This is a genomic window from Paenibacillus sp. Root52 (assembly GCF_001426865.1).
Classification (GTDB): Bacteria; Bacillota; Bacilli; order Paenibacillales; family Paenibacillaceae; genus Paenibacillus.
The window spans coordinates 57,672-173,014 of record NZ_LMFO01000023.1 but is presented as its reverse complement, the minus strand read 5'-3'; the positions used below and the strand labels follow the sequence as shown (position 1 = coordinate 173,014).

Sequence of the window (115,343 nt, the reverse complement as noted above, 5' to 3'; positions counted from 1 at the left end):
CTACCAGGATCATTTGTTTTCCGTACCGGTTCAGGTATGGCGATTAGTCAAGGTGAGATCTATCAGAATCATAAGAGTATCTTTACTTTGAAACCGTTTACCCGTATTACACGCAAGCATCCTCTGGTGTGCAGTCGCCGTGGGATATATACGATGCAGAGCATTACAATGACAGGTGGGGATCTTTTTGGAGTATGGCGTACCTCCAAGCTTATTCCCATGCATCTTTCCATGATTGTGTACCCCTCCTTGATTCGGCCTGAGGATCTACCGGCTATTTATCAAGTATGGCAGGGAGAGGTAGAGGTGTCCCGCTGGATTGTGGAGGATCCTTTTCTGATCCTAGGTGTACGTCCGTATGGTGCGGGTGACCCCATGAATCGAATACACTGGAAAGCTAGTGCACGTACAGGGGAATTGCAGGTGTATAAGCAGGGCTGGACAGCAGATCCGCAATCATGGATTGTAGTCAATATTCAGGAATCCGCAGACATGTGGAGTGTGGTGACTAAGCCCGAGACGATCGAGCAAGCTCTTCGTTATGCTGCAACCGCAGTTGTGGATGCCATTGGGCGTGGTCTACCTGCAGGTTTTGCCCATAATGGTTATCGAATAAGCGGCGGACATGAGCCATTAAGGATCGAACCAGACTATGGTAGCCCTCATTTGGAGTTATTGCTGGAAGCGATGGCTGAGATTGAATTGAAATGTATGGTACCCATGGAGCAGTTCTTGCGTGATGAGGTATTGTGGAATGAAGAAGCACAGCAGGTGAGAAGTTATCTATTGATTACAACGTATGTGTCTCCTGCCATGGAGAATGAAATTTCACGTTTGCATGAACAAGGACATCGTGTAACTATTCTTCCTGTAGAGCAAGTGACAACGAGTAACAAGGCGGTGAGTGCATGAATGATTCCGTCTCATCGAAGGGTAAGTTAGGGCTTTCGTGTGTTGCAACTCTGTTAATCGGTATCTATATCTATCCCATCTTGACACTCACCTCACTTTACGCGACGGGATCGTTACCTTATACGCTAATGTTCTACTATATTATTACTGCAGGATTAGCGGTACTCGTTCAGTATCGGCTTCCTCGCTTGGGGAGTCATGCATTCTCCCGTTTGGGTGTAGTTATTATACTAGGTGCACTTATATTTCTAATGACTAACCTTACGTTATCTCTTCCATGGCTTGAACTATACACAGTTGGCGTGTGGGGGATGATCTCTGCTTATATCGGACTTACCTCAGGTCCATATCTCCGTTCCACCGCGACGTTGAGGTTGCAGCTTGTAGGGGTGTCTAGTTCCATTCTGCTGAGCGTGGCTTCGAGTTGGGGTGAACCGTTTCATTTGTTGCAGCCGTATGTGACAAGTCTATATGTATCAGGCGTAATTTGCTTCGCCGGTTGGATGATAACCTTGTATAGTTCACAAATGGATCGAGCCATACTAAATGATAGCAAAAGAAGGATGGTTCTACGGGAATTTGCGAGAGCTAATCGCCAGCGTTTAATGTGGATTTTAATTACAATCGGGCTTATTGGAGCATTTCCCAGCCTTGCTGCTTGGTTAGGTCCTTTGCGTGATCGCTTACTTGCTTGGATAAGAGGTTTATTGAACACTTCTGGGCAGGAAATACCTATACCGCCAGCGGAACCCATGAATACACCCATGTTGCCTGAACAGACGACAGAAGGAAACTCAGAGCCCTCTATACTGTGGGATATTCTTGGCTGGGTGGTTCTCATTGCCGTGATCTTGGTCATTCTATGGTTTATGATGAGATGGGGGCAAGGTGCACTGCACAGACTTATGGAGCGTTTGAAGGGCATGATGAACTCCAAAGACAAGAAGATGACTCCACCAACGGAGTATATGGATATTAGTGAGACACTTGCAGCTCCGACTAGGGTTCGAAAGCCTTGGTTCCGCAAGAAAGAACCTCTCCCTACGCAGGACAGAGATCGAATTCGTTTTTACTACCGAAAATGGATTAACAGCGCTACGCGTAGTGGGGTTCATATTGAAGGTTCACAGACACCTTTAGAAACAGGTGAGATTGTTCAACGTGAGGGATCGAAACAAGAGGATAAAAGGTTATCTACGATATTGCCGGATGCGTATAATGCTGTGCGTTATGGAAAGAAAGCGCCCGATAATACTAAAATGAATGAATTGGATCAAATATGGAAGTCCTAGTTACAGAATAGCACGTTTATCCCTTTACTTTTCTTGTCACGTTCAAGTATCATGAGAGGAATACACAAGTTGGTCAGAAAAGGAGCAGACAAATGAAGACAAATCATTGCAAAATTGTAGATTGTACGATCCGGGATGGCGGGTTGGTTAATAACTGGGACTTTAGCGTGGACTTTGTTCAACAGCTCTATGCTGGATTGAATGAAGCAGGCGTTGATTATATGGAAATTGGATATAAAAACTCTCCTAAACTGCTGAAGGGTGCCGAAGATGCAGGCCCTTGGCGTTTTCTGAATGATGACTTCCTACGCAAGGTTATTCCGCAAAAAGGGAACACCAAACTGTCTGCACTCGTAGACGTTGGCCGTGTGGACGAAAATGACATTTTGCCACGCAGCGAAAGCATGCTGGATCTGATCCGTGTGGCTTGCTACAGCAAAGATGTGGACAAAGCGCTTGCGCTGGTTCAAACGTTCCATGATCGTGGTTACGAAACGACACTTAACATTATGGCTTTGTCTAATGTCATGGAGAATGAACTGCTGGAAGCATTCGAAATGATCAAAGACAGCTCTGTAGACGTTGTTTACATTGTAGATTCCTACGGAAGCTTGGATCATAATGACGTGAAGTACCTTGTAGAGAAATTCAAAACACATCTTCCAAACAAACGTCTTGGCGTGCACACTCACAATAACATGCAGCTTGCATTCTCCAATTCACTTGTAGCGGCAGAGCTTGGTGTGGAATTATTGGATGCTTCGGTGTACGGTATGGGTCGTGCTGCAGGGAACTGTCCAACGGAATTGTTGGTTGCTCACCTGAAGGGAACTAAATACAACTTGCGTCCTGTACTGGGTGTATTGGAGCAATTGATGGTGCCTCTTCGTGAGAAAGAAGAGTGGGGTTACATCCTGCCATACATGATTACAGGTACATTGGACGAGCATCCTCGCTCTGCAATGGCACTTCGGTCTTCCGAAGATAAAGATAAGGTTGTTGATTTCTATGACAAACTGACAACACCAGAAGTGAATTTTGATAAGTAAGCATAAACATGCATAAATGCATAAAAAACAGTCCAATGGACTGTTGCTAAACTCACAAAAACACGTTCTCTCTATGGAGAGCGTGTTTTTTTAGTTCTAAGTACCTTGTTTCTCGATGAGTCATGAATAATTATTCCTATATACGATTATTTTTTTGTTCACGTCTGCGGATATAAATGTTATTATGTACCAGACAGCATGTTGAAGCATGTAATTTGAACGTTGGTAAAATAAATAAATGTCGAATGATGTAACTTTTGAAAATTTCAGAAAGACCATCACAGATGAGGAAACGTTATTCAGGATAGGTGACCCCGGGAAGGAAAAGTATGCATGAAGGTTAAACTGCAAGATCAGAGAAAAGTAGTTATTTTGGCCCTGGTATGTGGCTTATTGCTTTACATTGTTAGTCAATGGTTTCGTTCCTCTACAAGCTCTGATCTGATCATATCAGGTTATCCGGTTTTAATGCTTTTGAGTGGTTTTGCTGCAGCGGCAGCATGTATTGGGATTTACAATCAAAGCCTCTTGTTCCAAACGCCCAAATTAACCCTACGCAGGGTTTTACTGACCACCTTATTTTTGTTAGTGGGTCTGTTTCAACTGGTTCATATCGTTCTATTTGCCGAAGAAATTCCGAATGGTGCGATGATTGAATCGGAGCTTTCGTTGAAAATGATGACACTCGGATCAGTAATCTGTGCGGTAGGATTATTGTTCATTTATACAGTGAGCGAAAAGGAAATTGCATTACCACGCAAATTCTTGCTGTTTAGTGGAACACTTGGCGGATTTGTTATTCTGTACACTTTGGGAATTCAAAATTGGAGCGGATTACCTAAACTGCTTGAAGAAGATATGCTCAGCTATACATTTACGCAGTTTCACTTTTTGGTAGGCGTCTTATATGGCGTATCCGCTATCGTTTTATTTTATAAGTGGAAGAAAAATAAAGATGGAGACCTTCCTTATATTCTGTATGGAACGCTGAGTTTTCTATTTGCCGAATGTTACTGGGTTTCTGCAACAATGGTTAATGATATCAACCTGTTAATGGGTTTGTTGAGTAATTGTATTGGGTACTATTTCATTCAAAAAGGGTTATACACCTCTGTGGTCGATACACCGTTCCTCAAACAGCAGGCTGCTGAAGCGCGGATGAATTACATTGCCCATCATGAAGATGTGACCGGACTTCCTAACCGCCGACGTCTCTCTCAGAGACTGAAAGCGATGATGGACGAAGCGGTAGTCCAGGAACAGCTTGTAGGGGTATTGGTGCTTAATATCAATCGCTTCAAAACCATTAATGATTCACTTGGTCAACAGGCAGCCAATCGAGTTCTACATCAGGTAGGACAACGTTTGAAGCACTCCTCTCTGCCTTGTGAAGAAGTATTTGGTCTGGGAAGAGACGAATTCGTCATTGCTATGACGGATTTCTATACAACGGATACGGCTTTGCGCCGTACAAGATCCATTTTGCAACTTTTCGAAAAACCGGTCATGGTTGATGGCAATGAATATCATCTTACATTAGGGATTGGTATGGCTATCTTCCCTCATGATGGTGAGTCACCTGAGGAGATCATTCAGAATGCAGACACGGCGCTGCATAATGCGAAGGAACAGGGGCTGGAGTTGAATCGTTACGCTCATGCCATGCAGATGAAGGCTCAAGAGCGTCTTCAACTGGAGAACGACCTGCGTAAAGCGCTAGATCGTGGACAGTTCTATCTAATGTACCAACCACAAGTAAACCTTGCGAGTGGACTTGTCGTAGGTATGGAGGCACTAGTACGCTGGCAGCATCCGCAGAGAGGGTCGATATCCCCTGCAGAATTTATTCCACTTGCGGAAGAGAGCGGCTTAATTGTTCCGTTGGGTGAATGGGTGCTACGTCAGGCATGTAAACAAAATAAAATCTGGCAAGAAGCGGGTTATCGTAAATTATGTGTATCCGTGAACCTGTCGATGAGACAGTTTAGACACTCCCATTTGCTGGACAATATTAGTGGAATACTTAATGAAACGGGTCTGGAGCCAGCGTGGCTTGAACTTGAAATTACAGAAAGTATGACATTTGATAAAGATCGTGCATTTGAGCAGTTACGCAAAATTAAAGAGATTGGTGTTCATATCAGTATTGATGACTTTGGCACAGGATATAGCTCTCTTCACTATCTGAAGGATTTGCCAATTGACCGACTCAAAATTGATCGTTCTTTCGTGAATGAAGTGATGGAGGATCGCAACAATGCAGCGATTGTATCCACAATTACATCGATGGCGCACCATCTACAGTTGAAGGTTACAGCTGAAGGGGTAGAGAATGAGGAACAGCTCGTATTTCTACGTGATCAGCATTGTCATGAAGCGCAGGGATACTTTTTCAGCAAACCAATCTTGCCATCGGATTTCGAGACGAAGTTTCTACGAGATGTTGATAAACCAGCAGGATAAAACACAGAGAGGACAGGAGCGTTCAGGCGCTTCTGTCTTTTTTTTGGATGTAAATGATTCGTTGAACGGAAATAAGAGTTGCACATCATTGTTGCTTCATGCTATATTATTATTGTAAAATTATTGTTAATTGCTTAACATATTTAAGGATATTTTCCTTAGATCGTTTATACGACTGATATATCATCAGAACATTGGTTTGAAACTGATCATGCGGGTGTAGTTCAATGGTAGAACTTTAGCCTTCCAAGCTAATAGCGTGGGTTCGATTCCCATCACCCGCTTAACCGAATGCTTAAAACCCTTGCTGTATAGCAAGGGTTTTTTTGCGGGTTCAGTTCCGATTAGGATCTGGAGAATGATCACGATGCTACCTTTGATTTTTTACCAACATCTGTTACAATAACAGAGAAATTGATACTACACATGAATGAGAGGTAACCATACGTCCCATGAAGTAAGACACATGAACTGAACCCAAGTTAACTGCAGACGTTTATTGATGACGCAGTCAGCCAGTCCGGCTGAGCAATGAGGGGATCCGTGTGTCCAAATTCAGCAATGGGATCAAGTGTAGTGCAAGTAGGCTAGATGGCCATACCCGATGTGTGGGTTTATTTGCTTATACTTGGGGATATCTTTTGCCTGTTTTGTGATGCTTTTTCCAATCCTGAATTGCCCAACCGCCGGCTGATGCCAGCGGTTTTTTTGTTAGGAAATAAGGTGATTGCATTTCCTACAATGACCGCACAACCTATTTTGGAAGCGGGAAGGATGAGGCCTCATGATGACATTGGTGCGCTTACATGAAGTATCTAAGGAATGGAACGGAATAGAATTGTTTACAGGATTGCAGCTGGAAATTAATGAAGGGGAGAGACTGGCGATCCTGGGACCTAACGGTTGTGGCAAAACGACTTTGCTGCGCATGATTATAGGGGAAGAAGAGGGCGGAGGAAGGATCGAGCGTGCTATACCAGAGCGGAACTGGGGATTTATGCGCCAACGCTCTCAGATCGAACCTGGGATGAAGGTGCTGGATGCAGTCCGTCAGGAGAGTGGGCAAATTTACGAGGTCAAGCGTAAGCTCGCGGAACTGGAAGGACGTTTAAGTTCGTGCGGTGCCGGAGAAGAACAGCAATGGATGGAAGCCTACACGGTAGCGATGGAAGAATACGAGCAATTGAACGGTTATATGTGGGAGACTGAGGTTGAGAAGGTCTTAACACGGCTTGGATTAACGTCTGAGCATTGGAGCAGACCCTATGGTTCTTTGAGTGGTGGACAAAAGACAAAAGCTAGGCTTGCTGGATTATTGGTCAGTAAACCGAAGTTTCTCATTCTGGATGAGCCAACGAACCACTTGGACGAAGAAAGCATGCGCTGGTTAGAGGGCTGGCTATCCGCTTATACAGGCACACTCTTGTTTGTGTCACATGACCGAACGTTTATTGATGAAGTGGCAACAGGGGTCATTGAGTTTAACTCAGACAAACTCGTCAAATACAAGGGTGGGTACACCGCATACAAAGGCCATAAAGAACGGGAATTACGGGAGCAGGAGGCTCTGTACCGTAAACAAGAATTAGAGAAGAAGGCATTAGAAGAGACAATTCGCAACTATCAACAGTGGTTTCATAAAGCGCATAATTCAGCAACCGACGTTGAGGTCAAAATCACCCAGAGCTTTTACAAAGCCAAGGCAAACAAGAACATCTCTCGTTACCATGCCAAGCAAAAGCAACTTGAACGGTTGGAGAACGAGCGCGTGGATAAACCGCGAGAGGCTACTCGGTTAAACATGGACCTGAATATGAATTCTCTCGGTGCACGCCAGCTCCTAAGATTGAATCAGGTTGAGTTTGCTTATCCTGTAGGGAATCCTCTATTTCATGGATTGAACGTTGCAGTGGAACGAGGAGATCGTCTGGCTGTACGTGGCCCCAACGGTACGGGGAAGACGACATTGCTTAAACTGATGATCGGACAGCTTGATCCGGTAAAAGGGGATGTGACAAGGAATCCCGGGCTGAAGATCGGTTACTTTTCGCAAGAACTCGAAGGACTTCCAGAAGAGCAGACATTGCTGGACAGCTTGCTTAGCCTGCCTTCCATGACACAGAGTGCGGCACGTACGATTTTGGGATGTTTCCTCTTTTCTAGAGAAGATGTATTCAAGCGAATTGGGGATTTGAGTATGGGAGAGAAGTGTAGAGTGGCTTTCTTGCGGCTGTATTTCGGAGGAGCTAACCTGCTTGTGCTAGACGAACCAACCAACTATCTCGACATTGATACCCAGGAAGTTATGGAAAGTGTATTAAAACAGGCTTCTGGTGCATTCGTTTTAGTCTCACATGATCGAATGTTAACCAAAGTGCTTGCCAATCGGTTACTTGACCTCAAATCAGATGGTACGGCGATTTACTTCGAAGGTGGGGTAGAAGACTGGGAACAATCCCATGTTCTAAGAGAATCGGCATTACAGAACAGAGATTCTGATGATGAACGATTGCGTCTGGAGATGCGACTGTCTGAGTTGTTATCTCCAATGAATAGTGCTACAAGAGATAGCGAGGATCAGACGAAGCAAGAACCGGAAGAGGAACGAGCGAAGGAAGCTGCGGAAATTCAGCGTATTAAGCAGCGGCTGGGGCAACTGTATCAATCGAATTGATCTGTACGTATGAAACGCCAAGATGTTATCTTTTGAAGTATTCCTGACTAAAGGGTGAAGAGTCTAGGTATAACAGCGACCTTTAAGCTTGTTCCGTTGTCAGAATGGTAAGCCCATATTGTCACATATTCGACTGATATCGAAGCATAACGGTTGCTATTTCATTCGATATTGAATATAATAATGAACGATCATCAACAGCTTGCCTCGAAGAGAGGCTGTACGTACTTGAAGGTTGTTGATATAGGTTTTTCTAACATGTAAACGCAATGATGGAGATAAGTAAGCAGTGCCTCTGTACAGGGAGGAAGCGCCGTAGATTGAGAGCGTTTCTGTAGAACAAGGCTGCCGAAATTCACTCCGAAGCGGTTCCCTGAACTTGATGATGCACGTTGTGCTGCGACAGTAGGGGTAAACGGTTAACGGTCGTTATTCCGTACAAAGTGAGACAGACGTATTGCAATCCAGTAGCTTCAAGCAATATCGCTGTCTAACAAGGGTGGTACCACGGTCTTTTCGTCCCTTTTGGGGAGAAAAGGCCTTTTTTTGTTGCAAATTACACCATAAAAAGGGGGCATTTACACATGAAAGAACGTTTAGAGGCATTGAAGATCGAAGCGTTGGAACAGTTGTCTGGCGTGAACGATCCACAGACGCTGGGTGATCTGCGTGTAAAGTATTTAGGGAAAAAGGGTGCATTGACTGAGATTTTGCGCGGTATGGGTGCATTAAGTGCAGAGGAACGTCCAGTCATTGGGCAGGTTGCGAATGATGTACGTAGTGCGATTGAGGAAGTCATCGACAGCAAGCAAATTCAGTTCCAAAAGGAAGAGACAGCGAAGCGTCTGCAATCAGAGAAAATTGACGTCACTCTTCCAGGACGTCGCGGACGTCAAGGTGGATTACACCCTCTGACTAAAGTGGTGCAGGAGATTGAAGATATTTTCATCGGAATGGGTTACCGTGTAGCAGAAGGACCCGAGGTAGAGATGGACTATTACAACTTCGAGGCTTTGAATCTGCCTAAGAATCACCCAGCACGTGATATGCAAGACTCCTTCTACGTTACAGAAGACTTGCTGATGCGTACTCATACATCGCCTGTTCAGGTGCGGACGATGCAGAGCATGAAGGGTGAGGTTCCTGTCAAAGTCATCTGCCCAGGTAAGGTGTACCGCCGAGATGATGATGATGCAACGCATTCCTTCCAATTCAATCAAGTCGAAGGTCTCGTAATTAGCGAGAACATTCGTATGAGCGATCTGAAGGGAACACTGCTGCAATTCGTACGTGAAATGTTCGGTGCTCACACCGAAATTCGTCTGCGCCCAAGCTTCTTCCCATTCACTGAGCCAAGTGCCGAGGTGGATGTAACGTGTGTACAATGCGGCGGCAGCGGCTGTCGTGTATGTAAACAAACAGGATGGCTTGAAATTCTTGGCGGTGGTATGGTTCACCCGAAAGTATTAGAAATGGGTGGTTACGATCCTGAGAAGTATAGCGGATTCGCGTTTGGTATGGGTGTTGAGCGTATTGCCATGCTGAAGTATGGCATCGACGATATCCGTCATTTCTATAACAGTGATATGGCATTCCTCAAGCAATTCGGACGGCTATAATCTTAAAAGTATATGCGGCATATGAAGAATTCAATGAAGATGGGCGTACCGAGCATTGAGCGCCAAACACTAATTTATAGATAAAGGAAGTGAACGTCCATGAGAGTATCGACAGATTGGCTGTCTGATTATATTTCCCTAGAAGGTGCGACGCCACAGGAATTGGCTGAGAAGATCACCCGGGCGGGTATTGAGATTGATGTAGTAGAGAACCGGAATCAGGGCGTAAATAAAGTTGTTGTAGGTTACGTAAAGAGCAAGGAAAAGCACCCGGATGCGGACAAATTAAACGTATGTATTATTGATGCAGGACAAGAAGAAGACCTACAGATCGTATGTGGCGCGAAAAATGTGGATGCAGGCCAAAAAGTAGCTGTAGCTCTTGTTGGCGCGAAGCTTCCTGGTGGGTTTGATATCAAAAAGGCGAAGCTGCGCGGTGTAGTTTCCCTTGGTATGATCTGCTCGGCAAAAGAGCTGGGCATGAACGACAAGTTGCTTCCTAAGGATCAGCAGGAAGGTATTCTCGTGTTACCAGAGCAAACGGAAATCGGAACACCAATCAGCCAGGTACTTGGATTGGATGATCATGTGCTTGAATTGGATCTGACCCCGAACCGTTCTGACTGTCTGAGTATGCGTGGTGCAGCTTATGAAGTAGGCGCGATTCTGGGACGTGAAGTAAACTTACCAGATCCGAAGCAACAGCTCGTTGAGATTGGCGATGCTGCTGCGAATCATATCTCCGTTGAAATTACAGCTACAGAGCAATGCGCTCATTACGCGGCTCGTTATATTACAGGCATTAAGCTGGGAGCTTCCCCGCTCTGGATGCAGAACCGACTGATGGCAGCGGGTGTTCGACCAATCAACAATATCGTTGATATCACGAACTACGTCATGCTGGAATATGGTCAACCGTTGCACGCCTTCGATGCGGATAAGCTGGAGAAGGGTCATATTGACGTGCAGATGGCGAAGGAAGGCGAAAGCATCGTAACGCTTGATGGTCAAGAGCGTAAGCTTGAGCCACATATGTTGATCATTACGGATGGTGTGAAACCAGTAGCCATTGCTGGGGTAATGGGTGGCGAGAATTCCGAAGTGTCGGAAGGAACGGTTAATCTGTTGCTGGAGTCCGCTAAGTTCGACGGCGGATCAGTTCGGAAAACGTCGCGCCAACTGGGGCTGCGTTCCGAAGCAAGCATGCGTTTTGAAAAAGAAGTTGATCCAGGTGCAGTAATTACAGCCCTAGACCGTGCTGCTGAGCTAATCCAGCGTTATGCTGAAGGTGAGGTTCATCAAGGTACGGTAGAAGCTGGTGCAGTTGCAGCAGAGAAACGGATCGTACAATTGTCTCTCGATAGACTTAATCGTTATCTGGGAACAGATCTGTCCTTGCTTGAGGTCAAAACGATCTTTGCTCGGTTGCATTTCGCTTGTGGCGACGCTGAACAGGGTTTACTTGATGTTGAGGTTCCGACGCGTAGAGGGGACATCACACTAGATGTTGATTTGTTCGAGGAAGTTGCTCGTCTGTACGGATATGACAATATTCCTACGACACTTATTGAAGGACCAACGACACCAGGTGCATACACTCGTTCCCAAGCAATGCGCCGCACCATTCGTGGCGTGCTTGCAGGTAGCGGCTGGCAGGAAATGATCAGTTATTCCTTCGTACACCCAGATAAAACGTCCCTATTCCCTGCACTTACAGGTGATAGTAAGTATGTGAAGCTGGCGATGCCGATGAGTGAAGACCGTAGCGTGCTTCGCACAAGCGTGTTGCCACAGATGCTGGATGCAACAGTATACAATATGAATCGGAAACAGGATTCACTTGCAGTATTTGAAGTTGGCAGTGTTTTCTTCACTGAGGAAGAGCAGTTGACTAAGCAGCCTCATGAAATTCCAGTTCTTAGCTTGCTGATTACTGGAAATCGTGCAACTACGCAGTGGAATGTAGGGGCAGAGAAAGTGGACTTCTTCGACCTGAAAGGTGCACTTGAGAACCTGTTTGCTTACCTCGGTCTAGAGCAACGTATTCGCTTGGTAGCGAACAGCCCTGAAGGATTCCACCCAGGCCGTTCTGCTTCAGTATACTTGGATGGGAAAAATGGAGAAGAAGGCAAGCTGATCGGTACGATGGGTCAATTGCATCCAGAACTGCAACAACAATATGATCTGAATGATGTATATATCGCTGAGATCGGACTTGAAGCTATCTACAGTGAAGCTGATGCGGATATCCGTTATCGTGAGCTTCCGCGTTTCCCGGCAGTGGAGCGTGACATTGCTGTCGTGGTAAACAAAGATATTGAAGCCGGTGACATGATAAAAGCCATTCGTGAATCAGCAGGTGAACTGCTACAGACGGTACAGGTATTCGATGTGTTCACAGGCAGCAAGCTGGGTGAAGATAAGAAGAGTGTAGCCATGGCACTGGTCTATCGCAATCGTGAGCGCACGCTTACTGATGAGGAAATTACCGAGGTGCATGCTCGCGTAGTTGCTCGTCTAGAGGAGCAATTCGCAGCTGAATTGCGTAAATAGAACAGAAGTCAATTTTTTGAACAAAGATTAGCAGGAATTGTTTGAAGTCACATCGAATCCTTAGCATATAGAGGATCGATGTGACTTTTTTGGTTATACAGCTTAGAATCAACATACAGACTTGAAGGAGGGCACAACTGTGACTACACCTGATCGTACACGCGTCACCGTAGATATCTACGGGACTTCCTATAAACTGGTTGGCAGCAGTGCCGACTATATGAAACAAGTAGCTAATTTGGTGGATGAGCGTATGAACGCTATCTCCAAACATCACTCTCGCTTAGATACACCGCGCATTGCGGTGTTAGCAGCAGTACATATGGCTGAGCAATCTCTTCAAACCCAGGAAATCCGGAATGAATTGAAAATGCTAACAGGTGAACGTACTGAACTTCGAAATGAAGTGAATCGTTTGAGCAAGATACAGAGCGAACATCAACAGGAGCTTGATCGCCGTGATCAAGCATTGGCTGAAGCGACCAAACTCAAAACTGAGGCTGAACAGGCCATGGCGAAGCTACGTGAGGAACAACAGGCTGAAATAGCCAAATTGAATTCCGCTCTGGAGAATGAGCGCGCACAAGCAGCGGCGAAAGAGCAGAAGCTCCAAGCTCAAACCTCAGCTCAATTGAAAGAGAAGGAAGAGAAGACGTTAGCTCGCCTGAAAGAAGCGGAAGACAAGGCAGCGAGTCAGCTTAAGGCTGTTCAGGCACAGGCTGCAACTCAACTGAAAGAGGCACAGGCAAGTGCCAGAACACAATTAGAGCAAGCCGAAGCTAAAGCAGCTGCCCAATATAAGGAGCTGCAAAATAAAGTGGCTGCTCAACTAAAAGAAGCAGAGAGCCGGGCTGTTGCTGAACGACAGCAGCTAGAAGTGCAGGCAGCGCAGCAAGTTCAGGCTGCTAAAGAACAAGCAGAGGCTGCGATCTTGTCAGAATTAGAGCAAGCGGAGACTCAGTTGAAACAAGCGAAGGACGAAGCTGAACTGAAGTACAACGCGTTGAAGTCTGAATTGGAACAGCGTATCCAGGAAGCAGAACAATCTGCTACAGATCAGGCGCTACAGCTTACTGAGAAGGCGAAGCAAGATCGGTTATTGTTGGAGCAACAGGCTGACGAGAAGCGTCTTGTAGAGATTGAGGAGCTGCAGGCTTCGTTCCGAGAGTCATCGGAACAGGCTGAATTGCAATGGATGGAGAAAGAGGCGGCTTACGAAGAGCAGCTGCAGCAAGAGAAGCAAGCTGCGACAGCTGAACTTGCGGAGGCTCGTGCAACTGCCGAGTCTAGATTACATGTAGAACAAGAGAAGCTACATCAGCAGTTGGAAGCTGAACGTGAACTCGCTGAATCTCGTCTGAAGGACGTGAGCACACAGCTTAGTAATGTGGCAGAGCAACTCCAACAAGCTCAAGAAGTCGTTGTGGATCAAGAACAACAACTTCACAGTGAGCGAGAGCAACTACGAACTTTACGTGAGGAACAAGAAGTGCGTAAACAGCAACAAGAAGCACACACACGGCGTATTACGGAGCTTGAGCATCAGCTTGAGCAATTGAAGAACGATCGTACCGAGCTTCAGGAACAGTTGCGTGAAACAGAATCGCTTCTGCAGCAAACTCTTGAAACCGAACAACAATGGAAAGAACAATACAACGAAACGATTGAGCGTGAATCTTCCCTTACAGCACAGCTTCGCAAAGTTCAGGAACAACAGGGCACGTTGGAACAGGAGATTCAGAAGCTTCGTGAATCCGAAGCGAAGTCGGAAGATGAGCAGCGCAGACTGCAAAAAGTGCTGGAGCAGGCTCATGCGGCTGTACGTACATTGCAGCATGAGATTAGCACATTGACGCAGAGTGAACAGTCATGGAAAGACCTTGCCGAGCAGCGTCGACTCGAAATGGAAGAGTTAGAAATGCAGGTCCTTGAAGCTGTTGAACAGAATGAGACGCTGGAAGCAGGTGTTCAGTCTCTACATGATGAGTTATCTGTAGTGAAGGATGAAGCAGAGCGTCATAAAGCAGCAGCAGAACGTTTCCAAAACCAAGTTGATGAATGGGAACAAGAGCGTCTTCAGCTTGATCGCGAGATGGGTGAACTTCGAGAGGAACTGAATAAGCTGCAAGAGAGTTATAAGCAGATCCGCCATGATTATGGAGATGCTCTCCAGCGCGAAGAGGACTACACTCGCAAGCTTGATGAGCTGGCTGTGGATAAGGATACACTTGAGAAGCAGCTGTCTACGACTCGCAATGAAGTACAGCAGTTATCTGCACGAATAGATGAGCAGGCAAGCTTGCTTGCGCAGACGGAGGAAGAAGCATTGGAATGGCAGATTAAGCACGAAGAACTAACTGCCAAACAAGCAGATTTGTCTTCACGTTTGCAGGCGCTAACCGATAGAGAAGAGCAACTTCAAGAGCAACTCCGTTCAAAAGCTGCAGAGTCGGAACAAAATGATCAAGTTTGGCAGCGACGTGCCGACGAGTGGGCAGCACAGGAGCAATCCTGGCAAGAGCGCTGGACTGCATTGGAGAATGAGATGAATGTCTGGCAGAAGGAAAGTGCTGCAAGTGCTGAGAAGGTTGAAGAGCTAGAACAAGAGCGCCAGCAATTAGATCAGCTACGTGCAGAGGCTACCTCTGAGAAACAAGCTCTGGAGCATGAACTGCTTGAGATCAGTGACCGCTATGAGCTTGCTGCGAATCAGCTTCGCTTGTTACAAGTGGAACGTGAAATGGAGCAAGAGAAGGCGGAGCAACTGAACACGGAGCATCGACAGTTGAAAGATGAATATACGAAGTTACAGACGGAGTATAACGAATGGATTGAATTGATTGAACAGGATCAGAATTAATCTCTGTGGATTTGGATATCATCCTGGCATTGAATTCTTATAGTGCATGCTCAAAAGCGGGCTTTTTGAACAACCTATTGTACAATTTGTTATAATGAAAGAAAGAGCTCCCAATGTTACGGGGGCTCCTTGTCTTGGTTATCTATTCTTCAACAATAATTTTGGAGATCATGCTACTGTGCCCGCTACCACAGAATACAGAACATGACATCTCAAATTCGCCGACTTGGTCAGGGACGATTACTTTTGAAGTATTTTGGATGTCTAGTTGCAGTTTAAGTTCAGGCACAAGCAAGCCGTGATTTCCATTTGAGTTTTCGTAAATAATGTTAACGGGAACCCCTTTTTTGAGGTGATACTCGGGTTTGTCGAACTCATAGTTGCTTGCCTTGATCACGAGTTCCTCACTTGCAGTAATTTCAGGATCAGCATCGCTGCCATTACTTGAGTTTCCTGATCCGCATGCTGCAAGAACCATGATCAACATACAAGCTACGAGCCAGGCTATACTTTTTTTCATCATGTGCCCCCTTATTGTAATAGATGAAATTTGAATGATTTCTTCAGTCATCATACCGCAAATTGAATACGCCTGTACATGTGGGCTATGTCGTTTTATTGAAAATTATTCAGATTATGATGTGGTGTAGGGGAAGACTTCATAAAAAATAAACCTCATCAGGCTGTGAAGCCATCAGAGGTCTACGGATGAGCTATGTTACTGATCTAACGTGTTTAGCCAGGGTATAGCCTTGATCTTACGAACGTTTGTTGGATTCACGCCCTGCTTCAAACGGTGTGGATACAGGGATGAACAAATCGATAATCCCGATAACCAGTGCGGCTAAAATGGCTCCAAGCAAGCTGACTTCAACGTGATCGACAACGTATTGACCTAACCAGATCACTAGTGCACTGACAATGAAGCCAACGATTCCACGGCCGAAGGGAGAGACCCTTTTACCAAAGACACCTTCAATGATCCAACCAAGAAGGGCAATGACCAGAGCTAGCATAAGGGCGCTCAAGAAACCACCAACGGCAAAACCAGGTACAATCCAACTGACGACCATTAGTACAATGGCTGCAATAATGAATCGTACAACATGTCCCAAGAAGTTCAACGTGTTTACCTCCTTATATTTCAGATCGGATTATGCATTGGGCATCCTGTTCGCTTGGGGACGTTGCAAAATCCTGACACCTGTAGTTTGTGGCTTAATGTCATAACTTATGTGTGGAAGGATTCGTTAAATAGCGTTAGAAAGTTTCTTTCGCTATAATACAGTTATAGTTTGGAAGGAGTTGTACACTTGGATACGAAAATTTTACACACATTGGAATACCGCAAAATTTTAAATACATTGCAAGGCTTTGCCCAAACGACAATGGGCAAGAAGAAAGCGGATACTCTGGAGCCGATTGGTGACCTAGAAGAAGTGAAAAGATTACTGCAGCAAACGGACGAAGCCTTTAAGTTTGATCGATTGAAGGGTTCGCCATCTTTCGGTGGCATTGTTGACATTACAGCCTCCATTAAACGTTCAGAAATTGGGGGCACCTTGAACCCACATGAACTTCTCGGGATTTCGAACACTACTCTTGCTTCACGCAGACTCAAAAGGCAAATTGCCACGCTTCATGAAGATGAAAAAGTGGAGTCGCTGTTCTTCATTAGTGATCAGTTATCGGAGCAAAAAGCACTAGAAGATGAAATTCGTAGCTGTATTGAAGATAATGCTGAAGTTTCTGATAGTGCGAGCGTCACGCTTGCACAGATTCGTCGCGAACTTCGGGGCGGCGAAGCTCGGATCAGGGAGAAGCTGGATTCCATGATCCGCTCATCAACGGTATCTAAAATGCTACAGGATCAGTTGATTACTATTCGTGGGGATCGCTTTGTAATCCCGGTAAAAGCAGAGTATCGTTCTTACTTCGGGGGGATTGTACACGATCAGTCGGGTTCAGGTGCGACTCTGTTTATTGAACCGGAATCAATTGTTGCAATGAATAACAAATTACGTGAGACTCGAATTCGGGAAGAGCGCGAAATTGAAGTTATTTTGCAGAAATTGACAGCCCTTGTCAGTGAGCAGGCAGAATGGCTGTTGGATGATGTCGATCTATTGGGGACGCTTGATTTCATCTTTGCGAAGTCACGTTTAGCGCGCGAACTGAAGGCAACCTTACCTCGGATGAATGATCGCGGCTTCATTAAGTTGAAGAAGGGGCGTCATCCGCTAATTGCCATTGAGAATGTTGTGCCTACGGATATTGAATTAGGCAATGATTATACATCGATTATTGTCACAGGGCCGAATACAGGTGGTAAAACAGTCACGTTAAAAACGATTGGTTTGCTCAGTCTAATGGCCATGTCTGGATTGTTTGTCCCTGCTGAAGATGGCAGTCAGCTCTGTGTATTTGATGCGATCTATGCCGATATTGGAGACGAACAGAGTATTGAACAGAACTTGAGTACGTTCTCCAGTCACATGACCAACATTATTCGAATTTTGAAAAACATGACCACGAAAAGCCTTGTTCTTCTCGATGAGCTTGGCGCGGGAACAGATCCGGCAGAAGGTTCCGCACTAGCGATTTCCATTCTGGAACATATGCATCAGACGGGTTGTCGTATGGTAGCTACAACGCATTATAGTGAGCTGAAGGCATACGCATATGAACGCAAAGGCGTTATCAATGCGAGTATGGAATTTGATGTGAATACATTAAGTCCAACCTATCGTTTGCTTGTTGGTGTTCCTGGTCGAAGTAATGCCTTTGCGATTGCGGAACGTCTTGGGCTTCCAACTAACATTCTGGATTATGCCCGTGGCGAGGTGAAGGAAGAGGATCAACGGGTGGAGAATATGATTGCTTCACTAGAAGAGAATCGACTGACTGCCGAGCAAGAGCGTGAGAAAGCGGAACATTTACGTGCAGACATGGAGAAGCTGCGTAGTCGACATCAATCCGAATTGGAGAAGCTGGAACAGCAGCGTGACCGCCGGATTGAGAAGGCAGAAGAAGATGCGCGCCTGATTGTGGACAAAGCTAGAGCAGAAGCAGAGAAAATTATTGCTGATCTGCGTCAGCTAGCTATGGAAGAAGGAGCATCGGTTAAGGAGCACAAGCTAATTGCTGCTCGTAAACAATTAGACGAAGCTGAACCGGAGAAACGGAAGAAGACCGTTAAACGCACGGCATCCGCTCCGAAGGCTCGTGCTATTGGCCCAGGCGATGAAGTATTAGTGTACAGCTTGAATCAGAAAGGTCATGTTGTTGAGATGTCTGGAAGCAAGGAAGCAGTGGTACAGCTTGGTATTATGAAGATGAAAGTATCACTGAATGATCTTGAGCTGAAGCAGTCTGCTTCAACGGTAGTGACACCCAAACAAAAACCTGTGACCGGAATGAAACGAACTCGTGATGATAATGTCAAGAGCGAGCTGGATCTGCGCGGTGCCAATCTGGAGGAGGCTCTGATGGAAACGGATCGTTTTATCGACGAAGCGTTCCTTGCGAATCTCGGTCAGGTATACATTATCCATGGTAAAGGAACAGGAATTTTACGTTCCGGTATTCAGGATTATCTGCGTAAGCATAGACATATTAAAAGTTATCGGCTGGGTAATTACGGGGAAGGCGGAAACGGTGTTACCGTAGCAGAACTGGAATAGCTAGCCCATGCCATGAATCATTGAATTTCCGCATTCTTGGTCAGCTTTGAATGCGGAAGCGGGAAGGGGAACCGTGCGTGAAAGGGACGATTGACCAATTGCTGTCCCATCCCTTGGGGATGGTGCTCGGTTTTTTTTCGGTAGCCATTATGGAGCTTCTCATTTTTCTCGCTTGCTTTGAACTGGTTACCAAGTACAAGTGCTGGGATGAGATTAAGAAGGGAAATATTGCGGTTGCTATGGCAACAGGTGGCAAAATTTTTGGCATATGTAACGTACTTCGTTTCTGTATTCAAGCCAAATCTTCAGTCTATGAAGCCATGACGTGGTCATTTCTAGGGTTTATTCTCCTGCTCGTTGCCTACTTTTTATTTGAATTTTTGACCCCGGTGTTTTCCATTGATAAAGAAATTGAAGCGGATAACCGGGCGGTTGGACTGATTTCCATGATTATCTCGGTCTCGCTATCCTTTGCTATTGGCGCGAGCATCATGTAGGAGGTCTTGCGGCATGAAACTGTTAATTCGAATTTTGTTTGCTGCATCCATTGTATTTTTCACTATTGGCGTCATTTATGTTATGAATACTTGATGGTTATACAGAAAGAGAAAGGTTGATTAGATATGGAAACAACAATTTGCCCTTGGTGTCACACGGAGATTGTATGGGATGAGGAGCTGGGACCTGAAGAAGAGTGCCCACACTGTCACAATGAACTAAACGGATATCGTACACTTAACATTAACATCGGAGACGAAGAGGAGATTGACAACGAAACGGACGTCTACGAGGAAGATGAGGTGCACGATAATCAAGGGACGGATATCTCTGATTTATGGGGCGACGAGGTAGAACTGAAACTACCTGAATTGCGCACACTAACTAAGTATGCGGATGAGGGGAATGATCTGATCCAATACGAAGAAGGTGTTGAGAAGCAACTCGATCATCAGGAAGAAGTCCCAGAATGCCCACACTGTCGTGAGTTCATGCTGTTAGCAGGTACTCAACAAGCAGACCAGGCGAACTTCACGTCTGTTCCGAATGGTGCTGCGGGAACGGGTGATTTGTTGTCACCTCCGTTCACAGTGCAGATGTATGTCTGCTCAGGATGTTTCCAAGTTCAATACAGTCTGTCAGAGGATGATCGTCTTCGTCTGATTCAGAATTTGAGTGCGAAGAAATAAATCATTTTATAAAGCTCGATCAAAATAAAATTTTATAGCCATGCCAAAGATTCATCATGTTTTCCTAGCGCTTGGGGTACGTTAAACCTGAGACCTACCTGTAAAGTGCTCACTTCAGGTGGACAAAGGAGGAGCAGATGAAGATTTCTTTGGGTCGACAATCCATTCTGCTTTTGGGCGTGAATGGATTGTTTGTGTTAGCAGGAGCTCTATCGGGAACGTTTCTGAATGTGTACTTGTGGAAGAGCCGGCCAGACTACGCTATGTTAGGTTGGTTCACTGTCAGTCAGCAACTTGCCATCGGGCTCACATTTTGGATTGCTGGTAAATGGGTTAAGGAACATAACAAAATGAGTGCGTTACGACTAGGAACAGCATTATCAGGGCTTTTTTATATGACAGTTCTCTGGGTTGGTTCTAGCGCTGTAGACTGGATTTGGCCTCTGGGCATACTGTTAGGGTGTGCATTAGGTCTGTTCTGGATTGCATTTAACGTCGTATATTTTGAAATAACGGATCGCGATAACCGGGATTTATTTAATGGCTGGGTTGGTCTGTTAGGATCGATGACAGGTATTATCGGGCCATGGTTCTCTGGTCTAGTCATTTCCCGCATGACGGATAATACGGGATATCGCCTTATTTTCACGGTGTCTCTAGTCATTTATGTGATTGCAGTTGTGTTCAGTTTCTTTCTCAAAAAAAGAAAGGTGAGCGGTACATACCGCTGGTCGGAGCCTTGGCTCCAGCTGTCTAAACCGCATAGTCCTTGGAGGCCGCTTGCTTTAGGTTTATTTGCTCAGGGGGTGCGTGAGGGTGTATTCGCATTCTTGATCGCTTTACTGGTCTATGTGGCTACTGCTCAGGAGTACAAACTAGGGCAGTTTTCTCTCATCACTTCTGCAGTAGCACTTGTAAGTTATTGGGCGGCAGGCAAATGGTTTAAGCCACAGTATAGGGCGAAGGGAATGCTCATTGGAGCCATATTGCTGCTGGTTGTGTTAATGCCGCTTCTCTGGAAAGTGACCTATGGTACGCTGTTGATCATGGGAATCGGGAGTGCCTTTGCGATGCCATTGTACATTCTGCCGATGATCTCAGCGGGGTTTGATATGATGGGCACGAGTGGTGAAAATGTCGAGAAAAGGGTAGAACTTGTCGTATTAAGAGAGCTTTCCCTGATGATTGGTCGGCTGTTTGGATTGGGGGTCTTTATTCTAACCGTCATGAATGAACCTTCGCTGCGAACGCTAACTTGGTTAATTATCATCTTAGGAGCCTTTCCGCTAATCGGTTGGGTCTTTATGCGTAAGATGTTAAGACACACTGAAGGAAAAGGTACAACATCGTCATAAATCTAAGACCATAGGTTGGCTTAGATTATGCCTCTTTCATAGTGTGGTGCTGACAGTATGCGAGTGCAAATGTTTACTATATGTATGGTAAAAATAAAAAGGTACATTCAAGGAGGTAACTCCTGTGAATGTACCTTTTTTGTGTATCCGTTTTAAATTAGCTGCTTCAACTGCTGTTATTGTCTAGACCTTATCTACATCACTATACTTATATGCTTACTCCGGTTAAACGGGAGAAGGTTTGCTAGTTCTTGTGAGGGAAAATAGATCCAAGTCGGGATTCTTTGTACCCGTAGCAATAAGCTCCGTAATTAGCCTTGCGCCAATCATGCTGTACACTGTCCCGTTGCCACCATACCCTTCTACAAAATATGAATGTGGGTAATCTGGATGGGGTCCAATTAGGGGCAGCCCATCATGCGTGCTACCAAAGACCGCTTCCCAAGCATAATCCACTTCAAGTTCGGATAAAGGGAAATATTCTGCAATCTGTTGAAGTAGAATGTCACCTTTATGAGCTGCTTTGATCGATCGTTGATCTTCACGTGGGCGTTCCTCATCAAGTCCACCTGCAATAATTCGTCCATCTGGTGTTGTACGCATGTACAGATACGGTCGGGCAGTTTCCCATATCATGCACTGTTCATACCAGCTGCTAAGATCCTTCAGTGGTTTGGTAGCAATGGCATAAGTGCTCTTTAGATATGCCCCACGATCATTCTTGATCTCTTGCGTTTCATATCCTGTAGAGAAAATAACATGCTTGGCACGAATTGTTCCTTGTGGCGTATAACAGACCACTCCATCCTCATTGTAGTCACAATGGGTCATGGCGGTATGAGCGAAGACTTTGGCTCCCTGATTTGAGGCCGAGTGGATGAGTGAGTGAACCAAGCGATACGGATTAACCTCCGCATCACCACTTGTATACAATGCAGCTCGCTTGCTGAAAGGGAACACGGAACAAATCTTGTCTTCATTCCAGAGCTCTACATCGAATCCGTAATGCTTCAGATTGCGATATTCCTCCTCAAGCATAACTATATCATCCTCATCAGTTGCGCAATATAGACTTGTGCGAGGCACAAACCAAGGATCAATTTCAAGCTTTTGTGCAATCTCGGCTAGCTGCTGCATTGCATCTCGACACAACTCATAAAATCGTACTCCTGTCTGTTCTCCAAATGTCTGGATACAGGAGGTCAACGTCTTATCATTCGTATATTGGAGTAAGCCCGTGTTCGCCATACTACTGCCATGCCCGATCTCTCTCTTGTCAATGAGGATGGTTTGAATTCCACGATCGGTTAGAAGCTTGGCAGACAATGCTCCAGCCATCCCACCGCCAACAATCAGGCAATCACAGGTAAGGTTCTCTTCTAAAACTGGATAATTGCGTGTCGGCTGGAACGTGGTTGGCCAGTACGTTCTTCCGTTAATGAGTTCCATAATAGACCACCTCTGTTCATTTGATGAAGTATACTTTTTCAGGACAAGGTAACAATAAATTCGCATAAACTTTAGGTTAAGGAGGTCAGACATACATGCAATATTCACAAATGCAAGCACTGAGCCCAAAGGAACTGAACTACATTGCGGATTCAATCTCCAATGAAGAAATGCTGATTAAACAGTGTGCTGCCACAGCATCCATCTCACACCAGCCACAGATTGGGCAGGCATTGAACCAATATGTTCGTGCCCATGAACAACATTTGAACACGCTGATCCAGGCTCTGCACCAACATCAATCTCTTGCACCTTCCCAGTCGCAATAAACCTCAAACCGTTAGCAAGTGATTTTAATGCATAGGAGGAAAATACGTGTACACACAATCTTTATCATCCAGTGGGAATTTTATGCAAGAACAGGACTTGTTGAAGTCGATTCTTGCAGATTTGAGACGAACTTCTCGGGAATATACGACAGCAACTACGGAAGCTTCCTGTCCTACAGTTCGTAAAATGTTCAATGATCTGACGAATGATACTTTGCGTTTACAGGGTGAATTGTTCAATCTGATGCAACAAAACAACATGTATTCTGCCTCGTCCAAAGCCATACGTTCAGATGTTGATAAGCAACTCCAGTCTGCACAGCAGACTCAGCAGAAATGTCAGCAATTCATTCAGGAGAAGAATACGCAAAGCAGTCCATACAGCCAGGCACCTAATGTGCCTCAGCATCAGCCTAGTTACGGTAATCCTTATTACATGTAACCTCTGGAAAAGGGGTTTGAAGCACAAGCCTGTATGAAGACCATACCACCGCTTGCCTGAATTCAAGGCAGGCGGTTTTTGTCTTTGCATCAACGTTAAATTCATGTAATATAAGTATTAATTCATTGAAGAGATAGCTCGAACACGTACGTTAAGGAACTTGGATGACGCTGGAGGTAAACACATGAAGGATTTGAACGACCTGCAATTGAAAGTTCTGAATTTGTTGAAGGAAGACGCGAGAAGGACTCCCGCGCTGCTGTCTACGCTGCTCGGAGAGTCGGAAGATAAGATTAAGAATGTCGTCGCACAGCTGGAGCAAGAGCATGTCATCGTCAAATACGCAACGGTCGTTAACTGGAGCAAAATTGATGACGAGAAAGTCACAGCACTGATCGAAGTTCAAATTACGCCAGAGCGTGGTCGGGGATTCGAAGGTATTGCTGAACGAATCTACTTGTATCCTCAAGTAAAATCGGTTTATCTCATGTCGGGAGCATATGATTTGCTCGTTGAAGTTGAAGGTGGCAACCTTCGTGAAGTTGCTAATTTTGTATCCGAGAAACTGTCTCCAATCGATTCAGTACTCTCCACCAAAACGAATTTTATTCTTAAAAAATATAAGCAGGACGGGATTATTTTTGAAGACCATCAGGAAGACAACCGTCTCATGATCTCGCCGTAAAGGAAGATGTGTCATGATAGTGAATGAACAGACAACAGGGAATAACAAGAAAATGACTTCGTATCTGGCACCTTTGGTTCAGCAGATACCGCCATCCGGAATTCGTAAGTTTTTTGATCTGGTTGGTGATAACAAAGACATCATTACACTTGGCGTCGGGGAACCGGACTTTGTTACGCCATGGCACGTGAGAGAAGCTTGTGTGTATTCATTGGAAAGAGGCATGACTAGTTATACGTCAAATGCCGGTATGCCGAAGCTGAGAGAAGCCATCAGCGATTATTTGCATACCCAATTCGATACAAAGTATGATCCGAAGGACGAAATTATCGTAACGGTTGGCGGCAGTGAAGCGATTGACCTCGCCTTACGGGCTTTGATCGTACCGGGAGACGAAATTCTAATTCCAGAACCGTCTTATGTAGCATATTCACCCATTGCTTCAATTGGTGGGGGTGTGCCTGTTGGTGTTGAGACCTATGCCAAAGATCAATTCAAAGTGACAGCGGAGGCACTCGAGGCAAGCATTACGCCCAAATCCAAAGTTGTGATTTTGTGTTATCCAAGCAATCCAACCGGAGCAATTATGACGTATGAAGAATGGCTTCCGATTGCTGAAGTGATCAAGAAGCATGATCTTATCGTCATTGCTGATGAGATATATGCTGAGTTGACGTATACGCAAAAACACGTTAGCTTCGCTTCAATTCCTGATATGAAGGAACGCACAATTCTAGTCAGTGGATTCTCCAAAGCATTTGCTATGACTGGTTGGCGGATCGGATACATGTGCGGACATCCAGAGCTTATTGCGGCAATGCTCAAAATCCATCAGTATACGGTTATGTGTGCTCCTGCGATGGGGCAAGTTGCTGCACTTGAAGCTTTAACGAACGGATTAGGTGAGAAGGACAGAATGGTGGAGTCCTATAATCAGCGCAGAAGGCTGATCGTACAGGGATTCCGTGATATTGGATTAGACTGTCATGAACCCCAGGGTGCATTTTACGCATTCCCAAGTATTCAAAAGACAGGCCTTACTTCTGATGTTTTTGCTGAACGATTGCTCACAGAAAATAAGGTTGCTGCTGTGCCTGGTAATGTGTTTGGCCCACAAGGTGAAGGTTTCCTTCGTTGTTCTTATGCAACTTCAGTGACTCAATTGAATGAAGCTCTGGAACGAATCGGAAATTTTGTTTACAAGATACAAAAAGAGGGTTAATAAGTAAAAAGATTCTTTTGTATGGTTAGAAAAGGATACCCGAATGATACAATTTGTTATATTAGAAAAAATGACTTTCTTTTACAAATTATTGTGATATAATTTCAATTTGAAATAACTTTTTCTAACATTTAACATTCGGAAGAACATTTTCCAAGGAGGGGTTAGCTTGTTTTGTGTTGAATATGAGTTACCGACTAATCGTGGACAATATCTGGCTGAAGGCGATCATGGCGACCGATGGTCGGTCAAACGAGATCACGCATCATTGCATGACATTTCCTTGGAAGATGAAATTCATCTGCTGCGTCTGAAGATGGAGCAGATCTTCCTTGAAGAAAAATCGTTCACTTCTGACATCGTTATTGAGATCAGTAGTCTGCTTGATCTGAAGATTAACGAGTACATGAAAGCTAATCCGATCAAAAGCAAATGATATCTTGCCAAGTATGTAATATAGATTGCTGTTGTTGCAGGCTATCGAAACGTTACGTATTTTGGCTGTAGAGAGACCCGGAGGGGTCTCTTTTTTTTGTGGTATGAGTCAAGTCATAGTCTTAGAAGGCGTGCTTATTTTTTTGCGTGGAACAATTGTGATATATTGGACATAGGAGACAAAAGGGGGAGCTGGAATGAAAAGAGTTTGGGGTCTAATGGCAATCATCTCCATAATTTTGGTGCTTACTGGTTGTGGAGGAAAGAGTGGATTCACGATTTTTATTATTGATAACCAGGGTGATCCGTCCGTTATTTCAGAACAACTACAGGCGAATTTGCAGCAAAAACTAGGTGAAGAGCCCAAAGTAGAGGTTGTCACTAGTGCGATGTATGATGTACAGAAAATCCTGGTAGAATATGCCGCAGGTGGGCATGATATTTTTATACTGCCTGAAGCAGACATGAAGCAATATGGAAACAATGGCTCAAACGTGTCTTTAGATGATACATTCGATCAAGAGAAATACGAGCGAGGAGTATTTGAAGGTGGAGTTTTTGTTGAAGATGGCACAGGAGATGATGGATCTGATATCAAAAAAGAAACACATCTCTATGGAATTCCGCTTGAAGATATGAAGATGTTCCAAGAAGTGCAGTATGCTGCGAAAAATTTATTTGCAACCATTCCAGTATCCGCTTCAAATATTGAAGAATCAAAGAAAGTACTGAAGGCATTAACAGAGTAATAGGTGTGAAGCCTAGCTATGGAAGGAGGGGAGCGGATTGTTGATTACGGTCACTGGGGGTATAGGTAGTGGTAAAACGAAGTTTGCCCTTAGTTATGCGGCGGAGATCAGCCGGGAAGGCATCTATTTATCAACTGGCGATCATGAAGCGATCATTCCGGAATTTCCATCCGCTCACTATCGTGTCATTGAAGCTGGGAATGGTCAACATCTGACGGAAGTTATTCATCAGATTAATCGAGAATCTAATTTATTTCTGGCAGATCGTCGGATTGTAATCGTGGATAGTTTAACCTCGTGGATGGTTGCTGGTTTTAGAGCGAATGACGATTTGGATGAACAACGTGTAGAAACGCAGCGATTGCTGGATGCCATGTTGTCTTACCAAGGGAAGATGCTTGTTATCACCAATGAAATGCATGGTTTACTGAACCCAACGGAAGAAGAGCGTATCTTCGCTGCAAGAATGGCATCTGTGAATCGCGCACTTCAGGCGCACTCTGAACAAGTCTACATGCTCGTATCTGGTTTAGCGATGGAGCTTAAGGCACGATCAGTACGTTATGAATAAGTCGTCTTATATCATATGAGTCATGGCAAAGGCTACATAATGGAGATTTAATAAAGAAAGACGTGCGGTCTATAGGAGACGGCACGTCTTTCTTTATAGGGGCACTAGTGAGAGTAACTGAGGAAAGATTTAGTTAGACGCATCCCTTACGTGAATTACATTAGGGAGTATCTTAAATTCATTTACGGCTCTCGGAGTTCCAAAACACAGCTTAATTCCGAGTTCTACTCCGTTTGACCCACCAAATTATCAATCCTACAATAAGGATTGCGAGAATGATGTAAATTACAAGGGAGTACACATCCATAAAGCTCAGAATACTTTCCCATGATGCTCCAAGTGCGGCTCCAACAGAGACCAGAATAATATTCCATACGAATGTACCGATTGTGGTAAAAAGCACGAATAATCCAAACTTCATATTGGACATACCGGCAGGGATGGAGATTAAGCTACGAACAAGAGGAATCATACGGCAGAACAAGACAGTCCACATTCCGTATTTATCGAACCATGCGTCTACACGATGAATGTCCTCTTTTTTGATACGTAGAATATGACCCCAGCGGTCTACTATTTTCTCTAATCGGTTCACATCAATTAACAGTCCAATGGCATATAAAATGATAGCTCCAAGTACAGATCCGATCGTTGCAGCAATAATAACGCCAGGCAGTGTGAGGCTAGTATACGTGGTCATAAATCCGCCGAATGGCAAAATAATCTCAGAAGGAATGGGCGGAAATACATTCTCAAGGGCAATTATCAGCGCAATTCCTATGTATCCATACTGTTCCATGAAATCGGTTATCCAGTTCTGCATCATCGTCTCCTTTTTTATGGGGGTTTATCAATTTCATGTATACTCAGCATTACAACTCAATTCAATATACGTGGCAAGCTTTCAAGCGGTTTCTGAAAAAAATGCATTTCCGTATCTTATGGTGGTCAAGTATACTGGTTAAGTTGAAGTTAAGGAATGTTCGCATTACTAATAACCCGAATATTCTACCGCGCGAATCAATAACAATTGGAGGGATTAGCATGGGCATATACACACGAACAGGTGACGAAGGTCAAACATCAGTGATTGGTGGACGGGTCATCAAGGATGATGATCGAGTAGAGGCATATGGAACAATTGATGAACTGAATTGTTTTGTGGGACAAGCAATCAGTTTAATTGATCATGCAACAGGGCAATTCGAGGATCTCCGAGAGCATTTGCTTGAAGTACAACAGGAGTTGTTTGACTGTGGATCAGATCTCGCTTTTGTAAGAATTAGTGAGACAAAATATAAAGTGCGTGATGAGATGGTTACTAGATTGGAACAATGGATTGACATGTATGATGCGGAGAATCCAAAGGTAGAACGTTTCATTTTGCCGGGGGGAAGTCTGCTATCATCTACACTGCATGTGTGTCGCACTGTGTGTCGTCGTGCGGAACGCCGTGCAGTTACTCTTGGCCAACATACCGATATTAATCCATCGGTAAGACGTTATTTAAACCGTTTATCGGATTATTTCTTCGTGGTTGCACGGACAGCCAATGCGAGACAACAGGTAGCTGATATTGAATATGTGCGGAGCAAAAAAGTTTTCCGCCGCAAAGAATGAGCCTGTATTATTCGCCGCTTGTCTATACGATTCCTGAGCAGGAGGATGGCTGGCTGCTGAAGACCGTGCTACAGCGGCGGCTGCAGGTATCCCGTAAACTTTTGTCGAGATTGAAGCTCACGGAACAAGGAATCATGTTGAACGGAGAGCGTGTGTATATCAGCGTGAAGGTATCCGCGGGGGATCGACTCGAAGTTCGAATGGAACAAGAAGAATCAGATGACATTTTGCCAGAAGAGCTACCTTTTAACATTTTATATGAAGATGAGCATCTGCTTATTGTAAACAAGGACTCCGGCATTATCGTACATCCCACGCATGGGCATTATACAGGTACGCTAGCCAATGGCGTTGTCCATTATTGGAAGTCCAAAGCAGAGCGCTTCCGCTTCCGCCCGATTCATCGTCTGGATCAGGAGACATCAGGTGTGCTCGCAATAGCCAAAAACCCTTATGTGCACCAGCATGTGTCGGAGCAGATGATTGCTGGAACGGTCGATAAAAAGTATATGGCTATTGTGCATGGTTGCCCCGCTGAGGTAGAAGGTGCGGTGGATGGTCCAATTGACCGTGACCCTGACGAGCCTCATCGTCGAATCGTAACACCTGATGGCTATGCCGCCAGAACCTTGTACAGAGTGGTAACTACGTGGGGAAATGGCAGTGCCAGTGTAGTGAATCTGAAACTGGAGAGTGGCCGAACCCATCAAATTCGTGTACATATGACTTCAATTGGTTGTCCGCTAATTGGTGATCGGATGTATAAGACCTTGCCAAGCGATAGAATCGATGCTGATACAGAGGCGATGCGAAACGAGCGAGATGGGTGGATTGATCGTCAAGCGTTACATGCATACGAGCTATCATTCGACCATCCTATTCTGAAGCAGCGGATGACATTCCAGGCACCACTGCCTCCAGATCTGGCAGCGTTGGAGAAACGACTTGATGCCGAAGCGCAACCCAGAGAGGAACGCATTTAAAAAGTGGATTGCTTAAGAAGTAAAACTGCAATGCGATGGTATTGTTTTCGAGCGACTTTTGGATTTGCGAAGTAAACCAAGGGAAGCGAGAAAACAACACCGGAGCCAAGGAGGAACAACACGATGAGTCAATTAAAAGTATATCAGTACGCCAAATGCGGAACATGCCGCAAAGCAGTGAATTGGCTCGAGGCACAAGAGCATCAGCTAGAGTTAATTCCTATTTTTGATAACCCGCCTACTGAAGCCGAGCTTACAGATTTGATCCAGAAGAGCGGACTTGAGGTTAAGAAATTTTTCAATACCAGCGGAGAGGTGTACAAAGAGCAGCAGCTGAAGGATAAGTTGCCTGGGATGTCGGTAGAAGAGCAGATTCGTTTACTGGCTTCGAATGGTCGTCTCATCAAACGTCCCATTGTAACGGATGGGGATAAGGTCACCGTGGGATTCAAGGAAGATACGTATGAGCAGGAGTGGAATAATCGCTAAGAACGACGGATAACTTGGATTCTACCGTATCTGAAAAGGTAGTGTAATCGGTGCCCTGAATATTAATAATTCAGGGCTTTTTTGGCTGTCCGATAAGTGGTAGAACTATGCTATAATGATAGAGTTATTTTGCAATGCAATTATATTTTATTGGTTACACACAAGATAGGAGAGAGTAAACACAAGTGAATCAACGTAATGAACCTACTTTGTTGCTAGTAGACGGTATGGCAGTGTTGTTCCGGGCATTTTACGCAACATCTGCAAGCGGATATATTAGACGTACAAAGGCAGGATTGCCCACCAATGCAGTTTACGGATTTATCCGTTATTTCTGGGATGCGGTTCAGACCTTTGGGCCAAGTCACGTCATCTGTTGTTGGGATATGGGTGGAAAGACGTTTCGTGGCGAAGAGTACGCCGCTTACAAAGGCAATCGTCCCGAAGCTCCAAATGATCTAATTCCGCAGTTTGAGCTAATTCGTGAAGTCATGGATAGTCTGAATATTCCGAACATTGGAGCAGCTGGATATGAGGCTGACGATTGCATTGGCACGTTAGCGAAATATTACACAGAGCAGACAGACATGAATGTAATGGTACTGACGGGTGATCATGACATGTTGCAACTGATTAATGATCGTACAAGCATTATTATTATGAAAAAAGGTCATGGCAACTACATGGTGTACACACCAGAGTCGCTAATGGCGGAGAAACAACTTACACCGCGCCAGGTCATTGATATGAAAGGCTTGATGGGGGATGCGAGTGACAATTATCCAGGGGTTCGAGGCATTGGTGAGAAGACGGCGCTGAAGCTTGTGCAGGAGTATGATTCAATCGAAGGGATTCTGGACAACTTGGATAAGCTTACACCTTCGGTACGCAAAAAAATTGAGAATGATCTGGACATGCTTCATCTGTCCCGCAAATTGGCAGAGATTCACTGCGCTGTTCCAGTCGCATGTGCACTGGATATGTGTGAATTACGTCTGGATCCGGATACGGTGATGGACAAGTTTGAACAACTTGAGATGAAGAGCCTTGGCTCTTGGATGGGAGTGGCAATAGGGTGAGCAGTATTCAATCACGAAGATCAAGTAAGAGATGGTGGACAGGGGCTATGGCTCTTGTCCTGGCTTTACCGGTATTATTGTCAGGGGCAGTAAGTGCTCCGCAGACAGTCGAAGCAAAAGCAGCAATCAGCACAAAAGTGCAGAAAGTAAAAGCAGCAGGACGTAGTTTCACCGTGCAAACGGTTAGTATTCCAAAAGGCACACCAGTGACAGTAGGATTAGCGAAGAAGCAGGTAGGTCAGACAGCAACATTGCCTTCCATTGTCAAAGCGTATGGGGCGCAAGCAGCGATTAACGGAGCTTTCTTTGAGGCTTATAATGGTGCTCCAGATCCATATGGCATGTTAATAGCTAATGGTAAAGTAATACATATAGGAAGATACGGTACAAGCATTGGTTTTAAAGAAGATGGCACAGCTATTATGGATTCACTTCGTGTGAACTTAACAGGTATGGTAACGACGCCAGAAGGTAAATCCCGCAGTTGGTACGCTACCTTTATTAACAGAACCCCTTCAGCAAATGCAAGCATTACGATGCTGTATACGCCTGAGCGTGGTTCAACGGTTGGGTTCAAAGGTGGTACAGCAGTAGTGATCGAGAAAGGGATCGTTACCAAAAAAGTACCGAATACCAATATTGCCATTCCTAAGAATAGCTCAGTTCTGGTCTTCACAGGCAGTCATAAATCGAACGCCGATCGTTTCGTGGTTGGCTCCACGGTTGAGATGAATTATAAGTACACGAATGCAGCAGGCAAGGAAATTCCTTGGGATGAAGTCGTTACTGCTGTAGGAGCTGGCCCGCGTCTCGTTAAGGATGGAAAGATTTCGATTAATCCAGCAAGTGAAGGCTTCAAGGATCCGAAAATCCTGAATGCTTCTGGTGCAAGAAGCGGGATCGCTATCATGGCCGATGGTTCGGTTCTTCTAGCGACCGTTTCCGGGGCAACGATGAAGGAATGGGCTGCTGTGATGCAGAAGCTCGGAGCGAAGCAAGCAATGAATCTGGATGGTGGTGCATCATCAGGTATGTATGCTGGTGGTAAAATGCTCACTTCGCCTGGTCGATTGTTGAGCAATACACTCGTTTTTGGTGGCTCCGTTAAATAAACCGTGAACAATGAAAGGGAGGAATGCACAAATGAAACTCACACAACAATCCGAATCGGGCGACACCCCGACGGCTGTCCTAGCCATAAATGTGGGTCAACCTAAACCCTTGCCTGGTCAGAAACGTGAAGTGCTGAGCGGAATTGTGAAGACTCCCGTTTCTAGTCCTGTTTTCTTATCATTCACCGGCATGACTGGGGATGCACAGGCTGATCTAGAGCATCACGGGGGACCTGATAAGGCGGTTTGTGTTTATGACCATAGTCGTTATCCATTACTGGAGCAATTGATGAATCGCAAGCTGGAATGGGGAGCTTGTGGCGAAAATTTGACAGTCGAGGGCTGTGCAGAGGATCTGGTGCGAATTGGCGATGTGTATCAATTAGGCGCCGCTATGGTTCAGGTTAGTCAGCCCAGACAGCCTTGCTTCAAGTTGGCAGCTCGATATGACTACAAGGGTTTGCCTGTTTATTTTCAGGAAAGTGGGCATACCGGCTTTTATTTTCGTGTGTTACAAGAAGGAGAAGTGAAGCCAGGTTCTGAGTTCAGACGAATCAGCACGGATTTAACCTCCATGACAATTCTGGAAGCGAACCGGGTGATGCATCAGGGTAAGCAGAACGCGGAAGGCATTCGTGCTTTGCTGGCTATTACAACGCTCTCGGACAGCTGGAGACAGACATTGTTAAAACGTTTGGACAAGCTGGAAGCCGAGTCGTTGGATTGAACAAGTAGAGTGATCGATAACAGAATGGAATTCCTTTTATATTAATTGAGGAGTGTGACGAACATGACGATCTTAGGCGCAATTGAAGCTGGAGGCACGAAGTTTGTATGTGGTATTGGAAATGAAAAGGGAGAAGTGTTGGAACGAGCTAGCTTCCCTACTACAACCCCCGAAGAAACGATGGCACAAGTCATTGCTTTCTTTGAAGGCAAAAATATTGAAGCACTAGGTGTAGGTTCTTTTGGTCCAATCGATCCGATCGAAGGCAGTCCAACGTACGGATACATTACAACTACACCCAAACCGCATTGGGGGCAATACAACCTTATTGGCAAATTGAAGGAACATTATGATGTGCCAATGACGTTTGATACCGATGTCAATGGAGCTGCACTTGGTGAAGCCACTTGGGGCGCAGCCAAAGGGTTAGACAGTTGCTTGTATATTACGGTGGGTACAGGAATTGGTGCAGGTGCTGTAGTTTCTGGTCAAATGGTACATGGATTGTCTCATCCAGAGATGGGACATATCATCGTACGTAGACATCCGGAGGATACCTTTGAAGGATTCTGCCCTTATCATAGCGATTGCCTAGAAGGACTTGCTGCGGGTCCGGCGATTAACAAACGATGGGAACAACCAGCTTATGAGTTATCACCGGATCACAAAGCATGGGAGATCGAAGCTCATTACTTGGCGCACGCACTTATGAACTATGTTCTGATTCTCTCCCCACAGAAAATTGTGATGGGCGGCGGCGTGATGAAGCAGGAACAACTCTTCCCGCTGGTACGCAATAAATTACAGGAACTGCTGAACGGCTATGTTCAGCATCCAGCACTTCAGGCCGATATTGATCAATATGTGGTTTCACCGGGTCTTGGAGATAATGCAGGATTGTGCGGCTCCTTAGCGCTTGCGATGCTTGCGCTAGATAAGTAAGGTATACTACACGAAATGATTGACGAATTTTTCCAATATGGTATGATATGAACAACAGCATAGCACGGTTTGTTGAGGAAGCACCTCTCTTGCATTCATTTTGCAGGAGAGGTGTTTTTTTTGTGCCTTTTTTTAAGGTGATGGAAGGTAAGCCTTACAAGCGGTGTTGCTGAAACTCGAAGGAGGGATTGACCATGGAAGTCATATTTATGAACAGATTAGCAAGATTTACAGATCAGAATGAAGAGCTTGCACAAGTGTGGATTGGCGAAGAAGAAGGAGCATGGCATCTGGGTTGGAGTTTGTATGAGGAAGGGGATCGAGAGGATACGGTTTGGTATGAGGGCAGTTCGTGGGAAGAACTCATGCATATATATCGTCATCAACTAGCACTGCAGATGAGTGAAGGGTTCCGACCGTTACTACAAGGTTTATTTCATGAGATTGAAGATTTGCGATCACGAAATTATGGTGGACAACGTCTTCAATGTTATAGCGAGTTGTATGCCAATGAAACATTGTACACAGATTTATGCACATGGCGTAGAAAGAAAGCCGCTTCTGACCGAAAGGCACCTTATTTTATTGCAACGAACCGTTTGCTTCGCATGATTAGTTCGTATGTGCCGCTGACGATGGATGAGCTGATGCAATTGCCAGGAGTTGGAGAGAGCAAGGCTACCGAGTATGGTCAGGCATGGCTGGAGCTAACGAACGGAGTGGAGCGTTCCACCGTATTTCCACTCGACTGGGTATACTCTGCATTGAAAGAAGAGGAGTATGAGAACTGGCTTTATCGACAGAAGGAACAAAAGTATAAGCAGGAATTAGATAAATTCAAGACACGTAAGCAAGTACTTGAAGGCATGAAGGAAGGGCATACGTTAGAGGAGATTGTTAACCGTTCGGGATTGTCACGCCGAGAGCTAATCGAATTACTGGAGATCTTAGATCTAGAGGGTTATGATACAGATTGTCTTCTTGATGCAGAGCTTGCCATTATGCCTGAACAAGAACAAGAAGCCGTATGGAACGCCTATGAGGAACTAGGAGACGCGTTTCTGAAGCCTGTGCTACATAAAGTATATGGGGAAGAGAAACCAGGTGGAGGTAGCCTAGAACAGGTATATGAGAAGCTTCGTATGATCCGGATTCGTTATCGTCGTCATATAGAGACGGAGCAGAACGTCAGTTAATGTGCGATTAGACTCAAAAAAAGACGAGGCCATAACCCCATTAGGGAGGCTTCGTCTTCAATTTTCTTTGAAATGTTCATTTCGAGTCTAATCAGATCCAGTCTTTTTTGCGGAAAATGAAGAACATACTCAGGCCAAGTGTCACCATAAGCCCAATAACCACAAAGTATGAATACTTCCAGTGCAATTCTGGCATAAATTCGAAGTTCATCCCGTAGATACCGGTAATAACGGTCAAGGGCATGAATACTGTGGTGATGGCGGTAAACACACGCATGATCTCATTCGCTCGGTTAGCGATACTGGATTGATAAGCCTCACGTAAGTTACCCATCAGATCCCGATAGGTTTCGAACGTCTCGGATATCTTTACTGCATTCTCATAAATATCGCTGAAGTATTTCTGCAATTGATCATCAATGAGACGCAAGTCTTTTTTGTTAAGTGTATTGATGACCTCTTTTTGAGGACCAAGCACTTTTTTGAGCCATAGAATCTCACTACGAAGCCCGATTATTTCGTTTAGGTGAGATTTTTTGGTGTGCATCAGAATATCTTCCTCAAGCTTCTCGATCCGTGCCTCAATTCGATCACCGACAGTAAAGTAATTGTCGACAATTAAGTCAACCAGCAAGTATAACAGACGATCCGGAGTGCTGATTTCCTGTTCCCATAGAATAGGTTTTAAAGTTCGCAGCTCACTGACTTTCTGTTTGGTCACACTGATAATGAAATGTCTGCCCAAGAACAGGTTGACGGCACGTAAAAAGATCTCTTCATCATCAAAACGAATGCTGTTAATGACAATAAAATAATGACTTTCATAAATTTCGATCTTCGGACGCTGTTCCTCGTCACTTAAGCAGTCTTCGACCGCCAGGTCATGCATCATAAATAGCGGCTGAAGCACGGCTAGATCATCCACATCTGCATCAATCCAGTAAAAGCCCTCCGCTGGTGGAGTCAGCGCTTGCTGAATGTCCTCCACTGGGATAAATACACCGTTGTTTACCAACCGGATTTTCATCGTTATCGACTCCTTCTGCACCCGCCGGGTTGGCGGATCTTCATCATTATGGGCGCAAAAAGAATAGATCAGCCGGTCGGCAGCGGAGCCTGGTGATCAGGTCTGCGTTCGCTCTATATGCAAACGGAAGTAACGTCCCGCTGCCGGCATGCTGATGTCAATTCTCTATGCTGTTTGTCGGAATTCGGCTGCCAGTCAGGCCTCGGGTCGCCATCCATTGATTATGTCACCTCTCACATAAGGGTTTACAACACCTGTTTAGTATACCGCTGGTCCAAGGTGCTTTCAAGCGCAAAAATGTGTCTATTTCGCGCCCTGAGGCAGTGTATGACAGGAGGTGAAAAACAGTTCCGAGATGTAGAAACTTAGGATGAACTGTAGCTTGACGTGAACGGATTAATGTTTTAAAGTAAACGGAAAGCAATTAAATTTCAAAAATTAAATACAGCGAAATCTTATCAAGAGTAGGTGGAGGGACTGGCCCGATGAAACCCGGCAACCGGCGGTATACCGCACGGTGCTAATTCTTGCAGCGACTATGTGCCCAAGAGGTACTGTTGTAACTGAGAGATGAGAGAGGCGCATATCTATTTACATATGACCTTTCTCGGAATCCGAGGAAGGTCTTTGTTATATGCCCCGACTTCTCAGCACTGATTTTCGCTAAGGAACTTGAGCCTGTCTCACGGCATTAGACATAGGATTCTATGCTTGTAGAGCAAGCTCATGGCAGCGTATGCTGCAATCTATTTATGCTCAAGGAGGAGTGTGACACCATGCCAATCAAAATACCGGACACTTTACCTGCGAAGGAAGTGCTTGCAGGAGAAAACATCTTTGTCATGGACGAGACATCCGCATATCAACAGGATATTCGTCCGCTTCGTATCGCTATATTAAACCTTATGCCAACGAAAGAAACGACCGAGACCCAGCTCTTACGTTTGGTGGGGAATACACCTATACAGGTTGACATCGTTCTGGTGCATCCGAAATCTCATACGTCTAAGAACACTTCCCAGGAGTACCTGGATGAATTCTACAAAACATTTGATGAAATCGAGCACCGCCGCTTCGATGGCATGATCATTACAGGTGCACCCGTAGAACAGATGGATTTCGAGGACGTGAACTATTGGAAGGAAATCCAGGAAATCTTCGAATGGACCAAAACAAATGTAACTTCAACCATGCATATATGTTGGGCCTCACAAGCAGGCTTATACCATCACTTCGGTGTTCCTAAAGTTTCGCTGGACGAAAAGTGCTTTGGCGTATTTCCACACACGATTAACAAATCTCACGTCCCACTTCTGCGTGGTTTCGATGAAGTGTTTAATGTTCCTCATTCACGTCACACTGAAGTGCGTCATGAAGATATTGAGAAGGACGAGCGTCTTGAAATTTTGGCTGAATCTGAGGATGCAGGTATTTTCCTAGTTGCAACCAAAGACGGTAAACAGATTTTCGTTACCGGACATGCTGAGTACGATCCATTATCCCTTAAGTGGGAATATGATCGCGATGCAGCCAAAGGATTAAATGTAGCGCTACCTAAAAATTATTTCCCGAAAGATGATCCCTCCCGTGTTCCTCCAGCGACATGGCGGGCGCATGCTAACTTATTATTCTCTAATTGGCTCAATTACTATGTGTATCAAGAAACACCTTACGATATTGGTCCGCAAATTTAATCGAGATAACAGGGGGATTCTGCAATGGAAGATAACAAGTTGAAAATCGAAAGCCGCTTAGCTCAAATTGGTTCTATTAATGAACCTGTCACAGGTGCGATTAACTTTCCAATCTATCAAGCAACAGCGTTTCGTCATCCGAAGCTTGGACAGAGCACGGGATTTGACTATATTCGCACAACGAATCCAACACGTAAAGTGTTGGAGGAGGCAGCAGCAGCACTGGAGTCTGGCGATGCAGGTTTTGCTTGTAGCTCAGGCATGGCAGCACTGCAAACGATTTTCGCGTTGTTTAGTCAAGGAGATCATCTGATTGTATCTCTCGATCTGTATGGGGGCACATATCGTCTGCTTGAACGTATTCTATCTCGTTTTGGTGTTACAGCAAGCTATGTAGATACGAATGATCTGGTTGCATTAGAGAAGGTTCTCCAGCAGAATACCAAAGCGGTCTTTATTGAGACACCAACCAACCCGCTGATGATGATTACAGATGTTGAAGCGGTAAGCACATGGGCGAAGAGCCATAACTTGTTGACTATCGTGGACAATACGTTGTTGACTCCATTCTTCCAACGGCCAATCGAGCTGGGAGCGGATATCGTTATTCATAGTGCAACGAAGTACCTTGGTGGACATAACGATGTACTTGCTGGATTGATTGTGACCAAAGGAGAGGAATTGTCAGCAGAGATGGCGTTCTTACACAACTCCATTGGTGCAGTGTTATCTCCAACAGATTCCTACCAGTTGATGAAGGGTATGAAAACATTGGCTCTTCGGATGGAGCGCCATGAATATAATGCATTGACAATCGCTAAATATCTTTTGGAGCACCCAGCTGTTGGTGAAGTCTATCACCCTGGATTGTCGGATCATCCTGGATATGAGGTGCAGAACAAGCAATCCAGCGGTAACACGGGGATCTTCTCTTTCAAAGTGAAGGATGCTCGTTACGTAGAGCCATTGCTGCGTCATATTAAACTCATCGCATTTGCTGAAAGCTTAGGCGGCGTTGAATCATTAATGACATATCCAGCAGTTCAAACTCATGCCGATATTCCGATTGAAATCCGTGACGCTGTCGGTGTGGATGATCGTTTGTTGCGCTTCTCCGTTGGTATTGAGCACGCAGAGGATCTTATCGCAGATCTGGCCAATGCCCTAGCAGCAGCAAAACTCGAAATTGAAGGAGGAGCACATCATGAGTGAACAGAACAAAAATTCCGGTCCTTCTGATTCTTCTGAATTGAAATTCGATACAAAACTGCTGCATTTTGGGGATGAGGTAGACAAAACGACGGGAGCTTCCAGTGTGCCGATCTATCAGGCGTCCACCTTCCATCATTTTGATATCTTCAATCCACCACAACATGATTACAGTCGTTCAGGGAATCCTACACGTCAGGCTTTGGAGGATTACATCACCCTGCTAGAAGGCGGGGTACGTGGTTTTGCGTATTCTTCAGGGATGGCAGCAATCTCCAGTGTCTTCATGATGTTCTCGGCGGGGGATCATATCATCGTGACAGAGGACGTGTACGGCGGAACGTATCGCTTACTGACCTCGATTTTGAACCGGATGCAGATTGAAACGACATTTGTCGATATGACAGATATTGAAGAAGTAAAAGCAGCGATTCAACCAAATACGAAGGCTGTTTATATGGAGACACCTTCCAATCCAACGCTGAAGATTACAGATATTGCTGCAGTAACATCATGGGCTCAGGAGCATGAGTTAGTTACAATTCTGGATAACACATTTATGACACCTTACTACCAACGTCCAATAGAGCTAGGTGTAGATATCGTTGTACATAGTGCAACTAAGTTTCTGGGTGGTCACAGTGATGTGTTAGCAGGACTTGCTGTAGCTCGTACAGAAGCTCTGGGTAAACAGCTCAAGCAGTTGCAGAACGGGTTGGGTACTGTGCTTGGAGCGCAAGAGTCTTGGCTACTCATGCGTGGAATGAAGACACTTGGCGCTCGTATGGCACACAGTGAACAGAGCACAGCCAAGCTTGCGGCTTGGTTGAATGAACGAAGTGATGTTTCAGCTGTTTATTATCCAGGGTTACAGGATCATCCAGGTCGCGAAGTGCACGAACGCCAGTCAACGGGCTATGGTGCTGTCGTATCCTTTGATGTAGGTTCTGGGGATCGTGCCAAAGCAGTGCTTAATCGTGTGAAGCTGCCAATCGTTGCTGTGAGTTTGGGAGCAGTAGAGAGTATATTGTCTTACCCTGCAATGATGTCTCATGCCGCAATGCCTGCAGCGGTTCGCCGTGATCGCGGAATCACAGATGGATTGCTTCGCTTCTCAGTCGGTCTTGAGGACATTGATGATTTGATTGCAGATTTGGAGCAAGCACTGCAGGAATCCTAGGAAAGCGGAGCGTAGTCTAAGCTACGTGAGCAACGGATATATCGGCTGCATTCCATCTTCGATGCTGAGATGCTGTTAGGCATCCTTCGTAATCAAAAGCGGATTAATTGAACAAATTCTATATGTCTACATTTTCACTTATTTTTAAAGCACCTGCTCATAAGGTGCTTTTTTTCACATGTAACCTGTGTTACGATAGTTGGAGTACAGAAATACGATGTTTTCACCGGAACTTGTGTATCTAATCCACAAGCTAGGATGATCGTTATCATATTTTCACTTCATGAGGGAGGCTTTTTTATAATGAGTACGGTAGACCGTATCTTAGATAAAGCCCTTCGGGGCGAGCGTTTAGATTTAGAAGATACGATTCAACTATTTGAATCGGACGAAGTGGACAAAATTGGGGCGGCAGCTAATGTTATTATGAAACGCATGCACCCTGAACCATACAGAACATTTGTAATTGGGCGTAACATCAACTACACAAACGTGTGTGATGTATACTGCCGTTTTTGTGCTTTCTATCGCAGACCTGGTTCCGATGAAGGTTACGTATTGCCTGATGAGCTGATCTTCCAGAAGATTCAGGAAACGGAAGACGTTAACGGTACCGAAATTCTTATGCAAGGCGGTACGAACCCGAATTTGCCATTCAGCTATTACACAGACATCCTCAGAGAGATTAAAGCGCGTTTCCCGAATATCACAATGCACTCCTTCTCTCCGGCTGAAATTATGAAAATGGTTGAAGTTTCGGATGGTCTTACACTTGAAGAGGTTGTACGTGCGATTCACGAAGCAGGATTGGATTCCCTCCCAGGTGGTGGTGCTGAGATTCTAGACGACCGTACACGTCGCAAAATCAGCCGTCTAAAAGGCTCATGGCGCGATTGGATGGACGTTATGCAAACGGCTCACCGGATTGGTATGAACACGACAGCAACGATGGTCATTGGTCTTGGTGAATCTATGGAAGAGCGTGCATTGCATCTAATGCGTGTTCGTGAAGCTCAGGACGAATGTATCGCTAATAAATATGACTCTGAAGGGTTCTTGGCATTTATTCCATGGACATTCCAGCCGGATAATACGAACCTCAAATTAGAGCGTCAGACACCTCAAGAGTATCTAAAAACGGTGGCAATCAGCCGTTTGGTATTGGATAACATCAAAAACATTCAATCCTCATGGGTTACAATGGGACCTGAGATTGGTAAGAAATCCCTTGAGTTTGGTTGCAATGACTTCGGTAGCACAATGATCGAGGAGAATGTCGTATCCGCGGCAGGTGCAACTTACAAAGTAAACATTGGTTCAATTCTTCAACTGATTCGTGAAGCAGGTTACATTCCAGCCCAACGTAATACCAGATACGAAATTCTGCGTATGTTTGATGAGGAAGAGAATACCCTTGAGCAAGACTTCGTTATGCAGAACTAGTAATTAATTGAACATAAACTTATTGATTCTTAAAGAAGCCATAATGCCGCGATGTTCCTTCATGTAGAAGGACTTCGCGGCTATTTGTATTATCGACTAATATTTTCTATTTAGAGAAATGGAGAGCCTAATCAGATCATGAAACAGTATATAATCCACATATGAAGGTATTTTATATTCTTATTGAACTGGTACAATGAAAAAGCAATGAATTTTACATGACCTCAGATGTTCTCAAATGATATAGGGAAAGGGGTAGGATGATGAAGCAAAGAATACTTGGAAGGACAGGACTAAACGTCCCCGTACTAAGCTTCGGTGCATCTTCATTGGGTTCGGTATTTCGTAATATTGATCCTAACGAAGGTATTCGTACTGTACATGCTGCACTAGATGCAGGCATGAACTACATTGATGTGTCTCCTTATTATGGATTAACGAAAGCCGAGACCGTGTTAGGTCATGCGATTCGTACTGTGCCACGTCAATCCTATACGTTATCAACGAAGGTGGGGCGGTATGGTGAGCATAAGTTTGATTTTTCACGTAAGCGCATTCAGGAAAGTGTGCAGCAGAGCTTAACAAGGCTTCACACAGACTATATTGATATGTTGTTTCTTCATGATATTGAGTTTGTACCGGCTGATATCATAATTGAAGAAGCCTTTCCAACCTTGTTAGACCTCAAAGAGCAAGGAGTCATTCGATTCGCGGGCATATGTGGACTGCCATTAACCTTGTTCGAGAAAGTATTGCCACAGATCGAAGCTGATGCGATCATCTCGTATTGTCATTACACCTTAAATGATACATCGTTATTATCTCTGCTGCCGCTATTGGAAAAAAACAATGTTGGTCTTGTGAATGCTTCGCCACTCGCCATGGGTTTGTTAAGTACTAGAGGTGCGCCGGCTTGGCATCCTGCGACTGAACGAGTGAAGCAGGTTTGCCTGGAGGCTGCGCAATTCTGTGCCGAGCAAGGCAGTAACATCGCGAAGGTTGCTGTGCAGTATGCAACCGCCAATGAGCAGATCCCAACCACTTTGGTGAGTAGTGCGAGTGTTGAGAATATCCGCAATAATGCTGACTGGCTAGATGAGGAGTTAGATCAGGAATTGCTCTCAGCAGTGCTCCGTATACTTGCACCAATTCATAATGAGACCTGGCCAAGTGGTCTTTCAGAATATCATTAAAATCATGTAGGAAGCATCTAAGGGGGAGTAGAGATGAGAGCTGTCGTATGTGAAGAAGTTGAACATCTAACCTTACAGGACATACCTGAGCCTGAAAGAACCGAGCATGAGGCGATCGTTTCGATTAAACGCATTGGTATCTGTGGTACAGACCTTCATGCGTATAAGGGGAATCAGCCATTTTTTACATATCCTCGTGTGTTAGGACATGAGTTAGCAGGTGACATAGAGGATATCGGGCAGAATGAAGCAGGTTTACAAATCGGGGATACGGTTAGCATTATTCCATATTTGCACTGTGGACGATGTATCGCGTGTCGTTCAGGTAAAACCAATTGCTGTGTCTCCATGCAGGTGATGGGTGTACATGTAGATGGCGGCATGCGAGAAAGAATAGCGGTACCTGTATCTCATCTATTGCGAGCGGAAGGGCTGACGTTGGATGAAGCTGCGATGGTGGAACCCCTGAGTATTGGAGCTCATGCCGTAAGAAGAGCTAGAATACAACCTGGAGAACAGGTTATTGTCATCGGTGCAGGACCGATTGGTCTTGGGGTAATGGCATTCGCCAAACAAGCGGGAGCTAGAGTTATTGCCGTGGATCGAAATCAGGAACGATTGGAACTTAGCCGCTCTTTGGCAGGGGCAGACATCTTGGTACAAGCAACAGGACAGGCAGTGGAACAAGTCAGGGAAGTTACGGAAGGAGATTACGCTACCGCGGTCTTCGATGCAACAGGTAACGTCAATTCGATGAATGAAGCCATTCGTTATGTTGCTCATGGTGGGCAGCTAATATATGTAGGTTTGGTCAAAGCGGATATTACCTTCCATGACCCGGAGTTTCATAAACGGGAGATGAGTATACTGGGAAGTCGGAACGCGACGCGAGAGGACTTTGAACAGGTCATGCAAGTTTTGCAAGCGAAAAGACTGAATCTGGATGCCTACATTACGCATCGGACGTCTTTTGATCAGTTACCTTCGGCTATCGAGCAGTGGCTACTTCCAGAGTCTAAGGTCGTTAAAGCGATCGTTGACTTATAAAGGTCAATCAGGCTCTAACAACATAAACACCAAAAACTCTCTCAGATCCTCAGGATAACAAGTATCTAGAAGGTAGAGAGAGTCTTTGGTGTATTTCGCTATATCGTATTGACCGTGTATAGAAGTCAATATCACTTCTCTGGATTCGTGACAAGACCCGCATGTGGATCAATATGTCGCACGATTGATTTGAGCCAGATCATTTCAAGAAAGTGAACCTCGTAATAGAGTGCGCCTGGAAAATGTTGAACCCAGCCATCGCTTGCAACGGATTGAAGAGAATGACTTGATGGGTTAGGTGTTACAGGTTCTCGGCGTAATCGTTTCCGCAAAGCCTGCGTGACTTGATCCCTCTGCGCGGTTAAGATATACACCTTGCGTTTCGCGGAGAATCCGCGAAAAGCGACATACACCATTTCATAAGCAATTAGATATGCAATGACAGAGTACATGGCCTGATCCCAACCAAATACAACACCTGCAGCCGTTAGAATCAGCAAGTTAAACAGCATGATTATTTTTTCGATAAGCATCCGTTTCCCGCTAAATAAACGCTCGGGTGGTCGAGAAGACGGATCACCGATTTCCAGCGTATCCAGTGTCCCGCCATAACGCACCACTAGTCCAATTCCTATTCCCAGACATAACCCGCCGAACATCGCTGCGGCAAGTGGATGTTCTACTAGTGGTGGCATGGGATGAAGCACGATGGCACCGATCGAAAAGACAACCAGACCCAACACAGTAACGAGTACAAACTTTTTCTGCACGATCTTGTAGGAAATAAATATAAATGGAACGTTGAATAAGAAGAGGAATAATCCAATTCTCATCTCAGTCCAATGGGCGAATAACGATGAAATGCCCGTAATGCCTCCAATAATAATTTTATTGGGGTGAAGGAACAATTCAAGTCCCACGGAGGCCAGAATACCACCTGCTATCACAAGTAAAAGGTTTAACAGGCGACGACTTGATGAGATTCTGGTCTTAGCGGTGTGTGGCGCCGGATTAGCCGATATCAGAGGTGCTTTCATACGTCATCCTCCTTTGTGCGGTTCCGAGCCCTTCTCCCTGGGTTAATCACAGAAAGATCGGCGTAGAGCCGCGAGTTGCTATATAATGTCTATTCCACATAGACATGTCATCCTTCTTTTTGCAAAACCTTAGGTTCTTCTTTTTTCTTACGTGTGTCCTTGAACTTAAATATTTTATCCAAAATTCTAAACACATGTTTGGACTCTTTGGTCAACAATGGTCCAAGGATTGCCAGAATGAGTACATACAACGCAGCAAACGGTTGAATCATTGCCATCAGTCCCCCGGCTTTCCCCATGTTGGCCAAGATAATGGAAAATTCACCACGTGACACAATGGTTAATCCAATATTAGCCGATGCTTTTGGAGATAAGCCTGCGCTACGTCCAGCCAGCATGCCTGCAAGGAAATTACCAAACAATGTAAGAGCTACTGCAATCAGAGCTAGCCACACGGCATCGCCACCCAGAGACAACGGATCAATGGAGAGCCCGAAGCTGAAGAAGAAAATGGCCCCAAAGAAGTCACGGAACGGCAGAATCAAGTGCTCAATGCGTTTAGCGTGTTCCGTTTCAGCAAGAACGAGTCCGACTAACAAGGCTCCAATAGCTTCAGCGACATGGATCGTTTCGGAAAATCCAGCTACAAGGAACAATGCTCCAAATACGACTAGGGAGAAGAGTTCGTTGGAGCGGATTTTGAGCACCTTGTTAAGCAGTGGTGTTGCTTTGCGTCCAAGAATAATCACAATTAACATGAACCCAAGGGCAATAAGCGCGGACATAATGACGCCTCCGACGGAGGAAGAATCACTGAGTACCAATCCGGACAAGATCGAGATGTATACAGCGAGAAACACATCTTCAAACATGATGATTCCGAGTATCATTTCAGTCTCTGGATTAGCTGTACGTTTCAGATCGACGAGTACCTTGGCTACAATGGCACTTGATGAAATGGTGGTGATACCCGCAATAACCAATGCTTCTGCAACTGGGAAACCGGAAACAAAACCGAATATTAATCCCAGCGTAAAGTTAATACCGATGTAGATCGAGCCACCTACTGCAATAGAGCGACCCGATTTCACCAACCGTCCTACCGAAAATTCAAGTCCGAGATAGAAGAGTAGGAATAGAATACCGATCCGACCCATGAAGTCGATAAAAGGCTGACTCTCGATGAATCGGAAGTCTAGATGCCAGATTTTCATAGCATGTGGACCAACAGCCATACCGATTAAAATATAAAAAGGAACAACGGAAAAACGTAGTTTAGCAGATAGGAGTCCGGCTGCTGCAATGAGCACCAGCGCCAGACCCACTTCGAATATCAAATGGTCCATTCACTCACCCCCTCCCGCTCAGGAGGAGGGATTTGAACAGTTTCTGCTGGTTACGTTCGCCGACAGCGACAACCGTCGATTCTGCAGTGATCACGACCTCCGGACCGGGGCTAATATGTTTTTTGTGGTTTTTCTCAACAACGGCAATAACCGTTGCTCCAGAGTTTTGACGTACATCTAGTTCACCGATGGATTTACCGATACATCCGTAGGAAGCCTCAATTTTGTACCATTCAATGATCAGGTCATCAAAAGTAACTTCAATATTCTCAAGCTGTTTTGGCTTATAGGTCAAGCCGCCGACAATAGCAGCTATCTGTCTTGCTTCATAATCATCCAGTGTAATCATGGAGATGCTTTGGTCTGGATCATCATACTCAAAGTGATACATTTCACGACGTCCATCATCGTGAATAATAATTACAATTTTATCGCCACTACTCGTTTCAATCTGAAATTTCTTACCGATACCTGGTAGATCCGTTTCGCGTACATCCATGGATAGTTGCCTCCTTAAAATGAGGGCTGGCCACAGAAGAAAGGCTTATTTCCCGTAAATAGAATGATCTAATGATTGGGAAGAAACATTAAATATGCGGGTAAACAGAGCCAGGAACTCCTGACACACAGCCGTAATGTTTTGAATTCAATTCAGAAATATGGGTATGACAAAAGAATGCTACAAAGATTGGCATACAAGCCAATAGGGTAATATTATCTAACTTAGCTAAAAGGGTAATGAGTTATGCACAAGTATTCCGTCTTTTCATAAATGAACGAAGAGGAGCCTCTATGCAAAGCAACCTTAAATACGCTGCAACGACTAGCGAAGAGTGTACACGTATTTTGGTGCTATAGGAGTGGGGGAAACATACATACTGGTGTATTTAATAGGTAGCAGAATTAATCTGCGCTTAAACAGACAAATCAACGGTTTAAAGGGCAGACGTGGTGTTGGAATCCGCAGAATCAATAGTAATGCAAGCACAAGAAAGACAGGTTTCTTATGCATTACCGCAAGGAGTTTAGCCATCACTTGTGGGTATCTACGGATGACGGGCTTCTGTTGAGACTCTGGAATCTGAACCATTATTTCCTTGTTAGAGTTCGAATCAACAGATACACCGACAGCGGATTCTGTCTGCATCGGAATAGGGAAACACAGGGCTTGGAATACGCACAAAATGATAATCAAAACGCTGCGAAGAATTCTTGGTTGTGTTCTCATTCTGGCTTCCCCCCTTTTCCGTGAAACATACTGTTATAAAAATAATAACACATTTTTGGCTGATCTCCAAACCACTTTCGAAAATACAATGCAATTTTTTGTGAATAAAGACCCCATATGATCAGCAACATGTAGTATAAAACTAGGAAAAAAGCCGCTAGATCTTGTACTTTAGAACGATTAAGAGTGAATGTGGCAAAATGCTGAAATATACTGAGAAATCATGACATGCTTTCCATCAATCCGCTTCGTATATCCCCATACACCTTGCCATATACTTTGAACAGGACGGAAAGGAGTGATTCTTGTGGAACTGTTTACCGTGTGGACAGATGTATCCGGGCAAGAGGAAGCGGATCAATTTCATCACTGTATCAAGGAAAAAACCAAAGGTTTACATATAAGTAAAAGAGGCTTCAGGCTCACCTTCAAACATAATGATGGAAGGGCAGTCTGGGTATGCAGAGGCAATGAGAATCACAATGACTTCCAGCAATGGCTACCACAAATTAGTGAATTATTTGCTAATGGCTTGGCTGATTTTATTATGCTTACCCGCGAACGACATATGGTGGAAGACATGATCTCCAAAGCATGCTCCGTCATGGATGAGCACGAAGTAGAGAAGGTAAATCGAATTTGTATGCCGCTTTTGATCAATGGTGATCTGGATCAGCCAGGGCTCCGTGATCGTCGACGCTCAACACTCGCAAGTGGATTGAAGAGGGATTTGGAAGATGTTCATTTTTTTCATCTAGATGGCATTGTGAACTTTCGAATGAAGCAATACAAACAAGAGCTACATGAGCTGGTGGAGTATGCTCTAGATGAGTTTTGGATGGATCGACAATACGAAGAATTTATGGGATTGCTTAAATATTTTGTTTTCTTTCAGGAAGCGAAAGTGCCTCTAATTCATCTCGTTCATAAAGGAAAGCATGAATTCCAAGTATATGATGCTGCGCTTAATCTGTTGCCTGTGCAAAAAGATGAGCAGGTTGTGGTGGAGATGCCTGGACTGGAACTGGAGATGGATATAGAAGATATGATCGTGAGTACGCTTATATCGATCTCGCCTGAGAAAGTGATGTTGCATACCAGCACAGTGGATATGCCCATTATTACTACCATTCGTCAGATCTTTGAGGACAAGGTGCAGTTATGCCATCATTGCCCGGAATGCGAGGTACTGCGTGCGGGTTTATTGACTGGTCTTGACGCAAGCGATCTCGGCAATTATAATAACTGTTGATCCACGAATTATGGGTCGAGTTACTTATAATGACTAATGAACTAAAAGCGTTGACAAAGATATGAGCCACTCGAATGGTCGGTGCAGAGAGAGGGAACTTTGGCTGAAATTTCCTCCAGATTCCACGTTTGGTTTACCCCTTTGTAGTTGCGGTTTTGAAAGCGGAATGTAGAGAGCCAATGGAACGATCAAATGGAACTTAGCCGTGAGTAAGGATCTGCCGGGTCATGCCCGTTATCGTCATGCCAATGAGGGCTGTATATCCAGATCGGATAGGTCAGCTGAATTAGGGTGGAACCACGAGTATATATTACACTCGTCCCTTTACCGGGACGGGTGTTTTTTGCGTTTTTTGCCTTCGTGCGAAAGATCGCAATAGATATTCAGTCCATTATTGAATGGACAAAGGTTACATTTACAGGAGGAATGAGACAAATGGCAGTTAACATTAAACTCCCTGATGGTTCCGTACGTGAGTACGCTGAGGGAAGCACGATTGAAGATGTAGCGGCTTCGATTAGTAGTGGCCTGCGCAAAAATGCTGTAGCAGGTAAATTGGATGGCATCGTGGTGGACTTGTCCACAACGCTTCATGAAGGTGCGCTGGTAGAGATCGTAACGTTGGATTCTCCGGAAGGTCTGGAAGTGATGCGTCATAGTACAGCTCACTTGATGGCCCAAGCAGTGAAGCGTCTATACGGTAACAAAGAGGTTCATCTGGGTGTAGGTCCTGTTATTGAAGATGGCTTCTATTATGATATGGATCTGGAACAACCACTCAATCCTGAAGATTTGCAGAAGATTGAGAAGGAAATGGAACGGATCGTTAATGAGAATTTGCCGATTGTTCGTAAGGAAGTTAGCCGCGCTGATGCAATCAAAACGTTTGAAGAAGTGGGCGATCCTTACAAACTTGAATTGATTCGTGCTCTACCAGAAGATAGCGTGATTACGATCTACGAGCAAGGTGAATTTTTCGACTTGTGCCGTGGACCACACGTACCATCCACAAGCAAAATTAAAGTGTTTAAGCTGATGAACGTTGCTGGTGCATACTGGCGCGGAGACAGCAAAAACAAAATGTTGCAACGGATCTACGGTACTGCGTTTGTGAAAAAAGCACAGTTGGATGAACATCTGCACTTGCTTGAAGAAGCTCGCAAACGTGACCACCGCAAGTTGGGTAAAGAGCTGGAAATGTTCACATTCTCTCAATTGGTGGGACAAGGTCTGCCAATCTGGTTGCCTAACGGTGCCAAATTGCGTCGTACATTGGAACGTTATATTGTAGATTTGGAAGAAAGTCTGGGATACCAGCATGTATACACACCTGTTCTTGGTAATGTGGAGTTGTATAAAACGTCTGGTCACTGGGAGCACTACCAAGAGGATATGTTCCCGAAAATGGTTATGGACAATGAGGAACTGGTTCTTCGTCCAATGAACTGTCCTCACCATATGATGGTGTACAAGTCTAGTATGCATAGCTACCGTGATCTTCCGATCCGGATTGCTGAGCTTGGCATGATGCACCGTTATGAAATGTCAGGAGCACTTACAGGGCTTCACCGTGTACGTGCGATGACATTGAATGACTCTCACATCTTTGCACGTCCAGACCAAATTAAAGAAGAGTTCGCTCGTGTAATCGAGTTGATTCAAACCGTTTATAAAGACTTTGGTATTCATGAATACCGCTTCCGTTTGTCATATCGTGATCCACAAGATACAGAGAAGTACTTCCAAAATGATGAAATGTGGGAAATGTCCCAACGCATGCTGCGTGAAGTTGTGGAAGAACTAGATCTGCCATTCTATGAGGCTGAAGGCGAAGCAGCATTCTATGGTCCGAAGCTGGATGTTCAGATCAAAACGGCACTGGGCAAAGAAGAAACGCTCTCTACCGTACAACTGGACTTCCTGTTGCCAGAGCGCTTTGAGCTTGAATATGTTGGAGATGACGGACAGAAGCATCGTCCAGTCGTTATTCACCGCGGCGTAATTAGCACAATGGAGCGCTTCACAGCGTTCTTGCTCGAGAACTTTGCTGGAGCATTCCCGCTGTGGCTCTCTCCAGTACAAGCAAAAGTAATTCCGGTATCGGGAAACTTCGAAGATTATGCGCGTGAGGTTGAAGAGAAGTTGAAACGTGCGGGGATCTCGGCAGAAGCAGACTTGCGGAATGAGAAGTTAGGATACAAAATCCGTGAAGCTCAGCTTGAGAAACTTCCTTACATGTTTGTCGTTGGGGAAAATGAGCGTAATGCGGGTAGTGTCTCTGTGCGTAAGCGTGGAGAAGGCGATCTCGGCATGAAGCCACTCGACGAAATTATAGCTCAGCTTAAGGAAGAAATTACGACACGTCTCGTGTAAGGTTCTAAAAAATATGGTTATCACCGTCTGGTACAGTGGATTCGTCTGCTGTACCAGACTTTTTTTATTTTGCCAGATACCTGTATAACGTGTTTGCTTTTTGGAAAACCTTTGCAGTGAGGGGAGGTTTTATAATGAAAAAGCAATTTATATTACAACAGTGCAGGTTAAGATTACTGATCTCATGGTGTGTGATAGCCGCCGGATTAGTCTTAGGTATAAATCAGGCAGAGGCGTATACATTCGAAGAGGAAAATGAAGTGAGGCATGTTGAAAATCGTTACAGCAGCAGTCCAAACGTGGTACATGTAGAAAAGCAAGAAATCAGGTTGCCTGAGAATTATAGTGATCAAGCTCAGCTAACTACAATGGTCTACATGGGTTTATTGTGGTCTCCGCAGCCAATTGTCATCCCTAAACCTGTGATGCCTGGCAAACAAGTTGTTCTGGACCCGTCCATGCCTGTTTTGGCTCCTCGTTCAGAGCAAGTGCTTGGCACACAAAAGGTAACGGCAACGGGTTATACCGCTGGAATTGAGTCGACGGGAAAAGGGCCTAAGCACCCCCAATATGGGATTACATATTCTGGTGTGAAGGTAAGGCGAGATAAGGAGACAGTCTCCACTATCGCTGCCGATCCCAAATTGTTTCCTTTAGGTTCTATCCTTTATATTCCTGGTTATGGCTATGGGATCGTGGCAGATACAGGGTCAGCCATTAAGGGCAACAAAATTGATCTTTATTTCCCTACAACAAAGCAGGTATACAAGGAGTGGGGTAAGAAGGATGTAGAAGTTCAGGTAATCAAGCAGGGCGGCGGAAAGTGTACGGAACAAATGTTGGACGAGCTGTCGCAAGCGATTGATGTGTATAAATCGGTACCTGATTCATGGCTTGATAAAGCGGTATGATTTTGGAAGTTCCAATCGATGAATAAGCGGGGGGCTCTCTTCACATAATACTCTCTGGGGACGAACCCCACGACTCAGCAATGAGACGTAAATATGAAGAGAGAGGTGATTGTTGTGGCTAAGAAATCCCAAGGTTACAAAACGCCAAACGAGAAGTACAATGCGGAGTTTGGTCAAGAGAACGTAGCGAGCAAAATTAAACAATCCGAGCAAAACAAAGTGAAGGACAATTTTCAAACACCTGATGAAAAATATAACGCTGAGTTCGGCGTAGAAAACACAGGCAAAACTCAAAAGTAAGCTGCACACAAACACCTTGGAGAATGTTCTCCAAGGTGTTTTATTATGTGTATATACTTCAAGTACATATGGGAAACAACATAAAAAAACCATAAATATCCTGTGGACTCGGTCTAGAGACTGAGATGACTTCCATCTGCCGCCGCTGTTATCAGAGCCTCGTCTGAGGTACACTGGATACAGAATACAGACGAAGGAGACATGAGCGATGAAACGATCTACGCGGGACCGCTGGTGGGTGGGCATACCCCTCATAGCTATTGGTGCAATGATCTTGTTCAGACAATTGGGATATGACATTGATATAGGATACATTTTTAGAACCTACTGGCCGTTGTTTTTAATCTGGTGGGGAGCCAAAGGAATCTCTGAAATCCGGCGCAATGGGGGCTACGCTTTCATCGGTCCTGTTATCGTATTGTTGATCGGGGGTTACTTTCTGGCACGCAACCTGGGATGGATCGACTATTCAATGGGAGAGTTTATCCGCTATTTGATTCCAGTGATGCTGATCGGCGGCGGATTGTTTGTATTGGTTGGGCCGCGGCGACGTGATCGAAAGCATCATGACAAAATGCAGTCACCTCCACCACCTGAACAGCCTTATCAGCCATTGTCACCAGAAGATCTAGAGATGCAGTCTACATTTGATGAACAATTTGAGAAAACATTTGGCAAACCAAAGCAAGAACAGAAGCATGATCCATATGGTTCTTACCATGCAGATCAAGAGCATTCAAACTCTTATGAGCATCAACAATATAAAAAGCACAGCACACATGGTTCAGCGAACAAAAAATATGGGAAATTCGATTCGAGTGATCCATATGGTCAGCACTCCAACGATTATGGGAACTACGACGGCTATGGCGATACGATTAATAAGTCTGCCTTCATTGGCGATCTGTACATGGGGCAAGAAGTATTTACGCTGAAGCCAATGAACATCTCCGCATTTATCGGGGACACGGTGATTGATTTGACAAAAGCACAGATCCCGTATGGGGAGACCAAGATTGTGATCTCGAACTTTATAGGGGATGTCAAAGTATTCGTGCCAGAGGATATGGATCTTGGTGTAACCGTGACAACCAATTCCTTCATTGGTGATATGTCATTGCTCAACCAGAAACGTGGTGGTTTCATGAGCAGCGCTCAGGCTGAAACTGCACATTATCGTGAAGCAGGCAAAAAGGTGCGGATCATTGTGAGCGTATTTATTGGTGATGTCAAAGTTAATAAGGTGGGTTAACACATGATTCGAACGATTCTCAAAGCGAATAAATGGGAACTGATGATGTATTTTGCGCTAACCGGTCTGATTACACTTGGCGGCTTCTACTTATTATATGGAGAAGTGCTCTCCGGTGAGAGCCGTCAACGTGCTTGGACCTATGTTGGTGTAGTTGTGTTAGCCACCATTGTTACTGGATATATTGCCGCTCTGCGGCTACAACGCAAAATTGATCTGTTGGATCTCAACATGCTGAAAGTATCTAAAGGTAATCTGACGGTTCGTATGCCTGAAGCAGACGATGCTTCGTTTGGTCGGGTATACCAAGAATTCAATGTGATGATGGATTCTATTGAGAAAAAAATGAGGTTGCTTCAGCGCCTCGGTGAGCAGGAAGTCATTGAGAAGGAACAGGCCTCAGAGCGAGCCGTTATCGAAGAGCGCAAACGAATGGCAAGAGACCTGCATGATACAGTAAGTCAGCAATTATTCGCGATGCATATGTCTGCTTCATCACTGCCGCGTCTGCTGGAGATAAATCCGGAACAAGGACGTAACGTGCTGGATCAACTCATTCAGATGTCCCATATTGCACAGCGGCAGATGCGAGGGCTTATTGCACAACTTCGACCAGTCGAGCTGGAGGGACGTGATCTATCTGCCGCACTGGATAGCTGGTTTCCTGATTATTGCAGGCAGAATGGCCTCAAGGGTGTGAAAGAGCTGGAACTGGATGGCGGAATTTCGGATGCCATTGAGCACCAGCTATTTCTTGTTATTCAGGAGGCTGTTGCGAATGTGGTGAAGCATGCCGAAGCAGGGCTTGTTAGTTTGTCGATCCGAGAAAGTGAACATCAGATCAGCATGAGCATTAGTGACGATGGGCAAGGTTTCTTGCAACAAGCCGACCGTCCGGGGTCTTATGGGTTATCCACGATGCGTGAGCGGGCAGAGAAGCTTGGAGGACAGGTGCAGATTATATCGAAGCCGGGAGCGGGAACAACGGTACGGGTGTTCATCCCGAAATTTCCGAATGAATCAGAGGGGGAGACCGAATGAGCGGAAAAGTGAAGGTAATGATTGTGGATGATCATGATATGGTTCGCATGGGGTTGAAGACGTATCTCATGCTGGAGCCGACATTTCATGTGATTGGAGAAGCGGGTAACGGGGAAGCGGCACTGCACCATTTGCGTAAGCTGGATGAGAGTGAGATGCCTGATCTAATCTTGATGGATCTGATGATGCCCGTAATGAATGGTGCAGAAGCAACGCAGGCCATCATGAAGGAATTCCCGGCTATGAAAATTGTAATGCTGACGAGTTTCCTCGAAGATGATCTGGTTGTACAGGCCATTGAAGCGGGTGCTGTGAGTTATGTGTTGAAGACTGTATCTGCCGAGGAATTGATCTATGCCCTGCAAGGTGCTTACCGTGGAATGCCAGTCATGACAGGAGATGTTTCACAGGCGTTAACCCGTGGAATCAGACAGCGTACCGCCCGGGAGAGTGAGTCCGGTCTCACTGAACGAGAAAAAGAAGTGTTGCTGCTCATTGCAGAAGGTAAGACCAATAAGGACATCGGCGAAGAATTACATATAAGTATCAAAACCGTCAAAACACATGTCAGTAACTTATTGATGAAATGTGAGATGGATGATCGAACACAACTGGCAATCTATGCTCATCGTCAAGGATGGGTGAAGACGAAGGATTAAAATGCTGGTCGGACGGGAAAAATGAGTTATAGAGGTTGTTCAAAAAGTCCGCTTTTGTTTACGAAGGATGCCTGATGGCATCATCAGCATCAGATATGGAATTCAACCGAAATGTCCGTTGCTCACGTAGCCCTCCTACGCTCCGCTACTCCATTTCTAGTTTCATCCTATCTTTTCGGTACTGAAAATCGTACTTTTCGAACATGAACATATTATGATAGGGTTTTATCTCCTTTTTAATTGTTTTTAAGGTACAGTTAAGGTTTAAAGTACAAAATAAGGACAGTTAAAGAATATCTCTTACGAAGAAGAGATTGGGAGGTAGAGAGGCATGGACGAACGTAATTATAGATCAAGCCGTCAAGACGAGGAAAATGAAACAAAGCAAACGGAGAACCGAAATTCTTCCGGAACGGACGATTCCTCATATTATTATTCTTATGGACCCTTTCAGTCCGTGAATCAGGAAGATACAGCAAGTCATCAAGGGGATACGAACCAGCGTGCAGAAGGTGACGTGCAGATTACAAGACCTGATCCTGTGAAGCCGGTACCTTCATATTACAGCCAAGGATCTTCCGAAGAGGCTAGTCGAGGTAAGGCAGGGAACGGTGGTGGAAATGGCGGTAACGACGGTAAAGGTGGGAATTGGAACTATAACAATCGTCGCCCACGCTCGTCCGTCAGATCCCTTATGTTCTCCTTCATTGCAGGGATGTTAGTTATTACTGTTCTAATGTACGTGGCGGACACAACGAACATGTTCACACCGCAAGCATCAATGACAAGTGCCCAAAGCGAGAGCGCAAGCAAAGAGTCTTCTACAAACACGGGTGGAGGCAACAATGTAACGGCCTCGTTGCTGCCTACAGGTAAAACGGATGTGTCATCCGTTGTGACGAACACTAGCCCGGCTGTAGTCAAGATTGAGACATTGGCGAAGCAATCAACTCGTAGTGGTGGCTACCAAGGCGGTTCTACGATGAGTGACCCACTATATCAATATTTCTTCGGTAATGGTGGAACCAATGGTAACCAAGACCAAAATCAGCAGCAACAACAGCAACAGCAAAGCAGCAATCAACTTGTCCCACTGGGCATTGGTTCTGGATTTATTTTTGACAAAGAAGGCTATATCCTGACGAACCAGCACGTAGTCCAAGGTGCAGATGTTATTCAGGTAACTTTAGAGAACAATAGTAAGCCTTATGAAGCTAAACTGCTGGGAAGTAGCTTCGATCTTGACCTAGCTGTACTGAAAATTGAGAAAAACAGTGGCGATGCTGATTTCCCTGTAGCTCCATTAGGTGATTCCAACAGCACACAGGTCGGTGAATGGCTTGTGGCGATTGGTAACCCTGAAGGATTCGAGCACACTGTTACTGCAGGTGTTCTGAGTGCGAAAGAACGTACGATTAGCATTCCAGACGAAGAAACAGGCAAAACACGTGAATACAGTCACTTGCTGCAAACAGATGCGTCTATCAACCCTGGTAACTCCGGTGGTCCATTGCTCAACCTTAATGGTGAAGTAATCGGTATGAACGTTGCCGTGAGTGCAGATGCGCAAGGTATTGGATTTGCTATTCCTTCGAGTGTAATTTCGGAAGCAGTGAAATACCTGAAAGAAAACAAAGAAGTTCCAAAAGAGCCAGTACCGTTCATCGGTGCATCTCTGATGGCACTCACACCTGAAGTTGCTAAACAAATGGGAACTGACATTACTGAAGGTTCTGTAGTAGCAAGCACGATCTATCAATCTCCGGCTTATCAAGCAGACCTGCGGGCATATGACATCATTACAGGTGCCAATGGTACGCCGTACAATACAAGCCAAGACTTGATCGATTTCATCAAGAAACAGGAAATTGGCAGTGAAGTAACGTTGAACGTCGTTCGTGACGGTAAGAAAATGGATATCAAGATTAAGATCGGCAACAAAAACGATTACGATACTTCACAAACTTCAAATGAGCAACAACAAACGCAACCTTAATCGTTGAAAGACGGATGTTGCAAAAAGCGGATAAGCGGAAGGGTTTGAGGGCCCTTTCGCTTTTTTTGCCTCAAGATGCAGATTGTGCTTCTGCCTGTTACAATAGGAATAAAATGTAGGATAAAGGAGAAAGACCATGCGCTCAACTATTCTGATTGTTGATGATGATGAAAAAATCGTGTCCATGCTTCGTCGGGGGCTGGCATTTGAAGGTTATGAAGTACAGACGGCTTCCAATGGAGCTGAGGGTCTCAGTAAACTGATGGATAAGGAACCGGATATTGTCGTTCTAGATGTCATGATGCCTCAGATTGACGGATTCGAAGTGTGCCGGAGATTACGAGAAGCGGGCAGTAAAGTGCCAGTTCTCATGCTAACGGCCAAAGACGAAGTACAGAGCCGGGTAACAGGACTGGATACGGGAGCAGATGATTATTTGGTTAAACCATTTGCCCTTGAAGAGCTGCTTGCTCGTGTTCGTGCACTGCTACGCCGTAAAGCGGACATTGTGGATAAACAGGACAACCGACTTGTATATGAGGACATCATTCTCGATAATGATTCCCGTGAAGTGTTGCGTGATGGACAGCGGCTAGAACTTACTGCCAAGGAGTTTGAGCTTCTGAATTTATTTATGCAAAATCCAAAAAGAGTGTTATCCCGTGATCTCATTATGGACAAAATCTGGGGCTATGATTACAGCGGAGAATCTAATGTTCTAGAAGTATATATCGCGATGTTAAGACAAAAAACTGAAGAGTATGGAGGCAAACGCTTGATCCAGACAATTCGGGGAGCGGGTTATATCCTAAGAGGTGATTCCTGATATGTCCATTCGGTTAAGATTAACCGCATGGTATTCGGGTATTTTGGCAGCCGTGCTTATCTTCTGGGCCGTCGTGATTTATGCTTTTGTCTATTTTAACTCTTATCAGGAAGTGGAACAGCAACTAAAGGTTAAGAGCGAACGCATTACAGAACAAATTGGTGTTAATCCGCTTTCTCAATCGCTCGACCTAGATCCATTTACAGAAAGTCAGCTTCAAGAAGCACAGATCTATATTCAACTGGTGGATTATCAGAGCAGATCGATCAAGATCTCAGGAAATATGGAGAAGGCTGGCATTGACTTTCCTGTTGTGGAGCTGAAGGACATACGGGAACAGCGAGGCATATCCAAAATATATGTGCATGGCACTCCCTTTCTCGTGAATCAACAGCCGTTGTCCCTTCAAGGAACGAATGAAATTAGGGGACTTCTTCAAGTGGGAGCCAATGTTACTTCCCAGGAGCGACTTCTGGAAGCACTGCGTAATATATTGATCTTTGGCTGGCTTGTGGCTATGGCTCTTGCCATTACATCAGGGCTTATTTTGGCTCGTAAATCCATGCGGCCGTTGGTTAATGTAATTGATGCTGCGAATCAGATTCAGTCAGGAAATGACCTAAGTGTCCGTATTCAATACACAGGGCCGAAGGATGAGATTGGCCGGCTCATTGAAACAGTGAATAACATGCTTGAACGGACAGAACTATCCTTCCGGGGCTTGGAAGAGACCAATACAGCTCAACGGCGTTTCGTATCTGATGCATCGCATGAGCTACGTACGCCACTTACGACAATACGTGGTAACGTAGATTTCCTCAAGAAGCTGTGGGATCAGGAAAGTACGGATCGTCCGAATCTTGATGAAGAAACGGTTAAAGAGATGTCGCTTGAGGCGATTGAGGATATGGCAGATGAGGGGAAACGGATGAGCCGGCTGATTAGCGACATGTTGTCACTGGCGAGAGCGGATACCGGTCAGAAGATTGAGCTGAATCCAATTCCATTGCAGATTCTAGTGCAGGAAGTGGCTCGCAGATCCCAATTCCTAGATCGTCAATCCGAATGGCGTCAGGGCGATCTATCGATCCTCAACGGGATCTATGTCAATGGCAGCAAAGATTATTTGCAGCAAATGCTGTTTATTTTTATTGAGAATGCGTTTAAATACACTCCGGAAGGGTCAGTCACACTTGACGCTATATTGTACAAAGGTCAGGTAGGGCTGCGTATTAGTGATACAGGCATTGGTATGGAGCGAGACGAGGTACCGTTTATCTTTGATCGTTTCTATCGTGCAGATGAATCACGCGGAGCGACACCAGGAATCGGCTTGGGGCTATCGATTGCTAAGTGGATCATTGAAGAGCATCATGGCTCGGTAGAAGTCGTCACTAAACGTGGAGAAGGTACCACATTTATTATCTGGTTGCCTGTTGTCTTTGCTCCCCCTATCGAATAAAGGTATAATAGAGTGGACTGCAATTACATCGGCAAGCTTGCCGAAGAAAGAAAGCGGGTGGCAACCAAAGTGGAAGTACTGCGAATTTCGCCAAGGGGATATTGTTACGGAGTTGTGGATGCCATGGTTTTGGCACGTCAGGCTGCACGTAATCTAGATCTACCCCGGCCTATATATATATTGGGAATGATTGTTCACAACAAACATGTGACAGATTCTTTTGAAGATGAAGGCATCGTTACACTGGATGGACCTAATCGGATGGAAATTTTGAGTCAGGTGGAGAGTGGCACTGTTATTTTTACAGCACATGGTGTATCTCCAGAAGTCCGTAAGCTGGCACGTGATAAAGGCTTGACTACAGTGGATGCAACTTGTCCAGATGTTACGAAAACTCATGACCTTATTCGTGAGAAGACGGCTGAAGGGTATCAGATTATCTATATCGGTAAAAAGAACCACCCAGAACCTGAGGGCGCGATTGGTGTTGCTCCGGATCAGGTTCATCTGATTGAAAAGGAAGAAGAGATCGATCAGTTGAATGTACCAAATGGCAAGATTCTGATTACCAATCAGACTACAATGAGCCAGTGGGACATCAAACATATCATGAGTCGTCTTCTGGAGAAGTTTCCAGGTGCCGAAATCCACAATGAAATATGTCTAGCTACACAGGTTCGTCAGGAAGCTGTGGCTGAACAAGCAGGACAATCGGATCTCGTTATCGTTGTTGGTGATCCGCGGAGTAATAACTCAAACCGACTAGCTCAGGTATCCGAAGAAATCGCGGGTGTAACAGCTTACCGTGTGTCTGACGTAGCTGAGATTCAGCAGGAGTGGCTGAAAGGCGTAAACAAAGTGGCGGTTACCTCGGGCGCTTCAACGCCGACACCGATCACGAAGGAAGTTATTACGTATCTGGAGCAGTATGAGCATGACCAACCAGAGACGTGGGAAATTAAACGTACAGTGAATATGAATAAACTGTTACCACCTGTGCGTGAGAAAACACGTACGACCTAATTCTGAATGAATCTTGCGCTAGTGCTCCATTGTCTTTGGAACCTAGCTCGCAAGATTCTTTTTTTGGATGATGTGTAAACGTATGAGATCCTTGACGAAGAAGGCAGACTATGGTATATTTACTTTAGTGATTAAAAGCTTAAAAGCGAACAAGCGTTTAAGTGTGACAGAGAATAATTAATAATCAGATGCACTTTATTTAGTGCTTTTATTGTTCGTAATCAGAAACGAACATATTGAACAACCTCACATACAAGGAAGGATGGGAATAAATTATGATCGTTATTGCAGGCAAAGCTACTCCGGAGGAACAGATTCAGGATATTGTAGCCGTAATTGAAAAGGAAGGTCTTCAGGTTCATATTTCACGTGGAGAAGATCGTACAATCATCGGCTTGATCGGCAAAGTAGAACCTAAAATGCAGGAGCATCTTCGTCAAATGAAGGGTGTAGAGAATGTAGTCAAAATCTCGAAGTCTTACAAATTAGCAAGTCGTGACTTCCACCCAGAAGATACAGTGATCTCGATTAAGGGCGTTGACATTGGCGGTAAGGAACTTGTTGTCATGGGCGGACCCTGTGCGGTTGAATCCGCTGCACAGATCGATGAGATTGCTGGTCTGGTGAAAGCAGCAGGAGGACAGGTGCTTCGTGGTGGTGCGTTTAAACCACGTACAGGTCCATACAGCTTCCAAGGTACAGGTGTGGAAGGTTTGATCATGATGGCTGAAGCAGGTAAGAAGCATGACCTGTTAACCATCACAGAAGTCATGACACCAGAATATGTAGATATCTGTGCAGAGTACGCTGATATTTTGCAAGTAGGTACACGTAATATGCAGAATTTTGATCTGTTGCGTAAATTGGGCGAGTGCGGTAAACCTGTACTGTTGAAACGTGGATTCAGTGCGACTTATGATGAGTTGTTAAATGCGGCAGAATATATTCTTGCAGGCGGTAACCCTAACGTAATGCTCTGTGAGCGTGGTATCCGTACATTTGAATCTTACACTCGTAACACGCTCGACTTGTCAGCAATCCCTGTATTGCAGTCTCTGAGCCATCTGCCAGTCATTTCAGACCCAAGTCACGGAACTGGACGTCGTGAGCTCGTTGAGCCAATGACGAAGGCTTCTGTTGCAGCGGGTGCTAATGGTCTGATTATTGAGATGCACACTGATCCGGATAACTCCATGACAGGAGACGGTGTACAGTCGTTGTTCCCTGATCAATTCGCGAACCTATTGCAGGATCTTGAGAAGTTGGCACCGATCGTAGGTAAAACATTCAACACAGCTAAACAACCAGCAGAGTTCTTCCCAGCTAGAGTCGGCGTATAATTTATATGTAAGCTATATGTGCAATAATTCCGGACATCTTCAGGCCGTTCATTCAACATGAATGCAGCTTAAGGATGTCCGGTTTTTCATTCTTTTGGGCATTGAATGGATTTATTAATCAATAGTGATAAGAAACATTTATGATGTGAAGTTTTTTCCACAATTTAGGTGTAAATACGCCTGCTTTACCGCATTAAATCGATTAAATATAGCTTGTAAAAGTTGTTATGTGAAGTAAGTGTATTTATAAAATGTGAGTATAGCTAACATCTTCGCAAAAAATACCTTACATAAGTATTGACGATGTCATGTTTGAGATTTTATAATGACGACAGAAAAAAATTCGAATATGGACATTTTCATTAGTGGGGTTGTTTATTGTTCGGAATATTTGGGAGGACGAATACATGTCGGTTGAAAACGTATTGAAATCAATTCAAGAGAACAACATCGAGTGGGTAGATTTTCGTTTTGTAGATTTAGCTGGTCGTGCGCATCACATCTCGTTGCCAGCTTCGGCTGTTGATGCAGACACATTCGTAAATGGAGTAGCTTTTGACGGTTCTTCTATCCAAGGTTTCCGTGGAATTGAAGAGTCCGATATGGTTATGATGCCAGACCCTGAAGCGACATATGTCGATCCGTTCACAGCACACCCTACATTGAATGTAATGTGTGATATCTTCACACCTGATGGTGAGCGTTATGAGCGTGACCCACGCAGCATCGCTGTTAAAGCAGAAGCTTTCCTGCAAGAAAGCGGCGTTGGTACAGCAGCATTCTTCGCACCTGAGTCCGAGTTCTTCATCTTCGACGATGTACGTTACGAGAGCGGTACGAACAGCTCTTCTTACTATGTAGATTCCGAAGAAGCATCTTGGAACACAAACCGCAAAGAAGAAGGCGGTAACTTGGGCTTCAAAGTTCGCACTAAAGGCGGATATGTTCCAGTAGCTCCAGTTGATACTCAACAAGATATTCGTAGTGAAATGTGTCGTCTCTTGGAAGAAGCAGGTTTGTCGATCGAGCGTCATCACCATGAAGTGGCGACAGCAGGTCAAGCCGAAATCAACTTCCGCTTTGATACGTTGAAGAAAACAGCAGATAACCTGCTTGTATACAAATACATCGTGCACAACACTGCACGTCAATATGGCAAAGTAGCAACATTCATGCCAAAACCATTGTTCGGTGACAACGGTAGCGGTATGCACGTACACCAATCCATCTTCGATGGCGATTCCCCATTGTTCTATGACAAAGCGGGATATGCTAACCTGAGCGAAATGGCTCTGCACTACATCGGAGGTATTCTGTACCACGCTCCAGCACTGATCGCTTTGACTAACCCTAGTACGAACTCATTCAAACGTCTCGTACCTGGTTATGAAGCACCAGTTAACTTGGTTTACTCCAAAGGTAACCGTTCTGCAGCGGTTCGTATCCCAGTTGCAGCAGTGACACCTAAAGGTTGTCGTATCGAGTTCCGTACACCTGACTCCACAGCTAACCCTTACCTGGCATTCTCCGCAATGTTGATGGCGGGTCTGGACGGAATCAAACGTAAAATCAACCCAACAGAGCTTGGATATGGTCCATTGGACAAAAATATCTATGACCTGTCCGATGCAGATAAAGAAAACATCCGCAGCGTGCCAGCTTCTTTGGAAGAAGCGCTTGATGCACTGGCAGCTGATAACGAATTCTTGACTGAAGGCGGCGTATTCACTAAAGAATTCATTGATAACTATATCAACCTCAAACGTGATGAAGCTAAAGCGGTAGCGATTCGCATTCATCCGCACGAGTACAGCCTCTACTTCGACTGCTAATCCAGTCGGAACGGACTGTTCCTCATTCAGGAAAAGCCTCCGGGATTCGTTCTCGGAGGCTTTTCCTCGAATTGAAATGTTATAGCGCTTTAACTTTGCAGGGTGATAAAGGAATTTGATAGCTCAGATTGTGTTTTCAGTGCTTATTTCACTTGAAGCATATAGGGAATACTGATATCATAGCGATAATATTTACTTCTTATGTAAGCTACGGATGGAAAGGGCGGGGGATATTTTGACAAAGAGAGCGTATAATTTTAATGCAGGACCAGCGGCACTGCCACTTGAGGTTTTGGAGCGTGCTCAGGCAGAATTTGTTGATTTTCGTAATACAGGTATGTCGATTATGGAGATGTCCCACCGTGGAGCTGTGTACGAATCTGTACATAACGAAGCTCAAGATCGTTTATTATCTTTGCTTGGCAGCCCGAAAGGCTACAAGGTGCTGTTTTTACAGGGCGGTGCAAGTACGCAATTCGCCATGTTGCCTATGAACTTGCTTGGTGCGGGTCAGACAGCCAGTTATGTGAATACAGGCAGCTGGGCTAAAAAAGCACTGTCTGAGGCTAAATTAATTGGTGAGGCTCAAGTGGTCGCTTCTTCCGAAGCGGACAAGTTCATGAAGCTTCCAGATGTATCGAATCTAAGTCTGCCAGATAACAGTGCATATGTGCATTTAACATCCAATGAAACGATTGAAGGGACACAGTTCAAGGACTTCCCAGATACAGGCTCTGTGCCTCTGATTGCAGATATGTCCAGTGATATCTTCTGTAAACCATTTGACTTGAATCAATTTGGGATGATCTACGCTGGTGCGCAAAAGAACTTGGGTCCATCGGGGATTACGGTTGTCATTGCTCGTGAAGAGCTAGTGAGTGAGTCACCTAAAACTATCCCGACGATGTTCCGTTACAGTACACATGTGGAGAATAACTCCCTCTACAACACACCGCCTTCTTTCTCGGTATATATGGTGAATGAAGTATTGAGATGGATTGAAGAGCAGGGTGGCCTGGCAGGTGTCGAGCAAAAGAATAAGAAGAAAGCCGAATTGCTCTATAATACGATTGATTCTTCCGGTGACTTCTATCGTGGTTGCGTTGATGTTAATGACCGTTCCTTGATGAACGTTACATTCCGTCTAGCGACAGAGGAGTTGGAGAAACAATTTATTAAGGCTTCTGAGCAAGAAGGATTTGTAGGTCTGAAAGGACACCGTAGCGTAGGTGGTCTGCGAGCATCTATCTACAATGCAGCTCCATATGAGAGTGTGAAAGCACTCACGGACTTCATGAACCACTTCCAACAAACGAACGGGTAAAGAGGAGAGAGTCACAGGATCAACAAGAGATTGCGCATTAAATCGCGTGTTCAAAAAGGTCGTCATCCTTCGTAATTAAAAGCGGATTTGTTGAATAACCTCTTAAAACGTTGCAACTGTGCCTTTCCAGAGCCTTCCACATTGACGTGTGGAGGGCTTTTCTTTAAGATTAAGGGATTGTCGTTAAACATGAATGAAAAAGGAGATCGAACCTATATGGCTTTACACATTGTTCTGGTTGAGCCCGAGATTCCCGCGAATACGGGCAATATATCCCGCACATGCGCGGCTACCGGCATCCACCTACATCTGGTTCACCCACTGGGGTTTCGTACGGATGACGCTACACTGAAGCGTGCAGGCTTGGATTACTGGCATGCTGTACACATCGAATATCATGATTCTTTTGCTGAAGTTCAAGAGAAATTCCCTGAAGGACGATTTTTCTACGCAACGACGAAGGCGAAGAATCGGTATAGCGATTTTGAATTCCGTGATGGGGATTTCCTCGTTTTTGGTAAAGAAACCAAAGGACTTCCGCCGGAACTTATTGCGGCTAACCCAGAAACGTGCATGAGAATGCCAATGACAGGTGACGTACGGTCGTTGAATCTCTCAAACTCCGCAGCGATTATCGCATATGAGGCATTGCGTCAACTGGAATTCCCGGGTCTAGATTGACCGAATTCCGTCCTGCTAAATAGGTTACGAATGGTCAAAAAAAACATTTTTCAAAAAAAAGGACAAAAAATGTTTATTTCCAGCAGGATTCGACAAAATGTTGGCGAATCTATAAACTTAGTACAAATGTACCTAGAAATTTAGAGTGAGATAGGAGAGGTGTGCCGTAGCTATGAAGCCAGCTGGAGTCGTTCGCAAAGTTGACCAATTGGGTAGGATCGTATTGCCTAAATCTTTGCGTAAAAGGTATCAAATGAATGAGGGAGATCCTGTAGAGATCCTAGTTCAAGGGGATCATATTATTTTGGAGAGATATCGTCCAAAATGTATTTTCTGCGGATCAATGGAAGAAGTCAATGAGTTCAAAGAGCGTTACATATGCGCACAATGTTTAGATGAAATGACCCAGCTTCCACAGCACGGGTAATAAGATTACGTCATGGAGGAGCACTCCATGACGTTTTTTCTTTTTGAAGACTAGACTAACATATGAATATGAGAGAGATATAAGCCAAACATGTGTAGCTGAGATCTTGATCATTACTTAAGATAAGATGGGGAGAATCTCAGTCCATACGGCATCAAGAATCTTCTGCATTTGATCTTCTTCACTGTTGATGGAGATGACGGCTTGCCGTGTAGGCAAAATGATACACAGTTGACCATGAGCACCGTCAGCACGGTATGCATTATACGAACACATCCAGAATTGAAACCCGTAACCCTTACCCCAATCGCCGTCTCCAGATGTGATAATCTGTCTACGTGTAGCACATCGAATCCACTCAGCAGGTATAAGCTGCTGCCCCTTCCAGTTGCCCTCCTGAAGAAGTAGTTGCCCGAATCGACTCAACTCCTCATTGCTAATCCAAAGACCAGCACAACCCAAAGTAACGCCAAGTGGAGAGGTTTCCCAATCGACATCATGTATACCCAGTGGTTCAAATAAACTTGGGGTTAGATAGTCTTTCACGGTTTGGCCAGTTGCTGCTTGAAATAGAGCCGAGATCATGAAGGTATCCCCACTACTGTATGTGAATTGTTTCCCTGGCATTCGATCCAAGGGTAGCGACATGTAATATTTGACCCAATCCTTCTCCTCCAAAGAGGCGCGTTCTTCTACGTGTAGTGGAGGATTGTCATGTCCGGAAGACATGCGAAGTAAATCCACCAACATTAACTGTTGTGGAGGAAAAGACGTCTCAGAGATGGAGGGGACATTATCGTATGTGAAATAATCGCCAAGTGTTGAATTTAGGTGAAGTAAGCCTTCTTCGATCGCAAGACCAACAGCCATGCATGTGAAGGATTTACTAATGGAATGTTGTAATCGGCGAGTATCTTGATTGCGATCCCATTGTGCGATGAGATTCCCATTATGTAATACGCGAGCGGATAACACGTTAAGATGTTCATTCATGATTTTATGAACAAATCCATTTAGCTTGTTAGTCATATATAAACCACCTTCCGCAGGATGAAACCCTAGTGAACTAGGTTGGTGAAACGTTTCCGTAATCAAATGCAAAATTAGGGTTTATGTTAGTACATTCCGGGATTGATGTCAATGAATGATGTGCAAACGGTTACGCATAAGCATTTACCCATAAGAAAAAGTGCCTTTTGGCGCAATTTATTGGCTGTGGAACTTACTTTTTAACAAAAAAAGCGCGAAAAATGTAAAAAGGTTATTGACAGGATTTACTGATCGGGATTATGATTTATTCGAAACGATTCGAAGAAATCGCTTCCAAGTGAATTATGGCTTTTGCAAGTCCATATATATTAAAGTTGACTGAATTTGAAACGATTCGAGAGAATCGTTTCGATAACCCAGCACACAACAGGGGAATCTACGACATGCTGCAGGCACACACCGCAAAAGAGTAGAGTGAAGGCGGCAGTCGATAATGAAAGGGGTTACAAATGGCACATATAACGATCGAAACGGGATCACCCACGTTATGTATGAATACGAGCATACATGTTGTGTCCAGTGACTCTGGAGAGACTTCAGGCGGTACGCTATATCTGCTGCATGGGGCAGGCGATAATGCAAGTACATGGCAGCGTCTGACCACAATCGAAATGTACGCTCAGCAGTATGGCTGTACCATCATTATGCCAGAAGCGAATCGAAGCTATTACACGGATATGGAATACGGCCTGAATTACTTCCACTACATCACTCAGGAGTTGCCTGACTTATGCAAGCGTCAGCTTAATCTGAACTCCGATCCAGCGAAGACGTATGTTGCCGGTTTATCTATGGGTGGATATGGTGCGCTGAAATGTGCACTGACTTATCCAGAACGATATCGCAAAGTCGTTTCCTTATCGGGCGTGACGGATATTCAGAAACGTTTACAAGATCCGATGATGCCTCCAGGCATGATCAAAGAAATGAAAGCGGTTTTTGGTGAACAGTTGGTAGTGAAGCCTAATCAGGATCTATACACCTTGTCAGCCAACTTGCTGCAGCAGGGTGAAACTTTACCCGATATTCTGAGTTGCTGCGGCGATCATGATCCATTTGTCGAGATGAACCGAGCATTTGCCCAATATATGCAGGATACCGCTTTTGAATTTCGGTATGTGGAGACACCAGGCACTCATGAATGGAGATTTTGGGAACAGCACCTAAGAACGATGTTTGATTTTCTGTATAACGACAAGACCAAAGTAGAGTGAGGAGATGCAAATGAAACCTGCAGCCGAAGGACCCAGCAAAAAGCTGAAGGGAAACGTGAAAGGCAATTCGCTCTGGAGTGAAATCTGGAAGCACCGAATGACATATACCCTGTTGATACCGGGACTTGTCTGGTTGATCCTATTTGCCTACATGCCGATGGGAGGTCTATCTCTGGCATTCAAAGACTACAAGGCAAACTTGGGAATCTGGGGCAGTCCATGGAGCGGATTTGAGAATTTTAAATATGTTTTCCGTGACCCAACCTTTATCGATGCCGTATGGCGAACGCTGTACATTAATATTTTGAAATTGATCATCCAGTTCCCGTTCCCGATCATTCTGGCATTGTTGCTGAATGAATTGCGAATGCGCAGAGGGAAGAAATGGTTCCAAACCGTCCTTACCTTCCCACACTTCCTGTCTTGGATCATTGTATCCGGGGTAGTTATCAACGTGTTGGCTTATGACGGACTGGTAAATAGCGCGCTTGGATTACTCGGATTGCCAACGATTAACTTCTTAGGTTCCGAATCGAACTTCGTACCCATGCTGTTATTGACTGATATCTGGAAATCAAGCGGGTGGGGCGCAATTATCTTCCTAGCAGCTATATCCGGTATTGACCAGGATCAGTATGAATCAGCACAGATTGACGGAGCTTCTCGTATGCAGCAGATGTTCCGTATCACGCTGCCTAACATTCTTCCAACGATCACGGTTATGTTTATTCTGTCGGTTGGTGGACTCATGTCTTCCGGTTTCGACCAGATCTTCAACTTAGCTAACGCTGCAACCAAAAATGTATCAGAAGTACTCGATGTATACATCTATCGGATCACGTTCCAGTCTTCAACCGATTTCTCATTCTCGACAGCAGTCAGCCTATTCCGTTCCATCGTGAACATGATTTTGTTGCTTCTTGCTGACCGATTTGCGAAATGGCTTGGCGGAGACGGATTGTTCCGATAAGAGAGGAGGAGTAACGAATGAGTAAAAAAGCGAACAAGAAGCCGAGAATTGGCACTGAAAAAATGACCTTTCTCGATTACATCATATTTGCCATTCTACTTGTGCTTGCCTTGATGATTCTAATTCCGTTCTGGAACGTCATCATGATCTCATTTGCAACACAAAAGGAATATGCTGAAAATCCATTTCTGATGTTCCCGAAAGAGTTCACACTTGATTCGTACCGAGCATTATTCGCTGACGGAAGTATCATTTCAGGGTACAAAAACACACTTATTTTGTTGGTGATTGGATTGCCGCTCAGCTTGTTCCTTACAACAAGTATGGCTTACGGCTTAAGCCGTAACAATTTTCCATTTAAAAAGTTTCTGTTTTTCCTAGTACTGTTCACTATGATCTTTAATGGTGGGATTGTACCACTGTATCTCATCATGAAATCGTTGCATCTTACAGGTACATTGTGGTCAGTGATCCTCGCGGGAAGCTTCAGTGCTTTCAACATGATTCTGATGATGAACTATTTCTATACCTTGCCAGAGTCACTGATGGAGTCTGCGAGATTGGATGGAGCGGGTGAATGGAGAATCCTGTTCTCTGTCGTTCTTCCACTGGCGACACCGATTATAGCTACTATCACACTCTTCTATGGGGTAGCTTACTGGAACAGTTGGTACGATGCGATGATCTTCTTGCGAAAAGCGGATCAGTTACCATTGCAGAACGTGCTCAGGACGATCATTGTCACGTCTCAGACCAATGCATCCAATGCATCTAGTGTCGATGCAACCCAAGTAAGTAACTTCTCTATGGGTATGAAGATGGCCGCCGTATTCGTAACGATGGTTCCGATTATGTGTTTCTTCCCAATGCTGCAAAAGCACTTTGCTAAAGGGGTATTAACAGGGGCAATCAAAACCTGATTATACGTATAAAGGTAGTTCGAAAAAAACGCTTTTGATTACGCAAGATGCCTGTTGGCATCAGTAGCATCGAACGTCCTTTTTGAACACGAGTAGGTTTAGAAATTCAACTACAAACATGGGGGTAAGAGCATGAACACGAACAAAAAGTTGTCAGTTAGATCGATCTTTGTTATCACACTTTGTTTATTGATGCTGGTGGTGACAGCTTGTTCTAATGGTGGCTCGGAAGGTAGTAACGAAAAGGACGCAGATGGCAATTACACAGATAACCTGACCATCTCTGTAGCGAACCTGACGGAAATTAAAAACGGAAATTTGGATAATGACTTCCATAAGTTCTGGACAGACAAATTCAATGTAACATGGGATTACAACTATATCGATTGGGATTCATGGGGCGAGAAGCTTCGTCTGTGGATCAACTCGGGTGACTTGCCGGATGTATCGGTATGGAACTATGTTCACGGGGATGCGCTGAATAACATTGATCAAGGCTTGTTCTACAAGTTCCCTGATGATTGGAAAGAGCGCTGGCCGAATGTTGCCGCAGCGTATAACTTGACAGGGCTTGGCGATAAGTTGGAGGAACTGACAGGTGGAACGTATCTCTTGCCTAGACCGATTTATTATGAGAACAAACCTGCTGATCCACTTACGAACCAAATCGGTGTCATTGCTCTCCGTAAGGACTGGGCAGAAGCGGTTGGTTTCGAATTGAAGGATGCATATACCACAACTGAATTGAATGAATATGCTGCACTTGTAAAAGAGAAAGATCCAGGTAAAGTGGGGAACAAACTTGTACCCCTGTCCTATAACGCCGCTGATGCGATGACAAACATCATTATGCCAAACAGTGTGCATGCGATCACAGATTCTCCATTCTTCAAAGGTGAAGACGGTCAGTTCCACTGGGGACCAGCAGAGCCGGAAACACTCACAGGGCTGAAATTGATGCAAAAAGCATATAAAGATGGTTTGCTTAACCCTGAATTCTACACATGGAAAAACAATGAAGGTCAGAACAACTTTAAAGTAACAGGTACAGCAGCAGTAACAAGTCTGGGTGGACTTGCTTCATACAGACAAGGTCTAGATTCGGATATTCGTAAAAATCTAGGTGTAGATAGTGATGAGATGGTTCACACGGCAATCGTTCTTGGTGACGACGGTAAATACCGTAACCTAGAGCAAGCCAACTTCTGGTCCGCATTGATCTTCAATCCGGAGATTAGCGACGAGAAATTTGAACGCATCATGGATCTGATTGACTATTCCGCAACCAAAGAGGGACAATTGCTCATCAACATGGGCTTTGAAGGAACCGATTGGAAATACGATGAGAACAATGAATTGGTGAGCTTACTGCCAGAAGGAACGGTTCTGGAAGATAAGTACCCAGCTCGTTTCGAAGGATTATACCTGCTTGGTGATGATTTCAGTGTAGTCAACCCTGCAATCAAAAAGGATTACCGCGATCGTGCCGTAAAGTTGTTTGAGGAAAAAGCAAAACTTGGTACAGAGGGTCAATCGCTCGCAACCTATGACTGGGATGTTAACCTATACGACTCCAAAGCGAAAAGTCAGGCTTCATTCGATTACCAGAACGAATATGCAAACCTGATTCTCAAAAGTGGAGATCTGGAGGCTAACTGGAAGGAATGGGTGAACAGTAAAATGTCTCTGGTTCAACCTTACCTGGATGAGCTAAACGAAAATTTTTAAGTGAAGATTCAGGAAGTAGATGGGACATGGTGGAAGTAACCTGTCTCATCCACCCGAACCCGGTGCGTAGTTAAATATGCAGCCGGGTTCTTCAATTCAATGAGCTGTGGAGGAATACATGATGAATAATGAGCAATTGATCGATCTGGTAGGACAGATGACGCTTACGGAAAAGACAGCCCAGCTGCTCCAATTAACTTCTAACTTTTATGAAGGGACGGATACGCAGGGGCAGATTACTGGCCCGATGGAAGAGATGGGAATCACCCAACCGTCTGTGGAGGCCAGTGGCTCCATTCTGGGGTTGTCCGGAGCTCAGGCGATTATTGATGTGCAGCAAGCTTATATGGAAAAAAGCCGACTCGGTATCCCACTTCTGTTCATGGCAGATGTCGTGCATGGTTTCAAAACCATTTTCCCCATCCCGCTGGCGATTGGTTGTTCATGGGATACCCAGTTAGCGGAGAAATCTGCTGAGATTGCAGCACGTGAATCCGCAGTCTCTGGTTTACACGTTACGTTTGCCCCTATGGTGGATTTGGTTCGTGATCCTCGCTGGGGTCGTGTCATGGAAACAACAGGAGAAGACCCTTATCTGAACAGTTTGTTCGCCGCTGCCTTTGTTCGTGGATATCAAGGGGACAATCTACAGGAGGAGACAGACCGTCTCGCGGCTTGCGTCAAACACTTTGCTGCATATGGTGCGGCAGAGGGTGGTCGTGATTACAACACGGTGGATATGTCGGAACGCAATCTTCGTGAGTATTATTTACCGGCTTATAAAGCTGCGCTTGATGCGGGTGTAGAGATGGTGATGGCATCATTCAACACAGTGGACGGTATTCCCGCTAGTGGTAATGAGAAGCTGATGCGTGACATTTTGCGTGAGGAATGGGGATTTGAAGGGGTACTTATCTCGGATTGGGCTTCCATTCGTGAGATGATTGCCCACGGGGCAGCGGAGGATGATCGTGAAGCAGCATATCGTGCCATTCGTGCCGGTGTGGACATCGAAATGATGACACCTTGCTATGTTCATCATCTGCCTGCATTGATTGCCAGTGGTGAATTGAGCGAGAAACTTATTGATGAAGCGGTACTTCGTATATTGCAGCTCAAAGAAAAATTAGGCTTGTTCGATAATCCGTTCCGAGCAGCCAATCCAGAACGGGAGCGCGAGATCGTGTTCTCGAAGGAACACCGTCAGGTGTCCTATGAGCTGGCCACCAAGTCGGCAGTGCTGCTGAAAAATGCGAATGACATTCTTCCATTGAATCCACAAGCCCATATTGCCCTTATAGGCCCATTTGCCGAAAGTGAAGATATTCTAGGATGGTGGTCATGTGAAGGGGTAAAAGCGGATGCAGTTAAGCTGGGAACAGCATTGCAGGAACGTCTTGGCACAGATCATGTCCATCTTGCCCAAGGCAGTGGTGTGCATACGATCACATCGGAGCAGATTGCAGAAGCGCTAGAAGTTGCAAGTAAAGCAGATCTGATTGTACTTGCGCTAGGTGAAGATTCGGAAATGAGTGGTGAGGGTGGATCACGCACTGATATTCGTTTGCCAGCAGCACAATTAGAGCTTATCAAGCATTTGAGATCCACAGGTAAACCGTTGGCCACTGTCATCTTCAATGGTCGCCCACTTGATCTACATGGCGTATGGGAAGAATCGGATGCTGTACTTGAAGCGTGGTTCCCGGGCAGTGAAGGTGGGGCAGCCATCGCTGATGTGCTGACAGGTGTGGTGAATCCGTCCGCTCGATTGACGATGTCCTTCCCTCAATCGGTAGGCCAAGTTCCTGTCTATTACAATCATTTTAATACAGGCCGGCCATTGAATCCTCAGAAGACGGAAGAGCGCTACGTTTCCAAATATATCGATAGCCCGAATGATCCGTTGCTGCCGTTTGGTTATGGTCTATCGTATACAACATTCGAGTATGGTTCGCTTGATATTTCAGGCCAAGAGCTGAGCAGTGAGCTTCCCCTGACCATCAAGGTGAAGGTAACGAACACTGGAGAACGTACAGGCGTGGAGACCGTTCAGTTATATGTGAGGGATGTAACGGGTGAAGTGGTACGACCAATGCGTGAATTAAAAGATTACGTCAAGCTGGAGCTGGCTCCAGGTGAGACAGGCACTGCAACATTTACGCTATGCGAGGCACAGCTTCGCTATCACCACTCGGATCTGAGTTATCGTAGTGACAAAGGCACATTCCACGTCTATGTGGGACCGAATAGCCGTGATACTCAGGAGAGTAACTTCAAATTAGTGTAGTCGGTTAGATGTTTAAACGAGGCTACGGAATGGTCTCGTTTAAACAAAATTCCATTTTGAACATTCAAAGAGTATAGAAGACGTCGGGTTCTCTGATCTGGGGAGCCTGATCCATATAACAGGGGAGCGAAGAATGTGGTCAGTATTAAGGATATCGCCAAGAAGGCGGGGGTTTCGATCTCCACCGTGTCGTATGCACTGAATGGCAGCAACAAAGTGACAGATGAAACGAGTTCCAAAATTTTGGCCATCGCCAAAGAGCTGAACTACGTTCCGAATGCTGCTGCACGGACGTTGAAGAAAAGGGAGTCCAAAATTGTAGGTGTATTTCTGACCGATTTTAGCGGAGATGTCTATGGAGACTTGCTTACTGGCATGAAGGCGGTCTGTAACACACAAGGATATGACTTAATTGTATGCAGCGGTAGACAGTCTCATCGGATGCTTCCAGAACGAATGATCGACGGAGCCATCATTCTAGATCAGACCTTTGCTAGTGAAGAATTGCTGCAGTACGCTGATCGTGGACACAAAATCGTTGTGCTGGACCGGGAGTTAGATCATATGAACATCAATCAGGTTCTGCTAGATAATAAGGCTGGAGCAACGCTTGCAATGGAGCACCTTATTGAACAAGGCCTTACCAAGATATATGTAGTGACAGGTCCGGAAGGCTCATTCGACTCTGTACAGCGTATGAAGGCTGTGAGACAGGTTACAGAGCGTGAACCCAATGTGGAGTGGATGGTGATTACGGGGGACTTCGAGAAAAGTAGCGGAGAAATGGCTGCGAATCAGATTATCCAAGAATATACGAGCCCCGTTGGCGTGTTCTGCTTGAACGATGAGATGGCGATTGGGCTATGTAATCGACTTGCCAGCAGTGAGCTACAGGTTGGACAAGACATCCACGTCATTGGATTTGATAATATTGAACTCAGCAGTTATGTTAGTCCGAGGCTCGTTACCGTTGATTATTCCAAACGAAAATGGGGTTCATTGGCAGCAGAGCAATTAATTAAACTTATGGCTGGAGAACCAGTAGAGCATGAACGGATCTACGTGAAACTCGTAGGAGGAGGCTCTGTTCGCAATCAGGCTGAATATACACCTGTTATAACCGTAGGCGACAATTCGGCGGCGTACTATTGATGATGTACTCCAAAGGTAGCGAGTATATAACGTTTAGAACGCTAGATCTAAGAGACAAGAATTAGAAGAATGACTACATTCTTTATAATCCTTGTCTCTTGTTGTATCGCTTGTATCGAGTCAAGGGCAAATTTAGATTTGGCTTCGTTATAGGCAAAGAAAAAAGCCTCTTCGCGAAGAGGCTTGGCCATTAGAGACCTTTTGTTTTGTCATTGTTGTAGGATGCAGTCAGGATGCCTGCCATATACAGAGCGAGTACGATTGCGATAATCCAGAATGTCAATGAGAACGACATATACTTGCCACCTCCTGCACATATCTCAATTTCTTCTATTATAACCAATATGGGAAGAAAAGGAATGCCTACACAGGTTTATTTATAAAATAAAAAGTGAGTAGGTACAGGTCTAAGATTTCCATCCGATGGATTGTTGACCACCCGATTGTTTAGAACCAGTGACGAAGATCCGCCGCCGTCTAAATTATATGCGTCAACGACGCCAAGCTTGTACAGACGACCTTGTAGCTCTTCTAAGGTTGCCCCGGAACTGCCTTTCTCGTTATAACCATCCACTACGATAATTAGTATCTGATCATCCTTGTAATTGCCGATGACAGTACGTGGAGCCCGCTTAGGGGATACCTTCCACTTGGCAGGGATAGGCGTTTTACGACCATTTTGAAGCAATACAGGTACAAACGTAGCTCCAAACTGAGGCTGCAAGCGATCTAGGGAGCCTTTGTCAAAAAACTTGCCGCCGACGAGCTTACCTGCATCATTCAGTCCTACAAAAAATAAATCTTTAAAACTAGCCTGAAATCCATTCACATACTTTCCATCCATAACGGTTGTACTTAGAGGATAACGTTTGCCCCCGCTATCAGCGAAGCCGCCCGCATTAATTCCAGCAATGGCTCCGGTGCGTCTGACAGCCTGCATGGTCGTCTCTGATTTTCCTGCTTCACTATTGAGAGCCATCTGCATCGCTGTAGGGTCTTTAAGCTTGATTTTCATCGCATAGCCCTTATAGGTGCCCGGGTTAACTCGATACATCTCAATCGTAAGACGGTCACTGTTGATCCGTTCAAATGGTACACCAAGTTTAGATGAGATCCGTTGATTGTAGATCGTTTCTGGGCGAGTGGCTTGTGACGTCGCCTTTTGTACAAGAGCTGACATTGTACTTGTTGTTTGATTGTATAATTGCGTTGTCTTTTTAATAGAAGAAGATGTTTGAACGGCAGCTTCTTCAGCCCCCGAGAGATCCTGACGAATAGCTTGGGTTTGAGGCGTAATCGTCTCTTCCGGCGGCGTGAGTTCCGCCAGATTAGCGGGTTCAAGCGAAGGACGAAACAACAGCAGACAGAGCATAAGTCCAACAAATGGAGCGAGTGCAAGCATAAAAAAACGATTAACCTGTTTAATGGGTGTAATCATTTGAGCAGATCCATCTTTTTCTGGAGGGTCTCCAGTTGTTTTTTGACTTCGCTCAGTTGGGTATACAATTTATTGCTGTTGTCCGTTTTGTCGTTTGCATTGTCCTTGGTGAAATTCAGCAATTCATTGAAGGATTGCACTTGTCCCTGTAAGTCAGAAACTTCCTTCGATATCGTTGTTAGCTGCTTTTCATATTCTGATTTCAATGCGTTAATCTGCTGTTGATTATGTGTCTGAAGCTGATCAATCATCTGCCGCTGGAGATGGTTACTATAATAGTAGGTTCCGATTACTCCGAGTGCAATGAGCACAATCCACATGACCAGAAACAGTTTAATTGAAGAACCGGCCTTGCTTTTGGTGCTCCGGGTGTGATGGGTGTCAGAAGGTTGAGCAGAAGGTTTCATATCATCACTCCTGGTTATTTATAGGTACTAAAAAAATTCCAATCCTCATTCTATCACGCCCCTATTGATTACGCAAAAATGAAATTCTTTCAGTAATAGGATAAAAAGAGATTGCATCGGAAGGAAGTCCTAGGATACAATTTCTTATAGATGCAATAAGTAGGAACTTTGGGCAAGTTTTTCGACCTTTTTAGCTAGGAATACAGGAGAATTATACTATATTGTGATCGTGATAGACGGAATAATTGGGATTTTATCACAATATGGAACGTATGTAGGGCTTAATCAGAGCCTTATCACTTATTTTTCTTCAAATTTCGACATTGTGCAGCGCAAGCTTCTTCTATACGTGGACTGTCGCAGGCGATGGTGAAGAGTGAAGTCGAAGGATAGAAAAGCAAATTTGTCCAATACATAACCAGGGGGAACAACAATGAAAAAAGTATGGCAGGTGGTCATCGTAGATATCCACCCCACCAGCATGCTGGGAACGAAATTAATTTTGGAAGAGCAACAGGATCTGCTGGTACGTGGCATGACTTCGACAGGAACAGAAGGACTTGAATTGGTGAAAGCCAATCAGCCTGATCTGGTTCTGATGGATTATCGACTTCCCGAAGGTCAAGCAGATCAATTTATTTCCGAAATAAAAACGGTATCAGCGCACAGTCATATCGTTATTCTCACGGATGAGGATAATGTGAAGTTATTCCGTCATCTAATGAATCTCGGGGCAAGCGGAATGCTGTCCAAGCAGGCTTCCCCTAGCCAACTGATTCATCTGATATCTGGACTGCGCGAAGGTTATGTGTCCATGCCGATGGCTTGGTTGACCAGCGCAGAATGGGCGGAGCCGATTGAATCAAGAGCGGAAGAATTCATCGTAGATTTGACGGAAACCGAAAATTTTATTATGGAAAGAATTGTTCAAGGGGTAACCTATGATAAAATAGCGAGTGAGATCAACGTTAGCCGTCGTTCGATCGACAACTATTTGCGTAAAATCTATGTAAAGCTAGACGTGAGCAGTAGAGCGCAAGCTATCGAGCGGTATGCGTTGTGTGCCAGACAGACCAAATCCATCTCTTGATGAGCCGCATTTCATGACTCTCGCGTTCTAGGATTCGTTAGGTGACATGTACAATCGTCATATTCTATGTTCTTTTGGAATAGGTTGTAGTGGCTACGAGCTATGTGCATAGTTCGGAATAGGGACGAAAGGAGAACGAGACCAATGAGATATTTCTTCGCCTCCCGTACAAACAGGCTGTTGTCTTCACCGCTTAGGGATATTCGCAAAATGTCTGACAAGGATTATTTCATATCTCTAGCGGAGGAGTTGCCAGCAGAGGAATTGTTCCCATTTAAACTGCTGGAAGAGGCAGCTGTGTCTGTATTTAGTTCGGGTCCCTCTGCACTTCAGTATGGTGAGCCGGCTGGATACAGGCCCCTAAGAGAGTGGCTGGACAAGGATTGGAACACTCGCAAAGGCATCCGAACAGTTCCAGAGCAGATCTTATTAACGACAGGAACGCAGCAGGCCATTGATCTCGTCATGAGATTGCTGTTAGAGCCAGGGGATTCTGTTCTAGTTGAACACCCTACATCTCCAGGCTGCCTCGAAGTTTTGGAGATGCAAGGAGCCATCATTGTGCCTGTGATGGGTGACTCTGATGGAATATTGCCGGATCAATTGGAACGCCATATGCAGCAGGTGAGGCCGAAGCTGCTTTTTGCTGCACCTAGCTTCTGTAATCCTACGGGTACATTATGGAGCTTGGAGCGCCGGGAGGCGGTATTGGACTTATGTTCTCGTTATGGTGTGCTGCTGGTAGAGGATGATTCGTACGGTGAATTGCATTTTGATGGACTGCAGACCGAGGATTTCTATCGCAAGTACCCATCACTCTTCGCGTTGGATACAGCAGATCAGGGTGGACATGTCTTGTACATTGGTTCGTTCAGCAAAACGGTTGCACCAGCCTTACGCACAGGATGGGCTGCAGGTCATCCAGCTCTGATTCAGGCGATGGCATCGGTTAAACGGATTGCAGATGGACAATCCAGCCCAATGAATCAGCGATTGTTGTATCAACTATTAGCTCATTCTCCTTTTCGCTGGACGGATCATTTATCCTTATTGAACCGGGAATACAAAACCAGGCTGAAGTTGATGCTGGAATTGTTGAAAAGGCCTGGCTGGAAGGGCTCCAATTACGATATACCCCAAGGGGGCATGTATCTATGGGTGGAGTTACCTGAAGGATTGGATAGCGGGGCACTGCTTAGAGCAGCTCTGTTAAAAGGTGTATCTTTTTTACCGGGCTCTCTCTGTTCTACAGGAGAACAAGATCATCGTCATATTCGATTGAACTTCAGTCATCCCGGTCGAGATGAGCTGTTACTTGGCATGAACCTAATCAGCGAGTCCATCGCCGAATTTACGGCACGTAGTTAAATACACAATAGAATAAATACAATTATATAGAGAAGCAAAATATTGGATCTGCGCCTGAGATGGTCGTTACACGTACATTTCAGGCTGCGGGTTCTATTCCATATGCGTCCAAAGTAATTACGTTATTGCATCCACTAACATTTTTATATATAATGTGTATTAATAAGTTGTGCCCTTATAAATAGGGGCGGCAATTTTAATTTAGTGCCTATAGCACTTATCATTTTAAATTAACGGGGGAAACCAAACATGGCTAATATTTTATTTGTTAAAGCAAACGACCGCCCTGCGGATCAAGCAGTGAGCGTTAAATTGTATGATGCATTCTTGAGTGCATACAAAGAATCCCACCCAGGTGACACAGTTACTGAATTGGATCTTTACAATACAGATATCCCTTACTATGGTAACGACGTAATTACTGGTGGTTACAAAGCAGCTAACGGTATCGAAGCAACTCCAGCAGAACAAAAAGCAGCTGCACTTGCTGCACAATTGCAAGATCAATTTTTGGCAGCTGACAAAGTTGTATTTGCATTCCCGCTCTGGAACTTCACAGTTCCTGCTCCATTGGTGAACTACATCTCTTACCTGAGCCAAGCTGGTAAAATGTTCAAATACACTGCTGAAGGCCCTGTAGGTCTGGTTGGCGACAAAAAAGTAGCATTGTTGAACGCACGTGGTGGCGTATATTCTGTAGAGCCTATGGCTTCTGTAGAAATGTCCGTTAAATATGTAACAAACGTATTGAACTTCTGGGGTATCCAAAACCCTGAATTGGTTATCGTTGAAGGACACAATGCTTCCCCTGATAACTCCGAAAATATCGTTAACGCTGGTTTGAAACTGGCTGCTGAAGTAGCTAACAGCTTCTAATTCATTCGATATGAAATGTAAAGAGCCTGTCTTTCCTTAATGAGGAAACGACAGGCTCTTTTTTTTATAAATGCCGCAGAAATATGCGGCATTTATAATCGTGGTTGAACATACGAGTGGGAGAATATCCCCGAAGTTCAGTCATTTTTTTGGACTACATAAGATAACATGTCTTCAGCGACGTGCTCCAGCTCCTGTTCACCCTCATTAGAGAAGGAATTCTCTGAATCATTGTTCCATTCCAATTCATTCATGCGAAGTTCAAGCAGCTCCTGTTGGTCAAGCATATGTGCATGTGCTGTAAGAGCCTCATTTCCCTTAACGGTGAGAATGTACTTCCCCCGAGATACTCGTTCGAACCAGCCATAATAATTCTTCTGTAGCATGGATGCGGTCGAACCCACTCCTGTCTGTTTAGCAATAATCGCGGGTGAAGCTTCCCCTTCATTCCTTAATGCAGTAGCAACTCGTAATGCTTTTTCGCGGTAAGCCGTCATTAAGGGTTGGCGTGTACTACCTCCTGTATTGTAGTCTCCGGTACGTTCGTCGAATTCTCTTAGCAGCCGTTGCCGTCTAACGCCGCCTTTACGAGAAGATGAAGGGAGTGCATGATTTAGTGTGATGGGTTCACAGAGGACATCAATCAGAGGCGATTTGGTTTTGTAGAATGTAACAGCAATTAAACCAAGCCCCAGTTTATTGCAGACTGCGGTCAGTTCACTCCAGCGTTGGTTTACCGCTCCTCGTTTACTACGATTACGTTCTACCGCTAAATATACGTTTGGACTTAGTTTCAATCGTTGCATCCCTTGTAGAAGGAGAGACAGGTTGAAGGACTTTTTCATCTCCACGATTAGAGGCACGTTCTCATTAGCCCTGATACCAACCAGATCACAATGCTTCACTTCGGCTCTCACGGTATACCCCTGCTTCTCGAAGAATGCCTTTATAGGCGGATATAATTCGGTTTCGTATTGAATAGCCATGCTCGCCACTCCTTTCCTGTGAAGATCCTCTACCTGGTTAAGTGCTGTCCGTTTTCCTGAATTAGAACCTTTATTATAGCATATCAGTTCTTTTTTTTCTGAGGGTCAAGATGTCTGATAGAACAAGGAATGGGTAAAATTAAGACCTGCGAATTGAAAAAAAGAGGTCAACTTATCCAATTTGCCGCATAGGTATGTAATACACTTTTCACAACAATATCAGTCGTTTGGACAGAGGGTGGCGGGACTAATCCGGACCGCAGATGGGTATTCAAGCAGGAGCCGCAATTCTATTGATTTCTTCATACCATTCGGAATGGTTGACAATCACACTAAAGGAGCCATGGGAGGTACCAAGCATGAATATTTTTGAACGCGTTGCGGAACATCGGGCAGAGAGTGACCGTTTGTCATGGAACGGAACATTTGAGGATTACATCGCAATGCTGAGAGAAGATCCGACTCCGGCAATGACGGCTCACGCACGAGTGTATCAGATGATTGAATCATTCGGCGTGGAAGAAGTGGGTGGACAAAAACGATACAAGTTTTTTGAACAAGAGATTTTTGGCTTGGATCGTTCCATTGAGAAGCTAGTCGAAGAATATTTCCATTCAGCAGCACGCCGATTGGATGTACGTAAACGGATATTATTACTTATGGGACCCGTCAGCGGTGGGAAATCTACGTTGGTGACGTTACTGAAACGTGGATTGGAGAAGTTCTCCCGTACAGAAAAAGGTGCAGTGTACGCCATTGAGGGATGCCCAATGCATGAGGAGCCTTTACATCTCATTCCACTGGAGCTTCGTCCAGAAGTAGAGAAGGAAATAGGTGTTCGAATTGAAGGCAACCTATGCCCTTCCTGCCAGATGCGGCTTCGTACAGAATACGGCGGAGATATTAGCCGCGTGAAGGTGGAACGAGTCGTCATTTCGGAAGATAACCGGGTAGGGATCGGAACATTCAGTCCATCTGATCCGAAATCTCAGGATATCGCAGATCTCACAGGAAGCATCGACTTCTCTACAATTACCGAGTTCGGTTCAGAGTCTGACCCGCGTGCTTATCGATTCGACGGGGAATTAAATAAAGCAAACCGGGGACTCATGGAGTTTCAGGAGATGCTGAAATGTGATGAGAAATTCCTCTGGAACTTGTTATCGTTAACGCAAGAGGGTAACTTCAAAGCTGGACGATTTGCGTTAATCAGTGCAGATGAAATGATTGTCGCACATACGAATGAATCGGAGTACAAATCGTTTATTTCCAACAAAAAGAACGAGGCGCTGCAGTCCCGGATGATTGTGATGCCGATACCTTACAATCTGAAGGTGTCTGAGGAAGAGAAAATTTATGAGAAACTCATTCAACAAAGTGATATGAAGCATGTTCACATTGCGCCGCATGCTCTGCGGACAGCAGCCATTTTCTCGATACTTACACGTTTGAAAGAAACCAAGAAACAAGGCATGGATCTGGTTAAGAAAATGCGGATGTATGATGGTGAGGAAGTTGAAGGATACAAAGAAGCAGATTTGCGTGAAATGCAGAATGAGTATTTGGATGAGGGGATGTCGGGAATCGATCCGCGGTATGTCATCAACCGGATATCCAGTGCTTTGATTAAGCAAAATCTTCAGTGCATTAACGCGCTGGATATTCTTCGGGCAATCAAGGACGGTCTGGATCAGCATGCTTCTATCTCCAAAGAAGAGCGTGAGCGTTATCTAAACTTTATCGCTCTGGCTCGCAAAGAATACGACGAGCTTGCCAAGAAAGAAGTACAAAAAGCGTTTGTTTATTCATTCGAGGAGTCTGCAAGAACTTTGTTTGAGAACTACCTTGATAATATTGAAGCTTTTTGCAATTGGTCCAAAATCCGAGATCCATTGACAGATGAGGAGATGGATCCGGATGAGCGCTTGATGCGTTCGATTGAGGAGCAGATTGGCATTTCTGAAAATGCGAAAAAAGCGTTCCGGGAAGAGATTTTGATCCGAATCTCGGCATACTCCCGCAAGGAGCGTAAGTTCGAATATAGCAGCCATGACCGCCTGCGCGAAGCCATCGAGAAAAAGCTGTTTGCTGATCTGAAAGACATTGTCAAAATTACGACATCAACGAAGACTCCGGATGCGACACAATTAAAACGAATGAACGAAGTCATTAAGCGATTAATTGAGGAACATGGCTACACGGCGGCGAGTGCCAATGAGTTGCTGCGCTATGTGGGTAGTTTATTGAATCGCTAATATCAGACCATTCCGGATCGGGCTCTTAATGCCTGCTGTGAGGCTCCTTCACGGCAGGATTAAGGGCCTTTTTACATGCTTTACATAGAAATGAAGTGAGTTTAATCACAATCCTGTACAAATTTATGACAAAATAGTTCTAATGGTTTATGAAAAAGTAGGTCATTTAGTCTATAATCTATACAATATTTAGAAATTAAAGTTTTTTATAGTACGTGTTCAAAAAGATCGGTTTTCAGTACCGAGAAGATGGGATGAAGCTAGAAATGGAGTAGCGGAGCGTAGGCAAGCTGCGTAAGCATCCACTTATTTCGGCTGAATTCCATATTCGATGTTGAGATGCCGCTCGCGCATCCTTCGTAATCAAAAGCGGACTTTTTGAACAACCTCTTATAGCTTACTAAGGAGTCGATTACATCACTATGAGTATTGCTGCAGCAAGACAGAAACAACTCGATTATATTGGACTAACAAGCAAAGATTTGCAATTACTTGCCGCTCACCGGCCAGTCTTTGAGAAAGTGGTAAATGAAGTTGTTGATCACTTTTACAGACATGTAGGCAACTATCCTGAACTGGTGGATCTGATTGCTCGATTCTCTAACATTGACCGACTAAAAGAAACACAACGGATGTATTGGTTATCCATGACGGACGGTGTCGTGGATGACGCTTATATTAACCAACGTATTGAGATTGGGCTGGTACACTCACGAATTGGATTGTCTGAAGATTATTATCTAGGTACATATATGGTCTATCTCGATATTGCGACAACCATTTTCCAGCAGGTCATTCCTGAGTCATGGCATCCCATCATTCAAGCACTTAGCAAAATGTTCAATCTAGACTCTCAGCTTGTACTGGAAGCCTATGAGAAAAAAGAAAAAGAAAAACTGCATCATCTTGCGGCGGATCAACAAAATACGTTGCTGGCCATTACGCAAATTACACAACAGCTGACAGGTATGATCAGTGAACTGAATGAAAATGCACGAGCGATCTCTGATGTGGCTATGCAAACGGCAGCTTCCCAGGATCAAGCACATGAACTGCTGGAAGAGTTAACAGGAGAAATGCATCAGATCGGTAAGATGGGGGAGCTCATCCGCGAAATTTCAGATCAGAGTCACCTTGTTGGATTGAATGCAGCAATTGAAGCTGCGCATGCTGGGGAGTTCGGTCGGGGCTTCGAAGTGGTCGCAAGTGAGGTGCGTAAGCTTGCAGCGAGTTCTCGTGATGCACAAGGAAAGATTCAGGCTAATCTAGATCAGATCATGAAAAAGCTCAGTCATGTACAGAAGGAATCAGAACATACGTCTCAGGGGGCACGCAGTCAAGCATCCCGTTCTCAAGAGCTGGCTGTATTCGCCACAACGATGGAGAAATTGGCAGTGGATCTGCAGAAACTGGATCATTAAGCTGTAGATAATACACTTGTTGGAACCGGTATTACCGTTTCTGGCTGTTTTAAGCTATAATGGGTAGACAAACCTGCCGATGCGTTAGCGAAAGCAGCCGGAGACAGGGGATTTATAAGAGGTTGAGGTGATCAGATGGCTTCTATCCATGATGTGGCCAAAGAAGCGGGCGTATCTGTTGCAACCGTTTCCAAAGTGCTGAATGACTATCCTGATGTAAGTGACAAAACTCGAAAAAAAGTCAATATAGCCATCGAACTATTAAAATATCAACCCAATGTGGTCGCACGTGGATTAGTTAAACGTCGCTCTTGGACAGTAGGCGTACTCTTAACCGTACCGTTTACCAACCCATTTGTATCGGAATTGTTGGAAGGGATCAAGACAGCGCTGGAGAACAGCGGTTATGATCTTGTTCGTTTATCTACCCGTTTCGATGACCCTGGCTATTCATTCATCAAGCATTGCCGGAGCCGTAATGTGGATGGTGTTGTTGTATTTGGTGAAGGAAGAGAAAACAAAAGTATTGAAGAGCTAGTTCATGCTGAGATTCCAACGATGTTTGTGGATACGGATTTGTTCGGCAAACGAGCTGGATATATCACAACGGATAACGCGAATGCTATTGGCATGAGTGTTAAACATTTATATGAGCTGGGGCACCGCCGGATTGCGTATATTTCGGGGACATTAGGTTCAGCGGTAGCGAACCTGAGACTAGACGGATACAAAGAAGGGCTACGACACTGTGAGATCCCGTATTCAACCATCTACTTGGAAGAATGTGATTATTCTTTTGATGGTGGAGGTAAAGCAGCGAGAAGGCTATTAGCCCTGAAGGATCATCCTACTGGGATTGTCTGTGCTTCGGACATGTCCGCATTTGGAGCAATTCAAGAAATTGAACGGCATGGTCTGCGTGTACCTGAAGACATATCTGTTATTGGCTTCGACAATACATACTATGCACAGGTGTTCAAGCCTGGACTAACGACGATTAATCAAAATATATATTCGATCGGTATCAAGTCGATTGAGTATCTGATTGCTATGATCGAGAATCCAGACTATACGCCTCCAGTAGTTACGGAGCCTTCCAATCTGGTCATTCGTCATACAACAGCACCCGTGCCTGAGTAGGTGACCATAAGGACCAAAAGAGGACAGCCAATGGCTGTTCTTTTTTTGTATGTGATTAGAAGTTATACCTTATCTCTAGGTGAGTGTATTTGCTGCTGAGGTTGCTGATGTTAGTAGTGAAAATGGAACGAGATGGTAATTAAATCCTTTAGTGGTCTATATAATGAAAGTGTTTACAAAAGCATTGATGTATAAAAAATACGAAGGAGGCAATGGGATGCGTTATCGAAAATGGTGGAGCTTGTGCTTAACAATGTTCATGGTCATCAGTTTGCTGCCTTTGACGAGTCCGGGAAAGATAGGTGCCGAGGCAGCAGATGAGGATGACTTATTACTGTCTCATTCTTATGAAGAGGGCACATCCCAAGGGTGGGCACCTAGAGGCGGTGTTACGCTGGCCGTGACAGAGGAGGATGCGTATGAAGGAACACATGCTCTCCAGACAACAGGCCGATCCGCAGCGTGGAATGGACCTGCCTTATCCGTAACGAATATATTGGAGAAACACGCTGTCTATGAAATATCAGGATATGTGAAGCTGTTACCTGGGACGACTCCGACTAATCTGAAATTTACCGTTGAGCGTCGTGAAGGTACTCAGCCTGCACAATATGATCAAGTAAATACGGCTATTCCTGTAACTGATCAGGAATGGGTTAAGTTACAGGGAGAGTATAGCTATCAGCAAGGAACAGACCTGCTATTGTACTTAGAGAGTGATGACCCAACGAGTAGTTATCTGTTGGATTCGTTCCAATTGCGACGGGTAACTGCTGCACCGGAGCCTGAGAATCCAAGTGAACCTGGTGAACAGCTGTTTGCAGCCGATTTTGAGAATAATCAGGTGGGAGAATGGCGCCCGAGAGGTTCTGAGCAGCTGAGTGTTGTCACAGGCACTGGCCATAACAGCACGCGTAGCTTGAAGACGTCCTCCCGTACAGAAACATTTCATGGACCGCTCATCGAGGTGTTGAATCTCTTGGAGAAGGGAAGCACCGTGCATATTTCCTTTTGGGCGATGTATGATGAAGGGCCAGCCACTCAAGTCATTAATGGTTCCTTGGAGAAGGAATATCATAACGACAGCTCAACCAGAGAATATACTACGTTCGCTTCAACAAGTTTAATCCAGGGACAATGGAAGCAGATTGAGGCGGATGTCGTCGTTCCGAGTGAAAGTAGTGGAATTACCGGTTTTCGATTCTATGCGGAAACCCCGTGGAAATCGTCTGAAAATGTGACAGAGGCGGATACGATTCCATTTTACATCGATGATGTTGTTATTACAGCGGCAGACTCACTAGAAATTGAACAGGACATTCCAAATCTAGCAAGCACGCTCGGAACATCTTATGACGTTGGGGCGGCTATTGACTTGTCAGCTCTTAATCCACAAGATCCACATGCACAGTTGTTAGTCAAGCATTTCAACAGCATCACCGCGGGTAATTTTATGAAAATCGATGCGATGCAACCGCGTGAAGGTGAGTTTGTCTGGTCGGACACCGATCGATTAGTTGAGTTTGCCGAGAACAACAATATGCGGGTAAGAGGTCATACGTTAGTATGGCATAGCCAAGTCCCCGAATGGTTTTTTACAAGTCCGGATGATGCATCACAGCCAGCGACTAGGGAACAACTTCTTGCACGGGTGAAGACACATATTCAGACAATCATGCAGCGATATCAAGGCAAAGTTCACACTTGGGACGTTGTCAATGAGGTCATCTCGGATGGAGGAGGTCTGCGTAATGAGGCAAGTGGTTCCAAGTGGAGAGATATCATTGGTGATGTAGATGGTGACGGTGATGACAGTGATTACATTGAACTGGCGTTCCGGTATGCACGCGAAGCTGATCCTAACGCTGTGCTGGTCATCAACGACTATGGGCTGGAAGGTAGCGTTAATAAACTGAATGATATGGTGGAACTGGTCGAAAATCTGCTCGCGAAAGGTACACCGATTGATGCGGTTGGGTTCCAAATGCATGTGTCTATGTATGGGCCGAATGTACAGCAAATCCGTGAAGCTTTTGAGCGAATTGTTGCTCTAGGGGTCAATATACAAGTGACAGAACTGGATGTGTCTATTTATTCGGGTTCATCGGAGCAGGAGAAACCAGTCACAGATGAACTAATGATGCAGCAGGCATACCGGTATAAGGAATTGTTCGATCTGTTTCAGGAGTTTGATCAGCGCGGAGTACTGGATAGCGTAACCGTCTGGGGGCTTGCGGATGATGGAACATGGTTGGATAATCATCCCGTGCAGGGGCGTAAAGATGCACCTCTTTTATTTGATCGGAAACTAAAAGCGAAACCCGCTTACTGGGCATTGGTTGATGCGACAACACTTCCGGTGTATCGGAACGAATGGACAGCGAACAAGGCTAGCCCTGCTATGCCGGATCGCAAAGGACAGGAAGATGTGCTTTGGGGAGCCGTAAAAGGTGTGCAAGTTTCCCATCGCGTAGAAGGTACATCGGATGTTACGGGGCAAGCAAGCGTGCTGTGGGATAATAAAAAGGTAAATCTTCGCATAGAAGTACAAGACACCTCCCGACACAAGGGAGATCAGGTGCAGGTTTTTCTTGAAGAAGAATTGAATGACCCAACAGACGGAGGGGCGGCTGATCCTACTTCCAAGAAGAAAATAGAACCTAAGCCTGTGAATGGGCAGTATACTTTTGAACGAAATGGCGGCAAAGGAAAGGATCATAAGTTATACAAAGTAAAAGAGACATCGACGGGTTATATCATTTATGCAGCTATCCCATTGTCAGCCTCTGTACTTGCCGAAGGCAAAACGTTGTCCATGGATTATCGAATTCAAGATCAGCAGGCGGATGGTCACACCTCCGTTGTCGTCTGGAACGATGTCAATAATCAACAACCGAATGAACCGGGGAATCGTGGCAAATTGAAACTAGGCAGTACGCTGAAACATACGAAGGTCACGTACGGTACACCCGTGTTAGATGGTCAGAAGGATCGCATTTGGAAAAAGGCGGCTTCCATTCAAACGGATGTGTGGGTTCTTGGGAACTCTGGGGCAACAGCGACAGCACAATTGTTATGGGATGAACAATACTTGTATGTACTCGCTGAGGTCAAAGACCCAATGCGTAGTAAAGCTAGTGTGAATGCATATGAGCAGGATTCCATTGAAATTTTTGTGGATCCCAATCATAACAAAACCTCGTTTTATCAAGATGATGATGCTCAATATCGAATCAATTATGATAATGAAACTTCTTTTGGAGGCAATGCCCTTCAGGATCGGTTTCAATCTTATACACGTCTGACGAATGCAGGTTACGTTGTAGAAGCGGCAATTCCATTAGATCTGGTGTCGACCCATACTGCATCGTGGATCGGATTCGATCTGCAAGTGAATGACGATCGCACAGGTGAAGGCAAACGTAGTAGTGTCTCCATCTGGAGTGATGTTTCAGGTAATTCATATCGCGATACCTCCGCATTCGGTAACCTGCTGCTCGTTCGCAAATGATAAAGCATGAGATGAAGCATAATTCGTGTCCGGTTCAATGAATTGGCAGACAATAGATATGGAAATAAGTGTTGATTTTCGAGAGTAGGACGATTAGACTATATACATCAATATTAAACGGGTTTCAGATGTGCATATAGCTAAGGATACGTAATGGATCCGCTTGCTGGAGTTTGTGGTTACAAGTCAAATGAAGTGAAGGGAGTGCCTGTCACCGGGACAGAGCACTCGCTTCTTTTTTTACTTTTAACATACATACAAGACATTTGCCGGTTGAAAGGAAAGACGTAGTGGAGCACATACATGGAACGTACAACTCGGAACTTGTTATTTTATCTTACGTTATTGCAGCAGTAGCTTCGTACGCAGCGCTTGATCTTGCAGGGCGGGTAAGCTTGGCCAAGGGGATGCCAAGAAACGTGTGGCTCACCTGTGGTGCGATGTCGATGGGACTAGGGATTTGGTCGATGCATTTTGTGGGCATGTTGGCCTTCACCCTCCCGATGCACGTTTCCTATTCAACGGGTGGAGTAACACTTTCCGTTCTGCTTGCCATCATTGCATCTGGTGTGGCTTTACATATCGCTGGCCAAGAGTCAGTGTCGATGAGGCAGCTCATTGTTGCTGGCTTGCTCATGACTGTCGGGATCAGCAGTATGCATTATGTGGGGATGTCGGCGATGTCCGCTTCAATTACGTATCAGCTGTCTAAGGTGATCTTATCGATATTGATCGCGGCAGCGGCTTCCTTTGCTGCATTGTGGCTTATGTTTTTTTTCAGGCATCAACATTCACGTTCGACCTGGGTGTACAAGCTGGGCAGTGGACTTATTATGGCGATTGGCATAACGGGAATGCATTATACGGGGATGTCTGCCGCGCAATTTCAGAATGGACATGTCATGGTAAAACACTCAGGCATGCAGATGAACCCCGACATGCTCGCTTATTTAATTGCAGCTGGCACGTTTGTTACGTTGGGCTTTACGTTATTCGGTATTTTCTTCAATCAACGCCTCTCTCAAAAAGACCAGCGTATCCATGAGAATGAACAATGGTACCAAGCGCTGTATCACAACCATTCCGATGCTATTATTTCTGTGGATCGAGAAGGCTACGTCAAAGGCATTAATGCTGCCGTTACTCGTATAACAGGGTATGAAGAGCAAGAGGTGATCAATCGGCGTATTGATCATACTCTCGAACATGTTGAAATCTATTGGCAAAACGATATGCAGGATGTGGCTTGGGGAGAGGGTTGTCTGGATCAGCAGAACTACAACGCAACGATGAGGGTCATGGATGGGCGGTTGCGAGATTTGCATATAAGCGTTGTGCCTGTGTTGATCAAGGGGAATCATATGGGCAGTCATATTTTAATCAAGGATGTTACAGAGGAGAAGCAGGCACAGGAGCACATTCTTCATCAAGCTCTGCATGATTCGCTTACAGGGTTGCCCAACCGGCGAAAGCTGGATGATGTACTGGCCGCAACTATTGCCTCCTCTGAGTTAACAGGTCAACAATTTGCAGTTATGGTGATGGATATTGATCGTTTCAAAATGATTAATGATTCGCTGGGTCACTCCATCGGAGATATCTTCTTGCAAGAGGTTAGTGATCGGATCATGGCTGCGATGCAAGCCTGGGATCCCAAAGCCGAGGATAATGTTATGTTAGCTCGTATGGGCGGGGATGAATTCACATTAGTTGTTGCTAATGATCAGAGGAATGAGATTGGCGTGGCTGAACTTGCAGAGCGAATCGTCAGTGCGATTCAATTACCATACCGTCTAAAAGAGAATGACTTCTATGTTACTGCAAGTATTGGCATTGCGATGTATCCCGATCATGGTACAGAAGCGGATAGTTTATTGAAACATGCGGATACCGCTATGTATGAAGTGAAGAAAAATGGCAAGAACGGCTTTCAATTCTATACCACCCAACTTGATTCAGAGTTGTATGAGCGAATTGAACTGGAAGGCTATTTGCGTAAGGCGCTGGAACGCGATGAGATGGTGTTATATTATCAGCCCCAGATTCGGACGGAGGACAGCCGGATGATTGGTGTGGAAGCACTCATTCGCTGGAACCACCCACACAAAGGAATTCTGCCACCGAATGTCTTCATTCCACTCGCTGAGGAGACAGGTATGATCTATGCGATTGGGAACTGGACGCTGCGGGAAGCCTGCAGACAGATGAAGCAATGGCATGAAGCTGGTGGGCCACTCATTCCAGTCTCGGTTAACTTATCCAGCCTGCAATTCCATCAGGCTAACCTGTTAGAGCAGGTTCAACATGCGCTGCTTGAGACTGGGCTGGAAGCCAAATATCTAGAACTGGAGATTACAGAGAGCATGATGATGGACGCTTCTGTATCTGCGGAAATTCTTAACGAACTTACCTCGCTCGGCGTGAAGATCAGCCTTGATGATTTTGGTACAGGATACAGCTCGCTAAGCTACTTGAAGCATTATCCAATCCATAAGCTGAAGATTGATCGCTCATTTGTTACCGATATTACGGAGAATCGGAGTGATCAGGCGATTGTCGCAACGATTATCTCGATGGCTCAGCATTTGAAGATGGAAGTTATTGCGGAAGGCATTGAGACCAAGGGACAATTGGATATTTTAATGCAGAATGACTGCAAAGAGATTCAAGGGTATTACTTCAGTCGTCCCTTGCCAGCTCAAGAGGTCGAACATCACTTTTTTGTTCCACTGCGGTTAGAAGATCAATCTTAGAATTGGTTTTGAAATTGTGGGATTGAGGCTTCACTAGCTATATTCCTATTTTTATAACATCATGCCAAGCGGCAAGTCTCCGTTATTCTACAGGGACTTGCCGCTTTATTTGTTGATCATACATATTGGATAAAAAAAGAATGTGAATAATTAAATCCACTCGGGTTCATTAAGTAATCAAAGTGAGGACATATCACATAAACTTGCGATGGTGCTTCTTGCCATCATAGGTGAACCAGATTGGTTTATCCTCTACACGGGTTTCCAGATGCACTGTGCGCCCCCATAGCTTGTAGAGATAAGGGAGGGTGCGCTCCATATATTTAAGATCCAGCTCAATGCCTTCATATTGATGTTTGAGGACAAGCTCGCCGGTTCGCAAATAGTCTGCGTCTTGAACAACGAGGTAAGGAGAGCCGCCGTTCACGCGTGAGAATACAAGCTGATCGCGTATGTTTTCCCAAGACTTGTCGGTGATTTTCCAGTCTGGGCCCTTTTTCTCAAAAACGTATAGGTCAAGGTCTTCCGTTAATTGTTTGGTCATGTAATTGCGGATAAACGAGGTGTCTGAATCGAACTCACGAACCTCGAACATTTTGGCACGACCCATACCCGGTTTGCGTCCAAAGCGTTCCCGCTCTTCCTTAGATGGATGATCCCATCGGTGCTCAATATCCTCGAATATTTTAAGTCCTAGATAATATGGATTCAGGCTTTGTTTGGACGGCTGCACGACAGAGGAATTCAGCTTGGCGAATTCAATGGTATCTTCACTACTGAGATCCAATTCGCGTATAATGCGTTGATGCCAGTACGAAGCCCAGCCTTCGTTCATGATTTTGGTTTCCATCTGCGGCCAGAAATAAAGCATTTCTTCGCGCATCATACTCATGATATCCCGCTGCCAATCCGTTAACACTTCGGAAAACTCTTGGATGAACCACATCACATCTTTTTCCGGCTCAGGGGGGAAGTGATGGACTTTAATTCCATCTGCAGGAGTTGCCTCATCCTGTCTATCGTCCAGAGCCCATAAATCGTCATAACGCCCTTCGGGTCTAGGCGCTTTCTCCCCACGCTGTTCACGTATCTTCATTTCCATGTAACGTTGTTTGTCCAATTGACGGGGCTTGATGAGCTGTGGATCAACATGCTCCTGAATGGCAATGACAGCATCGATGAAGGCTTCCACGGCCTCCGTACCGTATTCCATCTCATAGTTGCTGATCCGGTCGGCTGTCGCTGCCATGCTCTCGACCATATTTCGGTTTGACTTAGAGAAGCGGGCATTGTTTTTGAAAAAGTCACAGTGCGCAAGCACGTGTGCCACAATGAGTTTATTTTGAATAAGGGAGTTTCCGTCGAGCAAGAAGGCGTAACAAGGGTTAGAGTTGATCACAAGCTCGTATATTTTGCTAAGTCCAAAATCGTATTGCATCTTCATCTTATGAAAGGTTTTGCCAAAGCTCCAGTGGCTGAAACGAGTAGGCATGCCATAGGCGCCAAAGGTATAGATGATGTCTGACGGGCAAATTTCGTAACGCATGGGGTAGTAATCTAGGCCGAATCCATCGGCAATCTCCATAATTTCGGCAATGGCATATTCAAGGTCGCGGATTTCATCGGTCATCCTACACTGCCTCCTTCGCGTTTCTGAAAAAAGCTGCGCAAAGCTTTGTATACTTCGCCTTTTTCTTTGATCACATAATACATGAACTGGTCCATCTTGATATGGCGATAAGCAGACATGAGTGTACTGCTGCGATTGTATTGGTTCACTTCTCCATAACCGAACATGTTACTTCGTTTCATTAACTCGCCGATCAGCTTCACACAACGCTCGTTGTCAGAGGTTAGATTATCCCCATCAGAGAAATGAAAAGGATAGATGTTGTAGCTGGAAGGAGGGTAACGTGAATCGATAATATCCAGTGCTTTCATATATACGGAGGAACAGATGGTGCCCCCGCTCTCGCCGCGGGTGAAGAATTCCTCTTCGGTGACCTCTTTAGCTTCGGTATGATGAGCAAGAAACACAATTTCGACCTTCTCATATTGACGACGCAGGAAACGAGTCATCCAGAAGAAGAAGCTGCGTGCGCAGTATTTTTCGAAAGAGCCCATCGACCCTGAAGTATCCATCATCGCAATAATGACAGCGTTGGATTGTGGAATGATCTTATCTTCCCACGTCTTATACCGCAGATCGTCAGGACTGATGTGATGAATGCCGGGATTGCCCGTTGTTGCATTTCGGCGTAAGTTCTCCAAAATGGTTCGTTTCTTATCAATGTTAGACTGCATTCCTTTTTTGCGAATATCGTTGAAGACGACCGTATGTGTCTCGATGAGATCTTTGTCCTTCTGTTTCAGATCTGGAAGCTCCAGTTCTGCAAATAACATATCTTCCAATTCCTCTATGCTAACTTCCGCTTCCACGATGTCATGACCGGGCTGATCGCCGGCTTTTTCGCCTTTTCCTGGCTTCTGCGACGCAGGATCACGACCGATGACGTCACCGACCTGACTGTCACCATCACCTTGCCCCACATGTTTTTGCTTCTGGTAGTTATACACAAAACGGTACTCATCCAGACTGCGGATTGGTACCTTGATGATTTGTTTTCCATCAGACATGATGATGTTTTCCTCCGTGATTAGATCCGGAAGATTTTGCTTAATGACATCTTTAACCTTTTGCTGATGGCGCTGTTGGTCCTGGTACCCTTTGCGGTGAAGCGACCAATCTTCCCGGGATACGACGAACGAGTAAGGCTGGTGTGAATTTGACATGTAGGCACCCCCCATTGATTACGCGGCACAGTTTGGCCTGTCGGTAATTAAGTATATTCACGGGCGGGGACGATATGTGATGAGAGAGCATATAAAATGATACATTTATGAAGCGAGTAGCATTGAATCATTCGGAATAGTCGCATCCTGTGGGACGTTAAGGGCTTTTTAGACTATTTTGATTGGAATACATGTTGTAGCACGATTTCATTGCGATAATTTACAAAAAGCGGGAACAAGTATGATAAACTTCCTTTAGAATAGAAAGGTGCGAGTTCATAAAGTTCGTTGTTACAAGGTGTGTTTTATAAGCCATAACGGACATTTGGAACAACCTCGAAATGGAATTGATCCGGCATCCCATATGAGGATGTATGCAAAGGAAGGGTTTTATTTGGAGAAACGGGCGGTTAAAGCTTGGATTATGTATGATTGGGCTAATTCGGCTTATGCAACAACAGTGCTAGCGGCTGTGCTTCCTGTCTTCTATGCTTCAGTAGCAGCAGCGACACTAGATGCGGATACAGCCGCGTCTTATTTGGCGTACACGCATTCCATTGGTATGTTATGCGTAGCTTTACTCACGCCTTTATTAGGCACGCTTTCCGATTTATCGGGACGTAAAGGGGACTTCCTGCGAGTATTTGCCTTAATAGGCATAATGGCTACACTGGGATTCAGTATTGTAGGAGAAGGAGACTGGCTTCTGGCATCCGTACTGCTTATTATTTCTACGATAGGTTTTGCAGGCGGTAATACATTTTATGATGCAATGTTGCCTGATCTTGTACCGATCGAACGGCGTGAGATGATCTCTTCGAAGGGGTATGCATATGGTTATATCGGCGGAGGTTTGTTGTTAGCACTCAACTTGTTAATGATACAACAGCCAAGCTGGTTTGGCTTGGACAGTACATTAGCAGGTACTCGGCTTGCCTTTGTCTCTGTAGCGATCTGGTGGTTGCTGTTTTCTATCCCAATCTTCCGCTTCGCTCCACGCCGTCCTGCGGCAAGAGATTTACCACAATCATGGGGAGGATATGCCCGAGTAGGTGCACGCAGACTACGTCAAACCTTCAAACAGATGTTACGTTTTCCTCAATTAATACGGATGTTGGTTGCCTTTTGGTTTTTTAATGATGGAATTAATACCATTATCCTGATGGCGACTATTTATGGGACAAGCATCGGTATTGGGACTACGGATCTAATGCTTGCGCTGTTAATCACCCAATTTGTTGGTTTCCCATGTACGTTATTACTGGGGGCTTGGGCACAGCGTTGGGGAGCTAAACCAATATTGCTGGTAAGCTTGTCGGTGTACATATGTATCGTTATTCTCGGTTATTTCATGACAGAGGCGCTTCATTTCTATATACTTGCCGGGCTTGTTGGTGTGGTACAGGGCGTCAGTCAGTCTACGGCCCGTTCCTTGTTCAGTAATCTGATGCCTTCTGGCAGGACAGGGGAGTATTTTGGATTCGTCAACATAACAGGCAAATTTTCCTCTATCTTTGGACCGTTTGTGTTCGGACTGGTAGGTCAATTAACGGGTTCAAGTCGCTGGGGGATACTGTCTTTAATTTTCTTCTTTGTTGCAGGCATCGCCTTCTTGTTAACGGTCAAAGTACAGCAGGGAATCACGGATGCTCAGCTTGCGGACCAGGAGGATCAGAAGCAGTGGGGCAGACACGCGCTCAAGGTTGGATCAGATATCAATGTATCAGGATAACTTCAAGCGTAGCACTGGGATAACAGCGATCGGAAGGTTGTTCTGTCATCGGAGTGGCAAGTGTAAATATTCTATAGTTCAATTCACATATCAGCTAAACATGAGATTATGAATCCTATCTGTCACTGGAATCCATCTCATAATCCTATAGAGCTTCAGGTCAGTTCATTCGTTGAACAGATCCTGGAGTTTTTTTATTTGGCGACAAGTCATAAATGAGAAGATGACCGGAATAGGTATGGAGGGGTGATTCAACAACGGTAGCAACGAAGATTCGCACGAAAATTATGAAAAATTGAAAATAAAAGATTGACATGATACATTTTGTATCATAGAGTAAAACTATGAATACATAACGTATCAAAAACGTTGTCGAAAGTACATATATTGTCTAGGCATACGAAATCACGTCTGATCCTCGAGCTTTCTTGAGTATACCAACTGCATGCTTATTATATAAACAAAAGGAGAGGATGCCATTGGTAGATATTCAAGGTAACGGACTTGTATTTTTACTTTGTGTCCCTCGCAGTGGAAGTTCACTCTCCACCGTCATGTTACAAAATCACAGCCGCATATTTGCCACGCAAGAGATGTGGTTCCTAATGAGTCTGGTTGATCTGGCCAAAGCAGAACCTCGCCCCTATGGTGGGAATGCCATCATTCGTCAGTTCTATAGCGCGATGGTGTCTGAGGATGTATTTGAACAAGCATGTCGAAGATTCGCCCTAGAAATCTATAATGGTTTCCTACAAGGCAGCGGGGCAGACTTCGTTGTAGATAAATCTCCGCGTTACTATTATATGCTGGAATGGCTTGATCGTCTCTTTCCACAGTCCAAGCGAATTCATCTCCAGCGTAATCCACTTTCCATTGCTGCATCATTCAAAAAAGTTAACCGTAACTCAGGCAATGGATTCGAACTCATTCAGAGTTTACAAAGTCCCGAATTGAATATGAGAGCCGTTGACCTGACCTTAGGTTTGCTCAGACTAAATGATTACTTTGAGGTAGAGCATCCTCAAGCTTATGAGATAAAGTATGAACAACTCGTCGCAAGCCCCAAGGACGAACTGGAGAAGCTATGTACCTTTCTCGGGATCGCCTATGAAGAGGGCATGGAGCAATATGGACGGTTTGTGGATACGACGAAATCCAATATGTTCTACAGCATGGGTGTAGGCGATCCGTTCTTGGCATCACATCAGGAAGCACACAAGGATTCAATTAACAACTGGAAAAGTATACTTGATCGTCAAGAAGTTGAGCTATATTGCCGAACCATTGGAGCAGATTTGTTTCATCGAATGGGGTACAGCCAGCAGTTAGAGGAAGCGGAGCAGTGGACGGGTGTACGTTATGAAGCCAGTGCAGATCAAGAAATTGTGGAACGACTTACACGTCAATTCACAAAAGCAACCGGATGTGAGTGGCAGCCTCATTACCGAATAAAGCCTGAAGCTGCAGCAGTACGGTCCGAACATGAAAGAACAGATGCCACAGATACACAGCAAGCATCAGCACCCGATCCAACGCTAGCTGCATTAGCAACGATAAGGCAATTGGAAGCTGCATTACGGGCTGCGGATCATCGGTTAGAGCGAGGATATAACGAGCGCGAGAGATTAAAGCTGCAACTAGCCTCGACGCAAAGCAAGATACAGCGGATCAAATCCTTGATTCCATTTGGTCATCAGCTTAGTGCCTGGGCATCCCAGCGCAAGATTCTACGGGGAGGAAAGTCATGAGCGCCATTGCGGGGATTGTTCACACCGAGGGTCAAGAAGCATTGTGGGAAGATAGTTGGCGGTTGTATGCCAGCTTGGGTCATATTCCAGCAGACACGACAGGGGTGTGGAAAGGCAATGAAGCATTCCTAAGCTGTCATGCACAGTGGATTACACCAGAGTCAGTTCATGAAAAAATACCTTTATATGACGAGGCTAGCGGCCTCTCTATTACCGCTGATGCTATCTTGGACAATCGGGAGCAATTAGCAGACCAATTGCAGATATCCAGAAGAGAGTTAGCCGAGTTGGCAGATAGTGAGTTAATTCTAAGAGCATATCAACGATGGCAGACAGATGTGACAAGCAAACTGCTTGGAGACTTTGCTTTTGCTATCTGGGATGATCGCAAGCGTACGTTGTTTGCGGCTAGAGATATTACGGGCATGAGATCCCTGTACTATCGCCATGATGGACAGCGCTTTGCCTTCTGCACCCTAATGAATCCTCTGTTGTCTTTGGAGGGTGTTTCCAAAGAATTAAGCGAATCCTGGTTATCTGAGTTTCTCGCGATCCCCGCAATGCATGGCGCAGCAGACATTCAATTGACTGCATATCGGGGTGTGAGGCAACTGCCTCCGGCTCATACGTTACTTTTTCGAGACGGTAAGGTCGAGTTGAATCAGTATCATCGCTGGGATGAGGTTGAACCACTTCGCCTCAAATCGGATGGAGAGTATGTAGAAGCATTCCGTGATGTTTTTGCACAAGCTGTAAGCACACGATTGCGGACTCATCGGCAAGTCGCTGCTGCCTTAAGTGGTGGCCTTGACTCAGGAGCGGTTGTTGGTTTTGCCTCAGGTACATTGCGAAGCCAAGGGAAAAAGCTGAACGCCTATAGTTATGTGCCTGTGTCTGATTTCAAAGATTATACACCCAAAACATTGCTTGCAGATGAACGACCTTTCATTCGATCTACGGTGAATCATGTAGGCAACATTTCGGAGAATTATCTGGATTTTGAAGGCAGAAGTCCCTTCAGTGAAGTGGATACATGGCTTGAGATGATGGAGATGCCGTATAAATTTTTTGAAAATTCGTTCTGGATTCGCGGCTTTTACGAAAAGGCCAGTGAGCAGGATGCGGGCGTTTTACTCACTGGAGCAAGGGGCAACTTTACGATCTCTTGGGGACCGGCACTAGAATATTACGCAAGCTTAATGCGAAGTGGACGCTGGGTGAGACTATTCAAAGAAATGAAGCAATATAGTGAACGTACAGGGATGAAATTTTCACGGATTGCTCGAATCACAGCGCAGAAGGCGTATCCAGAGCGATTTCAGTCATCTCGAAGTGGTGGAATTCCACACGCAACCAATCAATTGATTCATCCTGAATTCGCCCAAAAAACAGGCGTGTTGGATCGTTTGGGCTCACTGGTTGTGCTACAAGGTGGCGCCCAGGCAGACGCCCTGAAAGTGAGAGCAGAGAAGTTCAACAATCTGGCGATTGCGAGCAAAAATGGGGCAATGGCAACAAAATGTTCACTCCGTTATCGTGCCTGGGAACGAGATCCTACGAGTGATGCACGTGTGATACAGTTTTGTCTCTCTGTACCGATTGAGCAGTATGTTAATCAAGGTACAGACCGATCATTAATCCGCCGGGCAACGTCACCCGAGTTACCGGATAATGTGAGACTGAATCAGCGTGTACGAGGTGTTCAGCCAGCCGATTGGTTACATCGCATGATTCCGGATTGGGGAGCATTCACAAGTGAAATTCGGGCATTGTGTTCTGATAGTCGAGTAGCTGGCATATTAAACACGGATCGAATCTATGCAGCTCTTCAAAACATACCTCAGCCTCGTCCTGAGCTTGCATCGCATCCTGACTTGCGCTTAATGATGCATAGCCTCATTGTGTATCGGTATATCCGGCAATTCTGATACCGGATGGTGCTATTGATTGGTGCCTAATCCAACATGCACTCATGAAAGGGGGTGAACACAATGCAAATCGAAAAAAAGCAATGGCAAGCTCCAGCACTTGAAGTTTTGGAAGTAAACCAAACCCTCGCAGGTAAAGGTTACAGACAAATCGACTGGATCACAGAACACGATGCTGATCTGTATGATCCACCTGTTTCCTAAGTAAGAAGCTATAAGCATTGTCATTATACTTAAAGGGCGGAAAGGCAATAGCTTTCTTTTCGCCTCCGCCCTTATATTAAGCAACACCAATATAAGGGCTTTTTTTACTTTTTTTTAAGAGGCCGTACCGTTCAAAAATACGTTAGCTCTTATGCTTACTGCTGCAAGCAGATGCTTTGAATATGCATGTTTAATAACTTGCCAAGAGGAGGCGTTTATGTTGTCTCTGCGTTATGAAGCTTATGGATTACACTGGATAAGCCAGATTCACATGCCCGAGCTCCGGATTGTGCCAAACGGTCATGAACTGATGACGAAGACCACGGACGTTTACATAGAGTCCACCGACTTAACTGCCCTGTGGGAGTCATGGGATGTGGGGGAAAGTAATTTTGTATGCAGAGTAGGAAGCCTATTTTTTCGGGTAGCTGGAACAGGACTCTTCTTCATGGAGCAAGGACAGCGTATCCTGGTATCTCCTGAACCGGGAGCTGAAGAGAAAAAAGTTCGTTTATACATTCTGGGCACATGTATGGCTGTCATTATGATGCAGCGTAGCATACTTCCACTTCATGGGAGTGCTGTAGTCATTGATGGATGGGCTTATGCATTTGCTGGTCACTCTGGTGCAGGAAAGTCTACATTATCGGCCGCACTTGCCTCACGCGGTTACCCGCTTATGACCGATGATGTGGTTGCACTGACGTGGGATGCAGGCGGAAGAGCCATTGTATCGCCGGGATATCCTCAACAGAAATTATGGCAATCTAGCTTAGATGGTTTCGGGATGAACGAACAGAACTATGCAACCATTCATGCTGAGGTAACAAAATATGCGATACCTGTTCAGCATTATTTTCATGATCGGGCTGTTCCTCTTGCGGGAATATTCGAATTAGACCCGAGGCCGGAGGAAGCTTCAGCAAGCATTCAAATGACAGAAGTCACGGGATTGGAGCGGTTGCATCTATTGTGTACACATACGTTTCGAAGCACGCTTGTATCACGTCAAGGACTCGCACAATGGTTGTTCGAGACCGTCTCTAGGTTGTCGGCAAGTATAGAAGTTCACCGAATTACGAGGTCAGGCTCTGATTTTACGGCGTTTGAAATGGTAGATCGGATCATAGACCATGTACGCAAAGGAGTGTATACAGAACAATGAATATGACCCAACCAATCCAAGAGCAGGATCGCTTTGTACAGAAGGAAGGCCATCTCGTCAGTGATATGGGCGGTGAGAAGGTCATGATGAGCATTCAAAGTGGCAGATATTACAATCTGGGCAGTACAGGGGGACACATCTGGGAGTTGATTGCGGAAGAGCGCACATTGGCGGAGCTGGTGGATGCACTTGCCTCCGAGTATGAGATTGAGCCTGAGATTTGCCGTGTACAGGTTGTTCAGTTTTTGGAGCATTTGACCCGTGAGGGATTAATTAACGTCACCCGTGGAGCATAGAGAATGTTTCGGAAAATGGTTCGCAAAATCAAAGCGTACTTCTCATTGACACGGACTCTACGTCTTATGTTGTGGGAAGCATTCTTCTATCTCGGACTGGCGCGCATTCTCAAAGCAATGCCATTCGCCAAAATTGCTCCAGGGCTCGGCATCCCCATGCATGAAACCCCGATGACTGGTCTGAATCGTAGTCAAATCGTCACCTTACGGAATGTGTCTAAAGCGATTATGCTCGCAAGCAAAATCACACCCTGGCAAAGCCGATGTCTCGTTATGGCTATTGCTGCAATGAAAATGCTAGAACGTCGAAACATTAGTAGTACGCTCTATATGGGAACTGCTCGGAATAAAGAAGGACAGATGATGGCTCACGCCTGGCTCAGAAGTGGGAAACTGATCGTGACTGGAGCTGACACGATGGATCAATACACCGTAGTTGGTGTGTTTGGCAAACAATGTTCAGAGAAGGGATCTGGGGAGATTGTCTATGAATCTTGAATTTGAAGATTATACAACGGGGTTCCCGCAGGAACTCAAGCTGATGTTGTTCATGATCCAAAGTGATCCAACTACTCAACCATCAGCACTAGAAGCGATGGCTGAGAACATCGATTGGAATCTATTTATGCGCTTGGTATACCATCATCGGCTGTATTCGGTGCTATATCTAAAGATCAAACATGGCAATATGTCATTTGTTCCAGCAAACGTTGTGGAAAGTTTCAGGCAGGAGTACACGGCGAATACATTTCGCATGTTACATCTAACAGCAGAGATGGAGCATGTATGCAGTGCCTTGGCTGGACAAGGAATTCGGAATATCACACTGAAGGGACCAGCTCTCGCTCACGATCTGTATGGCGAGATATCGATGCGTACATCGAAGGATCTGGATATCCTTATTCCTTTGGAGAATGTAGCAGCCGCAGAGGAAGTGCTAGAGACCCTTGGGTATGTAACGAAGGAAGGCAGACGTATTACCGCAGTTCAGAGCTGGAAATGGCGAGAACATCATGTGTGTTATATGCATCCGGTCAAACGAACACAGGTAGAGGTTCATTGGCGCCTGAATCCAGATTCCGGCAAAGAGTCAGATTTTGAGGTGTTGTGGAAACGAAGCCGATTGAGCCCGTATACTCAAACTCCTGTTCGAATGCTGGAGAGAGAAGATCTATGGGTTTACCTGGTGACACATGGTGCAAGACACGGCTGGTTCCGATTACGCTGGCTCTTGGATATTGATCAGATGATCCGTACGATGCCGATGGATACGAATCTTCTAACGAAACGTCTGAAAGCGGAGGGACGTATGGCGATTGGAACGCAAGCTCTGCGATTAGTCTCAGCTCTGCTGAATACACCTCTGAATTCGAGCTATCATACGCTGTTATCCCTGAATTCCAAGACAGGAGATCGGCTTGCAAGACACGGTGTGCTGTTTATGCATGAGATGGTTGAAAGCCCTGCACACGTGAAGAGTTACCAGTCCTATCTGTTTGCGCTGAGAAGTCGGAGACAGAAAATGTTTTTTTTCATTGAACGATTGTATCCAAGCACTTGGGATGTGGAACAGTTTCCGCTTCCACGTTATTTGCACTTTTTATATTTTCCGTTACGTCCGTTCCTCTGGTTCTGGCGTCGAATGAAAAGGAACACGATGGCGGAAAGGGGATAACACGATGCTCTCAGAACTTCAATTTTATATGCGTAAATTACGTAGTGTAACTGGACCCGTACTCTATTGGAATCTACTGGGGATGATCAGTATCAGCTTGATGGAAGGCATCGGCATTTATATGTTAGTTCCGATGTTGAGCTTAATTGGAGTATTCCAGCTGAATTCGGCCGGTATTCAGATCCCGTGGATCTCTGATGCCTTAAGTGGGTTATCTCAGAACAATCAGTTGCTCCTGGTACTTATAACTTTTGTTGTTATCCTCTCAGGTCAGGCATGGTTGCAGCGTCTGCAGACGATTCGAAACACCAAAATCCAGCAGCAGTTTATACGGACACTACGCCTAGAAACCTATCGTTCAATCCTCGCGGCGGGCTGGCCTTTTTTTCTCCGAAAAAGAAAATCCGATTTTAACCATATATTAACGACTGAACTGGCACGGGTTAGCCAAGGTACGAATATTATGCTGCAAATGGCGGCCTCGTTAATCTTTACGGGTATTCAGATCGGTCTTGCTTTCTGGTTATCAGCCAAACTAACCACACTTGTACTGGTTTGTGGATTAGTGCTGTTCTTCGTTCTAAGGAAGTTCGTCAAACGTGCTAAGCAAATCGGAGATCAGACATCTGAATTCTCGCAACATTATTACCACGGGTTAACAGAACATTTTAACGGGATAAAAGATATCAAAAGTAACATGCTCGAAAATTCTCATATTAATTGGTTTGACGGCATGTGCAAACGAATCGAGCGTAATGTTATCCAGTTTAGCAAGCTTAATAGTGGAACTCAGTTTATCCACAAGGTATCTTCAGCCGTAATTATTGCTGCGTTCATCTATCTCTCGATGCGTGTCCTAAATGTACCCCCAGCAAGTCTGCTGCTTATTATTCTTATTTTCTCTCGTTTGTGGCCGAGATTCACTTCGATCCAGTCTAATCTGGAGTATATCAGCTCCATGCTGCCCGCATTTCGGATTGTTCGTGAGTTACAGCTGGAGACGGAGAAAAGTCGTGAAATACATAATACCCTCACAGGTGCGGCATATCAGCCTGACTCTGATAAGTCCAGTCCTGGTCCGCGTTCCATGCGGATGAAAGCCCAAGCCCAAGTGAGCACAAGTGGTATGGTGGAGGATATGCGTCCCATTCAGCCCTTGGAATTACTGCGCTCCATTAGCTGTGAGCATGTGAATTATCGTTATGAAGGAAGTAATACGTATGCTCTTCGTGAAGCGAATGTCACAGTCCCGGCTAAAGGCATGACGGCTATTGTAGGTAAATCTGGTGCGGGAAAGAGTACTCTGATCGATCTTATTATGGGTCTGATTCGACCAGAGAGTGGTCAGATTCTTATTGATGGTGAACCTCTCACCGAAAGCTCATTGCTTGCATGGCGAAGCTCCATTGGGTATGTGCCCCAAGATCCATTTTTGTTTCATACCAGCATTCGTGAAAACTTACGTTTAGTTGACCCAGAAGCCAGCGAAGAACAGATGTGGCAAGCGTTGCAGTTCTCGTCTTCGGCGTCCTTTGTACGTAAATTACCACAGGGTCTAGATACGGTTATTGGTGATCGTGGCATAAGGTTATCCGGCGGTGAACGTCAACGGTTAGTGCTTGCTCGTGTGATGTTACGCAATCCTTCCATGCTGGTATTAGATGAAGCGACAAGTGCATTAGACAGTGAAAATGAACAACATATTCATGAAGCGCTCGAACGCTTAAGAGGGCATGTGACGATCATCGTTATTGCCCATCGTTTGTCTACTATTCGTACAGCCGATCGTGTCATTGTCCTGGATGAAGGCCAGGTTATTCAGCAGGGCGGCTACCAGCAGCTGTCCACCGATCCTGTAGGAACCTTCAGTAAGTTGCTCAACATGCAGGCAGGAGTAGTAGGTCAGTAGGTGGAGGGCAATAGGTGTTGAGAGGGTGTAAGCATTATTTCATGTTGTGCATGGTAAAGAGGCGCAGACTATAGCTGCGCCTCATATCTTTAACATGTGTCTGCGAACTGACACATACAACGTAATACCTTCTACCTTCAATCTTTGAACATAAAAACTGCCATATGAGTTTATCCGTTCCGGTTCGTGGTTGTAGACAGAGGAAGTTGTAGAGAACCGGTCTGCTCTAGATGTCTTACGATCTCAGCTACAGCTTCGTCCAAAGAGAGCAGTTCCGTATCGATAATGAGCGAAGGTTCCTCAGGAATATCATAAGGTGCGGAGATTCCAGTGAAATGGGGGATATCCCCGTTACGAGCTTTCTTGTATAAACCTTTGGGATCACGCCGCTCACATTCCTCAATAGAACAACGAACATAGATTTCAATAAAATCACCAGGCTCAAATAACTGCTTGACCATTTCGCGATCCTCTGCGTGAGGAGAAATAAAAGCTGAGAGAACAATCAGTCCAGCATCCACCATCAGCTTAGATACTTCACCAATACGGCGTAGGTTCTCTTGACGATCCGTGGCGGTAAAACCAAGATCCCGATTAAGTCCATGACGCACATTATCCCCATCCAGCACATAACAACGTATTCCTGCGTCGTACAGATGCTTCTCTAACGCAAAGGCAAGGGAGGACTTCCCTGCACCGGAAAGACCTGTGAACCACAGTGTACGGCTGCGGTGACCATTGCGATACTCGCGTTCTTGTCGATCTAAGCTGGATTGTTGCCAGGTAATATTACGTTCTTCTCTCGTCACAGACATCCGCCTCTTCCTATGTAGAATATGTATAATATTTTAACATCTTTTCAAGATTGTAGCATCAAATTATACCTATCAATCATAGGCTATGTAAGGTATTTATTCTCAAGTAACAACCTATTTCTGCATCATAATATGGTATGGAATGGAGAGATCATAGGGAGCATGTTAAGTTCAATTTTGATCGCGCTGCAGGTCGTGATTTTAATCTGGTTTGGGTATTGGTTTATCATATCGTTGTTTGGATTCGGCAAAGCGAAACCGATGGAAATGCGTGCTGCAAAGAGTCGGTTTTTGCTACTTGTTCCTGCTCATAACGAGGAGGTTGTGATCGGAGATCTACTAGACAATCTGAAGATGATTGATTATCCAGCGGAGTTATTCGATATTTGTCTCATTGCCGATAATTGCTCTGATCGCACCGCCGATATTGGTCGTGAAAAGGAAGTCATTGTGCTGGAACACTATTATATGCCTGGTGAACCTAAAGGCAAGCCGTATGCGATGAAATACGCACTAGATATGATCGACCTTGATGATTATGAAGGAATTTGCGTTTTTGATGCAGATAACTTGGTAACTCCGAACTACCTTAAAGAAATGAATAACCATCTCATCGCAGGCCACCGGATCATTCAATGTTATCTGGATACAAAGAATCCTAAGGATAATTTTATTACGATGTCTTATGCAACCAGTTATTATATGATGAATCGCTCGTGGCAGTTAGCCAAATCTCGATTGGGGCTCGGAAATGCAATTGGTGGCACAGGATTCTGCGTGGAACGCCAATTGTTTAACGAGATCGGTTGGACTGCGCGCAGCTTAACCGAAGATTTAGAGTTCACCATGCAGGCATTGTTGAAAGGCGTTAAAACCCATTGGTCTCATTACGCCAAAGTGTATGACGAGAAACCAACGAATTTCTGGTTCAGCTGTGTTCAGCGTTTACGTTGGGCTCGGGGGCATTGGGACGTATGTTTCAAATATGCTTTTCCACTGATCTGGAGAGGTATCACGAAGCGTGACATGTCAGCGATTGATGGGGCGATGTATCTTCTTAACCCAGGGAAAGTAGTTGTCGCTACAGCAATGAGTGTGATGTTTTATATAACTCTGGTATTTGGAAACCAATTGTATGATCCATTTGTGCCGATGTGGTTATATGGAGCGATGATTCTATTTAATGTAGTGTATATTGGTATTGCGCTCCGAGATGCATCTCACAAGATCAATCTATTCAAATCTTATGCAAGTCTGCTCTTCATTAGTTATTCCTACATTCCATTATTTATATGGGCGTTGGTTACTTTTACGAAGCGTGTATGGATTAGGACAGAGCATACCAAGAGCACAAGTTTACAAGAGGTGGAGAAAGCTCAAGCCAGCGCTTAGTTAAACGAGGAAGAGTCATCGGAATCTCAGGCTCCGAGGGACTCTTTTTTTGGTATACTATATGAGGTTGAATTGAACTATATCGAATTGAAGGCTTAAAGCAGTAACAGCTTAGGTGGAGGTTTCTTTGTATGAAAGTAAGTATTACGACATGGCATTCTCAGCAAAATCAAGAAACCTATATGCAGATCGTTTCGATCAAGCGAGGCTTATTATTCTATTTGGCACATACATACGAAACGCTTCATACATCAGGGTCATATGCTTTTGTCATGGAGATTAAACAGATGCAAAAGCTGCAAAAATTGTTGACCCCAAAGATGATCGTTGGGAGTACGCTCTCATCTTCCCTGCGTATAAAATGCAGTGATGGCGTTAAACGCAAATTAGTTATTCAAAAAATCGGACAAGATCACCTTGGAATTTCATTTCATATGGATGACTGTTCATTCCTGACCAATGGAGAAGATTTAGGTGCCATTTATAGAGTTATTACGGATCAAGTATCTCTACTAGGTGTGCAAAAGGATGAAGACTATTGCTGCCACGAACGTGTTACGCTATATTCTCCGCAATCAACAACGCAGTTTGAGTATGAAATTATAGACCGTCGCTTCCATATCGTCATGATGCATAAACAGTTGATAGAGGGTAAGGTGCGCGGGGGAGCCATATATGAATTTTACCTCGATATTCAAGTGTTACTTCAGTTGCAAGATTGGATGAAGCATATGTCCTCTCATTCTCTCAGCGAAGATACATTAACGATTACGTTATCGGGTGCAATGGACATAGACCTCAAGGTGACGCGTTCTGAAAGGGGAGTTCAATTGGACATGATCAAAAAAGACGTTAAACAATGCCAGTTTTCTTTACTACCCGGTGCAGAACTTCAACAATTTGTCCAATACGTTCATGAAGCCATATACTGTTACTAAGAACCCAAATACATATATTTGCTGTCCCTGAGGCATATTACCTGTAGGTGTTTGTATTAAATAAACAATACTCAGGAACAGGGGCGAGTTGGATGAAGCGATTGGTGCTTTACGTGCTGTTAGCGATAGTAGCAACCTGCACGCTGCCGGCACAGATTGAAGCATCGCCGGTGACCGGAGCATATCATTTCGGATTCAAAAAAAGTCAAAATGGACAGTTACCTTCGATCGATCAAGAAGGTTTTAAGGCGATTTTAGAGCAAAATGATGCCATCTTCTTAGGGGATACGAAGCAAAAAGAATTGTACCTCACGTTTGATAACGGATATGAAAATGGGTTTACACCAGCGATTCTGGATGTACTTCGGGATAAAAAAGTGCCTGCGGCTTTCTTTGTTACAGGACATTATCTGAAGGATCAGCCGGAGCTGGTAAAACGAATGGCAGCTGAAGGCCATGTTGTCGGCAACCATTCCTGGAGCCACCCAGACATGACTAGAATCTCGAATGATAAGATCCGAACAGAGCTGGATCAAGTCAAGACTGAAATCAATCGATTAACGGGACAACAAGTGAGTTTCTTACGTCCGCCGCGAGGCATTTTCAATAATCGTACACTTGCAGAGAGTCACGCACAGGGATATGTGAATGTATTCTGGTCTGTGGCGTATAAAGACTGGGATACCAATGTACAACGAGGCGCGGATTATGCACGTCAACAAGTGCTGAAACAGCTGCATCCAGGAGCGGTTATTCTGTTACACTCGGTTTCCAAAGATAACACAGAAGCACTCGGTTCCATTATTGATGAAGCGCGTCGACAAGGATATGTATTTAAACACTTGGATGATCTCAAAACAAAAAGCTACTAATGGAGTTTAATGACAGGTTGAGACAGGATCAACTGTTGTTTTGGGCAAACGTTGACGTTGAGATAAATTGCATCAAAATAAGAATTTAGAAAAATATTATCTGCTTGAATACAGAAGGGCATCCTCAGCTATAACTAAGGATGCCCTTTACTTTGTTAATATAGAATCGTTATAGAAGCAGCACCACTTCATCTGGAATGTGACATTCAGATGTTACAATGCGGTATTATAAATAATACCGATCGTTTTGGGACCACAGTGACTACAGACTACACATCCTGCGGTAGCTAGCTCTACACGAGCGCCTGTCTGTTCTTGAAGTGACTTTTGCAAATCAAGCGCATCTTCTTCTGCCATCGTATGCACAACGATAACCAGATCCTTATCAATCTGCTCCTTATTGCTTAACGTGTTCTGCAGCATTTGCTCCAGAGCCTTTTCGCGTTTACCGCGAACTTTGTAAGCGGGAGCCATTTTACCATCTGTTACTCGAATCACGGGGCGAATCTTCAGCAGACTGCCAATTAGATTTTGCATGCCAGAGCATCGACCGCCTTTATGTAAATACTCCAGCGTATCAATGACGAATTCAGTTCGCACATTGGGTTTGAGGGCTTCGATCAAATGTGTGATCTCTGATAATGTTTGACCATTCTGAGCTGCATGAACTGCTTTCATGACAAGCAGTCCAATTCCGGATGAGAGATTCAAGGAATCTATAACGGAAATTCGCCCTTCTGGGAATTCAGAGCTGGCGAGCAGGGCATTTTGATATGTAGAAGAAAGTTCAGAGGATAAGCTGATATACAGGATATCATCCCCTTGGTCTATGGATGGCTGAAATGCCGTCATGAAATCCGCTGGAGAAGGCGCAGCTGTTTTGGGGAGACGACCATCCCTACTTACGCGCTCATATAGCTGCTCCGGTTTAATCTCAACACCGTCTTTTAATGATTCCTCGCCAAATACAACATAGAGCGGAATAATTCCAACGTCATACGTTTGAATCCACGATGGGGTCAGATCACTGGTGCTGTCTGTAAAAATTTTGATTCGTGACATGTTGATCTCCTTTGGATATGATAATTTGAACAAAAGTTATGTCATAAGTTTGATGTTTGCAACGTATATGTTGCTGCTTCGTGCGACACTGTGTTGCCTGATTACGCCATGAACATCCCCGCTAGAATCAGTCCGGCAAATGCCAAAATCAGAATACCATTCAGAATCGTCCCGATAATGGCGAAGATTTTCTTCCGATTTTTGAGCACAAGCCCAATGACACCAACGATAAGCCCAGCTAAATTCAGGACGAGACAAACTAGGATGGATAGCGAAGCTAGAATGACCGCAGGATGCAGAGCAATTTCCTCAACGTTCGCAGGTGTGAACGAATCCAGTGAGCTAGTCAGAGCCATCGCAGCAAAGAAGAACGTTAAAATATAAGCAAACAAAGCGACTAGTCCAAGTATAAAGCTAGCAATACCAGGGCCAGATTGTTTCAATCGGATATTGTTCGGTTCTTCTGGATATGGCGTGAACGAGTTGTTATCGTATGAATGTGGTTCATTCAGATGGTTATTATTCATATTATATGATTTCCCTCCTTATCCTGCTGATTAGGTAATGCATGTTATTACCCTTATTTAAACGTAGTGATTCTTGGGTTGGTTTCAAAAACACACCTTTTTACTTTTCCATAAAAGTCGTTAAAAATCAAGATATCTCAGCACTTTCGCCATTGTTTTCGAGTCAATATGTATTTTATATAACCAAAGTAGGCGAGTACGTTCAGCTATTGAGCTAACTAGCAAACGATAGTGAGATTCGGTTACAATAAAACATAGTGCAAACTATGAACTTAAAGGGGAGATAAAGGGAAATGCAACGTAAATGGATGATGCTGGGCGCAATACTTATGATGCTGTCTGTGGCGATTGGTGCGTTCGGTGCACATATTGTTAAGGAGCACATTGATGCCAAAGCCCTTGCTACCTATGAAACAGGTGTACAGTACCACATGATCCACGCTGTCGCTTTGCTGATTGTTGGACTTACAGCAGGACAATTAGGGGAGTCGACGAAGCTAAGATGGTCGGCACGTCTTCTGCTGATTGGTATCATTGTGTTCTCTGGTAGCTTATATGTACTCAGTACAACAGGCATTAAAATATTAGGTGCCATTACTCCCATTGGTGGTGTAGCCTTTATTACAGGTTGGCTGCTGTTCGCGTTAGACGTGTGGCAACGAGGTAAGGGACGATCCTAATTACATAAGGATGCTTCCGTGCTACCCTTGAAAAACCATTGTTAATGTGGAAATCTTCATTTTACTGATGCGCTTACACAATGTTTAAAAAAAGCAGCCTACATGGAAATGTTATGGGATTTCCACGCGGGCTGCTTTTCATTATACTTTGTTGTTTTTACAAAAACTCATCAATTTCATTGGTTCTGAATGAATAAACCTGCTTCTCATCAACATGGTAAATGCTTACTATGTTATTATCCCGATCAAAATTTAAAATGCGGCAAGGGATACTCTGATGCTTACCATTCTTGTTGTTTACGACGATACGTGTCAGGCGATTTTCCTTAATCAGTGTGTCGATCCACTCATCAAATGAGTTTCCGCTTTGGGAAGGCTCGGATGATTCTTTCTTTGGAGTGACATCTTTAGGTTGCTCTTTTTTGGCTGGAGCAGAAGAAGCGTTCGTTGAAGCGCTTTTCTGTATCGTACTGTCCTGAGCTTTTTTTCGTCCATTGTGAAGAGTTGTAATGGAATCTTTTTTAGATTGAATTGTCGCTTCAATAATCTTGCCAAGCTCTATACCGGATTGAATCCGGAAGTCCACAATCTGTTCCTCTTTGTTCATGAGCTCCAACAGGGACTGCAGTGCCAGTGCATTTGAGCGGTTCTTAATCAGAACATCGACGTTAAATAGATAGCCGAATTCTTCTTCGTTGGATAAGGTTTCTTTCATTCATCCCAGCCCCGTTAAAATATATGTGAATACCATAATACGTCTAACCTACTATATCATTAATGTGGCAATAATCATAGTGTCAAGGTGGATAAAATGCTATGGAAGAATCGGTCAAAACCATGGTGATTGGAGGGGCATTCATTTTTGCTTTTTAGCCATGTTATTTGTATATAAAGTTGGTAATGACTGGTGATTCAGTAGAGTTATAGATGTGTAAATATGGAATTTAATATAAAATAAGATTGAAATGACATTGAAGTTACATCATATATTAAGGAAAGAGGATGAACGAACATGGAATTGAAAAAGATTAACTCTATAACTAAATATCCAAGTATTTATACATATCATCAGTTGGGGGAGAGAGGCCGACTAAATGATGCGTTAACTGAATCAAGAGGTTTTGAAGAGTCGGAGTCAGTATATATCTATGAAAAAGTAGATGGAGAGAATTCCAGAATCATTATGCTTAAGAATGCTGACGGGGAGATAGACTATCTCATCGGTTCTAGAGAAGAACTGCTGTATGCTAAAGGGGATCGGATTGGCAACCCATACGGAAATATCGCGGATTTCCTTAGACCTATAGCAGACGAGATCATTGCTAATGATCAGCTTCAGGGGGAATGGGCCTTAAAAGTAATATATCAAGAGTCATATGGCGGGAAAACGAAGGCTTCCAAACACTACTCAGATAGAAAAACACAAAACTATCGCGTATTTGACGTTTTCTCATTGAATGAAGTTGAACTAGATAACCTTATGGAACTCCAATTGGAAAAAATAGCTGAATGGCGTGAGCATGGTAATCAACCATTTTACAATGAAGATGCTAAGCAGAGATTGGTTCAGCGTTTAGGTTTGCAGGCTGCACCATTATTGGAAATAACAACAGGGTCTCATTTTCCAATCTCGTTAGAAGATACTTTCTCCAATCTGAAGAAGTTTGAAAAAACACAAGTCGGAATAGAACTGGCTGGTAAATCAGAGGGGATCATTGTGAGAACGGTAAACCGTAATCAAATCCGAAAAATACGCTTTGAAGACTATGAAAGAACATTTAGAAATTGATGGAGATAAACGGATGAGTTATTACGAATCAGCAGCGAAGAGAATCAGAAATATTGACCCTAATTTATACAGGGGGATTTCGCAGAAAAGTTACAAAGAAGTTAGGTCAAGAGGACAGTATGAAGCAGATACCATATTAATTGCCGAGTACTACCGCAGAGTGGGTGTTTTTTTGCAGCATCTTTCTAAAGGAGGAACAGGCATTTATGTGGGAATGGACATGTTAATTGGTTATCGAATTCCTGATGATGCATGGGACAACTTCGTAGTCGATTTTCCCAATTTTACAGATATTGATATCTTGCTTATGAAAATGTTAAGTATGCACTATCTGCGATGGTGCGCTTTAATTGATGACAGAAATAGTTTTGCATTACAGTTTCCAGACATCTATGAACCGATAATCACATTGTTTGAAAGAGGTGGTGGACGAATTAGTACCCATCACCATGAATTAGTTGGAGGATTTGGA

The 115,343-nt window shown here is 44.7% G+C and carries 99 protein-coding genes, 1 tRNA gene, 1 riboswitch and 1 other annotated feature (2 of these 102 cut by a window edge); of the genes, 81 read left to right on the top strand and 19 right to left on the bottom strand.

Annotated elements, in window-relative coordinates; translation table 11 throughout:
* The 10 genes from ASD24_RS18365 to zapA all read left to right on the top strand — a co-directional run.
* A protein-coding gene (locus tag ASD24_RS18365; RefSeq protein WP_056698633.1) for a DUF58 domain-containing protein crosses the window boundary here: on the top strand, positions 1-912 show its 3' portion. It extends 204 nt beyond the left edge of the window; only the last 912 of its 1,116 coding nucleotides appear in the window; the start codon falls outside the window, past its left edge; the stop codon is at positions 910-912.
* Positions 909-2,204: a hypothetical protein gene (locus tag ASD24_RS18360; protein ID WP_056698630.1), complete on the top strand. Its 1,296-nt coding sequence runs from the start codon at positions 909-911 to the stop codon at positions 2,202-2,204. Before ASD24_RS18365 ends, ASD24_RS18360 begins: the two co-directional genes overlap by 4 nt.
* Before the next feature lie 92 nt (positions 2,205-2,296).
* Complete coding sequence (locus ASD24_RS18355; protein ID WP_056698628.1) at positions 2,297-3,253, top strand: aldolase catalytic domain-containing protein; 957 nt, start codon at positions 2,297-2,299, stop codon at positions 3,251-3,253.
* 333 nt (positions 3,254-3,586) lie between these two features.
* Positions 3,587-5,716 carry a bifunctional diguanylate cyclase/phosphodiesterase gene (locus ASD24_RS18350; RefSeq protein ID WP_056698625.1) on the top strand — a complete coding sequence of 710 codons (2,130 nt, stop codon included), beginning with the start codon at positions 3,587-3,589 and terminating at the stop codon, positions 5,714-5,716.
* Positions 5,717-5,929: 213 nt separating this feature from the next.
* Positions 5,930-6,000 (top strand) — tRNA-Gly (locus ASD24_RS18345).
* A gap of 307 nt (positions 6,001-6,307) precedes the next feature.
* Positions 6,308-6,526, top strand: coding sequence for a hypothetical protein (locus tag ASD24_RS31065; RefSeq protein WP_235540657.1), 219 nt, complete (start codon positions 6,308-6,310; stop codon positions 6,524-6,526).
* Positions 6,501-8,390, top strand: a complete 1,890-nt coding sequence (gene abc-f / locus ASD24_RS18340; RefSeq protein ID WP_056698622.1) for a ribosomal protection-like ABC-F family protein — start codon at positions 6,501-6,503, stop codon at positions 8,388-8,390. Before ASD24_RS31065 ends, abc-f begins: the two co-directional genes overlap by 26 nt.
* 260 nt (positions 8,391-8,650) lie before the next feature.
* Positions 8,651-8,917: a binding site (T-box leader), on the top strand.
* Between the two features lie 57 nt (positions 8,918-8,974).
* Entirely contained in the window at positions 8,975-10,009 is a 1,035-nt protein-coding gene (gene pheS, locus ASD24_RS18335; RefSeq protein WP_056698620.1) for a phenylalanine--tRNA ligase subunit alpha, read from the top strand.
* A 99-nt stretch (positions 10,010-10,108) separates the two neighbouring features.
* A complete protein-coding gene (gene pheT / locus ASD24_RS18330) occupies positions 10,109-12,562 on the top strand; it encodes a phenylalanine--tRNA ligase subunit beta (RefSeq protein WP_056698618.1) in 2,454 nt (817 codons plus the stop codon).
* A 139-nt stretch (positions 12,563-12,701) separates the two neighbouring features.
* Positions 12,702-15,422: a cell division protein ZapA gene (gene zapA / locus ASD24_RS18325; RefSeq protein ID WP_056698616.1), complete on the top strand. Its 2,721-nt coding sequence runs from the start codon at positions 12,702-12,704 to the stop codon at positions 15,420-15,422.
* A gap of 142 nt (positions 15,423-15,564) precedes the next feature.
* Here zapA and ASD24_RS18320 read toward each other — a convergent pair whose 3' ends face one another.
* Both ASD24_RS18320 and ASD24_RS18315 read right to left on the bottom strand, forming a co-directional pair.
* Complete coding sequence (locus tag ASD24_RS18320) at positions 15,565-15,996, bottom strand: cytochrome C oxidase subunit II (RefSeq protein ID WP_327205246.1); 432 nt, start codon at positions 15,994-15,996, stop codon at positions 15,565-15,567.
* A gap of 184 nt (positions 15,997-16,180) precedes the next feature.
* The gene (locus ASD24_RS18315) at positions 16,181-16,546 is read right to left on the bottom strand and encodes a phage holin family protein (protein WP_056698612.1); all 366 of its coding nucleotides are present in this window, start codon (positions 16,544-16,546) and stop codon (positions 16,181-16,183) included.
* Between the two features lie 189 nt (positions 16,547-16,735).
* Here ASD24_RS18315 and ASD24_RS18310 point away from each other — a divergent pair, with 189 nt between their 5' ends.
* The 4 genes from ASD24_RS18310 (at position 16,736) to ASD24_RS18295 (ending at position 21,647) form a co-directional block, all read left to right on the top strand.
* Positions 16,736-19,105 carry an endonuclease MutS2 gene (locus tag ASD24_RS18310; protein ID WP_056698610.1) on the top strand — a complete coding sequence of 790 codons (2,370 nt, stop codon included), beginning with the start codon at positions 16,736-16,738 and terminating at the stop codon, positions 19,103-19,105.
* Between the two features lie 77 nt (positions 19,106-19,182).
* Positions 19,183-19,602, top strand: coding sequence for a DUF350 domain-containing protein (locus tag ASD24_RS18305; RefSeq protein ID WP_235540655.1), 420 nt, complete (start codon positions 19,183-19,185; stop codon positions 19,600-19,602).
* A 126-nt stretch (positions 19,603-19,728) separates the two neighbouring features.
* Positions 19,729-20,292, top strand: a complete 564-nt coding sequence (locus ASD24_RS18300) for a hypothetical protein (RefSeq protein WP_056698604.1) — start codon at positions 19,729-19,731, stop codon at positions 20,290-20,292.
* Between the two features lie 137 nt (positions 20,293-20,429).
* Entirely contained in the window at positions 20,430-21,647 is a 1,218-nt protein-coding gene (locus ASD24_RS18295; protein ID WP_056698602.1) for an MFS transporter, read from the top strand.
* Positions 21,648-21,872: 225 nt separating this feature from the next.
* Here the strand turns inward: ASD24_RS18295 and ASD24_RS18290 are convergent, their stop codons facing one another.
* Positions 21,873-23,096 (bottom strand): NAD(P)/FAD-dependent oxidoreductase, encoded by a 1,224-nt coding sequence (locus ASD24_RS18290; RefSeq protein ID WP_056698599.1) that lies wholly within the window; start codon positions 23,094-23,096, stop codon positions 21,873-21,875.
* A 95-nt stretch (positions 23,097-23,191) separates the two neighbouring features.
* Between ASD24_RS18290 and ASD24_RS18285 the strand changes: the two genes are divergently transcribed.
* The 7 genes from ASD24_RS18285 (at position 23,192) to ASD24_RS18255 (ending at position 27,529) form a co-directional block, all read left to right on the top strand.
* On the top strand, positions 23,192-23,425 hold the full coding sequence (locus ASD24_RS18285; protein WP_056698596.1) for a hypothetical protein: 234 nt from the start codon (positions 23,192-23,194) through the stop codon (positions 23,423-23,425).
* Between the two features lie 46 nt (positions 23,426-23,471).
* Positions 23,472-23,867 carry a spore coat protein gene (locus ASD24_RS18280; protein ID WP_056698592.1) on the top strand — a complete coding sequence of 132 codons (396 nt, stop codon included), beginning with the start codon at positions 23,472-23,474 and terminating at the stop codon, positions 23,865-23,867.
* A 184-nt stretch (positions 23,868-24,051) separates the two neighbouring features.
* The gene (locus ASD24_RS18275; protein WP_056698588.1) at positions 24,052-24,552 is read left to right on the top strand and encodes an Lrp/AsnC family transcriptional regulator; all 501 of its coding nucleotides are present in this window, start codon (positions 24,052-24,054) and stop codon (positions 24,550-24,552) included.
* Positions 24,553-24,565: 13 nt separating this feature from the next.
* Complete coding sequence (locus tag ASD24_RS18270) at positions 24,566-25,774, top strand: aminotransferase class I/II-fold pyridoxal phosphate-dependent enzyme (RefSeq protein WP_056698585.1); 1,209 nt, start codon at positions 24,566-24,568, stop codon at positions 25,772-25,774.
* A gap of 214 nt (positions 25,775-25,988) precedes the next feature.
* The gene (locus ASD24_RS18265; protein WP_186380932.1) at positions 25,989-26,210 is read left to right on the top strand and encodes an aspartyl-phosphate phosphatase Spo0E family protein; all 222 of its coding nucleotides are present in this window, start codon (positions 25,989-25,991) and stop codon (positions 26,208-26,210) included.
* A gap of 196 nt (positions 26,211-26,406) precedes the next feature.
* Positions 26,407-26,958 carry a hypothetical protein gene (locus ASD24_RS18260; protein ID WP_056698582.1) on the top strand — a complete coding sequence of 184 codons (552 nt, stop codon included), beginning with the start codon at positions 26,407-26,409 and terminating at the stop codon, positions 26,956-26,958.
* Positions 26,959-26,995: 37 nt separating this feature from the next.
* Positions 26,996-27,529 carry a bifunctional adenosylcobinamide kinase/adenosylcobinamide-phosphate guanylyltransferase gene (locus ASD24_RS18255; RefSeq protein WP_056698579.1) on the top strand — a complete coding sequence of 178 codons (534 nt, stop codon included), beginning with the start codon at positions 26,996-26,998 and terminating at the stop codon, positions 27,527-27,529.
* A gap of 211 nt (positions 27,530-27,740) precedes the next feature.
* Here ASD24_RS18255 and ASD24_RS18250 read toward each other — a convergent pair whose 3' ends face one another.
* The gene (locus tag ASD24_RS18250) at positions 27,741-28,352 is read right to left on the bottom strand and encodes a DedA family protein (RefSeq protein WP_056698576.1); all 612 of its coding nucleotides are present in this window, start codon (positions 28,350-28,352) and stop codon (positions 27,741-27,743) included.
* Positions 28,353-28,573: 221 nt separating this feature from the next.
* Between ASD24_RS18250 and ASD24_RS18245 the strand changes: the two genes are divergently transcribed.
* The 8 genes from ASD24_RS18245 to ASD24_RS18210 all read left to right on the top strand — a co-directional run bounded on the left by ASD24_RS18245 (position 28,574) and on the right by ASD24_RS18210 (position 35,677).
* Positions 28,574-29,149, top strand: coding sequence for a cob(I)yrinic acid a,c-diamide adenosyltransferase (locus ASD24_RS18245; RefSeq protein ID WP_056698573.1), 576 nt, complete (start codon positions 28,574-28,576; stop codon positions 29,147-29,149).
* The gene (locus tag ASD24_RS18240; protein WP_056698571.1) at positions 29,146-30,132 is read left to right on the top strand and encodes an RluA family pseudouridine synthase; all 987 of its coding nucleotides are present in this window, start codon (positions 29,146-29,148) and stop codon (positions 30,130-30,132) included. Before ASD24_RS18245 ends, ASD24_RS18240 begins: the two co-directional genes overlap by 4 nt.
* 123 nt (positions 30,133-30,255) lie before the next feature.
* Positions 30,256-30,621, top strand: coding sequence for an arsenate reductase family protein (locus tag ASD24_RS18235; RefSeq protein ID WP_056698568.1), 366 nt, complete (start codon positions 30,256-30,258; stop codon positions 30,619-30,621).
* A gap of 185 nt (positions 30,622-30,806) precedes the next feature.
* Positions 30,807-31,700, top strand: a complete 894-nt coding sequence (locus ASD24_RS18230) for a 5'-3' exonuclease (protein ID WP_082560452.1) — start codon at positions 30,807-30,809, stop codon at positions 31,698-31,700.
* Positions 31,697-32,812 carry a phosphodiester glycosidase family protein gene (locus ASD24_RS18225; protein ID WP_056698565.1) on the top strand — a complete coding sequence of 372 codons (1,116 nt, stop codon included), beginning with the start codon at positions 31,697-31,699 and terminating at the stop codon, positions 32,810-32,812. The genes ASD24_RS18230 and ASD24_RS18225 overlap by 4 nt, the downstream gene beginning before the upstream one ends.
* A gap of 31 nt (positions 32,813-32,843) precedes the next feature.
* The gene (locus ASD24_RS18220) at positions 32,844-33,539 is read left to right on the top strand and encodes an MOSC domain-containing protein (protein WP_056698561.1); all 696 of its coding nucleotides are present in this window, start codon (positions 32,844-32,846) and stop codon (positions 33,537-33,539) included.
* Positions 33,540-33,602: 63 nt separating this feature from the next.
* Positions 33,603-34,481, top strand: a complete 879-nt coding sequence (locus ASD24_RS18215) for an ROK family protein (RefSeq protein WP_056698558.1) — start codon at positions 33,603-33,605, stop codon at positions 34,479-34,481.
* Positions 34,482-34,675: 194 nt separating this feature from the next.
* Positions 34,676-35,677: an HRDC domain-containing protein gene (locus ASD24_RS18210; RefSeq protein WP_056698555.1), complete on the top strand. Its 1,002-nt coding sequence runs from the start codon at positions 34,676-34,678 to the stop codon at positions 35,675-35,677.
* Between the two features lie 91 nt (positions 35,678-35,768).
* Here the strand turns inward: ASD24_RS18210 and corA are convergent, their stop codons facing one another.
* Positions 35,769-36,704 (bottom strand): magnesium/cobalt transporter CorA, encoded by a 936-nt coding sequence (gene corA / locus ASD24_RS18205; RefSeq protein WP_056698553.1) that lies wholly within the window; start codon positions 36,702-36,704, stop codon positions 35,769-35,771.
* Positions 36,705-37,156: 452 nt separating this feature from the next.
* Positions 37,157-37,281, top strand: a riboswitch (SAM riboswitch).
* A gap of 199 nt (positions 37,282-37,480) precedes the next feature.
* On the opposite strand from corA, the gene metA reads away from it, so the two are divergent.
* The 6 genes from metA (at position 37,481) to ASD24_RS18175 (ending at position 44,470) form a co-directional block, all read left to right on the top strand.
* Positions 37,481-38,398: a homoserine O-acetyltransferase MetA gene (gene metA, locus ASD24_RS18200; RefSeq protein WP_056698550.1), complete on the top strand. Its 918-nt coding sequence runs from the start codon at positions 37,481-37,483 to the stop codon at positions 38,396-38,398.
* A gap of 24 nt (positions 38,399-38,422) precedes the next feature.
* The gene (locus ASD24_RS18195; protein WP_056698548.1) at positions 38,423-39,610 is read left to right on the top strand and encodes an aminotransferase class I/II-fold pyridoxal phosphate-dependent enzyme; all 1,188 of its coding nucleotides are present in this window, start codon (positions 38,423-38,425) and stop codon (positions 39,608-39,610) included.
* Complete coding sequence (locus tag ASD24_RS18190; RefSeq protein WP_056698544.1) at positions 39,603-40,787, top strand: trans-sulfuration enzyme family protein; 1,185 nt, start codon at positions 39,603-39,605, stop codon at positions 40,785-40,787. Before ASD24_RS18195 ends, ASD24_RS18190 begins: the two co-directional genes overlap by 8 nt.
* Before the next feature lie 303 nt (positions 40,788-41,090).
* Positions 41,091-42,230 (top strand): cyclic dehypoxanthinyl futalosine synthase, encoded by a 1,140-nt coding sequence (gene mqnC, locus ASD24_RS18185; RefSeq protein WP_056698541.1) that lies wholly within the window; start codon positions 41,091-41,093, stop codon positions 42,228-42,230.
* A gap of 263 nt (positions 42,231-42,493) precedes the next feature.
* Positions 42,494-43,423, top strand: coding sequence for an aldo/keto reductase (locus ASD24_RS18180; RefSeq protein ID WP_056698538.1), 930 nt, complete (start codon positions 42,494-42,496; stop codon positions 43,421-43,423).
* Positions 43,424-43,456: 33 nt separating this feature from the next.
* Complete coding sequence (locus ASD24_RS18175) at positions 43,457-44,470, top strand: zinc-binding alcohol dehydrogenase family protein (RefSeq protein WP_056698535.1); 1,014 nt, start codon at positions 43,457-43,459, stop codon at positions 44,468-44,470.
* Between the two features lie 131 nt (positions 44,471-44,601).
* On the opposite strand, the gene ASD24_RS18170 is transcribed toward ASD24_RS18175, so the two are convergent.
* The 4 genes from ASD24_RS18170 to ASD24_RS18155 all read right to left on the bottom strand — a co-directional run bounded on the left by ASD24_RS18170 (position 44,602) and on the right by ASD24_RS18155 (position 48,081).
* Positions 44,602-45,507: a YitT family protein gene (locus tag ASD24_RS18170; protein ID WP_056698532.1), complete on the bottom strand. Its 906-nt coding sequence runs from the start codon at positions 45,505-45,507 to the stop codon at positions 44,602-44,604.
* A 107-nt stretch (positions 45,508-45,614) separates the two neighbouring features.
* Positions 45,615-46,853 (bottom strand): cation:proton antiporter, encoded by a 1,239-nt coding sequence (locus ASD24_RS18165; protein ID WP_056698529.1) that lies wholly within the window; start codon positions 46,851-46,853, stop codon positions 45,615-45,617.
* 4 nt (positions 46,854-46,857) lie between these two features.
* The gene (locus ASD24_RS18160; protein WP_056698525.1) at positions 46,858-47,352 is read right to left on the bottom strand and encodes a cation:proton antiporter regulatory subunit; all 495 of its coding nucleotides are present in this window, start codon (positions 47,350-47,352) and stop codon (positions 46,858-46,860) included.
* A 324-nt stretch (positions 47,353-47,676) separates the two neighbouring features.
* Positions 47,677-48,081 (bottom strand): hypothetical protein, encoded by a 405-nt coding sequence (locus ASD24_RS18155; RefSeq protein ID WP_056698523.1) that lies wholly within the window; start codon positions 48,079-48,081, stop codon positions 47,677-47,679.
* Positions 48,082-48,388: 307 nt separating this feature from the next.
* Between ASD24_RS18155 and ASD24_RS18150 the strand changes: the two genes are divergently transcribed.
* The 16 genes from ASD24_RS18150 (at position 48,389) to ASD24_RS18075 (ending at position 66,780) form a co-directional block, all read left to right on the top strand.
* Positions 48,389-49,333: a putative sporulation protein YtxC gene (locus tag ASD24_RS18150; RefSeq protein WP_056698521.1), complete on the top strand. Its 945-nt coding sequence runs from the start codon at positions 48,389-48,391 to the stop codon at positions 49,331-49,333.
* A 435-nt stretch (positions 49,334-49,768) separates the two neighbouring features.
* Entirely contained in the window at positions 49,769-51,706 is a 1,938-nt protein-coding gene (gene thrS / locus ASD24_RS18145) for a threonine--tRNA ligase (protein WP_056698518.1), read from the top strand.
* A 368-nt stretch (positions 51,707-52,074) separates the two neighbouring features.
* Complete coding sequence (locus ASD24_RS18140; RefSeq protein WP_082560488.1) at positions 52,075-52,617, top strand: 3D domain-containing protein; 543 nt, start codon at positions 52,075-52,077, stop codon at positions 52,615-52,617.
* A 93-nt stretch (positions 52,618-52,710) separates the two neighbouring features.
* A complete protein-coding gene (locus tag ASD24_RS18135; protein WP_235540651.1) occupies positions 52,711-52,917 on the top strand; it encodes a hypothetical protein in 207 nt (68 codons plus the stop codon).
* Positions 52,918-53,125: 208 nt separating this feature from the next.
* The gene (gene liaF / locus ASD24_RS18130) at positions 53,126-54,169 is read left to right on the top strand and encodes a cell wall-active antibiotics response protein LiaF (protein WP_056698515.1); all 1,044 of its coding nucleotides are present in this window, start codon (positions 53,126-53,128) and stop codon (positions 54,167-54,169) included.
* Between the two features lie 3 nt (positions 54,170-54,172).
* A complete protein-coding gene (locus ASD24_RS18125; protein ID WP_056698511.1) occupies positions 54,173-55,210 on the top strand; it encodes a sensor histidine kinase in 1,038 nt (345 codons plus the stop codon).
* Positions 55,207-55,869 carry a response regulator gene (locus tag ASD24_RS18120; RefSeq protein ID WP_056698505.1) on the top strand — a complete coding sequence of 221 codons (663 nt, stop codon included), beginning with the start codon at positions 55,207-55,209 and terminating at the stop codon, positions 55,867-55,869. The genes ASD24_RS18125 and ASD24_RS18120 overlap by 4 nt, the downstream gene beginning before the upstream one ends.
* Positions 55,870-56,200: 331 nt before the next feature.
* Entirely contained in the window at positions 56,201-57,865 is a 1,665-nt protein-coding gene (locus ASD24_RS18115; RefSeq protein WP_056698502.1) for a S1C family serine protease, read from the top strand.
* Positions 57,866-58,001: 136 nt separating this feature from the next.
* Positions 58,002-58,691: a response regulator transcription factor gene (locus tag ASD24_RS18110; protein ID WP_056698500.1), complete on the top strand. Its 690-nt coding sequence runs from the start codon at positions 58,002-58,004 to the stop codon at positions 58,689-58,691.
* Between the two features lies 1 nt (position 58,692).
* Complete coding sequence (locus tag ASD24_RS18105; protein WP_056698496.1) at positions 58,693-60,153, top strand: sensor histidine kinase; 1,461 nt, start codon at positions 58,693-58,695, stop codon at positions 60,151-60,153.
* 69 nt (positions 60,154-60,222) lie between these two features.
* On the top strand, positions 60,223-61,176 hold the full coding sequence (locus ASD24_RS18100) for a 4-hydroxy-3-methylbut-2-enyl diphosphate reductase (protein WP_056698494.1): 954 nt from the start codon (positions 60,223-60,225) through the stop codon (positions 61,174-61,176).
* A gap of 275 nt (positions 61,177-61,451) precedes the next feature.
* Positions 61,452-62,516 (top strand): 3-deoxy-7-phosphoheptulonate synthase, encoded by a 1,065-nt coding sequence (aroF, locus tag ASD24_RS18095; protein WP_056698489.1) that lies wholly within the window; start codon positions 61,452-61,454, stop codon positions 62,514-62,516.
* 407 nt (positions 62,517-62,923) lie between these two features.
* The gene (gene glnA, locus ASD24_RS18090; protein WP_056698488.1) at positions 62,924-64,348 is read left to right on the top strand and encodes a type I glutamate--ammonia ligase; all 1,425 of its coding nucleotides are present in this window, start codon (positions 62,924-62,926) and stop codon (positions 64,346-64,348) included.
* Positions 64,349-64,580: 232 nt separating this feature from the next.
* Positions 64,581-65,672: a 3-phosphoserine/phosphohydroxythreonine transaminase gene (gene serC, locus ASD24_RS18085; RefSeq protein ID WP_200956172.1), complete on the top strand. Its 1,092-nt coding sequence runs from the start codon at positions 64,581-64,583 to the stop codon at positions 65,670-65,672.
* A 216-nt stretch (positions 65,673-65,888) separates the two neighbouring features.
* Positions 65,889-66,353 (top strand): tRNA (uridine(34)/cytosine(34)/5-carboxymethylaminomethyluridine(34)-2'-O)-methyltransferase TrmL, encoded by a 465-nt coding sequence (trmL, locus tag ASD24_RS18080; protein WP_056698484.1) that lies wholly within the window; start codon positions 65,889-65,891, stop codon positions 66,351-66,353.
* A 172-nt stretch (positions 66,354-66,525) separates the two neighbouring features.
* A complete protein-coding gene (locus tag ASD24_RS18075) occupies positions 66,526-66,780 on the top strand; it encodes an AbrB/MazE/SpoVT family DNA-binding domain-containing protein (protein WP_024629045.1) in 255 nt (84 codons plus the stop codon).
* Positions 66,781-66,897: 117 nt separating this feature from the next.
* On the opposite strand, the gene ASD24_RS18070 is transcribed toward ASD24_RS18075, so the two are convergent.
* Positions 66,898-67,809 carry a serine hydrolase domain-containing protein gene (locus ASD24_RS18070; RefSeq protein WP_056698480.1) on the bottom strand — a complete coding sequence of 304 codons (912 nt, stop codon included), beginning with the start codon at positions 67,807-67,809 and terminating at the stop codon, positions 66,898-66,900.
* A gap of 305 nt (positions 67,810-68,114) precedes the next feature.
* Between ASD24_RS18070 and ASD24_RS31345 the strand changes: the two genes are divergently transcribed.
* From ASD24_RS31345 to ASD24_RS18040, 7 genes are all read left to right on the top strand, one after another.
* The gene (locus tag ASD24_RS31345) at positions 68,115-68,243 is read left to right on the top strand and encodes a hypothetical protein (RefSeq protein WP_268795338.1); all 129 of its coding nucleotides are present in this window, start codon (positions 68,115-68,117) and stop codon (positions 68,241-68,243) included.
* Between the two features lie 36 nt (positions 68,244-68,279).
* Positions 68,280-69,044, top strand: coding sequence for an alpha/beta hydrolase (locus ASD24_RS18065; protein WP_056698477.1), 765 nt, complete (start codon positions 68,280-68,282; stop codon positions 69,042-69,044).
* 10 nt (positions 69,045-69,054) lie between these two features.
* Positions 69,055-70,014, top strand: a complete 960-nt coding sequence (locus ASD24_RS18060) for an ABC transporter permease (protein WP_056698475.1) — start codon at positions 69,055-69,057, stop codon at positions 70,012-70,014.
* Between the two features lie 17 nt (positions 70,015-70,031).
* Positions 70,032-70,934 (top strand): carbohydrate ABC transporter permease, encoded by a 903-nt coding sequence (locus ASD24_RS18055; protein WP_056698472.1) that lies wholly within the window; start codon positions 70,032-70,034, stop codon positions 70,932-70,934.
* 132 nt (positions 70,935-71,066) lie between these two features.
* Entirely contained in the window at positions 71,067-72,662 is a 1,596-nt protein-coding gene (locus ASD24_RS18050; protein ID WP_056698469.1) for a hypothetical protein, read from the top strand.
* Positions 72,663-72,783: 121 nt separating this feature from the next.
* Positions 72,784-74,949 carry a glycoside hydrolase family 3 N-terminal domain-containing protein gene (locus ASD24_RS18045; RefSeq protein WP_056698465.1) on the top strand — a complete coding sequence of 722 codons (2,166 nt, stop codon included), beginning with the start codon at positions 72,784-72,786 and terminating at the stop codon, positions 74,947-74,949.
* A 135-nt stretch (positions 74,950-75,084) separates the two neighbouring features.
* Positions 75,085-76,101 (top strand): LacI family DNA-binding transcriptional regulator, encoded by a 1,017-nt coding sequence (locus ASD24_RS18040; protein WP_056698460.1) that lies wholly within the window; start codon positions 75,085-75,087, stop codon positions 76,099-76,101.
* Positions 76,102-76,474: 373 nt separating this feature from the next.
* Here the strand turns inward: ASD24_RS18040 and ASD24_RS18035 are convergent, their stop codons facing one another.
* Together ASD24_RS18035 and ASD24_RS18030 are read right to left on the bottom strand one after the other, a co-directional pair.
* Positions 76,475-77,539: a phosphodiester glycosidase family protein gene (locus ASD24_RS18035; protein WP_056698456.1), complete on the bottom strand. Its 1,065-nt coding sequence runs from the start codon at positions 77,537-77,539 to the stop codon at positions 76,475-76,477.
* Positions 77,536-77,946 carry a uroporphyrinogen-III C-methyltransferase gene (locus ASD24_RS18030; RefSeq protein WP_056698453.1) on the bottom strand — a complete coding sequence of 137 codons (411 nt, stop codon included), beginning with the start codon at positions 77,944-77,946 and terminating at the stop codon, positions 77,536-77,538. The genes ASD24_RS18035 and ASD24_RS18030 overlap by 4 nt, the downstream gene beginning before the upstream one ends.
* A 433-nt stretch (positions 77,947-78,379) precedes the next feature.
* Between ASD24_RS18030 and ASD24_RS18025 the strand changes: the two genes are divergently transcribed.
* The 3 genes from ASD24_RS18025 to ASD24_RS18015 all read left to right on the top strand — a co-directional run bounded on the left by ASD24_RS18025 (position 78,380) and on the right by ASD24_RS18015 (position 81,280).
* On the top strand, positions 78,380-79,036 hold the full coding sequence (locus ASD24_RS18025; RefSeq protein WP_056698450.1) for a response regulator transcription factor: 657 nt from the start codon (positions 78,380-78,382) through the stop codon (positions 79,034-79,036).
* Between the two features lie 144 nt (positions 79,037-79,180).
* Positions 79,181-80,404, top strand: coding sequence for an aminotransferase-like domain-containing protein (locus ASD24_RS18020; protein WP_056698447.1), 1,224 nt, complete (start codon positions 79,181-79,183; stop codon positions 80,402-80,404).
* 249 nt (positions 80,405-80,653) lie between these two features.
* Positions 80,654-81,280 carry an FMN-dependent NADH-azoreductase gene (locus ASD24_RS18015; RefSeq protein ID WP_056698444.1) on the top strand — a complete coding sequence of 209 codons (627 nt, stop codon included), beginning with the start codon at positions 80,654-80,656 and terminating at the stop codon, positions 81,278-81,280.
* Positions 81,281-81,417: 137 nt separating this feature from the next.
* Here the strand turns inward: ASD24_RS18015 and ASD24_RS18010 are convergent, their stop codons facing one another.
* Positions 81,418-82,266, bottom strand: coding sequence for a DUF2161 domain-containing phosphodiesterase (locus ASD24_RS18010; protein WP_082560451.1), 849 nt, complete (start codon positions 82,264-82,266; stop codon positions 81,418-81,420).
* Positions 82,267-82,625: 359 nt separating this feature from the next.
* Here ASD24_RS18010 and ASD24_RS18005 point away from each other — a divergent pair, with 359 nt between their 5' ends.
* From ASD24_RS18005 to ASD24_RS17985, 5 genes are all read left to right on the top strand, one after another.
* Positions 82,626-84,521, top strand: coding sequence for a PrkA family serine protein kinase (locus tag ASD24_RS18005; RefSeq protein ID WP_056698442.1), 1,896 nt, complete (start codon positions 82,626-82,628; stop codon positions 84,519-84,521).
* Positions 84,522-84,943: 422 nt separating this feature from the next.
* The gene (locus ASD24_RS18000; protein WP_056698439.1) at positions 84,944-85,942 is read left to right on the top strand and encodes a globin-coupled sensor protein; all 999 of its coding nucleotides are present in this window, start codon (positions 84,944-84,946) and stop codon (positions 85,940-85,942) included.
* A 135-nt stretch (positions 85,943-86,077) separates the two neighbouring features.
* Positions 86,078-87,082 carry a LacI family DNA-binding transcriptional regulator gene (locus ASD24_RS17995; protein WP_056698435.1) on the top strand — a complete coding sequence of 335 codons (1,005 nt, stop codon included), beginning with the start codon at positions 86,078-86,080 and terminating at the stop codon, positions 87,080-87,082.
* Positions 87,083-87,299: 217 nt separating this feature from the next.
* The gene (locus tag ASD24_RS17990) at positions 87,300-90,593 is read left to right on the top strand and encodes an endo-1,4-beta-xylanase (RefSeq protein ID WP_056698432.1); all 3,294 of its coding nucleotides are present in this window, start codon (positions 87,300-87,302) and stop codon (positions 90,591-90,593) included.
* Positions 90,594-90,883: 290 nt separating this feature from the next.
* Complete coding sequence (locus tag ASD24_RS17985; RefSeq protein WP_056698429.1) at positions 90,884-93,346, top strand: bifunctional diguanylate cyclase/phosphodiesterase; 2,463 nt, start codon at positions 90,884-90,886, stop codon at positions 93,344-93,346.
* Between the two features lie 193 nt (positions 93,347-93,539).
* Here the strand turns inward: ASD24_RS17985 and ASD24_RS17980 are convergent, their stop codons facing one another.
* Together ASD24_RS17980 and yhbH are read right to left on the bottom strand one after the other, a co-directional pair.
* Positions 93,540-94,976, bottom strand: a complete 1,437-nt coding sequence (locus ASD24_RS17980; protein WP_056698427.1) for a SpoVR family protein — start codon at positions 94,974-94,976, stop codon at positions 93,540-93,542.
* Positions 94,973-96,139 (bottom strand): sporulation protein YhbH, encoded by a 1,167-nt coding sequence (gene yhbH, locus ASD24_RS17975; protein WP_056698424.1) that lies wholly within the window; start codon positions 96,137-96,139, stop codon positions 94,973-94,975. Before yhbH ends, ASD24_RS17980 begins: the two co-directional genes overlap by 4 nt.
* Positions 96,140-96,533: 394 nt before the next feature.
* Between yhbH and ASD24_RS17970 the strand changes: the two genes are divergently transcribed.
* The 9 genes from ASD24_RS17970 to ASD24_RS17935 all read left to right on the top strand — a co-directional run bounded on the left by ASD24_RS17970 (position 96,534) and on the right by ASD24_RS17935 (position 106,796).
* The gene (locus ASD24_RS17970) at positions 96,534-97,871 is read left to right on the top strand and encodes an MFS transporter (RefSeq protein WP_056698419.1); all 1,338 of its coding nucleotides are present in this window, start codon (positions 96,534-96,536) and stop codon (positions 97,869-97,871) included.
* A gap of 473 nt (positions 97,872-98,344) precedes the next feature.
* Positions 98,345-99,619: a sulfotransferase family protein gene (locus tag ASD24_RS17965; protein ID WP_082560449.1), complete on the top strand. Its 1,275-nt coding sequence runs from the start codon at positions 98,345-98,347 to the stop codon at positions 99,617-99,619.
* A complete protein-coding gene (locus ASD24_RS17960; protein ID WP_056698412.1) occupies positions 99,616-101,547 on the top strand; it encodes an asparagine synthase-related protein in 1,932 nt (643 codons plus the stop codon). The genes ASD24_RS17965 and ASD24_RS17960 overlap by 4 nt, the downstream gene beginning before the upstream one ends.
* A gap of 63 nt (positions 101,548-101,610) precedes the next feature.
* Positions 101,611-101,751, top strand: a complete 141-nt coding sequence (locus ASD24_RS30370; protein WP_174715277.1) for a paeninodin family lasso peptide — start codon at positions 101,611-101,613, stop codon at positions 101,749-101,751.
* 217 nt (positions 101,752-101,968) lie between these two features.
* On the top strand, positions 101,969-102,916 hold the full coding sequence (locus ASD24_RS17955; protein WP_056698407.1) for a hypothetical protein: 948 nt from the start codon (positions 101,969-101,971) through the stop codon (positions 102,914-102,916).
* The gene (locus tag ASD24_RS17950; RefSeq protein WP_056698404.1) at positions 102,913-103,212 is read left to right on the top strand and encodes a lasso peptide biosynthesis PqqD family chaperone; all 300 of its coding nucleotides are present in this window, start codon (positions 102,913-102,915) and stop codon (positions 103,210-103,212) included. The genes ASD24_RS17955 and ASD24_RS17950 overlap by 4 nt, the downstream gene beginning before the upstream one ends.
* 3 nt (positions 103,213-103,215) lie before the next feature.
* Positions 103,216-103,710, top strand: a complete 495-nt coding sequence (locus ASD24_RS17945) for a lasso peptide biosynthesis B2 protein (protein WP_235540649.1) — start codon at positions 103,216-103,218, stop codon at positions 103,708-103,710.
* The gene (locus ASD24_RS17940; RefSeq protein ID WP_056698402.1) at positions 103,700-104,887 is read left to right on the top strand and encodes a nucleotidyltransferase domain-containing protein; all 1,188 of its coding nucleotides are present in this window, start codon (positions 103,700-103,702) and stop codon (positions 104,885-104,887) included. Before ASD24_RS17945 ends, ASD24_RS17940 begins: the two co-directional genes overlap by 11 nt.
* Before the next feature lie 4 nt (positions 104,888-104,891).
* Positions 104,892-106,796 carry an ABC transporter ATP-binding protein gene (locus ASD24_RS17935; RefSeq protein ID WP_056698399.1) on the top strand — a complete coding sequence of 635 codons (1,905 nt, stop codon included), beginning with the start codon at positions 104,892-104,894 and terminating at the stop codon, positions 106,794-106,796.
* A 170-nt stretch (positions 106,797-106,966) separates the two neighbouring features.
* On the opposite strand, the gene cysC is transcribed toward ASD24_RS17935, so the two are convergent.
* Complete coding sequence (cysC, locus tag ASD24_RS17930) at positions 106,967-107,611, bottom strand: adenylyl-sulfate kinase (protein ID WP_056698396.1); 645 nt, start codon at positions 107,609-107,611, stop codon at positions 106,967-106,969.
* Between the two features lie 162 nt (positions 107,612-107,773).
* Between cysC and ASD24_RS17925 the strand changes: the two genes are divergently transcribed.
* The 3 genes from ASD24_RS17925 (at position 107,774) to pdaA (ending at position 110,813) form a co-directional block, all read left to right on the top strand.
* Positions 107,774-109,003 carry a glycosyltransferase family 2 protein gene (locus ASD24_RS17925; RefSeq protein ID WP_056698392.1) on the top strand — a complete coding sequence of 410 codons (1,230 nt, stop codon included), beginning with the start codon at positions 107,774-107,776 and terminating at the stop codon, positions 109,001-109,003.
* A gap of 131 nt (positions 109,004-109,134) precedes the next feature.
* The gene (locus ASD24_RS17920) at positions 109,135-109,941 is read left to right on the top strand and encodes a hypothetical protein (RefSeq protein ID WP_056698389.1); all 807 of its coding nucleotides are present in this window, start codon (positions 109,135-109,137) and stop codon (positions 109,939-109,941) included.
* 92 nt (positions 109,942-110,033) lie between these two features.
* Positions 110,034-110,813 (top strand): delta-lactam-biosynthetic de-N-acetylase, encoded by a 780-nt coding sequence (gene pdaA, locus ASD24_RS17915; RefSeq protein WP_056698387.1) that lies wholly within the window; start codon positions 110,034-110,036, stop codon positions 110,811-110,813.
* A 213-nt stretch (positions 110,814-111,026) separates the two neighbouring features.
* Here pdaA and ASD24_RS17910 read toward each other — a convergent pair whose 3' ends face one another.
* Entirely contained in the window at positions 111,027-111,875 is an 849-nt protein-coding gene (locus ASD24_RS17910) for a DegV family protein (RefSeq protein ID WP_056698384.1), read from the bottom strand.
* Between the two features lie 101 nt (positions 111,876-111,976).
* Positions 111,977-112,402: a hypothetical protein gene (locus ASD24_RS17905; protein WP_056698381.1), complete on the bottom strand. Its 426-nt coding sequence runs from the start codon at positions 112,400-112,402 to the stop codon at positions 111,977-111,979.
* A 293-nt stretch (positions 112,403-112,695) separates the two neighbouring features.
* Between ASD24_RS17905 and ASD24_RS17900 the strand changes: the two genes are divergently transcribed.
* The gene (locus ASD24_RS17900; RefSeq protein WP_056698380.1) at positions 112,696-113,082 is read left to right on the top strand and encodes a DUF423 domain-containing protein; all 387 of its coding nucleotides are present in this window, start codon (positions 112,696-112,698) and stop codon (positions 113,080-113,082) included.
* Positions 113,083-113,239: 157 nt separating this feature from the next.
* Here the strand turns inward: ASD24_RS17900 and ASD24_RS17895 are convergent, their stop codons facing one another.
* Positions 113,240-113,797, bottom strand: coding sequence for a hypothetical protein (locus tag ASD24_RS17895; protein WP_056698375.1), 558 nt, complete (start codon positions 113,795-113,797; stop codon positions 113,240-113,242).
* 297 nt (positions 113,798-114,094) lie between these two features.
* On the opposite strand from ASD24_RS17895, the gene ASD24_RS17890 reads away from it, so the two are divergent.
* Together ASD24_RS17890 and ASD24_RS17885 are read left to right on the top strand one after the other, a co-directional pair.
* The gene (locus tag ASD24_RS17890) at positions 114,095-114,871 is read left to right on the top strand and encodes an RNA ligase family protein (RefSeq protein ID WP_056698372.1); all 777 of its coding nucleotides are present in this window, start codon (positions 114,095-114,097) and stop codon (positions 114,869-114,871) included.
* Positions 114,849-115,343, top strand: partial view of a hypothetical protein gene (locus ASD24_RS17885; protein WP_235540647.1) — the 5' portion only. 261 nt of this gene lie beyond the right edge of the window; the window shows 495 of its 756 coding nt (coding positions 1-495); the start codon lies at positions 114,849-114,851; its stop codon lies off the right edge, out of view. Before ASD24_RS17890 ends, ASD24_RS17885 begins: the two co-directional genes overlap by 23 nt.

Excerpts from the sequence above, each read along its gene's own strand:
- ASD24_RS31345 (WP_268795338.1), top strand. The coding sequence starts at position 68,115 with ATGGCTTTTGCAAGTCCATATATATTAAAGTTGACTGAATTTGAAACG.
- ASD24_RS30370 (WP_174715277.1), top strand. The coding sequence starts at position 101,611 with ATGCAAATCGAAAAAAAGCAATGGCAAGCTCCAGCACTTGAAGTTTTG.
- ASD24_RS18190 (WP_056698544.1), top strand. The coding sequence starts at position 39,603 with ATGAGTGAACAGAACAAAAATTCCGGTCCTTCTGATTCTTCTGAATTG.
- ASD24_RS18240 (WP_056698571.1), top strand. The coding sequence starts at position 29,146 with ATGAGCCTGTATTATTCGCCGCTTGTCTATACGATTCCTGAGCAGGAG.
- ASD24_RS18160 (WP_056698525.1), bottom strand. The coding sequence starts at position 47,352 with ATGGATGTACGCGAAACGGATCTACCAGGTATCGGTAAGAAATTTCAG.
- ASD24_RS17905 (WP_056698381.1), bottom strand. The coding sequence starts at position 112,402 with ATGAATAATAACCATCTGAATGAACCACATTCATACGATAACAACTCG.
- ASD24_RS18250 (WP_056698576.1), bottom strand. The coding sequence starts at position 28,352 with ATGCAGAACTGGATAACCGATTTCATGGAACAGTATGGATACATAGGA.
- ASD24_RS18320 (WP_327205246.1), bottom strand. The coding sequence starts at position 15,996 with ATGATGACTGAAGAAATCATTCAAATTTCATCTATTACAATAAGGGGG.
- ASD24_RS17895 (WP_056698375.1), bottom strand. The coding sequence starts at position 113,797 with ATGAAAGAAACCTTATCCAACGAAGAAGAATTCGGCTATCTATTTAAC.
- ASD24_RS17950 (WP_056698404.1), top strand. The coding sequence starts at position 102,913 with ATGAATATGACCCAACCAATCCAAGAGCAGGATCGCTTTGTACAGAAG.
- ASD24_RS17965 (WP_082560449.1), top strand. The coding sequence starts at position 98,345 with ATGCCATTGGTAGATATTCAAGGTAACGGACTTGTATTTTTACTTTGT.
- ASD24_RS18235 (WP_056698568.1), top strand. The coding sequence starts at position 30,256 with ATGAGTCAATTAAAAGTATATCAGTACGCCAAATGCGGAACATGCCGC.
- ASD24_RS18175 (WP_056698535.1), top strand. The coding sequence starts at position 43,457 with ATGAGAGCTGTCGTATGTGAAGAAGTTGAACATCTAACCTTACAGGAC.
- ASD24_RS18055 (WP_056698472.1), top strand. The coding sequence starts at position 70,032 with ATGAGTAAAAAAGCGAACAAGAAGCCGAGAATTGGCACTGAAAAAATG.
- ASD24_RS31065 (WP_235540657.1), top strand. The coding sequence starts at position 6,308 with ATGGCCATACCCGATGTGTGGGTTTATTTGCTTATACTTGGGGATATC.
- ASD24_RS18215 (WP_056698558.1), top strand. The coding sequence starts at position 33,603 with ATGACGATCTTAGGCGCAATTGAAGCTGGAGGCACGAAGTTTGTATGT.
- abc-f (WP_056698622.1), top strand. The coding sequence starts at position 6,501 with ATGATGACATTGGTGCGCTTACATGAAGTATCTAAGGAATGGAACGGA.
- ASD24_RS18220 (WP_056698561.1), top strand. The coding sequence starts at position 32,844 with ATGAAACTCACACAACAATCCGAATCGGGCGACACCCCGACGGCTGTC.
- ASD24_RS17945 (WP_235540649.1), top strand. The coding sequence starts at position 103,216 with ATGTTTCGGAAAATGGTTCGCAAAATCAAAGCGTACTTCTCATTGACA.
- ASD24_RS18030 (WP_056698453.1), bottom strand. The coding sequence starts at position 77,946 with ATGAAACCTTCTGCTCAACCTTCTGACACCCATCACACCCGGAGCACC.
- ASD24_RS18245 (WP_056698573.1), top strand. The coding sequence starts at position 28,574 with ATGGGCATATACACACGAACAGGTGACGAAGGTCAAACATCAGTGATT.
- ASD24_RS18195 (WP_056698548.1), top strand. The coding sequence starts at position 38,423 with ATGGAAGATAACAAGTTGAAAATCGAAAGCCGCTTAGCTCAAATTGGT.
- ASD24_RS18155 (WP_056698523.1), bottom strand. The coding sequence starts at position 48,081 with ATGAGAACACAACCAAGAATTCTTCGCAGCGTTTTGATTATCATTTTG.
- ASD24_RS18005 (WP_056698442.1), top strand. The coding sequence starts at position 82,626 with ATGAATATTTTTGAACGCGTTGCGGAACATCGGGCAGAGAGTGACCGT.
- pheS (WP_056698620.1), top strand. The coding sequence starts at position 8,975 with ATGAAAGAACGTTTAGAGGCATTGAAGATCGAAGCGTTGGAACAGTTG.
- ASD24_RS17935 (WP_056698399.1), top strand. The coding sequence starts at position 104,892 with ATGCTCTCAGAACTTCAATTTTATATGCGTAAATTACGTAGTGTAACT.
- ASD24_RS18295 (WP_056698602.1), top strand. The coding sequence starts at position 20,430 with ATGAAGATTTCTTTGGGTCGACAATCCATTCTGCTTTTGGGCGTGAAT.
- ASD24_RS17900 (WP_056698380.1), top strand. The coding sequence starts at position 112,696 with ATGCAACGTAAATGGATGATGCTGGGCGCAATACTTATGATGCTGTCT.
- aroF (WP_056698489.1), top strand. The coding sequence starts at position 61,452 with ATGATCGTTATTGCAGGCAAAGCTACTCCGGAGGAACAGATTCAGGAT.
- ASD24_RS18135 (WP_235540651.1), top strand. The coding sequence starts at position 52,711 with ATGAAGAGAGAGGTGATTGTTGTGGCTAAGAAATCCCAAGGTTACAAA.
- trmL (WP_056698484.1), top strand. The coding sequence starts at position 65,889 with ATGGCTTTACACATTGTTCTGGTTGAGCCCGAGATTCCCGCGAATACG.
- ASD24_RS18110 (WP_056698500.1), top strand. The coding sequence starts at position 58,002 with ATGCGCTCAACTATTCTGATTGTTGATGATGATGAAAAAATCGTGTCC.
- mqnC (WP_056698541.1), top strand. The coding sequence starts at position 41,091 with ATGAGTACGGTAGACCGTATCTTAGATAAAGCCCTTCGGGGCGAGCGT.
- ASD24_RS18140 (WP_082560488.1), top strand. The coding sequence starts at position 52,075 with ATGGTCTACATGGGTTTATTGTGGTCTCCGCAGCCAATTGTCATCCCT.
- pheT (WP_056698618.1), top strand. The coding sequence starts at position 10,109 with ATGAGAGTATCGACAGATTGGCTGTCTGATTATATTTCCCTAGAAGGT.
- ASD24_RS17960 (WP_056698412.1), top strand. The coding sequence starts at position 99,616 with ATGAGCGCCATTGCGGGGATTGTTCACACCGAGGGTCAAGAAGCATTG.
- ASD24_RS18050 (WP_056698469.1), top strand. The coding sequence starts at position 71,067 with ATGAACACGAACAAAAAGTTGTCAGTTAGATCGATCTTTGTTATCACA.
- ASD24_RS17955 (WP_056698407.1), top strand. The coding sequence starts at position 101,969 with ATGTTGTCTCTGCGTTATGAAGCTTATGGATTACACTGGATAAGCCAG.
- ASD24_RS17940 (WP_056698402.1), top strand. The coding sequence starts at position 103,700 with ATGAATCTTGAATTTGAAGATTATACAACGGGGTTCCCGCAGGAACTC.
- ASD24_RS17990 (WP_056698432.1), top strand. The coding sequence starts at position 87,300 with ATGCGTTATCGAAAATGGTGGAGCTTGTGCTTAACAATGTTCATGGTC.
- ASD24_RS18025 (WP_056698450.1), top strand. The coding sequence starts at position 78,380 with ATGAAAAAAGTATGGCAGGTGGTCATCGTAGATATCCACCCCACCAGC.
- ASD24_RS17980 (WP_056698427.1), bottom strand. The coding sequence starts at position 94,976 with ATGACCGATGAAATCCGCGACCTTGAATATGCCATTGCCGAAATTATG.
- ASD24_RS18170 (WP_056698532.1), bottom strand. The coding sequence starts at position 45,507 with ATGAAAGCACCTCTGATATCGGCTAATCCGGCGCCACACACCGCTAAG.
- liaF (WP_056698515.1), top strand. The coding sequence starts at position 53,126 with ATGAAACGATCTACGCGGGACCGCTGGTGGGTGGGCATACCCCTCATA.
- ASD24_RS18035 (WP_056698456.1), bottom strand. The coding sequence starts at position 77,539 with ATGATTACACCCATTAAACAGGTTAATCGTTTTTTTATGCTTGCACTC.
- ASD24_RS18260 (WP_056698582.1), top strand. The coding sequence starts at position 26,407 with ATGAAAAGAGTTTGGGGTCTAATGGCAATCATCTCCATAATTTTGGTG.
- ASD24_RS18125 (WP_056698511.1), top strand. The coding sequence starts at position 54,173 with ATGATTCGAACGATTCTCAAAGCGAATAAATGGGAACTGATGATGTAT.
- ASD24_RS18300 (WP_056698604.1), top strand. The coding sequence starts at position 19,729 with ATGGAAACAACAATTTGCCCTTGGTGTCACACGGAGATTGTATGGGAT.
- ASD24_RS18350 (WP_056698625.1), top strand. The coding sequence starts at position 3,587 with ATGAAGGTTAAACTGCAAGATCAGAGAAAAGTAGTTATTTTGGCCCTG.
- pdaA (WP_056698387.1), top strand. The coding sequence starts at position 110,034 with ATGAAGCGATTGGTGCTTTACGTGCTGTTAGCGATAGTAGCAACCTGC.
- ASD24_RS18355 (WP_056698628.1), top strand. The coding sequence starts at position 2,297 with ATGAAGACAAATCATTGCAAAATTGTAGATTGTACGATCCGGGATGGC.
- ASD24_RS18065 (WP_056698477.1), top strand. The coding sequence starts at position 68,280 with ATGGCACATATAACGATCGAAACGGGATCACCCACGTTATGTATGAAT.
- yhbH (WP_056698424.1), bottom strand. The coding sequence starts at position 96,139 with ATGTCAAATTCACACCAGCCTTACTCGTTCGTCGTATCCCGGGAAGAT.
- ASD24_RS18270 (WP_056698585.1), top strand. The coding sequence starts at position 24,566 with ATGATAGTGAATGAACAGACAACAGGGAATAACAAGAAAATGACTTCG.
- cysC (WP_056698396.1), bottom strand. The coding sequence starts at position 107,611 with ATGTCTGTGACGAGAGAAGAACGTAATATTACCTGGCAACAATCCAGC.
- ASD24_RS17920 (WP_056698389.1), top strand. The coding sequence starts at position 109,135 with ATGAAAGTAAGTATTACGACATGGCATTCTCAGCAAAATCAAGAAACC.
- ASD24_RS17925 (WP_056698392.1), top strand. The coding sequence starts at position 107,774 with ATGTTAAGTTCAATTTTGATCGCGCTGCAGGTCGTGATTTTAATCTGG.
- metA (WP_056698550.1), top strand. The coding sequence starts at position 37,481 with ATGCCAATCAAAATACCGGACACTTTACCTGCGAAGGAAGTGCTTGCA.
- corA (WP_056698553.1), bottom strand. The coding sequence starts at position 36,704 with ATGAAAATCCGGTTGGTAAACAACGGTGTATTTATCCCAGTGGAGGAC.
- ASD24_RS18120 (WP_056698505.1), top strand. The coding sequence starts at position 55,207 with ATGAGCGGAAAAGTGAAGGTAATGATTGTGGATGATCATGATATGGTT.
- ASD24_RS18010 (WP_082560451.1), bottom strand. The coding sequence starts at position 82,266 with ATGGCTATTCAATACGAAACCGAATTATATCCGCCTATAAAGGCATTC.
- ASD24_RS18075 (WP_024629045.1), top strand. The coding sequence starts at position 66,526 with ATGAAGCCAGCTGGAGTCGTTCGCAAAGTTGACCAATTGGGTAGGATC.
- ASD24_RS18290 (WP_056698599.1), bottom strand. The coding sequence starts at position 23,096 with ATGGAACTCATTAACGGAAGAACGTACTGGCCAACCACGTTCCAGCCG.
- ASD24_RS18210 (WP_056698555.1), top strand. The coding sequence starts at position 34,676 with ATGGAAGTCATATTTATGAACAGATTAGCAAGATTTACAGATCAGAAT.
- ASD24_RS17910 (WP_056698384.1), bottom strand. The coding sequence starts at position 111,875 with ATGTCACGAATCAAAATTTTTACAGACAGCACCAGTGATCTGACCCCA.
- ASD24_RS18115 (WP_056698502.1), top strand. The coding sequence starts at position 56,201 with ATGGACGAACGTAATTATAGATCAAGCCGTCAAGACGAGGAAAATGAA.
- glnA (WP_056698488.1), top strand. The coding sequence starts at position 62,924 with ATGTCGGTTGAAAACGTATTGAAATCAATTCAAGAGAACAACATCGAG.
- ASD24_RS18165 (WP_056698529.1), bottom strand. The coding sequence starts at position 46,853 with ATGGACCATTTGATATTCGAAGTGGGTCTGGCGCTGGTGCTCATTGCA.
- ASD24_RS18060 (WP_056698475.1), top strand. The coding sequence starts at position 69,055 with ATGAAACCTGCAGCCGAAGGACCCAGCAAAAAGCTGAAGGGAAACGTG.
- ASD24_RS18360 (WP_056698630.1), top strand. The coding sequence starts at position 909 with ATGAATGATTCCGTCTCATCGAAGGGTAAGTTAGGGCTTTCGTGTGTT.
- ASD24_RS18105 (WP_056698496.1), top strand. The coding sequence starts at position 58,693 with ATGTCCATTCGGTTAAGATTAACCGCATGGTATTCGGGTATTTTGGCA.
- ASD24_RS18000 (WP_056698439.1), top strand. The coding sequence starts at position 84,944 with ATGAGTATTGCTGCAGCAAGACAGAAACAACTCGATTATATTGGACTA.
- ASD24_RS18070 (WP_056698480.1), bottom strand. The coding sequence starts at position 67,809 with ATGACTAACAAGCTAAATGGATTTGTTCATAAAATCATGAATGAACAT.
- ASD24_RS18180 (WP_056698538.1), top strand. The coding sequence starts at position 42,494 with ATGAAGCAAAGAATACTTGGAAGGACAGGACTAAACGTCCCCGTACTA.
- ASD24_RS18275 (WP_056698588.1), top strand. The coding sequence starts at position 24,052 with ATGAAGGATTTGAACGACCTGCAATTGAAAGTTCTGAATTTGTTGAAG.
- ASD24_RS18015 (WP_056698444.1), top strand. The coding sequence starts at position 80,654 with ATGGCTAATATTTTATTTGTTAAAGCAAACGACCGCCCTGCGGATCAA.
- ASD24_RS17995 (WP_056698435.1), top strand. The coding sequence starts at position 86,078 with ATGGCTTCTATCCATGATGTGGCCAAAGAAGCGGGCGTATCTGTTGCA.
- ASD24_RS18020 (WP_056698447.1), top strand. The coding sequence starts at position 79,181 with ATGAGATATTTCTTCGCCTCCCGTACAAACAGGCTGTTGTCTTCACCG.
- ASD24_RS18285 (WP_056698596.1), top strand. The coding sequence starts at position 23,192 with ATGCAATATTCACAAATGCAAGCACTGAGCCCAAAGGAACTGAACTAC.
- ASD24_RS18045 (WP_056698465.1), top strand. The coding sequence starts at position 72,784 with ATGAATAATGAGCAATTGATCGATCTGGTAGGACAGATGACGCTTACG.
- ASD24_RS17890 (WP_056698372.1), top strand. The coding sequence starts at position 114,095 with ATGGAATTGAAAAAGATTAACTCTATAACTAAATATCCAAGTATTTAT.
- thrS (WP_056698518.1), top strand. The coding sequence starts at position 49,769 with ATGGCAGTTAACATTAAACTCCCTGATGGTTCCGTACGTGAGTACGCT.